Source organism: Pseudomonas sp. GD04091 (assembly GCF_029836165.1).
Taxonomy (GTDB): Bacteria; Pseudomonadota; Gammaproteobacteria; order Pseudomonadales; family Pseudomonadaceae; genus Aquipseudomonas.
On the sequence record NZ_JAOEBG010000005.1, the window covers coordinates 170,641 to 285,983 of the forward strand.

93 protein-coding genes and 1 pseudogene (2 of these 94 only partly in view) are annotated in these 115,343 nt (G+C 65.7%); 42 read left to right on the top strand and 52 right to left on the bottom strand.

Annotated features, from left to right (window positions below):
* Positions 1 to 581 carry the 5' portion of a UDP-glucose/GDP-mannose dehydrogenase family protein gene (locus N7422_RS08965; protein ID WP_279806220.1) on the bottom strand. It extends 769 nt beyond the left edge of the window, so the window shows 581 of its 1,350 coding nt (coding positions 1-581); it begins with the start codon at positions 579 to 581; its stop codon lies beyond the left edge, outside the window.
* Positions 582 to 964: 383 nt separating this feature from the next.
* On the opposite strand from N7422_RS08965, the gene N7422_RS08970 reads away from it, so the two are divergent.
* On the top strand, positions 965 to 2,674 hold the full coding sequence (locus tag N7422_RS08970; RefSeq protein ID WP_279806221.1) for a sulfatase-like hydrolase/transferase: 1,710 nt from the start codon (positions 965 to 967) through the stop codon (positions 2,672 to 2,674).
* An 11-nt stretch (positions 2,675 to 2,685) separates the two neighbouring features.
* Here the strand turns inward: N7422_RS08970 and N7422_RS08975 are convergent, their stop codons facing one another.
* The gene (locus tag N7422_RS08975; protein WP_279806222.1) at positions 2,686 to 3,651 is read right to left on the bottom strand and encodes a LysR substrate-binding domain-containing protein; all 966 of its coding nucleotides are present in this window, start codon (positions 3,649 to 3,651) and stop codon (positions 2,686 to 2,688) included.
* Positions 3,652 to 3,797: 146 nt separating this feature from the next.
* On the opposite strand from N7422_RS08975, the gene N7422_RS08980 reads away from it, so the two are divergent.
* A complete protein-coding gene (locus N7422_RS08980; RefSeq protein WP_279806223.1) occupies positions 3,798 to 5,174 on the top strand; it encodes an L-serine ammonia-lyase in 1,377 nt (458 codons plus the stop codon).
* A gap of 87 nt (positions 5,175 to 5,261) precedes the next feature.
* Positions 5,262 to 6,569 carry a serine/threonine transporter gene (locus N7422_RS08985; protein WP_279806224.1) on the top strand — a complete coding sequence of 436 codons (1,308 nt, stop codon included), beginning with the start codon at positions 5,262 to 5,264 and terminating at the stop codon, positions 6,567 to 6,569.
* 74 nt (positions 6,570 to 6,643) lie between these two features.
* Here N7422_RS08985 and N7422_RS08990 read toward each other — a convergent pair whose 3' ends face one another.
* Positions 6,644 to 7,321 carry a DUF3313 domain-containing protein gene (locus N7422_RS08990; protein ID WP_279806225.1) on the bottom strand — a complete coding sequence of 226 codons (678 nt, stop codon included), beginning with the start codon at positions 7,319 to 7,321 and terminating at the stop codon, positions 6,644 to 6,646.
* A gap of 240 nt (positions 7,322 to 7,561) precedes the next feature.
* Here N7422_RS08990 and N7422_RS08995 point away from each other — a divergent pair.
* Positions 7,562 to 7,740: pseudogene (locus tag N7422_RS08995) on the top strand (transcriptional regulator); the annotation flags it as partial.
* 40 nt (positions 7,741 to 7,780) lie between these two features.
* On the opposite strand, the gene N7422_RS09000 reads toward N7422_RS08995, so the two are convergent.
* The 3 genes from N7422_RS09000 to N7422_RS09010 form a co-directional block, all read right to left on the bottom strand.
* Positions 7,781 to 9,076 carry an FAD-binding oxidoreductase gene (locus N7422_RS09000; RefSeq protein WP_279806226.1) on the bottom strand — a complete coding sequence of 432 codons (1,296 nt, stop codon included), beginning with the start codon at positions 9,074 to 9,076 and terminating at the stop codon, positions 7,781 to 7,783.
* A gap of 13 nt (positions 9,077 to 9,089) precedes the next feature.
* Complete coding sequence (locus tag N7422_RS09005) at positions 9,090 to 10,178, bottom strand: polyamine ABC transporter substrate-binding protein (protein WP_279806227.1); 1,089 nt, start codon at positions 10,176 to 10,178, stop codon at positions 9,090 to 9,092.
* An 83-nt stretch (positions 10,179 to 10,261) separates the two neighbouring features.
* Positions 10,262 to 11,620, bottom strand: a complete 1,359-nt coding sequence (locus N7422_RS09010) for a glutamine synthetase family protein (RefSeq protein ID WP_279806228.1) — start codon at positions 11,618 to 11,620, stop codon at positions 10,262 to 10,264.
* 162 nt (positions 11,621 to 11,782) lie between these two features.
* Between N7422_RS09010 and N7422_RS09015 the strand changes: the two genes are divergently transcribed.
* The gene (locus N7422_RS09015) at positions 11,783 to 12,688 is read left to right on the top strand and encodes a helix-turn-helix domain-containing protein (protein ID WP_279806229.1); all 906 of its coding nucleotides are present in this window, start codon (positions 11,783 to 11,785) and stop codon (positions 12,686 to 12,688) included.
* A gap of 35 nt (positions 12,689 to 12,723) precedes the next feature.
* Here the strand turns inward: N7422_RS09015 and N7422_RS09020 are convergent, their stop codons facing one another.
* On the bottom strand, positions 12,724 to 14,109 hold the full coding sequence (locus N7422_RS09020) for an aldehyde dehydrogenase family protein (RefSeq protein WP_279806230.1): 1,386 nt from the start codon (positions 14,107 to 14,109) through the stop codon (positions 12,724 to 12,726).
* 105 nt (positions 14,110 to 14,214) lie between these two features.
* On the opposite strand from N7422_RS09020, the gene N7422_RS09025 reads away from it, so the two are divergent.
* The 4 genes from N7422_RS09025 to N7422_RS09040 all read left to right on the top strand — a co-directional run bounded on the left by N7422_RS09025 (position 14,215) and on the right by N7422_RS09040 (position 17,127).
* Positions 14,215 to 15,093, top strand: a complete 879-nt coding sequence (locus tag N7422_RS09025; RefSeq protein WP_279806304.1) for a LysR family transcriptional regulator — start codon at positions 14,215 to 14,217, stop codon at positions 15,091 to 15,093.
* A 78-nt stretch (positions 15,094 to 15,171) separates the two neighbouring features.
* Positions 15,172 to 15,612 carry a carboxypeptidase regulatory-like domain-containing protein gene (locus N7422_RS09030; RefSeq protein WP_279806231.1) on the top strand — a complete coding sequence of 147 codons (441 nt, stop codon included), beginning with the start codon at positions 15,172 to 15,174 and terminating at the stop codon, positions 15,610 to 15,612.
* Positions 15,613 to 15,644: 32 nt separating this feature from the next.
* On the top strand, positions 15,645 to 16,391 hold the full coding sequence (locus N7422_RS09035; protein ID WP_279806232.1) for a phytanoyl-CoA dioxygenase family protein: 747 nt from the start codon (positions 15,645 to 15,647) through the stop codon (positions 16,389 to 16,391).
* 214 nt (positions 16,392 to 16,605) lie between these two features.
* Entirely contained in the window at positions 16,606 to 17,127 is a 522-nt protein-coding gene (locus N7422_RS09040) for an acyloxyacyl hydrolase (protein WP_279806233.1), read from the top strand.
* 63 nt (positions 17,128 to 17,190) lie between these two features.
* Here N7422_RS09040 and N7422_RS09045 read toward each other — a convergent pair whose 3' ends face one another.
* From N7422_RS09045 to N7422_RS09065, 5 genes are all read right to left on the bottom strand, one after another.
* The gene (locus tag N7422_RS09045; RefSeq protein ID WP_279806234.1) at positions 17,191 to 18,081 is read right to left on the bottom strand and encodes a universal stress protein; all 891 of its coding nucleotides are present in this window, start codon (positions 18,079 to 18,081) and stop codon (positions 17,191 to 17,193) included.
* A 159-nt stretch (positions 18,082 to 18,240) separates the two neighbouring features.
* Positions 18,241 to 19,392, bottom strand: a complete 1,152-nt coding sequence (locus N7422_RS09050; protein WP_279806235.1) for an acyl-CoA dehydrogenase family protein — start codon at positions 19,390 to 19,392, stop codon at positions 18,241 to 18,243.
* Positions 19,393 to 19,408: 16 nt separating this feature from the next.
* Entirely contained in the window at positions 19,409 to 20,479 is a 1,071-nt protein-coding gene (locus N7422_RS09055) for an enoyl-CoA hydratase/isomerase family protein (protein WP_279806236.1), read from the bottom strand.
* 156 nt (positions 20,480 to 20,635) lie between these two features.
* Positions 20,636 to 22,087: an efflux transporter outer membrane subunit gene (locus N7422_RS09060; RefSeq protein WP_279806237.1), complete on the bottom strand. Its 1,452-nt coding sequence runs from the start codon at positions 22,085 to 22,087 to the stop codon at positions 20,636 to 20,638.
* A gap of 27 nt (positions 22,088 to 22,114) precedes the next feature.
* Positions 22,115 to 22,897, bottom strand: coding sequence for a helix-turn-helix transcriptional regulator (locus tag N7422_RS09065; protein ID WP_279806238.1), 783 nt, complete (start codon positions 22,895 to 22,897; stop codon positions 22,115 to 22,117).
* A 426-nt stretch (positions 22,898 to 23,323) separates the two neighbouring features.
* On the opposite strand from N7422_RS09065, the gene N7422_RS09070 reads away from it, so the two are divergent.
* The 5 genes from N7422_RS09070 (at position 23,324) to N7422_RS09090 (ending at position 51,012) form a co-directional block, all read left to right on the top strand.
* Entirely contained in the window at positions 23,324 to 29,641 is a 6,318-nt protein-coding gene (locus N7422_RS09070; RefSeq protein WP_279806239.1) for a non-ribosomal peptide synthetase, read from the top strand.
* A 176-nt stretch (positions 29,642 to 29,817) separates the two neighbouring features.
* Positions 29,818 to 33,180, top strand: coding sequence for an amino acid adenylation domain-containing protein (locus N7422_RS09075; protein WP_347815262.1), 3,363 nt, complete (start codon positions 29,818 to 29,820; stop codon positions 33,178 to 33,180).
* Positions 33,177 to 47,702: a non-ribosomal peptide synthetase gene (locus N7422_RS09080; protein WP_279806240.1), complete on the top strand. Its 14,526-nt coding sequence runs from the start codon at positions 33,177 to 33,179 to the stop codon at positions 47,700 to 47,702. Before N7422_RS09075 ends, N7422_RS09080 begins: the two co-directional genes overlap by 4 nt.
* A 149-nt stretch (positions 47,703 to 47,851) precedes the next feature.
* Positions 47,852 to 49,006 (top strand): macrolide transporter subunit MacA, encoded by a 1,155-nt coding sequence (gene macA / locus N7422_RS09085; RefSeq protein WP_279806241.1) that lies wholly within the window; start codon positions 47,852 to 47,854, stop codon positions 49,004 to 49,006.
* A gap of 2 nt (positions 49,007 to 49,008) precedes the next feature.
* A complete protein-coding gene (locus N7422_RS09090; protein WP_279806242.1) occupies positions 49,009 to 51,012 on the top strand; it encodes a MacB family efflux pump subunit in 2,004 nt (667 codons plus the stop codon).
* Between the two features lie 89 nt (positions 51,013 to 51,101).
* Here the strand turns inward: N7422_RS09090 and N7422_RS09095 are convergent, their stop codons facing one another.
* The 4 genes from N7422_RS09095 to N7422_RS09110 form a co-directional block, all read right to left on the bottom strand.
* A complete protein-coding gene (locus N7422_RS09095; RefSeq protein ID WP_279806243.1) occupies positions 51,102 to 51,758 on the bottom strand; it encodes a helix-turn-helix transcriptional regulator in 657 nt (218 codons plus the stop codon).
* A gap of 188 nt (positions 51,759 to 51,946) precedes the next feature.
* Complete coding sequence (locus N7422_RS09100) at positions 51,947 to 52,504, bottom strand: transcriptional regulator (RefSeq protein WP_279806244.1); 558 nt, start codon at positions 52,502 to 52,504, stop codon at positions 51,947 to 51,949.
* Between the two features lie 125 nt (positions 52,505 to 52,629).
* The gene (locus N7422_RS09105; protein ID WP_279806245.1) at positions 52,630 to 54,630 is read right to left on the bottom strand and encodes a U32 family peptidase; all 2,001 of its coding nucleotides are present in this window, start codon (positions 54,628 to 54,630) and stop codon (positions 52,630 to 52,632) included.
* Positions 54,631 to 54,786: 156 nt separating this feature from the next.
* Positions 54,787 to 55,167, bottom strand: coding sequence for a RidA family protein (locus tag N7422_RS09110; protein WP_279806246.1), 381 nt, complete (start codon positions 55,165 to 55,167; stop codon positions 54,787 to 54,789).
* Positions 55,168 to 55,335: 168 nt separating this feature from the next.
* Between N7422_RS09110 and N7422_RS09115 the strand changes: the two genes are divergently transcribed.
* Positions 55,336 to 56,031 carry a tRNA (adenine(22)-N(1))-methyltransferase TrmK gene (locus N7422_RS09115; RefSeq protein ID WP_279806247.1) on the top strand — a complete coding sequence of 232 codons (696 nt, stop codon included), beginning with the start codon at positions 55,336 to 55,338 and terminating at the stop codon, positions 56,029 to 56,031.
* Positions 56,032 to 56,035: 4 nt separating this feature from the next.
* Here the strand turns inward: N7422_RS09115 and N7422_RS09120 are convergent, their stop codons facing one another.
* Positions 56,036 to 57,340: an MFS transporter gene (locus tag N7422_RS09120; protein WP_279806248.1), complete on the bottom strand. Its 1,305-nt coding sequence runs from the start codon at positions 57,338 to 57,340 to the stop codon at positions 56,036 to 56,038.
* Between the two features lie 99 nt (positions 57,341 to 57,439).
* Positions 57,440 to 57,700, bottom strand: coding sequence for a DUF2790 domain-containing protein (locus tag N7422_RS09125; protein WP_279806249.1), 261 nt, complete (start codon positions 57,698 to 57,700; stop codon positions 57,440 to 57,442).
* A gap of 116 nt (positions 57,701 to 57,816) precedes the next feature.
* On the opposite strand from N7422_RS09125, the gene N7422_RS09130 reads away from it, so the two are divergent.
* Positions 57,817 to 58,749, top strand: a complete 933-nt coding sequence (locus tag N7422_RS09130; RefSeq protein ID WP_279806250.1) for a LysR family transcriptional regulator — start codon at positions 57,817 to 57,819, stop codon at positions 58,747 to 58,749.
* Between the two features lie 74 nt (positions 58,750 to 58,823).
* Here N7422_RS09130 and N7422_RS09135 read toward each other — a convergent pair whose 3' ends face one another.
* The 4 genes from N7422_RS09135 to N7422_RS09150 all read right to left on the bottom strand — a co-directional run bounded on the left by N7422_RS09135 (position 58,824) and on the right by N7422_RS09150 (position 61,821).
* Positions 58,824 to 59,144: a hypothetical protein gene (locus tag N7422_RS09135; protein WP_279806251.1), complete on the bottom strand. Its 321-nt coding sequence runs from the start codon at positions 59,142 to 59,144 to the stop codon at positions 58,824 to 58,826.
* Positions 59,145 to 59,252: 108 nt separating this feature from the next.
* Positions 59,253 to 60,557, bottom strand: coding sequence for an MFS transporter (locus N7422_RS09140; RefSeq protein WP_279806252.1), 1,305 nt, complete (start codon positions 60,555 to 60,557; stop codon positions 59,253 to 59,255).
* Between the two features lie 321 nt (positions 60,558 to 60,878).
* The gene (locus N7422_RS09145) at positions 60,879 to 61,088 is read right to left on the bottom strand and encodes a hypothetical protein (RefSeq protein WP_279806253.1); all 210 of its coding nucleotides are present in this window, start codon (positions 61,086 to 61,088) and stop codon (positions 60,879 to 60,881) included.
* 97 nt (positions 61,089 to 61,185) lie between these two features.
* On the bottom strand, positions 61,186 to 61,821 hold the full coding sequence (locus tag N7422_RS09150; protein WP_279806254.1) for a hypothetical protein: 636 nt from the start codon (positions 61,819 to 61,821) through the stop codon (positions 61,186 to 61,188).
* A 223-nt stretch (positions 61,822 to 62,044) separates the two neighbouring features.
* Between N7422_RS09150 and ppk2 the strand changes: the two genes are divergently transcribed.
* On the top strand, positions 62,045 to 62,863 hold the full coding sequence (ppk2, locus tag N7422_RS09155; RefSeq protein WP_279806255.1) for a polyphosphate kinase 2: 819 nt from the start codon (positions 62,045 to 62,047) through the stop codon (positions 62,861 to 62,863).
* On the opposite strand, the gene N7422_RS09160 is transcribed toward ppk2, so the two are convergent.
* A complete protein-coding gene (locus N7422_RS09160; RefSeq protein WP_279806256.1) occupies positions 62,838 to 63,371 on the bottom strand; it encodes a GNAT family N-acetyltransferase in 534 nt (177 codons plus the stop codon). The two genes, ppk2 and N7422_RS09160, sit on opposite strands and share 26 nt — an antisense overlap.
* Before the next feature lie 163 nt (positions 63,372 to 63,534).
* Between N7422_RS09160 and N7422_RS09165 the strand changes: the two genes are divergently transcribed.
* From N7422_RS09165 to dksA, 3 genes are read left to right on the top strand one after another with little or no spacing between them, the layout of a single operon-like run.
* Positions 63,535 to 64,095: a carbonate dehydratase gene (locus N7422_RS09165; RefSeq protein WP_279806257.1), complete on the top strand. Its 561-nt coding sequence runs from the start codon at positions 63,535 to 63,537 to the stop codon at positions 64,093 to 64,095.
* 2 nt (positions 64,096 to 64,097) lie between these two features.
* Complete coding sequence (locus N7422_RS09170) at positions 64,098 to 65,432, top strand: dihydroorotase (protein WP_279806258.1); 1,335 nt, start codon at positions 64,098 to 64,100, stop codon at positions 65,430 to 65,432.
* Positions 65,433 to 65,470: 38 nt separating this feature from the next.
* Positions 65,471 to 65,878 (top strand): RNA polymerase-binding protein DksA, encoded by a 408-nt coding sequence (dksA, locus tag N7422_RS09175; protein ID WP_203652463.1) that lies wholly within the window; start codon positions 65,471 to 65,473, stop codon positions 65,876 to 65,878.
* On the opposite strand, the gene N7422_RS09180 is transcribed toward dksA, so the two are convergent.
* Positions 65,875 to 66,588, bottom strand: a complete 714-nt coding sequence (locus N7422_RS09180) for an MgtC/SapB family protein (RefSeq protein WP_279806259.1) — start codon at positions 66,586 to 66,588, stop codon at positions 65,875 to 65,877. The genes dksA and N7422_RS09180 overlap by 4 nt on opposite strands.
* Before the next feature lie 337 nt (positions 66,589 to 66,925).
* Complete coding sequence (locus N7422_RS09185) at positions 66,926 to 67,696, bottom strand: class I SAM-dependent methyltransferase (protein ID WP_279806260.1); 771 nt, start codon at positions 67,694 to 67,696, stop codon at positions 66,926 to 66,928.
* A gap of 72 nt (positions 67,697 to 67,768) precedes the next feature.
* On the opposite strand from N7422_RS09185, the gene N7422_RS09190 reads away from it, so the two are divergent.
* Positions 67,769 to 68,239, top strand: coding sequence for a sterol desaturase family protein (locus tag N7422_RS09190; protein WP_279806261.1), 471 nt, complete (start codon positions 67,769 to 67,771; stop codon positions 68,237 to 68,239).
* Positions 68,240 to 68,250: 11 nt separating this feature from the next.
* Here N7422_RS09190 and N7422_RS09195 read toward each other — a convergent pair whose 3' ends face one another.
* Positions 68,251 to 69,141, bottom strand: a complete 891-nt coding sequence (locus N7422_RS09195; RefSeq protein ID WP_279806262.1) for a bile acid:sodium symporter family protein — start codon at positions 69,139 to 69,141, stop codon at positions 68,251 to 68,253.
* A gap of 182 nt (positions 69,142 to 69,323) precedes the next feature.
* On the opposite strand from N7422_RS09195, the gene N7422_RS09200 reads away from it, so the two are divergent.
* A complete protein-coding gene (locus N7422_RS09200) occupies positions 69,324 to 70,202 on the top strand; it encodes a Dyp-type peroxidase (protein ID WP_279806263.1) in 879 nt (292 codons plus the stop codon).
* Positions 70,203 to 70,269: 67 nt separating this feature from the next.
* Here N7422_RS09200 and N7422_RS09205 read toward each other — a convergent pair whose 3' ends face one another.
* From N7422_RS09205 to N7422_RS09230, 6 genes are all read right to left on the bottom strand, one after another.
* The gene (locus tag N7422_RS09205; RefSeq protein WP_279806264.1) at positions 70,270 to 71,583 is read right to left on the bottom strand and encodes a hypothetical protein; all 1,314 of its coding nucleotides are present in this window, start codon (positions 71,581 to 71,583) and stop codon (positions 70,270 to 70,272) included.
* 177 nt (positions 71,584 to 71,760) lie between these two features.
* Positions 71,761 to 72,528 (bottom strand): SDR family oxidoreductase, encoded by a 768-nt coding sequence (locus N7422_RS09210; RefSeq protein WP_279806265.1) that lies wholly within the window; start codon positions 72,526 to 72,528, stop codon positions 71,761 to 71,763.
* Positions 72,525 to 73,316, bottom strand: a complete 792-nt coding sequence (locus N7422_RS09215; protein WP_279806266.1) for an SDR family NAD(P)-dependent oxidoreductase — start codon at positions 73,314 to 73,316, stop codon at positions 72,525 to 72,527. The genes N7422_RS09210 and N7422_RS09215 overlap by 4 nt, the downstream gene beginning before the upstream one ends.
* Positions 73,313 to 74,131, bottom strand: a complete 819-nt coding sequence (locus N7422_RS09220) for a molybdenum cofactor biosynthesis F family protein (RefSeq protein WP_279806267.1) — start codon at positions 74,129 to 74,131, stop codon at positions 73,313 to 73,315. Before N7422_RS09220 ends, N7422_RS09215 begins: the two co-directional genes overlap by 4 nt.
* 76 nt (positions 74,132 to 74,207) lie before the next feature.
* On the bottom strand, positions 74,208 to 74,867 hold the full coding sequence (locus N7422_RS09225; RefSeq protein ID WP_279806268.1) for a helix-turn-helix transcriptional regulator: 660 nt from the start codon (positions 74,865 to 74,867) through the stop codon (positions 74,208 to 74,210).
* A gap of 2 nt (positions 74,868 to 74,869) precedes the next feature.
* Complete coding sequence (locus tag N7422_RS09230; RefSeq protein ID WP_279806269.1) at positions 74,870 to 76,357, bottom strand: aldehyde dehydrogenase family protein; 1,488 nt, start codon at positions 76,355 to 76,357, stop codon at positions 74,870 to 74,872.
* Between the two features lie 244 nt (positions 76,358 to 76,601).
* Between N7422_RS09230 and N7422_RS09235 the strand changes: the two genes are divergently transcribed.
* From N7422_RS09235 to feaR, 5 genes are all read left to right on the top strand, one after another.
* Positions 76,602 to 77,771, top strand: a complete 1,170-nt coding sequence (locus N7422_RS09235) for a p-hydroxyphenylacetate 3-hydroxylase oxygenase component (protein WP_279806270.1) — start codon at positions 76,602 to 76,604, stop codon at positions 77,769 to 77,771.
* A gap of 102 nt (positions 77,772 to 77,873) precedes the next feature.
* Positions 77,874 to 78,800 carry a p-hydroxyphenylacetate 3-hydroxylase reductase component gene (locus tag N7422_RS09240; RefSeq protein ID WP_279806271.1) on the top strand — a complete coding sequence of 309 codons (927 nt, stop codon included), beginning with the start codon at positions 77,874 to 77,876 and terminating at the stop codon, positions 78,798 to 78,800.
* 291 nt (positions 78,801 to 79,091) lie between these two features.
* Positions 79,092 to 80,591, top strand: coding sequence for an APC family permease (locus N7422_RS09245; RefSeq protein WP_279806272.1), 1,500 nt, complete (start codon positions 79,092 to 79,094; stop codon positions 80,589 to 80,591).
* Positions 80,572 to 81,135 (top strand): DUF3156 family protein, encoded by a 564-nt coding sequence (locus tag N7422_RS09250; RefSeq protein WP_279806273.1) that lies wholly within the window; start codon positions 80,572 to 80,574, stop codon positions 81,133 to 81,135. Before N7422_RS09245 ends, N7422_RS09250 begins: the two co-directional genes overlap by 20 nt.
* A gap of 160 nt (positions 81,136 to 81,295) precedes the next feature.
* Positions 81,296 to 82,267, top strand: a complete 972-nt coding sequence (gene feaR, locus N7422_RS09255; protein WP_279806274.1) for a transcriptional regulator FeaR — start codon at positions 81,296 to 81,298, stop codon at positions 82,265 to 82,267.
* Between the two features lie 193 nt (positions 82,268 to 82,460).
* Here the strand turns inward: feaR and N7422_RS09260 are convergent, their stop codons facing one another.
* The 9 genes from N7422_RS09260 to N7422_RS09300 all read right to left on the bottom strand — a co-directional run bounded on the left by N7422_RS09260 (position 82,461) and on the right by N7422_RS09300 (position 90,360).
* The gene (locus N7422_RS09260) at positions 82,461 to 82,826 is read right to left on the bottom strand and encodes a cupin domain-containing protein (protein ID WP_279806275.1); all 366 of its coding nucleotides are present in this window, start codon (positions 82,824 to 82,826) and stop codon (positions 82,461 to 82,463) included.
* A gap of 30 nt (positions 82,827 to 82,856) precedes the next feature.
* Complete coding sequence (locus tag N7422_RS09265; protein ID WP_279806276.1) at positions 82,857 to 84,155, bottom strand: FAD-binding oxidoreductase; 1,299 nt, start codon at positions 84,153 to 84,155, stop codon at positions 82,857 to 82,859.
* A gap of 147 nt (positions 84,156 to 84,302) precedes the next feature.
* The gene (gene hpaI, locus N7422_RS09270; RefSeq protein ID WP_279806277.1) at positions 84,303 to 85,103 is read right to left on the bottom strand and encodes a 4-hydroxy-2-oxoheptanedioate aldolase; all 801 of its coding nucleotides are present in this window, start codon (positions 85,101 to 85,103) and stop codon (positions 84,303 to 84,305) included.
* 47 nt (positions 85,104 to 85,150) lie between these two features.
* Entirely contained in the window at positions 85,151 to 85,954 is an 804-nt protein-coding gene (gene hpaH, locus N7422_RS09275; protein WP_279806278.1) for a 2-oxo-hept-4-ene-1,7-dioate hydratase, read from the bottom strand.
* 7 nt (positions 85,955 to 85,961) lie between these two features.
* Positions 85,962 to 86,372: a 5-carboxymethyl-2-hydroxymuconate isomerase gene (locus N7422_RS09280; RefSeq protein ID WP_279806279.1), complete on the bottom strand. Its 411-nt coding sequence runs from the start codon at positions 86,370 to 86,372 to the stop codon at positions 85,962 to 85,964.
* Positions 86,373 to 86,383: 11 nt separating this feature from the next.
* Positions 86,384 to 87,307, bottom strand: a complete 924-nt coding sequence (gene hpaD, locus N7422_RS09285; RefSeq protein WP_279806280.1) for a 3,4-dihydroxyphenylacetate 2,3-dioxygenase — start codon at positions 87,305 to 87,307, stop codon at positions 86,384 to 86,386.
* A 145-nt stretch (positions 87,308 to 87,452) separates the two neighbouring features.
* Positions 87,453 to 88,913, bottom strand: coding sequence for a 5-carboxymethyl-2-hydroxymuconate semialdehyde dehydrogenase (hpaE, locus tag N7422_RS09290; protein WP_279806281.1), 1,461 nt, complete (start codon positions 88,911 to 88,913; stop codon positions 87,453 to 87,455).
* A complete protein-coding gene (locus N7422_RS09295; RefSeq protein ID WP_279806282.1) occupies positions 88,910 to 89,689 on the bottom strand; it encodes a fumarylacetoacetate hydrolase family protein in 780 nt (259 codons plus the stop codon). The genes hpaE and N7422_RS09295 overlap by 4 nt, the downstream gene beginning before the upstream one ends.
* Entirely contained in the window at positions 89,686 to 90,360 is a 675-nt protein-coding gene (locus N7422_RS09300; RefSeq protein ID WP_279806283.1) for a fumarylacetoacetate hydrolase family protein, read from the bottom strand. Before N7422_RS09300 ends, N7422_RS09295 begins: the two co-directional genes overlap by 4 nt.
* 162 nt (positions 90,361 to 90,522) lie before the next feature.
* On the opposite strand from N7422_RS09300, the gene hpaA reads away from it, so the two are divergent.
* Complete coding sequence (hpaA, locus tag N7422_RS09305; protein ID WP_279806284.1) at positions 90,523 to 91,425, top strand: 4-hydroxyphenylacetate catabolism regulatory protein HpaA; 903 nt, start codon at positions 90,523 to 90,525, stop codon at positions 91,423 to 91,425.
* Positions 91,426 to 91,603: 178 nt separating this feature from the next.
* Positions 91,604 to 92,026 (top strand): homoprotocatechuate degradation operon regulator HpaR, encoded by a 423-nt coding sequence (hpaR, locus tag N7422_RS09310; protein WP_279806285.1) that lies wholly within the window; start codon positions 91,604 to 91,606, stop codon positions 92,024 to 92,026.
* A 35-nt stretch (positions 92,027 to 92,061) separates the two neighbouring features.
* Here the strand turns inward: hpaR and N7422_RS09315 are convergent, their stop codons facing one another.
* Together N7422_RS09315 and N7422_RS09320 are read right to left on the bottom strand one after the other, a co-directional pair.
* Positions 92,062 to 92,658 carry a TetR/AcrR family transcriptional regulator gene (locus N7422_RS09315; RefSeq protein WP_279806286.1) on the bottom strand — a complete coding sequence of 199 codons (597 nt, stop codon included), beginning with the start codon at positions 92,656 to 92,658 and terminating at the stop codon, positions 92,062 to 92,064.
* A gap of 4 nt (positions 92,659 to 92,662) precedes the next feature.
* Positions 92,663 to 93,871, bottom strand: coding sequence for a Bcr/CflA family efflux MFS transporter (locus N7422_RS09320; RefSeq protein WP_279806287.1), 1,209 nt, complete (start codon positions 93,869 to 93,871; stop codon positions 92,663 to 92,665).
* A 254-nt stretch (positions 93,872 to 94,125) separates the two neighbouring features.
* On the opposite strand from N7422_RS09320, the gene N7422_RS09325 reads away from it, so the two are divergent.
* The 8 genes from N7422_RS09325 to N7422_RS09360 all read left to right on the top strand — a co-directional run bounded on the left by N7422_RS09325 (position 94,126) and on the right by N7422_RS09360 (position 100,073).
* Positions 94,126 to 94,317, top strand: a complete 192-nt coding sequence (locus tag N7422_RS09325; protein WP_279806288.1) for a KGG domain-containing protein — start codon at positions 94,126 to 94,128, stop codon at positions 94,315 to 94,317.
* Positions 94,318 to 94,376: 59 nt separating this feature from the next.
* A complete protein-coding gene (locus N7422_RS09330) occupies positions 94,377 to 94,556 on the top strand; it encodes a hypothetical protein (RefSeq protein ID WP_279806289.1) in 180 nt (59 codons plus the stop codon).
* Positions 94,557 to 94,570: 14 nt separating this feature from the next.
* Positions 94,571 to 95,905 (top strand): iron-containing redox enzyme family protein, encoded by a 1,335-nt coding sequence (locus N7422_RS09335; protein WP_279806290.1) that lies wholly within the window; start codon positions 94,571 to 94,573, stop codon positions 95,903 to 95,905.
* Positions 95,905 to 96,858 (top strand): class I SAM-dependent methyltransferase, encoded by a 954-nt coding sequence (locus N7422_RS09340; RefSeq protein ID WP_279806291.1) that lies wholly within the window; start codon positions 95,905 to 95,907, stop codon positions 96,856 to 96,858. The genes N7422_RS09335 and N7422_RS09340 overlap by 1 nt, the downstream gene beginning before the upstream one ends.
* A gap of 7 nt (positions 96,859 to 96,865) precedes the next feature.
* Positions 96,866 to 97,996, top strand: a complete 1,131-nt coding sequence (locus N7422_RS09345; RefSeq protein ID WP_279806292.1) for a carboxylate-amine ligase — start codon at positions 96,866 to 96,868, stop codon at positions 97,994 to 97,996.
* 106 nt (positions 97,997 to 98,102) lie between these two features.
* Complete coding sequence (locus N7422_RS09350; RefSeq protein WP_279806293.1) at positions 98,103 to 99,008, top strand: SDR family oxidoreductase; 906 nt, start codon at positions 98,103 to 98,105, stop codon at positions 99,006 to 99,008.
* A gap of 81 nt (positions 99,009 to 99,089) precedes the next feature.
* The gene (locus N7422_RS09355) at positions 99,090 to 99,227 is read left to right on the top strand and encodes a PSPA7_2676 family Cys-rich small protein (protein ID WP_279806294.1); all 138 of its coding nucleotides are present in this window, start codon (positions 99,090 to 99,092) and stop codon (positions 99,225 to 99,227) included.
* A 9-nt stretch (positions 99,228 to 99,236) separates the two neighbouring features.
* Positions 99,237 to 100,073, top strand: coding sequence for a Ku protein (locus N7422_RS09360; RefSeq protein WP_279806295.1), 837 nt, complete (start codon positions 99,237 to 99,239; stop codon positions 100,071 to 100,073).
* A gap of 106 nt (positions 100,074 to 100,179) precedes the next feature.
* On the opposite strand, the gene N7422_RS09365 is transcribed toward N7422_RS09360, so the two are convergent.
* The 5 genes from N7422_RS09365 to ligD form a co-directional block, all read right to left on the bottom strand.
* Positions 100,180 to 100,857 (bottom strand): glycosyltransferase, encoded by a 678-nt coding sequence (locus tag N7422_RS09365; protein ID WP_279806296.1) that lies wholly within the window; start codon positions 100,855 to 100,857, stop codon positions 100,180 to 100,182.
* The gene (locus tag N7422_RS09370) at positions 100,854 to 101,453 is read right to left on the bottom strand and encodes an SAM-dependent methyltransferase (RefSeq protein ID WP_279806305.1); all 600 of its coding nucleotides are present in this window, start codon (positions 101,451 to 101,453) and stop codon (positions 100,854 to 100,856) included. The genes N7422_RS09365 and N7422_RS09370 overlap by 4 nt, the downstream gene beginning before the upstream one ends.
* Positions 101,454 to 101,464: 11 nt before the next feature.
* Positions 101,465 to 102,220, bottom strand: coding sequence for a PIG-L family deacetylase (locus N7422_RS09375; protein ID WP_279806297.1), 756 nt, complete (start codon positions 102,218 to 102,220; stop codon positions 101,465 to 101,467).
* Entirely contained in the window at positions 102,217 to 103,260 is a 1,044-nt protein-coding gene (locus N7422_RS09380; protein ID WP_279806298.1) for an acyl-CoA dehydrogenase, read from the bottom strand. The genes N7422_RS09375 and N7422_RS09380 overlap by 4 nt, the downstream gene beginning before the upstream one ends.
* Before the next feature lie 70 nt (positions 103,261 to 103,330).
* Positions 103,331 to 105,295 carry a DNA ligase D gene (gene ligD, locus N7422_RS09385; protein ID WP_347815263.1) on the bottom strand — a complete coding sequence of 655 codons (1,965 nt, stop codon included), beginning with the start codon at positions 105,293 to 105,295 and terminating at the stop codon, positions 103,331 to 103,333.
* Between ligD and N7422_RS09390 the strand changes: the two genes are divergently transcribed.
* From N7422_RS09390 to N7422_RS09405, 4 genes are read left to right on the top strand one after another with little or no spacing between them, the layout of a single operon-like run.
* Positions 105,191 to 106,378: a site-specific integrase gene (locus tag N7422_RS09390; RefSeq protein ID WP_063977569.1), complete on the top strand. Its 1,188-nt coding sequence runs from the start codon at positions 105,191 to 105,193 to the stop codon at positions 106,376 to 106,378. The genes ligD and N7422_RS09390 overlap by 105 nt on opposite strands.
* Positions 106,365 to 107,864: a tyrosine-type recombinase/integrase gene (locus tag N7422_RS09395; RefSeq protein WP_081259081.1), complete on the top strand. Its 1,500-nt coding sequence runs from the start codon at positions 106,365 to 106,367 to the stop codon at positions 107,862 to 107,864. The genes N7422_RS09390 and N7422_RS09395 overlap by 14 nt, the downstream gene beginning before the upstream one ends.
* Position 107,865: 1 nt before the next feature.
* Positions 107,866 to 109,800 carry a hypothetical protein gene (locus N7422_RS09400; RefSeq protein ID WP_123902471.1) on the top strand — a complete coding sequence of 645 codons (1,935 nt, stop codon included), beginning with the start codon at positions 107,866 to 107,868 and terminating at the stop codon, positions 109,798 to 109,800.
* Entirely contained in the window at positions 109,797 to 110,243 is a 447-nt protein-coding gene (locus tag N7422_RS09405) for a hypothetical protein (RefSeq protein ID WP_019751583.1), read from the top strand. The genes N7422_RS09400 and N7422_RS09405 overlap by 4 nt, the downstream gene beginning before the upstream one ends.
* 86 nt (positions 110,244 to 110,329) lie before the next feature.
* Here N7422_RS09405 and N7422_RS09410 read toward each other — a convergent pair whose 3' ends face one another.
* A complete protein-coding gene (locus tag N7422_RS09410) occupies positions 110,330 to 111,460 on the bottom strand; it encodes a DUF3800 domain-containing protein (RefSeq protein WP_019751582.1) in 1,131 nt (376 codons plus the stop codon).
* Between the two features lie 351 nt (positions 111,461 to 111,811).
* Between N7422_RS09410 and N7422_RS09415 the strand changes: the two genes are divergently transcribed.
* Positions 111,812 to 113,965, top strand: coding sequence for an SEC-C metal-binding domain-containing protein (locus tag N7422_RS09415; RefSeq protein ID WP_019751581.1), 2,154 nt, complete (start codon positions 111,812 to 111,814; stop codon positions 113,963 to 113,965).
* Between the two features lie 66 nt (positions 113,966 to 114,031).
* On the opposite strand, the gene N7422_RS09420 is transcribed toward N7422_RS09415, so the two are convergent.
* The 3 genes in view from N7422_RS09420 to N7422_RS09430 are tightly spaced (at most 53 nt apart) and all read right to left on the bottom strand, a layout consistent with a single transcriptional unit that may run on beyond the window.
* Positions 114,032 to 114,715, bottom strand: a complete 684-nt coding sequence (locus N7422_RS09420; protein ID WP_019751580.1) for a TraX family protein — start codon at positions 114,713 to 114,715, stop codon at positions 114,032 to 114,034.
* 53 nt (positions 114,716 to 114,768) lie between these two features.
* Entirely contained in the window at positions 114,769 to 115,209 is a 441-nt protein-coding gene (locus tag N7422_RS09425) for a YqaA family protein (protein WP_029380634.1), read from the bottom strand.
* Between the two features lie 37 nt (positions 115,210 to 115,246).
* Positions 115,247 to 115,343, bottom strand: partial view of a metal-sensing transcriptional repressor gene (locus N7422_RS09430; RefSeq protein ID WP_019751578.1) — the 3' portion only. 209 nt of this gene lie beyond the right edge of the window; 97 of the gene's 306 nt are visible here — the last part of the coding sequence; its start codon lies off the right edge, out of view; its stop codon occupies positions 115,247 to 115,249.

The following is a 115,343-nucleotide window of genomic DNA, read 5'->3' on the forward strand; positions in this document are numbered from 1 at the left end:
CGGCAGAACGGCGCGTACAGCTCGGCCAGCTGGTCGTGTGCCACAGGGTCGAGGGTGCCGACGATGATCCGGTCCGGGCGCATGCAGTCGGCCAGGGCGCTGCCTTCCTTGAGGAACTCCGGGTTGGACACCACCCGTGCGCGCAGTTGGCCTTTGCCCAGGCGCTGCAATTCCTCACGGGCCAGGGCCATGACCTGGTCGGCGGTGCCCACCGGCACGGTGGACTTGATGATCAGGGTATGGTCGCTTTCCATCAGCCCGGCGATCTGCCGGGTGACATTGAGCACATGGGTCAGGTCCGCGGAGCCATCTTCATCGGGTGGCGTGCCGACAGCGATGAAGATCAGCTCGGCATGGCTGACCGCGTCACTGGCCTGGGTACTGAACAACAGGCGGCCTTCCTTGATGTTGTCTTCGAGCAGATCCGACAGGCCGGGTTCGCTGATCGGCGGTACGCCTTGGCGTAACTGATTGATCTTGTGGGTATCTACATCCACGCACAGCACCCGGTGACCAACGTCCGCCAAGGCTGCTGCCTGTACCAGTCCGACATAACCGGTGCCAAAAACGCTCACGTCCATGCGCTGTGCCTCGAATGGATGAGTAAGGGAGATGAAACAGTGGTGTGAATTCGGTATAGCTCAGCTGTGCGGATTTGCGTCAAAGCAATGGCATGTTTCGTCGAATTTACAGACCCCAGCGAAGCGGGCCATCTGCCACCAACCCTTTTCCAATCCGTGTCTTAGCGAACATTGCTGGTGGCAATTGGCCGTTCGGCTAACCGATGAACGGTTCAATGCGGCTAAATAAGCGGGCTGCAGACGATAGGGATAATCAACAGCAGCTTGCGTCAGGTGCCAGATTCCGGCGTCGGAATATCGTCGGAAAATTGACTTTTTCCGTTGTGGTTTGTTTCACAGGTGCTACGGTTTGAGGAGAATTCCATGACCGGAGTGGCCAAAACATGCGCGGGTGGATCAAGATCTTGCTGCTGCTCATCTATCTTGGCAGCTTTCATGCCTATTACCTGGAGCGCATAGAAGCCCTGGGTATTGGCGTGGCGCTGGTGCTCTACCTGGGGGTATTCGCGGTATTGGCCGGCGCCTTGCTATTGGCCGCCTTCACCCGCCCGGGCTGGCTGCGGTGGCCGCTGGCCGTGGCGTTTGCCGTCAGCGCCGTGTTTCTCGATGCTTATGACCGCATCACCGACTCCTACCTGACCTATAGCGCGTTCGTTTCCATGGTGTATGCCGGCGGATTCGTGCAGGAAGCGCTGCAGCAATACCACTACGCCATTACCCTGGCGGCGGGCCGGGCCGTGCTGTTGCTGCTGGGCATCGGCCTGCGCCCTGGCGCGCAGCCCCGCCTGCCTGTCCTGTTCGCGCCGCTGGCGCCGGTGCTGGCCCTGCTGGTACTGATCGCGATCCTGTTCGTGCGGGCAGGCGAGGGCGCCCGTGGGTTGCCGGTGATGTACACCCCGCTGGCCTACCTGAGCCTGTTCACCTACGAATCCCTGCACGACCATGTCGGCCCGCGTCAGCCGGTGACCCTGGCGCAATCCGGTCCCCCCATGGCGCGGGATATCGTGCTGTTGATCGACGAGAGCATTTCCGGCAATTACCTGGACCTGAACACCCCGGCCGGCGTCACCAGCCACCTGGCGCAAGCACAACCTGGCGTCGACATCGTCAACTTCGGCTATGCCGCGTCCATCGCCAACTGCAGCGCCGATACCAACGTCACCCTGCGCTATGGCGGGACGCGCGGCGACTACCTGCGGATCAACTCCACCCAGCCGTCGATCTGGCAATACGCCAAGCGTGCAGGCCTGGGCACGGTGTACATCGATGGCCAGCGCACCAACGGCAACCTGCAGAACCTGATGGACAACACCGAGAAGCGTGACATCGATCAATTCGTCCAGTTCGACGACACACCCGTGGTGCAGCGCGACATGGCCGCGCTGGAAAAGCTGGTCGCGTTGCTCGGCGACGGCAAGCCTCAGCTGATCGTGGTGAACAAGGTCGGCGCGCATTTTCCGGTGCACGACAAGTACCCGGACGACTTTCTCAAGTACCAGCCGGCCCTGCCACGCGGGCGTTTCGTCGATATCGCCGACACCGGTACCCGTGATGGTTTCGACGGCACGACCCAGGATTGGGTGCTGTACCGCAATGCCTATCAGAACACCGTGCTATGGAACGTCGGCGAGTTCTTCCGCCGCCTGTTCGCCGAGGCCGACCTCAGCCACGCCGTGGTGCTGTACACCTCCGACCACGGCCAGGACCTGCACGAACGCGGCAATCCGGGGCTGAACACCCACTGCGACAGCGACCCGGTGCCCGAGGAAGGCCTGGTGCCGCTGGTGGTGATCCAGGGGCAGGGAGTGAGGACGCTCGACTGGCAGGGCCACCTGGGCACCAATCGCAATGCCTCCAGCCACTACAACCTGTTCCCCACGCTGCTCAAGCTGATGGGCTTCGACGGTGCTCAAGTCAGCGCGCTGTATGGCCGTTCGCTGGACATGCCGACCAATGACCCGTTCACCTTCAACGTGCGTTTCAATGCACGCCTGGGGGCCAAGCCGGATTTCCGCCATATCGACCTGGGGCAGATCGTCACCCCCGCCAGTGTTCTGGCGGCGCAGCCCATGCCGGTGGGCAAGGTGGACTGAGCCGCCGAGGCCTAGGTCGCGGGTGTCGCGGCGGCGTCCTGGTAAGCCAGCGGGTGCAGGGCGCGAAAGCCCTGTGCCTCCTCCACCAGCCAGTCATGCACGGCGCGAGCGCCTGGCTGGCTCAGGCCGCCTGGCGGGTACAGCAGCACATAGCGCTTGTGATTGGCGATCGGCACGCCGAACGGCACGATCAACGCGCCACGCTCGAGTTCGTCGTTGAGCAGGGTGCGCCGGGCAATGGCCACGCCGATGCCGGCGATCGCCGCCTCGATGGTCAGGTGGTTGCGATTGAAGGTGTGCCCGCGACGCACATCCAGGCCGTGGGCGCCGATCCCGTCCAGATAGAACTCCCATTCGGCGTACTCCGAGCTGCCGCGCCAGGCGGTGATGTCGTGCAGCAACGGATAGTGGACCAGGTCGGTGGGGCCGTGCAGCGGCGGCCGGCCACGCAGCAGGGCAGGGGAGCAGACCGGAAAGATCTGCTCGTCCAGCAGCGGGGTGGAGAGCATGCCCGGGTAGCTGCCGTCGTTGAGGTCGATGGCCAGGTCGAAGTCGTCCGGGTGCAAGGCCTGGTTGCTGTCCTCGGCCACCAGGCGCAGTTCGATGTCCGGATAGCGTTGCTGGAAGCGCGGCAGGCGCGGCGTCAGCCATTTGGCCAGGAACGAGGGGATCGAGCGCAGGCGCAGGGTGCCGCGGATCTCGCCGGCGTCCAGGCGCAGCAACTCGGCCTCGATGCCGCCATAGGCCTCGGCCACGGTCTGCGCCAGGCGCTGCCCTTCGGCGGACAGCTCCACGCCCCGGGCGCGGCGCAGGAACAGGCGATAGCCGAGGCGCTCCTCCAGTTGCCGCATCTGCTGGCTCACCGCGCCGGGCGTGATGTGCAGCTCTTCGGCGCAGCGGGTGAACGACAGGTGGCGTGCCGCACAGGAAAACACATGCAGCCAGACGAACACCTGGCCATTGAGTGGCCCTTTCATCGTTTAGTCCTGCTAAAGGCTTGTGTAGGAAGTTTCGTTGGTCAAGCCGACCCCAGCGCGGCAGTATCGCGCAACTTTGCAGTACCGTTCAATTTTTCCAGAGAGCCGTGGCGTGTTTCAGTTTGCCGTCACGGTCAGGCATTAGCATGGCTATCAGTGTTTTCGACCTTTTCAAGATTGGCATCGGCCCGTCCAGTTCCCACACCGTCGGGCCGATGCGCGCCGCGGCGACCTTTGCCCAGGCCTTGCGTGAGCGTGGGCTGCTGGCTCAGGTGACACGCGTCGAGGTGCGCCTCTACGGCTCGCTGTCGGCCACCGGGGTGGGGCATGCCACGGACCGCGCCTGCCTGCTGGGGTTGATGGGGCAATGGCCGGACCGGATCGATCCGCACAGCATCGAACCACGCATCGAGCAGTTGATGCAGGAGCAATGCCTGATGCTCGACGCCACTCATCCGATCGAGTTCCAGTACGGCCGCGACATGCGCCTGCTCGATGAGAGCCTGGCCTATCACCCCAACGCAATGACCCTCGAGAGTTTCGACGGCCAGGGCAGCCAGTTCAGCCAGACCTACTACTCCATCGGCGGCGGTTTCATCGTCGAGCAAGACGAGATCGACGCGCCGCAGGGCAGCGAGAACCCGGTCGAGCTGCCTTACGAGTTCTCCAGCGGCGCCGAGCTGCTGGCGCTGTGCAAGGCCCACAGCCTGAGCGTCAGCCAGTTGATGCTGGCCAACGAATGTGCCTGGCGCCCCGAAAGCGAGGTGCGCCAAGGCCTGCTGAAGCTCTGGGCGGCCATGGGCGAGTGTGTCGACAACGGCCTGCGCAACGAAGGCATCCTGCCCGGCGGGCTGAATGTCAAGCGGCGGGCGGCGCGCCTGCATCGCAGCTTGCAGGAGGTCGGCAAGCCGAATGTGATCGGCTCGACGCTCAGCGCCATGGAATGGGTCAACCTGTTCGCCCTGGCCGTGAACGAAGAGAATGCCGCCGGTGGGCGCATGGTCACCGCGCCCACCAATGGCGCCGCCGGGATCATCCCGGCCGTGCTGCACTACTACATGAAGTTCAACCCCGGCGCCTGTGACGACGATGTGGTGGCCTTCCTCCTGGCGGCCGCCGCGGTGGGCATCCTGTGCAAGAAGAACGCCTCGATCTCCGGTGCCGAGGTCGGTTGCCAGGGCGAGGTCGGCTCGGCCTGCTCCATGGCCGCCGCGGGCCTTGCCGAAGTGCTCGGCGCGACGCCGCCGCAGCTGGAAAACGCCGCCGAGATCGCCCTGGAACACAACCTGGGGCTGACCTGCGACCCGGTGGGCGGTCTGGTACAGGTGCCGTGCATCGAGCGCAACGCGATTGCCGCGGTGAAGGCAATCAATGCCGTGCAGATGGCCCTGCGTGGCGATGGCGAGCACTTCATCTCCCTCGACCGGGTGATCCGCACCATGCGCGACACCGGTGCGGACATGCACGCCAACTACAAGGAAACCTCGCGCGGCGGCCTGGCCGTCGCCTTCGTCGAGTGCTGAAGCCGCGCCTGCAAGGGGCATTGGCATCCCGTTGAAACTGCAACACCCGTTGTACCTGCGACAAAAACAACTACAAAGGCGATACCCATGACTGATGTACAAAGCACCACGAGCATTCGTGCGGATTCGGCTGCCCCGGCTGCAGCCACGGGCTCGACTGGCTGGAACCGCCACGACACCACCTGGGCCCTGGGCCTGTACGGCACGGCGATCGGCGCCGGTACCCTGTTCCTGCCGATCAATGCCGGGGTCGGCGGCTTCTGGCCGCTGCTGATCCTGGCACTGCTGGCGTTCCCCATGACGTTCTTCGCCCACCGAGCGTTGACCCGTTTCGTCCTGTCCGGACGCAAGGGTGGCAACGAGGACATCACCGAGGTGGTGGAAGAGCACTTCGGCGTCGGCGCCGGCAAGCTGATCACCTTGCTGTACTTCTTCGCGATCTTCCCGATCCTGCTGGTCTACAGCGTGGCGTTGACCAACACCCTGACCAGCTTCTTCGAGCACCAGTTGCACATCGGCGCGCCGCCTCGGGCACTGCTGGCGCTGCTGCTGATCTGCGGGTTGATGATCGTGGTGCGCTGCGGTCAGCAGATCATCGTCAAGGCCATGAGCCTGCTGGTTTACCCGTTCGTCGCGTCGCTGCTGTTGCTGGCCGTGAGCCTGATACCCAACTGGAACGGCGCCTTCTTCGCCCAGGCCAACGAAGGCATCAGCGCCTCGAAGCTGCTGCTGACCCTGTGGCTGGCGATTCCGGTGATGGTGTTCTCGTTCAACCATTCGCCGATCATCTCGGCCTTCGCCGTCGACCAGAAGCACCGCTATGGCGCCGACGCCGACCGCAAGAGTGGTCGTACCCTGGCCACGGCCCACGTGATGATGGTGCTGACGGTGATGTTCTTCTGCTTCAGCTGCGTGTTGGCCCTGAGCCCCGCCGACCTGGCCGCGGCCAAGGCGCAGAACATCTCGATCCTGTCGTACCTGGCCAACCATTTCCAGACCCCGGTGATCGCCTTCGTCGCGCCGCTGATCGCGCTGGTGGCAATCACCAAGTCCTTCCTCGGCCACTACATCGGCGCCAGCGAAGGCTTCCAGGGCATGATCGTCAAGAGCCTGCGCGGGCGTGGCAAGGCCTGGCCGGCCAAGCGCCTGGAGCGCGCCACGGCGTTGTTCATGCTGGTGACCTGCTGGGCGGTGGCAACCTTGAACCCGAGCATCCTCGGGCTGATCGAGAGCCTGGGTGGGCCGGTGATCGCCTGCCTGCTGTTCCTGATGCCGATGTACGCAGTACACAAGGTGCCGGCGCTGCGCCGGTACTCGGGGCGGTTGTCGAACGTATTCGTGGTGCTGATCGGCTTGATCACGCTGTCGGCGATCGTCTACAGCTTCGTCGCCTGACGAGGGCGCGGCCTTGCTGGGAACGTCCGTGGATGTTCGCCAGCAAGGCACTCGACCGAGGGATCAGGCGTCGATCACCTGGCCTTCTGCTGCAACGCCACGAAGCTGCGGCGCATGTCGCTGGCCCAGCCATCGAGCACCGGCTTGACGTCGTTCAAGGTCAGCTGGGTGCTGTCGTTCTCCAGCTCCTTGCCGCTGCCCTTGCGCACCACCTGGGCCAGAACCTTCTGACTCGCGCCATCGAGGAAGGCCGCTTCCACCGCGACGTCCACGGCCTGGTCGCGACCACCGGCGGCGGTATTGACCGCCGCGGCGACCAGGGCGATGGGGATCACTTCATAGGGCTTGAGGCCTTCGGTACTGGTCGACACGGCGGTGATCGCCGGGCGCACCACGATGGTGTTCGGCCCGGGTTCCTTGACCAGGGTGAGCACGCTGCCCAGTTCGCGACGCATGGCTTCGTTGAAGTAGCGGGTGATTTCCTGGAGGGTCTGCGCCGAGATCACGGCGGTCGGCTGCGGCTTGGGATAGAACTGGCTCGGCTCGATGAACACCTTGGTGTACTGGCTGGCCTTGACGTCCGGGTCGATCCAGCGCATCACCGGTACGCCGGAAATGCTCTCGGCCGGCTTCAGGCGGCTGTAGTCCTGGAGAAAACCGGAATAGTCCTTGGGCTCGACGCGGTTGCTGGAGCAGGCAACCAGGGCCAGCAGGGCGGCGCACAGCAGGGTGGTGCGAGGCAGTCGCTTCATGATGACGGGGTCCATGAGGGAAATGGCCAGAACAACGCTAGCAGGTGCTTGGCCGAAGGCCAGCATTGCGGCGGGCTTCGGTTGCCGTTTGCCACCGGATAGCCCTAGCGGGCCGACTGTTCTTTTGTTTCCGCGCCGGGAAAGCATGCCCTTTACGGGCATGTTTCGGAGCATTTGGGCATGGAAGTGTACAAATGCGGTGCTGTGCCCTGGGCTGCGGCGTATTGATGGAGGTCCACTGTGACCAGCGAACTCATTGAATCGTTACGGGCCGACTTGACGGCACTCGAGCAGGCGCGGTCGGCAAAGTTGCACTGCGCGATTTCGAGGCGATCTGCCCGGCGCCGGTCCGGGCATTCAGTGCCCAGGACATCAGGCGCCTGCGCGAGGCGTTGAATTTCAGCCAGCCGGTATTCGCCCGACAAGGGCCTGCAGGCCATTCTCCGAGCGCGGCGTGGCTCAGCCCAGCGCCTCGCGCAGCCGATACCAGAGCATCCCCAGCGCCAGCAGCGGCGAGCGCAGGGCCTTGCCGCCGGGGAATGTCAGGTGCGGCACGGCGCTGAACACATCGAAGCCGTAGCTGTGCTCGGTGGCGATGGCTTCGGCCAGCAGCTTGGCCGTCCAGTGGGTGACGTTGAGCCCATGTCCCGAGTACCCCTGGGCGTAGAACACGTTGGGGTGCTGGCTCAGCCGGCCAACCTGGGGGAACCGGTTGGCGGTGATGCCGATCATGCCGCCCCACTGGTAGTCCAGGCGTACATCGGCCAGCTGCGGGAACACCTTGAGCACCTTGGGCCGCATATAGGCGCCGATGTCCTTGGGATCGCGGCCCGAGTAGTGACAGGCACCGCCGAACAGCAGGCGGTTGTCGGCGGTCAGCCGGTAGTAGTCCAGGCCGACCTTCTGGTCGCACAGCGCCATGTTCTGCGGGATCAGCGTGCGTGCCAGGGTTTCAGGCAGTGGCTCGCTGGCCACTACGTAGCTGCCGGCCGGCAGCACCTTGCCGGTCAGCCGTGGCTCCAACTCGTCGAGGTGGGCGTTGCAGCCCAGCACCAGGCTGCGGGCGCGCACCTTGCCGCGCACGGTGTGCAGGGTCACGGTGCTGCCATGTTCGATGCGCAGCACCGGGCTCTGCTCGAAGATGCGCACGCCCAGGTCATGGGCGGCGCGGGCTTCGCCCTGGACCAGATCGAGCGGGTGCAGATGGCCCGAGCCCATGTCCACCAGACCACCGGCGTACAGGTCGCTGGCGACGATCTCGCGCATGCGCTGCGGGCCGACCAGGCGGGTTTCATGTTGGTATCCCAGTTCGGCGAGGTCGCGTTGCTCGTCCTCGAACGCGGCGAACTGGGCGGGGGTGTTGGCCAGTTCGCAGAACCCCCAGCGCAGGTCGCACTGGATACCGTACTGCTCGATGCGGCGGGCGACCAGGGCCACCGAATCGATCCCGGCCTGCTTGAGGTAGCGCACGCCATCCTGGCCAACGTGCCGGGCGAAACCCGACACGTCATGGCCGATGCCGCGGATCAGCTGGCCACCATTGCGCCCGCTGGCGCCCCAGCCTACGCGGCGCGCCTCCAGCAGGATCACCGAAAGGCCGCGCTCGGCGAGCTCCAGAGCCGCGTTGACCCCGGTCAGCCCGGCGCCGACCACACAGACATCGGCCTGCAGGTCCTGGTCGAGCACAGGGTAGGGCGTGCCTTGACGCGCCGTGGCGGCGTAGTAGGAGGCGGTATGTTCATTCATGTTTGGCATGGCTGTGCTCGGCTCAGCGGTTGGACTTGATCTTGCTCCAGGAGCGGGTCATGACCCGCATGATCTGCGGGCTCGGTGTGCTGGACACGTAAAGCTTGTCCAGCACCTCCTGAGGCGGGTAGATCTCCGGGTTGTTCACCAGCGAGGCGTCCATGTGGTTCTTCGCGTCGGTGTTGGCGTTGGCGTAGCCCACCGCGGTACTGACCTTGGCGATCACCTGCGGGTCGAGCAGGTAGTTGATGAACGCAAGGGCTTGTTCGGGGTTGCTCGAATCCTTGGGGATGGCCAGCAGGTCGAACCACAGGTTGCTGCCTTCCTTGGGAATGCTGTAGGCGACCTTCACGCCGTTCTTCGCTTCCACCGCTCGGTTGGCCGCCTGGAACACGTCCCCGGAGTAGCCGAAGGCGACGCAGACGTCACCGTTGGCCAGGTCGGAGACGTACTTGGAAGAGTGGAAATAGGTGATGTAGGGGCGCAGTGCCTGCAGTCGCGCCTCGGCCTTGGCGTAGTCGGCGGGCTTCTCGCTGCGTGGATCCAGGCCGAGGTAGTTGAGCATTGCCGGGAACAGCTCGTCCGGCGAGTCCATGAAGGCGACACCGCACTGCTTGAGCTTCTTCAGGTTCTCCGGCTCGAACAGCACCGCCCAGGAGTCCACCTTGTCGATGCCCAGCACGGCCTTGACCTTGTCGACGTTGTAGCCGATGCCGTTGGTGCCCCACAGGTAAGGCACGGCGTACTTGTTGCCAGGGTCGTTCTGTTCCAGCTCCTTGAGCAGTTTCGGGTCCAGGTGCTGCCAGTTCGGCAACTTGCTGCGATCCAGCGGCAGGAACGCGCCGGCCTGGGCCTGGCGGGCGAGGAAATGGTTGGAGGGCACGACCACGTCGTAGCCGGTGCGCCCGGCCAGCAGCTTGCCCTCCAGGGTTTCGTTGGAATCGAAGACGTCATAGACCACCTTGATTCCGCTGCTGGCCTGGAAGTCGGCCAGGGTGGTGTCGCCGATGTAGTCGGTCCAGTTGTACACGCTCACCGTCGGCTTGGCCTGGACGGTGGCGCCGAACAGCAGGGCGAAGGTTGCGGGGATCAGGATGGGCAAATGACGCATGTCGACACCTCGTTGGTTTTTTTCTTGGTCGCGGTATTAACGATGGATCGGTGCAAGAGGGGGCGCGTAGCGCCCCCCGGGGATCAGACACTGAGCAACAGGAACTCCCGCTCCCACGAACTGATCACTCGCTTGAAGTTCTCGTGCTCGGCGCGCTTGACCGCGACGTAGCCCTGGACGAACTGTTGGCCGAGGTACTGCTGCACCACCTCGCAGTCTTCCATGTGCTGCAGGGCGTCCTCGATGGTGATCGGCAGGCGCAGGTTGCGGCGTTCGTAGGCGCGGCCCTGGACCGGCGCGCTTGGCTCGAGCTTCTCGACCATGCCGATGTAGCCGCACAGCAGGCTGGCGGCGATGGCCAGGTAAGGGTTGGCGTCCGCGCCCGGCAGGCGGTTCTCCACGCGCATCGCCTCGGGGCTCGAGGTCGGCACGCGCAGGCCGGCGGTACGGTTCTCCTCACCCCACTCGACGTTGACCGGCGCCGAGGTGTCGGGCAGGAAGCGGCGGAACGAGTTGACGTTCGGCGCGAACATCGGCAGCAACTTGGGGATGTACTTCTGCAGGCCGCCGATATGGTGCAGGAACAGCTCGCTCATGCTGCCGTCATCGTTGGCGAAGATCGGCTTGCCGGTGGCGATGTCGACCACGCTCTGGTGCAGGTGCATGGCGCTGCCCGGTTCGTCGGTGATCGGCTTGGCCATGAAGGTGGCGGTGACGTTGTGCTTGAGCGCTGCCTCGCGCATGGTGCGCTTGAACACGGTGATCTGGTCGGCCAGGTCGAGGGCGTCGCCGTGGCGGAAGTTGATCTCCATCTGCGCCGGGCCGTCTTCGTGGATCAACGTGTCCAGGTCCAGGCCCTGAAGCTCGCACCAGTCGTAGACGTCCTCGAACAGCGGATCGAATTCGTTGGCGGCATCGATGGAGAACGACTGGCGGCCACTTTCGGCGCGACCGGAGCGGCCCAGTGGCACCTGCAGCGGCAGGTCCGGGTCTTCGCAGCGCTGGGTGAGGTAGAACTCCATTTCCGGCGCGACGATCGGCTGCCAGCCCTTGTCGGCATAGAGCTTGAGCACCTTCTTCAGCACGTTGCGCGGCGACAGCTCGATCGGGTTGCCCTGCTTGTCGAAGGTGTCGTGGATGACGATGGCGGTCGGTTCGATGGCCCAGGGGATCTGGTACACCGCCGTGGGGTCGGGGCGGCAGACCATGTCGATATCGGCGGCGTCGAGCAGGCTGTAGTAGATCTCATCGTCGACGTAGTCGCCGGTGACGGTCTGCAGCAACACGCTCTCGGGCAGGCGCATGCCGCGCTCGTGGAGGAATTTTGCGGTCGGGGCGATCTTGCCGCGGGCGATGCCGGTCAGGTCGCTGATCACGCATTCGACTTCGGTGATCCGGTGTTCTTTCAGCCAGGTGGACAGCTGATCGAAGGGGGCGTTCATACAGACCTCTTGGTTGGGTTGTTGTGGTGGGACGCAAGGCGTTCATGCCGTAGGGCACTTCCCACAGGTGACGCTGAGGGCTATCTTGGGCGCAGCCCCACGGGGCGATCTATCCACTTTTTCCGCAGTTGAATGCACCAAAAGAGTGCAATAGGACAGCGCGTGACAACGCCAACCGCCTTGCAGGTCCAGGATTTCCGTACCACCGACGTGACCGAGCAGACCCGTGCCAGCCCTGGCTGGCTGCAGCAGTACCGGCAGATGTCCCCGGGGCATTTCGATGGTCGCTTGCGCTGCCTGGGGCTCGACGGCGTGGAGGTGTACGAGGAGCGCCTGAACACCCGGGTCGAACAGTTCTTCAGGGCGCCCAGCGGCGCCCTGGCATTTTGTTTCGACCGCAGCGAGAACAGCCTCTACCTGCTCAACGAAGACAGTCGCAACATCTGGATCACCCCGGAGAACTATCAGGAGGTGGCGGTGGTGTTCGAGCAACCGTTCCTCGCCAGCCATGGGGTGGATCCGGAGCGCCTGCGCGGCCTGTTCATGGTGCCGTTGACCTGCCAGCAGACCGCGCTGTTCGGCAACTGGCTGAGCGCCACGCTCAACCGCCTGGGCCAGGCCGACTGTCCGCTGGAGGGCAGGGCGCTGGCCGAGCAGCTGCTGGAGGACTGCCTGTTCATCCTCGACAACGCCGGGCAGCGCTTGCAGGGCGATGCCTTGGGGCGGCGCGACGAGGAACGGACGATCATGCGCCGGGTCAGCGAATGGGCCGCGGACTGTCCGGACGAGACGCTCAATCTGGTGGAGCTGGCCGAGGTCGCCGGGGTCTCCGTGCGTCAGCTGCAGCAAGCGTTCAAGGGCTTCACCAACATGCCGCCGGCGCACTGGCTGCGGCTGCGTCGCCTGAACGGCGCGCGACGCGATCTGCTGGCCGGGGCCGGCGCGGTGACCGTGGCCGAGGTGGCCATGCGCTGGTCGTTCTGGCACCTGGGGCGGTTTTCCGAGAGTTATCGGCAACTGTTCCAGGAGCTGCCCAGCGACACCTTGAAGCGGGCGCGGGGTCGGTAGGAAAGGGGAGCAGGGCAAGCCCGCTCCCCGGTGACTCAGTTGCGATCCAGCCACACGGTCTGGGCATTGGTGAACTCGCGCACGCCGAAGTGCGACAGTTCACGGCCGAAACCGCTCTTCTTCACGCCACCGAACGCCACGCGCGGGTCGGACGCGCAATAGCCGTTGATGAATACGCCACCGGTGTCCAGGGCCGCGGTCATGCGCTCGGCCAGGGCGTAGTCGGCGGTATAGATGGTCGAGGCCAGGCCGAACTCGCTGTCGTTGGCCAGTTCCACGGCATGATCGGCATCACGGGCGCTGATGATCGCCGCCACCGGGCCGAACAGCTCTTGCCTGAAGGCGGTCATGTCCGGGGTGACGTTGGCGAACACCGTCGGCGCGTAGAAGTTGGCCGCGCCCTCGACCTTGTGGCCACCCAGCAGCAGGGTGGCGCCTTCGGCGAGGGTCGCCTGGACCTGGCCGTCGAGCTCGTCGCGCAGGTCGAAGCGGGCCATCGGGCCGATGTAGGTGTCGTCCTCCAGCGGGTTGCCGAGCTTGAGCGCGCGGGTAGCGTCGACGAACTTGGCGGTGAAGGCGTCGACGATGCTCTGCTCGACGATCAGGCGCTTGGCCGCGGCGCAAACCTGTCCGGTGTTCTGGTAGCGGCCGATCACTGCCGCTTTCACCGCGGCATCCAGGTCGGCGTCGGCCAGCACGATGAACGGGTCCGAGCCGCCCAGTTCCAGCACGCACTTCTTCAGCGCGGCACCCGCCTGGGCGCCGATGGCCATGCCGGCGCGCACGCTGCCGGTCAGGGTCACGGCGGCGATGCGTGGGTCGTTGATGGCTCGGGTGACGCCTTCCGGGGCGACGTTGAGCACCTCGAACACGCCCTCGGGCAGGTCGGCGCGTTTGAACAGGTCGGCCAGCAGGTAGGCGCTGCCCATCACGTTCGGCGCGTGCTTGAGCACATACGTGTTGCCGGCCAGCAGGGCCGGTACCGCGCCGCGCAGCACCTGCCAGATCGGAAAGTTCCACGGCATCACGGCAAGGATCGGGCCCAGCGGGCGGTATTCGATGCGGGCTTTGTCGATCTGCGTGGGTTCTGCGGCGAGCATCGCCGGGCCGTGCTCGGCATACCACTGGCACAGGCCGACGCACTTGCTCACCTCGCCACGGGCCTGGGCGATCGGCTTGCCGATTTCGCGGGCGATCATCTGGGCGAAGGCTTCGGCATTGGCCTGCAGGGCCTGCCCAAGCGCGACCAGGTATTCGCTGCGCTGACCCAGCGACACCTTGCGCCACTGGTCGTAGCCGGCCTTGGCGCGTTGCAGCGCCGCGTCCTGTGCGGCGTCGGTGTCGAAGACGTAGTGGCCGATCCGCTCGCCGGTATAGGGGTCGACGGAGATGGCGTGGGTCAGGCTGCTGATCTCGCTCATGGCAGGACTCTCATTGTTTTGATGGGGTGAGCCCAGACTAGTGGTGGCGCGCTTTAATGAAAACTGAATAATAATGAGCGAAACATTCACGTTTGGAGAATGATTGTGGACCTGGTGCAACTGGAGATCTTCAAGGCGGTGGCCGAGCACGGCAGCATCAGTGCGGCGGCGCAGCAGATCCATCGGGTGCCGTCGAACCTGACTACCCGTATCAAGCAGCTGGAAGAAGACCTGGGCGTCGAGCTGTTCATCCGCGAGAAGAGCCGTTTGCGCCTGTCGCCGGCGGGCTGGAATTTTCTCGAGTACACCCGGCGCATTCTCGACCTGGTGCACGAAGCGCGCCTGACCGTGGCTGGCGAGGATCCCCAGGGCACTTTCGCCTTGGGTTCGCTGGAGAGCACCGCGGCGGTGCGTATCCCGGCATTGCTGGCGGCCTACAACCAGCGCTACCCCAAGGTCGACCTGGACCTGTCCACCGGGCCGTCCGGGACCATGCTCGAAGGCGTGCTGTCCGGGCGCCTGGTGGCGGCATTCGTCGATGGCCCGGTGCTGCACCCGACGCTCGAAGGCGTGCCGGTGTTCGAGGAGGAGATGATGGTCATCGCGCCGCTCAACCACCCGCCGGTCACTCGGGCGCGCGATGTCAATGGCGCGAGCATCTATGCCTTCCGGGCCAACTGCTCGTATCGCCACCATTTCGAGAGCTGGTTCGTCCACGACCAGGCGGTGCCGGGCAAGATCCACGAGATGGAGTCGTACCATGGCATGCTGGCCTGCGTCAGCGCCGGGGCCGGGCTGGCCATGATGCCGCGCAGCATGCTCGACAACATGCCGGGGTGCAGCACCGTGAGTGCCTGGCCGATGGCCGAGGATTTCCGTTACCTCAAGACCTGGCTGGTGTGGCGGCGGGGCACGGTGTCGCGCAGCTTGAGCATGTTCATCCGGTTGCTGGAGGAACGCGGCGACTCGGTCGGTACCGACTAACGGTGCCGATCGGCCCGAACGGTGGCGCCAGGCGGGTATCCAAACTGTGTAGACCACCCCTGGAGGGAGGAACGCACCATGCAGACCCATCACCCTGGATTTTGCGCAGCCTTGCTGCTGGCGCTGAGCATGCCTTTGACCCTGGTCGCCGCCGACCCGAACGCCCCTGTCGACCCTCAGGGCGTACAACTGCAAGCGCAGGAGCAGAACGGCATCCGCTACCTGCAAGGCGGTATCGGCCAGGACGAAGCCAATGCCCTGCGGCGCACCCCGGGCTACAACCTGCACATCACCCTGTCCACCGGCCCTGAAGGCAAGTTCCAGAGGGGCGCGAGCCTGGTCATCGAATCGGCCCAGGGCAATCAGCTGCTGGCACTGCAGGATGTCGGCCCGCTGATCTACGTACAGTTGCCCCCGGGGCATTACCGGGTGGCCGGTAGCGCCGATGGCCAGACCGTGCAACAGCAGGTGACGGTGGACGGCAAGGCGCCGGCGCGCGTTGACCTGAACTGGCGCTGAAACACTCCCGGCGGCGCACGAGGCTCACCACCATGGATGTGCAGCGTTGCCTACAGGCCCTCGACGATGATGGCTACACCGTGATCCCCGGGGTGCTGGATCCGCTGCGCATCGCCTTGCTGCGCTGCGCGATCGATGACCTGCAGCCCATCCACTGGGACTACCAGGGCCTGCTCGAACACTACAAATGCGTGTTCAACCGCGATCCACTGTGGCTGCCGTTTCTCGACCTGCCGCCGCTGATCGGACTCGCCGAGGCTGCCCTCGGCCGCGACTGCCACATCATCGGCCAGACCGCCTGGCGCAGCCATCCGGGGTATGCGGGCATGGCGCTGCACCTCGATCACCTGCCCATGGCGTTGCCGGCCTGGCTGCAGGCGCACGAGCATTTCACGCCAGCGCCGCAGATCATTACCGCGCAGCTCTATCTGTGCGATATCGACCAGGCGCTGGGGCCGACCCTGATCGTGCCGGGTAGCCACCGGGCCGGCCGGGCGCCGGGTGACGACGAGGCCAGCTGGCAAGGGCAGGGGGCTCGCCCGATCCTGTGCCGGGCCGGTGACGCGTTGCTGTTTCGCAGCGATGTCTGGCATGGCGGGGGCGCGAACCGGAGCGCCGGGCAGGTTCGCGACCTGCTTCAGGTCCACTACGGGCGGCGGATGGTCGCGCAGAAGTTCTCGCCGTACCTGAGCTGGCGGTTCAACCCCGATGTGCTGGCGCAAGCCACGCCGCGCCAGCGCCGGCTGTTGGGGGAGCACGAGGAGTCGGAATACGACTGAGCTCACCTGTGGAACGCTGTGTCCTTAGCCAATGGTGGCAAAGCCCTTTCAACTTTCAGATTATTCGGACGATAATCCGAGAAGTATTACCACTTGTTACGCGGCCAGGAAGCGTCCGCCCGCAAGTGCACAACGAGGGGCGAAGCCCCCGCTTGCCGCAGACCCGCGTTCACCGCGCGGGCCTGCCCGTGAAGACCATCAGGAGAAGTCATTGATGAAAAACCGTCTCGCCACTTCGCTGGCCGTCGCCGTGCTGGCCTTCGCCGGCGCCAACCTGGCCCAGGCCGCGCAGGTATCGGGTGCCGTCGGCGCCACTGGCCAGGGCGACATGACCTACCGTATCGGCCTGTCGTTCGACTGGGACAAGAAGTGGTTGGAAAGCAGCACCGGCCACCTGACCGGCTACTGGGATGCGGCCTACACCTACTGGGAAGGCGGCGAGGCCAGCGGCGCCCATTCGCTGTCCTTCAGCCCGGTGTTCGTGTACGAGTTCAGTGGTTTCACCTACACCCCGTTCATCGAGGCCGGTATCGGCCTGGCGGCGTTCTCCAAGACCGACGTGGGCGACCAGCGCCTGGGCTCCTCGGTCAACTTCGAGGACCGGATCGGCTTCGGTCTGAAGCTGCCGGCCGAGCAGAAGGTCGGTATCCGCGCCATTCACTACTCCAACGCCGGCCTCAAGCAGCCCAACGACGGTATCGAGTCGTACTCGCTGTTCTACAGCAAGGGCTTCTGAGCCACAGCGCGGGGCGCCGCTTTCAGGAAAATCCTGGAGCGGCCTTGGCCCCGCGATCTCGTTTCAGCGCACCGCCTTGATCGCCAGTACATTGCACAGCGGGTGTTCCAGCACATGGGCGGTGGTGCCGCCGAGGAACGTCTGCAGGGCGTCATGGCGGTGATTGCCCATGACGATCACATCGACCCGGCTGGCCGCGATGTACTGGGTGATCGCCTTGATCGCCGGCCCTTCGAGGAAGTGTCGACGCTCCAGGTCGATCTGGTGATGATCGCCCAGGCGGTTGAACGCCGCGCGTTGCGCCGTGCGCACGCTGCCCTCGAAGCCCGGCATGGTCACAGTGCCGGCGCCGAAGTCGGCGATATGGGTCTTGGCCGCATCGCACACGTGCAGCAGGTGCAGCTCGGCATTGCACTGCAAGGCCAGGGCATGGGCGCTGCGGATCACCTGCTGGTCCAGGTGTTCGCCGTCACCCTGGCTGCTGAGGTCCACCGCGGCGGCGATCTGCCGTGGCAGGGGCAGGCGGATCTCGCTGACCAGGTGCACGGCCACCGGGCTGTCCTTGAGCAGTTGCCAGTCCAGCGGGGTGACCAGCAGGCGTTTGAGGATCGGCTCGTGCTCGACATCCTTGACCAGCAGGTCGCAGCCCAGGCGTTCGATCTGCTCGAGCACGCTGCCCAGCGGATCACGGGTCAGCAGCAGTTCGGTGGACACGTCCAGGCCGGCGCCGCGTAGCTGTTCGGCCTCGTCGGCCAGCCACTGGCGGTTGTGTTCGAGCAGGCGTTCGCGTTCGCGCCCGTCGCTCATCAGGCCGAAGGTGTCGACATCGTCGACGAAGACGTTGATATCCAGCAAGGCGCCGCTGGATTCGGCGAGCGCGGCGGCCCTTTGCAGGGCTGGCGTGTGGCGCATCTGCGGGCCGAGCATGACGAACAATCGCTGAAACTGGCTCATCTCACACCTCCACGTGTGGCAGCCCCCGTTCATGCCTGGTCTGCGCGGCCCTGCCGTGCGTTGCGGCGCGGGTGCGGTCCTTAGAGTCTAGCCGTTTCCGCGCAGGGCCTGGCGCCTGTGGCAGCGGGCCAACCCGCTGGCACAGGGATCGATGACGCCTCAAAGCGGATAGTGCTTGAGCTCCCGGGCGATCAGCATGCGCTGGATTTCGCTGGAGCCCTCGTAGATCTGGGTGATCCGCGCGTCGCGGTAGTACTTCTCCACCGGATAGTCCTCCAGGTAGCCATAGCCGCCATGCACCTGGATCGCCATCGAACAGACCCGCTCGGCCATCTCCGAGGCGAACAGCTTGGCCTGCGAGGCTTCGGACAGGCACGGCCTGCCGGCCGTGCGCAGGCGGGCAGCGTGCAGGATCAGCAGGCGCGCGGCGTTGATCCGCACCTGCATGTCGGCCAGCAGGTTGGCGATGCTCTGGTGTTCGTTGATCGGCTTGCCGAACTGGATACGTTCGCGCGAATACAGCAGTGCGGCCTCGAACGCGGCCCGGGCGATGCCCAGGGCCTGGGCGGCGATGCCGATGCGCCCGCCCTCGAGGTTGGACAGGGCGATGGCCAGCCCCTTGCCCTGTTCGCCCAGCAGGTTGGCGGCGGGGATACGGCAGTCATCCAGGGTCACCGCGCAGGTGTCGGAGGCGCGGATGCCCATCTTGTGTTCGCTGCGATCGACCTTGAAACCCGGGTTGTCGGTGGGCACCAGGAACGCCGACAGGCCTTTCTTGCCCAACTGTGGATCGGTCACGGCGAAGACGATGGCCAGCTTGGCCCGGCGCGCGTTGCTGACGAACTGCTTGGCGCCGTTGATCACCCACTGGCCGTCGATCCGCTCGGCGCGGGTTCGCAGGTTATGGGCTTCGGACCCGGCCTGGGGTTCGGTGAGGCAGAAGCAGCCGATCACTTCGCCGCTGGCCAGTTTCGGCAGCCAGGCCTGCTGCTGCTCGGGGCTACCATAGGCCAGCAGCGGACCGCAGCCGACCGAGTTGTGAATGCTCATCAACGCGCCGGTGGCGCCATCGGCGGCGGAGATTTCCTCGACCGCCAGGGCATAGGCCACGTAGTCGGTGTAGCTGCCACCGAACTGCTCCGGGGCGACCATGCCGAGCAGGCCCAGCTCGCCCATCCTGCGCACCACGTCGTCGTCGATCCAGCCGGCCTTTTCCCAGGCCTGGGCATGGGGCGCGATCTCGCCACGGGCGAAGTCCCGGGCCATGTCGCGGATCATGATCTGCTCTTCGCTCAGTTCCAGGTCTTGCATCTGTGTACTCCCGGGCTCACAGGCCTTCGAAGAATTGGTCGACCCGCTGGCGAGTCAGGCCCGCCAGGGTCGGCGGGTTCCAGCGTGGCTGCTTGTCCTTGTCGACGATCAGCGCGCGCACGCCTTCGATGATGTCGCCGTGCTCGAACCACTGGCGGTCGATGTGCAGCTCCATGGCGAAGCAGCCCTCCAGTGCCAGGTGACGGCCACGGCGCAACAGCTCGAGGGTGACGGCCATGGCCAGCGGCGAGCGCGTTTCCAGCAGTGCCGCAGTGTCCAGGGCCCATTGATGGCTGTCGCCGATGGTCACGGCGCGCAGCTGCTCGATGATGCTCGGCAGGTCGGGCAGGGCGAAGAAGTGGTCGATCACCGGGCGCAGCCGCGCCAGCGGCGCATCACCCAGGGTCTGGGTGCCCAGCCGTGCGAGCAGGCCTTGCAGGTCCTTGAGTGGCTGCTCGCCGAACGTCAGCTGGTCGAGCCCGGCGTCCAGCGCCGCCAGCTTGTCGCTTTGCAGGTACCAGTCCGCGAGGCCGCAGTACAGGGCGTCGGCGGCCTTGATCTGGCTGCCGCTGACGCCCAGATAGATGCCCAGTTCGCCGGGAACGCGCGGCAGGAAATAGCTGCCGCCGACATCCGGGAAGTAGCCGATGCCCACTTCGGGCATCCCCAGGCGGCTGCGCTCGGTGACGATACGCAGGTCGCAACCTTGGGCCAGGCCCATGCCGCCGCCGAGGGTGAAGCCGTCCATCAGCACCAGTACCGGCTTGCGGTAGCGGTGGATGCACAGATCCAGGGCGTATTCCTCTTCGAAGAACCGCTCGTGCAGCTTGCCGCCGGTCTTGAAGCTGTCGTGCAGCGAGCGGATGTCGCCACCGGCGCAGAAGCCCTTGGGCCCTTCGCCGCGCAGCATCACGGCATGTACCTGCGGATCCTGGGCCCACGCGTTCAGGTGCTCCTGCAGGCTGCGGACCATGTCGAGGGTGAGGGCGTTGAGCCCGGCGGGGCGGTTGAGGGTGAGGTGGCCAATGTGGTTGCGGACCTCGGCCAGTACTTGATCCGTTGCCGAGGGTTGAGCGTGCGCGGTCATCGCGGTCTCCCTGCCTTGTTATTGATTTTCCAGATGAAGTCTGGGATGCGCGGGCGAATCGCAGGATCCTGTCATGCGAATTTGCCTTGCACAATTGGCAAATGTGCAGGGCGATGCTGCATTTTTGCGTGACTGGCGCAGCCCGGACCGATCAGCTCACTTTAACCCCGTGGCACCTGTCGGCAACAGGCTGCTGATGGATTGGCGGGACACCTCGGTGGTGGTTGACCAGCCTCCGCCCAGCGCCGTATAGAGGTTCACCTCGGCGACCAGTTGCGCCAGCCGATCGCCGATCAGCCCCTGCTGGGCGCTGAACAGCTCGCGCTGGGCATCGAGGAAGGTCAGGCTGCTGTCGACACCTGTGCGGTAGCGATTCTGCGCCAGGTCGTAGTAGCGCTGGCTGGCCGCCACCAGATCACGCTGGGCCTGCAATTGGCGCTGGTAGGTGGCGCGGGCCGCGAGGCCGTCGGCCACTTCCTGGAAGGCCGTCTGGATGGCCTTCTCGTACTGGGCGACCTGGATGTCCTTCTGCAGGCGGGCGTAGTCCAGGCTGGCCCTGAGACTGCCTGCATTGAACACCGGCAGACTGATCTGTGGCTGGAACAGCCAGCTCCCCGAGCCGGCCTTGAACAGGTTGGACAGCTCCAGGCTGGAACCCCCGGCATTGGCCGTCAGGCTGATGCTGGGGAAGAACGCGGCGCGAGCCGCGCCGATGTTGGCATTGGCAGCCTGCAGTCGATGCTCGGCCTCGAGGATGTCCGGGCGACGCTGCAGCAACTGCGACGGCAACCCTGCCGGTATCTGGGCGATCAGTTCGCCGGCCAGTGGCTGGGCAGGCTGGGGCGGTGCAAACGGACCGCCGACCAGCAGCGTCAACTGGTTGAGGTCCTGGGCGGCCAGCCGGCGATAGCGCGCCACGGCAGCGCGGGTGCTGTCGACCCGGGTCTGGGCCTGGATCTGGTCGAGCGCCGAAAGGGTGCCGGTGCGGCGTTGTCGGGTGGTCAGGCGCAGGCTCTGTTCGTCGGCGGCGAGGGTGCGCTGGGACAGTTCGAGCAGTTCCTGGTCGGCGCGCCAGGTCAGGTACACGGTGGCGACGCTCGCCACCAGGCTGAGCTGCGCGCCACGGCGCGCTTGCTCGCTGGCCAGGTAAGTCTGCAGGGCCTGCGCGCTGGCGCTGCGGACCCGGCCGAACAGGTCCAGCTCGTAGGCGCTGATGCCAAGGTTCGCGGCGTACGTGGACCTGATCATGCCGTCGCCGCTTCCGGTCGCGCTGCGGGGCAGGTACTGGCGCTGGCCACTGGCGTTGGCCGAAACGGCGGGCAGCAGCTCGGCGCGCTGGATGCGGTACTGGGCGCGACTGGCTTCGACATTCAGCAGTGCCACGCGCAGGTCACGGTTGTTGGCCAGCGCCGTGTCGATCAGCTGGCGCAGCGCCGGGTCCTGGAAGACCGCCTGCCACTGCTCCGCGGTCGCGCCGGTTGCGCCGTCGGAGTAGGCCGGCCCGCTGGGATAGTGGCTGGCCACTGGCGCGTCCGGGCGCTGGTAGTCGGGGATCAGACTGCAGCCAGCCAGCGCCGCGGTCAGCAGGATAAGGGCGAATCCACGCATCGAGCACTTCCTTGACTGTTCACGCGCTCAGGCGCCGGCCATCCAGCGCGCCAGCCCGTGGCGACCACTGACCCCCAGCTTGGCCGTGGCGCGTTTGAGGTAGGTTTCCACCGAACTGTTCTTGACGTTGAGGCGCTGCGCCATCTGCGGCACGGTGCCGCCGGTCAGCAGTCCCAGGCAGACCTCCTGCTCGCGCGCCGACAGGCTGATCGCGCCTTGGGCCAGGCGTTCACCAAACGCCGCGCGCAGCGACCCAGGCGGCAGCACCGGCATGAGCTGGCCACATGTCGAGCGCTGCCGGACCGGCAGACTCAGCGCGTGGTGTTCGACCAGCGGCAGCAGGGTGTCGGACAGGCTCTTGAGCAGTGACAGCTCGGCCAGGGTGAACGCGCGCTGTTCGAGCAGGCGGTGGCAGCAGATCAGCCAGCGGCGTTCGCCGCTGCAGGACACCAGACTGCACTGATGGGCGCTCTGTGCCTGATACCGTCGCCCCAGTGGGCGACGGGTGTGGATCAGCACCGGGTCGTCCATCTGCAGAATGCGTTGCAGCAGCGCGTCGGGTGGATCGTCACGTGGCGTGGACGGCTCGCCGGCGCCGGCGCTGCCCAGCGGGACGATGCGTTCGATGCGCGCCTGGCGGCTGTCGAGGGTCCATTCGCTGAGGCCCAGCTGATGGATCGGCACCAGGGCGTCGACCAGTTTGAACATCTGTCCGGCAAAATCGTCGTCGCCACTGCTGGCTATCAGTTCGCCCAGTTGCAGATACAAGTGCGGGGCGTGGTGTCGCGCCAGGCTGTCGGTCAGCTTCATAGAGGTCTTCTTCCTTGATTCGCGGCTTGCGGTGGGCAGTCTCGTGGTCGAGTGCTCTCCTTCTGATTCAGGGATGGCGGTATTCAAGCCGCAGGTGACAGGCAGCGTCTGTAATGGAATTCCGGGACAGAAAATGCCATGTGTGACGGGCTTCGCCAGTGGTCTGAGGTGACGCTGGAAAGTCTGGAATCGGCAGAAAGCCGGCAAATTGACGCCAGTAAGCAGTGAATTGTCGGATTTTTCCGCATCTGGTGCGCGACGTAAGCCGCTTGTCAGCGCGTGCCGTGGTTATTTTCCTACATGAAAATCAGCGACCCGAGCCGGTGAGCAACGACGCCCGGGGGTGTCCGGGTTTCAGGGGCCATACAGGCGGCAAGGGGCAGTGCTTGAATCCGCGGACGATCAACCGCAAGGATGTCCCGACCCATGGCTGTCACCGATACCTTCCCCCTGACCTCCGCCCAACGGGACATCTGGCTGGATCAGCTCAGCCACGGTGACTCGCCGCTGTACAACATCGGGGGCTACATCGAGCTTGCAGGGAGCCTCGACGTCGGCCTGCTGCGGCAGGCACTGGATCACCTGGTGGCGTTGCACGACAGTTTGCGCACGCTGCTGACGCCGGGAGACGGCGGCCTGCCGCTGCAATGTTTCGACGCCGGCTTGACCCTGACCCTGCCGGTCATCGACCTGGGCGGCGAGGCCGATCCCGAAGCGGCCGCCACAACCTTGATGCGCGAGCGCATGGGGCAGCGTTTCCCGCTGACGAGCGGGCCACTGGCGCGCTTCTTCCTGGTCCGGCTGGGCCCCGGGCGTCACTGGCTCGCCGGCCAGGCGCACCACCTGATCATCGATGGCTGGGGCTTCGACCAGTTGTTCGACACCTTGGGCAACTACTACGGGCTGCTCGCCAGCGGGTCGCCTCTGCCCGAGGCGGCGCCGTCCTACCGCGCGTTCATCAGCGACGACAGCGCCTACCAGGCTTCACCTCGGCAGGCGCGCGACCGCGCCTACTGGCTGGCCAGGTACCAGAGCGTGCCCGCCGCCCTGATGCTGGCGAAGGAGCGTGTCGATAGCGACGCCGCCACGCCGAGCCAGGCGCTGGACCTGCCGTTCGATCCAGACCTGCTGGCGCGCATGGGAAAACTGGCCGGCGAGCTACAGGCCTCGGCCTTCCATGTGCTGCTGGCGGCCCTGCATGTGTGCTGCGTGCGCACCTGGCAGCGGGACGAGTGGGTGGTCGGCGTGCCGGTGCGCAACCGTGGCAATGCGCAGTTCAAGGCGACCCTGGGGTTGTTCACCCAGGTCAGCGCCTTGCGCATGGACTTTGCCGGTGAGCTGTCGTTCGCCGAGCTGGTGCGGGCGATCCGCGATGCCCTGAAACAGGATTTCCGTCATCAGCGCTTTGCCCTGAGCGAGCTCAACCGCGCGCTGGGCCTGCTTGGTGAGGGTCGTGGCCAGTTGTTCGAGCTGAGCGTGTCCTATGAAGAACAGGGCAGTGCACTGCGTTACGGCGACGTGCCGGGCCGCAGCGTCAAGGTGTGCAACGGCCATGAGCCGACCCCGCTGGCCTTGCACCTGCGCAACAACCGGCAGACCGGCGAGGCCTGGCTGCACCTGGTGTTCAACCTGGGCTGGTTCGATGCCGGCGAGGTCAGGGCGCTGGCCGGGCGCCTGCTGCACCTGCTGGGCCAGGGGCTGGCATCGCCTGGTCTGCGCGTGACCGAATTCGACCTGCCGACGGCCGCCGAACACGAGCGGCTGCGCAGTTTCGGCCACGGCCGTCGTACCCAGGCCGACGAGCGCTGCATTCACTGGCGTATCGCGCAGCAGGCCGCCAGCGCGCCGCAGGCAGTCGCCGCCTGGCACGAGGGCCACAGCCTGAGCTATGGCGAGCTGAACGGCCGCGCCAACCGACTGGCGGAGCATCTGCTCGCGTTGGGCGTGACGCCCGAGGACCGCGTGGCGATCTGCGCCTGGCGCGGCCTGGACACCCTGGTCGGCCTGTTGGCGATTCTCAAGGCCGGCGCAGCCTACGTGCCGCTGGATCCGGCCCACCCCGAGGAACGACTGGTCTACCTGTTGCAGGATTGTGCGCCGAAGGTGCTGCTGACGCTGTCCGCGCTGTCGCCTCGGCTACCGGCGGACGGACCGCCGCGACTGATGCTGGACCAAGGCGTCCAGACGCTGGCGGCTGACCCGCAGGTGCTGGGCCTCGGCGCCGGCAACCTGGCCTATGTGATCTACACCTCCGGCTCCACCGGCCAGCCCAAGGGCGTGATGGTGGAGCACGGCATGCTCGGCAACCTCGTCGACTGGCACTGCCGTGCGTTTGTCCTGCGCGCGGGTGACCAGGTGTCGTGCCTGGCGGGGTTCGGCTTCGATGCCATGGCCTGGGAGGTCTGGCCGGCGTTGTGCTGCGGCGCCACCCTGCACCTGGCGCCGGTACGCCAGGGTCCCGAGGACATCGATGCCTTGCTGCGCTGGTGGCACGCCCAGCCGCTGGATGTCAGCTTCCTGCCCACGCCGGTGGCCGAGCACGTCTTCGCCCACGGTCCGGATCACCCGACCTTGCGCACCTTGCTGATCGGCGGCGACCGCCTGCGCCACCTGACGCGGGATCCACGTCATGCCCTGGTCAACAACTACGGCCCCACCGAAGCCACCGTGGTGGCCAGCTTCGGCGCGGTGTATGCCGGACAGCCGCTGCATATCGGCGGGCCGCTCGACAACGCCCGCCTGTATGTGCTCGATGCCAGTCAGCGCCTGCTGCCGCCCGGGGTCGCCGGCGAGCTGTACATCGGTGGCAGGGGCGTCGCCCGCGGCTACCTCGGCCGCCCGGAAATGACCGCCGAACGCTTCCTCGACGACCCGTTCAGCGACGAGCCGGGCGCGCGCATGTACCGCAGCGGCGACCTGGTGCGCTGGCAGGTCGATGGCACCTTGGAGTACCTGGGCCGCAATGACGAGCAGGTGAAGATCCGTGGCGTGCGCGTGGAACTGGCCGAGATCGAGGCTGCCCTGGCTCGCCACGCCGCCGTGCAGGAATGCATGGTGCTGTTGCAGGGTGGCCAGTTGGTCGCCTGGTTCATCGGCGCGGCCGAGGTGGCACCGCGCGAGCTGCACGAGCACCTGGCCGAGCGCCTGCCCGCGGCGCTGCTGCCAGGCGCCTACGTGAGGCTGCCGCGCTGGCCGCTCACAGCCAACGGCAAGCTCGACCGCCAGGCCCTGCCGGCGCCCACCGCGCAGGCCAGCGTGCGCCGCGTCTACGCTGCGCCCGAGGGGCCGACCGAGCAGCGCCTGGCGGCGCTGTGGGCCGAGTTGCTCGGGGTCGAGCGGGTAGGACGGCACGATCACTTCTTCGAGCTCGGCGGGCACTCGCTGCTGGCCGTGCAACTCGTCGAACGCATGCGCCAGGAAGGCCTGCATGCCGACGTACAGGTTCTGTTCGGCCAGCCGACCCTGGCCAGCCTCGCGGCGTCGGCCAGCGCCAACGGCAGCCGAGCGCTGCCGGATAACCTCGTGCCTGTCGGTTGCCGGCACATCACCCCCGACATGCTGGCGCTGACGGCGCTCGAGCAGCCGGCCATCGAGCGCATCGTCGCCGGCGTGCCGGGCGGCGCCGCCAACGTACAGGAGATCTATCCGCTGGCCCCCCTGCAGCAGGGCTTGCTGTACCACCACATCACCGACGCCCGCGATCCCTACCAGCAACAGGCGCTGTTCGCCTTCGCCAGCCGTGAGGCCTGGCAGGCCTTCGCCCGGGCCTTGCAGCAGGTGATCGAGCGCCACGACATCCTGCGCACCAGCCTGGCCTGGGAGGCACAGGCGCAGCCGCAACAGGTGGTCTGGCGCCAGGCCGAACTGCCGGTCGAGGTGCTCCCCGGCGGTGACGATGCCGAGGATCGGCTCAAGGCCCGGAGCCAGCCGCTGGACTTGCGCCGCGCACCGATGATGGCCCTGAGCGTCGCCGAGGCACCGGGGCAGGGCCGTTGGCTCGGGCTGCTGTGCTTCCATCACCTGGTCAACGATGCGCTATCCCTCGAATTGCTGTTGACCGAGCTGCGCGCCTTGCTCGCCGGGCAGGGGCGCGACCTGCCGGTACCGGTGCCTTATCGCAACTTCGCAGCGGCGCATGCCGCGCCTGGCCGTGAGCGGCAGCACGAAGCGTTCTTCCGGCAGATGCTGGGCGACCTGGAGGCGCCTACCCGGGTGCTCGGCGTGGCCGGGCTGCCCATTGCGGCCGAAACGCTGCAGACCCTGGAACACCCTGTGCCGTTGCGCCTGGTCCAGGGCCTGCGGCAACTGGCGCGCAGCGCCGATGTCAGCCTCGCCAGCCTGTTCCACCTGGCCTGGGCCCAGGTGCTGGGCAGCCTCTCGGGGCAGGACGAGGTGGTGTTCGGCACGGTGCTGCTGGGGCGTCTGGCGGCGGGCGAGGGCGCCGAACGGGCGCTGGGCATGTTCATCAACACCTTGCCGCTGCGAGTGAGCCTGGCTGGACGGACCCTCGGCCAGGCCCTGGGCGAGAGCCACGAACGCCTTGCGGCGCTGCTGGCCCATGAGGATGCGCCACAGGTGCTGGCCCAGCGCTGCAGCGCCTTGCCCGCAGGCATGCCGCTGTTCGACAGCCTGCTCAACTTCCGTCACGGCGCGCAGCACAGGACGGCGCTGCCGGGAGTGGAACTGCTGGGCGCCAGCGAGGTGGTCAGCCAGCCGCTGATGCTGGCGGTCGACGACCTTGGCCAGGCTGTCCGGCTTAGCCTGCGGGCGCCGCGCAGCCTGGGCGTCGAGCGGTTGCTGGACTATCTGCTCACCACCCTGGAGGGCTTGCTCGCACCAGGCCTGGACACGCCGTTGACGCAACTGTGCAGCGTGCCTGCCGGCGAACTGCAACCCCTGCTGGTCGAGCTCAACGCCACCGAGGACCTGAGCAGCCCAGTGGGGCAGACCTGGCCCGCGTTGTTCGCGCAACAGGTGCAACGCACCCCCGATGCCATCGCGGTGCAGGCCGGCGACGACAGCCTCAGCTACCGCCAGCTCGACGCCCAGGCCAATCGCCTGGCCCACCAGCTGATCGAGTTGGGCGTGCGCCCTGATACCCGAGTGGCGATCTGCATCGAGCGAGGCCTGGCGCTGATGGTGGGCCTGCTGGGCATCCTCAAGGCGGGTGGCGCCTACGTGCCGCTGGACCCCGGCTACCCCGACGAACGCCTGCGCTACATGCTCGCTGACAGCGCGCCGCTGACGGTGCTGGTGCATGACGCCACCGAAGGCCTGTTGGCCAGCAGCGCAGTGCCATGTGTCAACCTCGATCGTCACGATGGCCGACGATATCCGGACCAAGCGCCGCAAGTGCCAGGCCTGAACGCCGCGCACCTGGCCTACGTGCTCTACACCTCAGGCTCCACCGGCACGCCCAAGGGGGTGATGATCGAGCATCGCGGCCTGTGCAACCTCATGCACTGGGGCTCGGGCCTGTGCCCGCCAAGGCCGGGGGATGCGCTGCTGCAGCGGGCGCCGTTCAGCTTCGACGGTTCGGTGTGGGAGTTGTTCTGGCCGCTCGCGGCAGGGCTGCGCCTGGTACTGACGCGGCCGGATGGCCATCGCGATCCAGCCTACCTCGCCGAGCTGATCCGCCAGCGCGCGGTCACCACCGTCAAGTTCGTGCCGGCCCTGCTGCATCAGTTCCTCGAAGTCGAGGGCGTGGAACGCTGCACCAGCCTCACCGACATCTTCTGCGGCGGTGGCGAGCTGACCCTGGCGCTGGCCAGCGCGGTGCGCGCGCGCCTGCCCAGGGTGCGCCTGCATAACGTCTACGGCCCCACCGAGGCCACCGTCGACAGCACTGCCTGGACCCTGGAGCCCGACCAGCCGTTGCCGGTCAGTGCGCCGCCGATCGGCCGCGCCCTCTGCAACACCCGGCTGTACCTGCTCGATGCCCATGACCGTCCGGTGCCGTTCGGCGCGGTCGGCCAGTTGCATATCGGTGGCGTCGGTGTCGCACGCGGCTACCTTGGCCTGCCGGCGTTGCAGGCCGAACGCTTCATCGCCAGCCCGTTCGTGGTCGGCGACCGGCTGTACCGCACGGGCGACCTGGCGCGTTATCGCGAAGACGGCGAACTGGAGTTCCTCGGCCGCAATGACTTCCAGCTCAAGCTGCGCGGCCTGCGCGTCGAGCCGGGGGAAATCGAGGCGCAACTGGCGAGCTACCCCGGCCTGGACCAGACCGTGGTACTGATGCGCGACGAGCGGCTGGTGGCCTATTTCACCTGCCGCGACGGTCAGCCGGCGCCGGGGCTGGAGGCGCTGCGCAGCCACATGCTGGCACGTCTGCCGGAGTACCTGGTGCCATCGGCGTTCGTGGCCCTGGCGCGCTGGCCGCTGAGCCCCAGTGGCAAGGTCGATCGCCAGGCGTTGCCCGAGCCCGGCCCCGAGTCGGTGATCAGCCGCCGCTACGTCGCCCCCGAGGGCGAGCTGGAAACCGCCCTGGCGCAGATCTGGGGCGAGGTGCTGCGCATCGAGCAGGTCGGCCGCGACGACAACTTCTTCGAACTGGGCGGGCACTCGCTGCTGGCCGTGAGCCTGGTGGCGCGCATGCGCCAGGCGGGGCTGCATGCCGACGCGCGGAGCTTGTTCAGCCAGCCGACCCTGGCCGGGCTGGCGGCCAGCACGCGTTTGCAACAGGCCCGTGTAGAAGTGCCGCGCACCACCATACCTGGCTTGCAGGCGCGCCGACGGCTCTGATGCCCGCAGGTGAACCCGCTCCCAGCGGCTTCAAGGCCGTGGGTGCGGATTCACCCGTGAAGAGGCCGGTGCAGACAGCGCGCCGGGAATGTCCCTGCTTCCCCTGTCAGCCCGATCCCCGCCGATCCATTAGCTTCACGACCATTCTCCCGACTGGCAAAGCAGGATGCTTAACCATGCCCCTGAGCGAATTGATGGCTGTGCTCTCCACCCGCGCGATCCGACTGCAGCGCGAAGCCGACGACCTGATCGTGCTGGGTGCCGACGATGCGGTGGACGATGACCTGTGGCAGGCCCTGGCCGACAACAAGCCGACACTGCTGGCGTGGCTGGCCGGGCAGGGCGGCGACTGGGTGAGCCCGGCGCTGCGCATCACCCCGGACATGCTGCCGCTGGTGCGGCTGGACCAGGCCGCCATCGACCGTATCGTCGCCAGCGTGCCGGGCGCAGCGGCCAACGTGCAGGACATCTACCCCCTGGCGCCGCTGCAGGAAGGCATGCTCTATCACCATCTGGCGACGGACGCGGGTGACCCCTACGTGCTGCAGGTCCAGTTGCGCTTCGCCAGCGCGGCGCGCCTGGAGGCCTTTGCCGAGGCCCTGGACCAGGTGATCCAGCGCCACGACATCCTGCGCACGGCGATGGCCTGGGAGGCGCTGGACGCACCGTTGCAGGTGGTCTGGCGCAGCGCGCCGCTGGCGCGCGAAACGGTCGCGGTGCCCGACGGCGAGGATCCGCTGGGCCTGCTGCGGGCGCGCTTCGACAGTGGCCACTACCGCATGGACCTGCGCCAGGCGCCGCTGCTGCGCCTGGCCCATGGCCAGGGCAGCGACGGCCAGGTGGTGGCATTGCTGCTGTTCCATCACACCGTCATGGACCACACCGGGCTGGACATCGTGCGCCGCGAGATCCAGGCCTGCCTGATGGGCGCCGGCGACAGCCTGCCGCCGGCGGTGCCGTTTCGCGATCTGCTGGCCAGGGCCGGGTTGGCCATGGACGAACAGGCGCACGAAGCGTTCTTCAACGACATGCTCGCCGACATCGACGAGCCGACGCTGGCCTTCGGTGTCGAGGCCCTGGCCGGACAGCCAGTGGAAGAGGCGCGCCTGACCCTGCCATTGTCGCTCAGCCAGCGCTTGCGCGCGCGCGCGCGCCAGCTCGGCGCGAACCCGGCGAGCGTCATGCACCTGGCGATGGCTCGCCTGCTGGGCGCACTGTCCGGGCGTGACAGCGTGGTCTTCGGCAGCGTTCTGCTCGGGCGCATGAGCGCAGGTGCCGACGCCGAGCAGGCCTTGGGCATGTTCATCAATACCTTGCCGCTGCGCGTCGACCTGGCCGGGCGAGGGGTGCGCGATGGCCTGCTCGACACCCACCAGCGCCTCACCGGGCTGCTCGACCACGAGCAGGCAGCGCTGGCCCTGGCCCAGCGCTGCAGTGGCGTGGCCGCACCGACGCCACTGTTCAACAGCATGCTCAACTACCGCCACAGCGCGGCGGGCGATGCCGACGCGGTGATCGTGATGGCGCCGGGGATCGAGGTGGTCGGGGCCGAGGAGCGCACCAACTATCCGCTGAACCTTGCCGTCGACGATCTGGGCGAAGACCTGCGCCTTACCGTGCAGGCCCCGGCGGCCTGGGGCGCGGAGCGCCTGTGCGGGCAGTTGCGGCAGATCATCGGCGAACTGGTCGACGCGCTGGAGCATTCGCCACAGCGGCCGCTGCTTGACCTGCCAGTCGTGCCGGCCGCAGAGCGCCGCCAGGTGCTGGACGACTTCAACTGCAGCGAGGTGCCCCACGACCTGACGCAGACCCTCCATGGTCTGTTCGAGGCCCAGGCCCAGCGCAGCCCCGAAGCGCTGGCCGTCAGCGCCGAACAAGGTGAACTCAGCTATCGCCAGCTCAACGAGCGGGCCAACCGCCTGGCCCGTCACCTGATCGAACTGGGGGTCAAACCAGACGATCGCGTGGCAATCTGCGTCGAGCGCGGGCTGTCGCTGGTGGTCGGCCTGCTGGCCATCCTCAAGGCCGGTGGCGCCTATGTGCCGGTCGATCCGGACTACCCGGCCGAGCGCATTCGCCACATGCTCGCGGACAGCGCGCCGGTGGCGGTGCTGGTGCACGGCGCCACCCGCCACGTGCCCGAGGGCGGGCAGGTGATCGACCTCGATCAGCCAAGCTGGACGAGCTTGTCAGGCGACAACCCACAAGTATCGGGCCTGAACGCCCAGCACCTGGCCTATGTGATCTACACCTCCGGCTCCACCGGGGTGCCGAAGGGGGTGATGGTCGAGCACCGCAACGTGGTCAACCTGGTGCGCTGGAGTGCCGGGCAGTTCCCGGCCGAGGGGGCGGTGCTGCACAAGACCCCGATCAGTTTCGACGCCTCGGTGTGGGAGCTGTTCTGGCCGCTGTGCAGCGGGCTGCGCCTGGTGCTGGCGCAGCCCGACGGGCAGCGCGATCCGCAGTACCTGGTCGAGCTGATCGAGCGCCGGCAGGTCGGCGTGGTGCAGTTCGTGCCGGCGCTGCTGCAGCAGTTCCTCGAACAGGCGGACAGTGCGCGCTGCACGAGCCTGACCGACATCGTCTGCGGCGGTGGCGAGCTGACCGCGGCGCTGGCCCGCCAGGTGCGCGAACGCCTGCCGCAGGTGCGCCTGCACAACGTCTATGGCCCGACCGAGACCACCGTGGACTGCAGTGTCTGGACCCTGCAGCCGCAGGATCCACTGCCACAGGGCGCATTGCCGATCGGTCGGCCGATCGACAACACCCGGCTGTACGTGCTCGATGGCCATGACCAGCCCGTGCCGATCGGGGTCGCCGGCCAGTTGCACATCGGCGGTGCCGGGGTGGCGCGGGGTTACCTCGGCCTGCCCCAGCAGCAGGCCGAGCGCTTCATCGCCAGCCCGTTCGTCGAAGGCGACCGGCTGTACCGCAGCGGCGACCTGGTGCGCCAGCGTGCCGATGGCGTGCTCGAGTTCCTCGGCCGTACCGACCATCAGATCAAGCTGCGCGGGCTGCGCATCGAACCGGGCGAGATCGAGGCCTGCCTGGAGCGCCTGCCGGGTGTGCGCGAAGCCGTGGTGCTGGTGCATGACGCCGCGCCGGCCGGCCCACGCCTGGTGGCCTACCACACGGGTGAACCGCAGCCCGCCGAGGCCCTGCGCGATGCGCTGCTGGCGCGGTTGCCGGAGTACATGGTGCCGGCGCTGTTCATCCACCTCGACGCGCTGCCGCTGACCCCCAACGGCAAGCTCGACCGCAAGGCCCTGCCGACACCGGAGCTGCCGGCCCGCGCCTATGAGGCTCCCGAGGGCGACACCGAACAGCTGCTGGCCGGGATCTGGGCCGAGCTGCTGGGCGTGGAGCGGGTAGGGCGCCACGACAACTTCTTCGAACTGGGTGGCCACTCGCTGTTGGCCGTGACCCTCACCTCGCGCCTGCGTGAAGCCGGCCTGGAGGCTGATGTGCGCAGCCTGTTCGAACACCCGACGCTGGCAGGTTATGCCGCCATCACAGACAGAATGGAGATCGTCCTGTGAGCATCAATGAACTACTGGCCACACTGGCCGCCAATAATGTCCAGCTGGCGCTCAAGGATGGCCAGCTGGCGGTGCAGGGCAATCGCCAGGCCCTGACTGACGCGGCACTGGTGACGCAGTTGCGCGAGCACAAACCGGCGCTGCTGGCGTTGCTGGCAAGCGGCGCGTACGTGGCCGCTCGCCAGGGCGCGGTCGAGGTGCCGGCGAATCGCATCCCCGCCGATTGCACACGGATCAGCCCGGAGTTGCTCAGCCTGGTCGACCTCGACCAGGCCAGCATCGACCGTGTGGTCGCCGCCGTGCCTGGGGGCGCCGCCAATGTGCAGGACATCTACCCGCTGCTGCCGTTGCAGCAGGGCATGCTGTTCCACCACGCCAGCGCGGGCGAACACGATCCTTACGTGATGCAGGCGCGCTTCGTGTTCGCCAGCGATGACCGGGTGCAGGCCTTCGCCGAGGCGTTGCAGGGGGTGATCGAGCGCCACGACATCCTGCGCACCTCGGTGCACTGGAAGGACATCGAGACCCCGGTCCAGGTGGTCTGGCGCCGCGCCGAGCTGTGCGTCACGCAACTGTCGGCCGGACAGACGCCCGTGGCTGGTTTCGACCTGACCAAGGCCCCGCTGATCCGTCTGCAATGCCAGGCCGCCGAGATGGACGGCAGCGTCCATGCGACCCTGCAGTTCCACCATCTGGCCATGGACCACAGCGCCCTGGAGGTGGTGCGCCACGAAATGCTGGCGTTCCTGCTGGGCGACGGCGCCGGACTGGGCCGGCCGGTGCCGTTCCGCAACCATGTGGCCCAGGCCTTGCTGGGCGTGGGAGAGGCCGAGCACGAGGCGTTCTTTCGCGACATGCTGAGCAGCGTCGACGAACCGACCCTGGCTTATGGCCTGAGCGATGTGAAGGGGGACGGCGCGGCGCTGAACGAGCATGCCCTGGACCTCGACCTGCCGCTGTGCCAGGCCTTGCGCGGCCAGGCACGAGCGCAGGGGGTGAGCGTCGCCAGCCTGTTCCACCTGGCGTGGGCGCGGGTGCTGGGCGGCCTGACCGGGCGCGATCAGGTGGTGTTCGGCACGGTGCTGATGGGGCGTCTGCTGGGCGCCGAGGCTACCGACCGGGCGTTGGGGATCTTCATCAATACCTTGCCGCTGCGCGTGGACCTCGACGGCGCCGGCCTGGCCGTGGCGATCAAGGCCACCCACCAGCGGCTGAGCAGCCTGATGCGCCACGAGCATGCCCCGCTGGCCTTGGCCCAGCGCTGCAGCGGCGTGGCGGCGCCGACGCCGCTGTTCAACGCCTTGCTCAACTACCGCCACAGCGCGCCCTCGGGTTCCGAGGCAGCGCGCCGGGCCGGCTGGGCGGGTATCGAGATCGTCCATGCCGCCGAAGCCACCAACTACCCGCTGACCCTGAGCGTCGATGACTTCGGCGAAGCCTTCCGGCTGACCCTGCTGGCCAGCCCCGAGGTGCCGGCGCAGCGCGTCTGCGCCTACCTGGAACAGGCACTGCGCAGCCTGCTCGAGGGCTCGGTCGACGAGGTTCGCGCGCTGCCCATGCTGCCGCCGCAGGAGCGCGCGCAGTTGCTGGAGGGTTTCAACCACACGGCGGGCCGCGCGGTCACCGCTGGCACCCTGCATCGGCGCATCGAGGCCATCGCCCAGGCGCACCCGGACGCCACCGCCAGCACCTGCCTGGGGCAGGCGCTGAGCTACGCCGAGCTGAACCGTCGCGCCAACGCCCTGGCCCACCACCTGATCGCCTTGGGCGTGCGCCCCGATGACCGGGTCGCGGTACTGGCCCGCCGTGGCCTGGACACCCTGGCCGGCCTGCTGGCCGTGCTCAAGGCCGGCGCCGGCTATGTGCCGGTGGATCCGGCCCACCCCGACGAGCGCGTGCGCTACCTGCTCGATGACAGCGCCCCAGTGGTGGTGCTCACCCTGCAGGCCCTGCGCGGGCGACTGGGGGAGGTGGCCGTGCCGGTGCTGGCCCTCGACCAGCCCGACTGGCCGGCCCGGGTGGACGATCCTGTGGTGCCGGGGCTGAGCGCGGCGCACCTGGCCTATGTGATCTACACCTCCGGTTCCACCGGCCAGCCCAAGGGCGTGATGGTCGAGCACGGCACCCTGAACAACCTGGTGGACTGGCATTGCCGGGCTTTCGACCTGTGCCTGGGCCGGCACACCTCGAGCCTGGCCGGTTTCGGTTTCGACGCCATGGCCTGGGAAATCTGGCCGGCGCTGGCCAGCGGGGCGGTCCTGCACCTGGCACCGCCGGGCGAAGGCCATGAAGACCTCGACGCCATGCTCGCCTGGTGGCGCGCGCAACCACTGGACGTGAGCTTCCTGCCCACCCCCGTGGCCGAGTACGCCTTCAGCCACCAGCTGGAACATTCGACCCTGCGCACGCTGCTGATCGGTGGCGACCGCCTGCGTCAGTTCAACCGCACCCAGACCTTCGCCGTGGTCAACAACTACGGCCCCACCGAGACCACCGTGGTGGCCAGCTCAGGTGTGCTCGAGGCTGGCGGCGAGCTGCATATCGGCGGGCCGGTGGACAACGCCCGGCTGTACGTGCTGGGCAGCGATCTGCAACCCGTGCCACTGGGCGTGCCGGGCGAGTTGCATGTCGGCGGCGCGGGTGTCGCCCGTGGCTACCTGAACCGCCCGGCGCTGACCGCCGAACGCTTTCTCGATGATCCGTTCGACCCGCGCCCGGGGGCCCGGATGTACCGCACCGGCGACCTGGTGCGCTGGCGGGGGGACGGGACCTTGGACTACCTGGGCCGCAACGATGACCAGGTGAAGGTGCGTGGCGTGCGTATCGAGCTGGGCGAGATCGAGAGCCGCCTGAGCGGCCTGCCGGGCATCAACGAGGCGGTGGTGCTGGCCCGCGAGGACCAGCCCGGCCAGCCACGGCTGGTGGCCTACTTCACGCCACAGCCGGGCATTGAGGCACCCTCGCCGGAGTTGCTGCGCGGACAACTGCTGGCACACCTACCGGACTACATGGTGCCGGTGGCCTTCGTCGCGCTGTCGGCATTGCCGCTGACCGCCAATGGCAAGCTCGACCGCCGGGCCCTGCCCGCGCCGGAGCGCTCGGCGCTGTTCGAGCAGGCCTACGTGGCCCCCGTGGGCGAGCTGGAAACCGCCCTGGCCCAGCTGTGGGCGCAGCTGCTGCAGGTGGAGCGGGTAGGGCGGCATGACCAGTTCTTCGCCTTGGGTGGGCATTCGCTGCTGGCCATGCGCATGGTGTCCCAGGTACGGCTGCGCCTGGGTGTGGAACTGGCCCTGGGCGAACTGTTCGCCAATGCCGAACTGGCGGCGGTGGCCCAGGTGCTGGCCGGTGCCACGCGCAGCGCGCTGCCGGCGATCATGCCGGTCGCTCGCGCACAGCCGCTGCCGTTGTCGTTCGCCCAGCAGCGGCTGTGGTTCCTGGCCCAGCTCGAAGGCGGCAACCAGGCCTACAACGTGCCGCTTGCCCTGGGCCTGCGTGGTGAACTGGATGTCGAGGCGTTGGAGCGTGCGCTGCTGCGTATCGTCGCGCGTCACGAGACCTTGCGCAGCCGTTTCGTGCCCAGCGGCGACAGTGCCGAAGTGCAGCTGCTGGACACGCCGCGCGCCGGCTGGCTGCACCGCGAGACGATTGCGCCCGAAGCCCTGGCCGAACGACTGCAAGGGGAGGCGCTCGCCCCCTTCGACCTGCTCGCCGGGCCGCCATTGCGCGCCAGCTTGTTGCAACTGGGCGGGCAGCGGCATGTGTTGATCCTCACCGTGCACCATATCGTTGCCGATGGCTGGTCCCTTGGTGTGCTGACCCATGAGCTCGGCGTGTTGTATGCCGCCCTGCGCGCAGGGCGGGAGGATCCGCTGCCGGCGCTGGCCATTCAATACGGCGACTATGCCGTGTGGCAGCGCCGCTGGCTGGCCGGCGAACAGTTGCAGCGCCAGGCCGACTATTGGCGCGAAGCCCTCGACGGTGCGCCGAATCTGTTGAGTCTGCCAACCGATCGACCTCGCCCGGCCCGCCAGGACTTCAGTGGTGCCAGCCTGGCGCTGCACCTGGACGAACGCCTGGGCGTCGGTCTGCGTGCCCTGGCCCGGCGTCACCAGGCGACCTTGTACATGGTCCTGCTCGGCGCCTGGGCCGCAACCCTGGCGCGTCTGGCCGGGCAAACCGAGGTCGTGGTCGGCTGCCCGGTCGCCGGACGTGGCAGTGCCGAGCTGGAGCCGCTGGTGGGGTTGTTCGTCAACACCCTGGCGGTGCGCATCGACACCGGCGGGGCGATCGGCACCGAGGCCTTGCTGGGCCGGGTCAAGGCGCGTTTGCTGCAGGCCCAGGCGCACCAGGACCTGCCGTTCGAGCAGGTGGTGGAGATTGTCCGTCCGGTGCGTAGCCTGGCCCATACCCCTTTGTTCCAGACCACGCTGAACTGGCAGGCCGGCGCGGGCGCCGCCCTGAGCCTGGACGGGCTGCAGCTGGAGGCGGTGGCACAGACCAGCCAGGTGGCCAAGTTCGACCTGTCGCTGAGCCTGGGCGAGCAGGGCGAGGCGTTGCTCGGCAGCCTGGAGTACGCCACGGCGTTGTTCGACGAGGCCCGCGTGCAACGCATCGCCGGGTACTTCGATGCGTTGTTGAGGGCCATGGTGGCCAACGACCAGCAAGCTTTGGCCGACGTCGAGCTGGTGGTGGGCGCGGAACGCCAGCGCCTGCTGCACGGCTTCAACAACACCCGGCGGCGGTTCCCGCTCGGACAGACCGTGCATGGCCTGGTCGAAGCCCGGGCTGCGGGCATCCCGCACAGCATGGCCGTGGTGGCGGGCGGGCTGCGCCTGAGCTACGGCGAACTGAACCGCCAGGCCAATGCCCTGGCCCATCACCTGATCGCGCTGGGCGTCCTGCCCGATGACCGCGTGGCGGTGGTCGCCCGCCGTGGCCCGGACACCCTGGTGGCGTTGCTGGCGGTGCTCAAGGCCGGCGCCGGCTACGTGCCGGTGGACCCCACGCATCCGGACGAGCGACTGCGCTACCTGCTCGACGACAGTGCCCCGGTGGTGGTGCTGGCCCAGCAGGCGCTGTTCGAGCGGCTGCCCGGGCTGAACGTGCCGCTGCTGGCCCTTGACCGCCCGGACTGGCCGGCGCGGGACGACAATCCGCAGGTGCCTGGGCTGGGTGTGAATCACCTGGCCTACGTGATCTACACCTCCGGTTCCACGGGCGAGCCCAAGGGCGTGATGGTCGAGCATCACACCCTGGCCAATCTTGTGCACTGGCACTGCAAGGCCTTCGAACTGGGCGTCGGCGATCACACCGCCAGCGTCGCCGGCTTCGGCTTCGACGCCATGGCCTGGGAGGTCTGGCCGGCGCTGTGTGCCGGGGCTGTGCTGCACCTGCCGCCCGCGGCACTGGGCAACGAGCAGCTCGACGCATTGCTGGCCTGGTGGTTGGAGCAGCCGCTGAAGGTCGCCTTCCTGCCCACGCCGGTGGCTGAATACGCCTTTGCCCAAGGACTGCGTCATCCGACCCTGCGCAGCCTGCTGATCGGCGGGGATCGCCTGCGCCAGTTCCACGCGGACCCCGGGTTCGTGGTGGTCAACAACTACGGCCCCACCGAGGCCACGGTGGTCGCCACGTCCGGCCTGGTGTTGCCTGGCGGCGCGCTGGATATCGGCCGACCGATCGCCAACGCCCGAGTCTACTTGCTTGATGCGGCGCGCCAGCCGGTGCCGTTCGGCAGTATCGGTGAGCTGTATGTGGGCGGCGACGGCGTGGCGCGGGGCTATCTGAACCGCCCCGAACTGACCGCCGAACGCTTCCTCGACGATCCCTTCGGCGAGCAGCCTGGGGCGCGCATGTACCGCACCGGCGACCTGGCCCGCTGGAACGCCGACGGCACCCTGGATTACCAGGGGCGCAACGACGACCAAGTGAAGATCCGTGGCCTGCGTATCGAACTGGGCGAGATCGAGGCGCAGTTGCTGCGTTTGCCGGGCATCGACGAGGCGTTGGTCCTGGCCCGGGAGGAAACCCCCGGCCAGCCTCGGCTGATCGCCTGGTTCACGGCCCAGGGCGAGGCACCATCCGCCGCGGCGCTGCGCGCCAGCCTGGCGCAGCGCCTGCCCGGTTACATGGTGCCGGCGGCGCTGGTGCGGCTGGACAGCTGGCCATTGACCGCCAATGGCAAGGTCGATCGCCGCGCGCTGCCGGCGCCCGCGCGTGAAGCCCTGGCCAGCCAGGCCCATGAAGCTGCCGAAGGCGAGCTGGAGCATGCCCTTGCCGCGTTGTGGGGCGAACTGCTGCAGGTCGGCCAGGTCGGTCGCCAGGACCGATTCTTCGAATTGGGCGGCCATTCGCTGCTGGCCATGCGCATGGTTGGCCAGTTGCGCCAGCGCCTTGGCCTGGAGCTGTCCCTCGGCCAGCTGTTCGCCGATGACCGCCTGCTGGCGGTGGCCGTGGCGCTGCAAGACACCAGACCCTGCGCGGTGCCGATGATCGAAGCGGCGCCGCGCGGCCAGTCGCAGCCGCTGTCGTTCGCCCAGCAGCGCCTGTGGTTCCTGGCGCAGATGGACGATGCCAGCGCCGCCTACCATATTCCGCTGGGGCTGGTGCTGCGTGGGGCGCTGGATCGTCCGGCGCTGGAGCGCGCCCTGGCGCGCATCGTCGAGCGCCACGAGAGCCTGCGCAGCCACTTTGCCCAGGAAGGCGCCGAAGCGCGGGTACGGGTGGCACCCGGCAACGGTGGCTTCAGCCTGGCCTGGCACGACCTGCGCGACCAGGGCCAGGCATTGGCCGCGCTGGTGCGCGAGGAAGCGCGGCTGCCGTTCGACCTGGCGCACCAATTGCCGATCCGCGGGCGTCTGCTGTGCCTGGGGCAGGACCACCACGCGCTGCTGCTGACCCTGCACCATATCGTTGCCGACGGCTGGTCGATGGACGTCTTCACCCAGGAGCTGGCGGCCTTGTACCTGGCGTTCAGCGCCGGTGAACCGGATCCGTTGCCCGCGCTGGCGATCCAGTACGGCGACTATGCCATCTGGCAGCGCCGCTGGCTGGCCGGGGACGCGTTGCAGCGCCAGGCCGACCACTGGCGTCAGGCCCTGGCCGGTGCACCGTTGCTGCTGAGCCTGCCCACCGACCGACCTCGTCCGGCGCGCCAGGATTATCGTGGCGAGCGGGTCGAGGTACGCCTGGACCGGCGCCTGAGCGCCGACCTCAAGGACCTCTGCCAGCGCCATGCGGTCACCCCGTTCATGCTGTTCGGCGCCGCCTGGGCGGTGTTGCTGGCGCGCCTGTCCGGCCAGGCCGAGGTGGTCATCGGCACGCCGGTGGCCAACCGGCGGCATGCCGAGGTCGAGGGGCTGATCGGCTTGTTCGTCAACGCCCTGGCCCTGCGCATCGATACGTCCGGCACTCCCGACGTGGCCGCGCTGCTGGCCCGGGTCAAGGCTGTCGCCAGTCAGGCCCAGGACCACCAGGACATCCCGTTCGAGCAGGTGGTCGAGCTGCTGCAGCCGCCGCGCAGCCTGGCCCACACACCGCTGTACCAGGTGTCGCTGGCCTGGAACGGCGGGGCGGCGCACTCCCTGCACCTGGGCGGTTTGCAACTGGAGCCGCTGGGGGCGCCGCAGGCCATCGCCAAGTTCGACCTGACCCTGAGCCTGGGCGAGACCGGCGAAGGCTTCGCCGGCGCGCTGGAGTACGCCACCGCGCTGTTCGACCGGGCAACCATCGAGCGCCATGTCGGCTACCTGGAACAATTGCTCTGGGCCTTCGCCAGCAGTGACCAGGCGGTGCCGGCCAGGGTCGAGCTGCTTGGCGCCGCCGAGCGCCGCCAGGAACTGGTCAGCTGCAACGCCAGCGAGCTGGTCGGTGGTCTGCAGCAGCCGGTGCAGGCGCTGTTCGAGGCACAGGTGCTGCGTTCGCCCCAGGCCATCGCGGTGCAGGCCGAGGACGGCCAACTGAGCTATCAGCAGCTCAACGAGGCTGCCAACCGCCTGGCCCATGTGCTGATCGCCCGCGGCGTGCGGCCCGACAGTCGGGTGGCGGTGTGCCTGGCCCGTGGCCCGCAGTTGCTGGTCGGCCTGCTGGCCGTGCTCAAGGCAGGTGGCGCTTATGTGCCGCTGGACCCAGGGTACCCGGACGAACGCCTGGAATTCATGCTCGAGGACAGCGCACCGTTGCTGCTGCTGGTGGACGGTTCCAGCCGTACGCGTTTCGCTGCCAGCCTGTTGCCACGTCTTGACCTGGACCAGCCGACCTGGGCCGCCGAGCCGGCGCGCAACCCGCAGGTCAAGGGGCTTGGCGCGCGCCAGCTGGCCTATGTGATCTACACCTCCGGCTCCACCGGCACGCCGAAAGGTGTGATGGTCGAGCACCGCAGCCTATGCAACCTGGTGCACTGGAGTTCGCGCCTGATCGCTCCAAGCGCCGACGGCGCGCTGCTGCACAAGACCCCGGTGAGCTTCGACGCCTCGGTGTGGGAGCTGTTCTGGCCGCTGTGCGCCGGGCTGCGCCTGGTGCTGGCGCGTCCGGACGGCCAGCGCGACCCGGCCTATCTGGCCGAGCTGATCCAGCGTCAGCGGGTCGGCGTGGTGCAGTTCGTGCCGGCGTTGCTGCAGCAGTTCCTGGCGCTGGACGCCAGCGCTGCCTGCGATAGCCTGACCGACATCGTCTGCGGTGGCGGCGAACTGACAACGGCCTTGTTGCGGCAATTGCGAGCGCGTCTGCCGAAGGCGCGCCTGCACAATGTCTACGGGCCGACCGAAACCACCGTCGACTGCAGCGTCTGGACCCTGGAGCCAGGGCAGGCGTTGCCTGACGGCGCACCGCCGATCGGCCGGCCGATCGCCAATACCCGGCTGTATGTGCTCGATGGCCAGGGTCTGCCGGTGCCGCGTGGGGTGGTCGGCGAACTGTACATCGGTGGCGTCGGCGTCGCGCGCGGCTACCTCGGCCTGCCGGAACAGGAGGCCGAGCGCTTCAGCGACAGCCCGTTCGTGGTCGGCGAGCGTCTGTACCGCAGCGGTGACCTGGTGCGCCGTCGCGCCGATGGCGAACTGGAGTTCCTGGGGCGCAACGACTTCCAGGTCAAGTTGCACGGCCTGCGTATCGAACTGGGCGAGATCGAGGCCTGCCTGGCGCGCCACGCCGCCGTGCGTGAGGTCGCGGTGCTGCTGCGTGGCGAGCGCCTGGTGGCCTGGTTCACCGCGCGTGAAGGCGCCGGAGCACCGGGCATCGACGCGCTGCGCAAGCATGTCCGGGCGCGGCTGCCGGACTATATGGTGCCGTCGGCCTATGTGATGCTGCCGGCCATGCCGCTAACCGCCAATGGCAAGCTCGACCGCCAGGCCTTGCCCGAGCCTGGCGCCGAGGCGGTGCTCAGCCGCGCCTACGCGGCTCCGCTGGGTGAGGCCGAGAGCCGCCTGGCGGCGCTGTGGGCCGAACTGCTCAACGTGCCGAAGGTCGGGCGCCATGACCATTTCTTCGAGTTGGGCGGCCATTCGCTGCTGGCGGTGACTCTGATCGCCCGCCTGCGCGCCGAAGGGTTGGCAGCGGATATCCGCGTGCTGTTCGCCGAACCGACCCTGGCCGCGCTAGCCGCGACTCTGGGCCAGGACACCGGGCCACAGGTACCGGCCAACCGCATCGCCGCCGACTGCCAGCGCATCACCCCGGACCTGCTGCCACTGGTGCAGCTGGAACAGGCAGCGATCGAGCGCATTGTCGGCCAGGTGCCCGGTGGCGTCGCCAATGTGCAGGACATCTACCCACTGGGCCCGCTGCAGGCCGGTATCCTGTACCACCACCTGGCCAGCGAGGGCGATGACCCTTACCTGTTGCAGGCGCGCTTCGCCGTGGCGGATACATCCCGGCTGGCGGCCCTGCACCAGGCCCTGGACCAGGTGATCGCGCGCCACGATATTCTGCGCAGCTCGCTGTGCTGGGAGGGGTTGGCGCAGCCCGTGCAGGTGGTCTGGCGCCAGGCGCCGCTGCCAGTGCAGCAGCTCGCCGCCGGCGAAGCACCGGCCCTGCGCCTGGACCTGACCCGGGCACCGCTGCTGCGCTTGTTGCACAGCCAGGACCCGACCACTGGCGCCATCACCGCGACCCTGTTGTTCCACCACCTGGTCATGGACCATGTCGCCCAGGACGTGCTGCGCGCCGAACTGCAGGCTTGCCTGCTCGGCGAGCAGCACCGCTTGCCAGTGCCGGCACCGTACCGCAACTACATCGCCCAGGTGCAGCAGGGTGCGGGCGAAGCCGAGCACGTGGCGTTCTTCCGCGAACAACTGGGCGATATCGATGAGCCAACCTTGGCGTATGGCGCCCATCCTCGGCCGCACGCGGATGCCGCCGTCGAGGCCCGGCGTTGGCTTGACGCCGGGCTGGCGCGACGGGCTCGTGAGCAGGCCCGGCAGTTGGGCGTCGGCGCCGCCAGCCTGATGCACCTGGCCTGGGGGCTGGTACTGGGGCAGTTGTCGGGTCGCGACAGTGTGGTGTTCGGCACCGTGATGCTGGGGCGCCTGCAGGGTGGCGAGGGGGGCGAGCGGGCGCTCGGCGTGTTCATCAACACCTTGCCGCTGCGCTTGGACCTGGGCCGGCTGCCGGTGCGCGAGGCGTTGCTCGACACCCATCGCCGACTCACCGGCCTGTTGCTGCACGAGCACGCCCAACTGGCCCTGGCCCAGCGTTGCAGCGCACTGCCGCCGGGCACGCCGCTGTTCAGCGCCTTGCTCAATTACCGCCACAGCGCCACTGCGCTGAACCAGGACGCGACGGCAGGGCAGGCCTGGGCCGGTATCGAGCTATTGCATGCACAGGAGCGCAGCAACTACCCCCTGGCCCTGAGCATCGATGACCTGGGCGAGGCGTTCGCTCTCAGCGCCCAGTGCGCCCAGGGGATCGATGCGCGGCGCCTGTGCGCCTACCTGGAGCAGGCGTTGGATAGCCTGGTGAAAGCGCTGGAAACGGATCCCGAGCAGGGGCTGGAGCGCTTGAGCATCCTCTCGGCCGAGGAGTGCCAGCGCCTGGTCGTCGAGTACAACGCCACGCGGCGCGACTACCCACGCGAGCTGCCGGTACAGCGCCTGTTCGAGCAGTGCGTGGCCCGTCATCCGTTGGCGCTGGCAGCGCTGCACGACGAGCGCCGGCTGACCTACGGCGAGCTCAACGAGCAGGCCAACCGCCTGGCCCATTGGTTGATCGGCGAAGGGGTGCAGCCAGGTGAGCACGTGGCGATCCTGCTGCCGCGCTCGCTGCCTCTGCTGGTGGCGCAACTGGCGGTGCTCAAATGCGCCGCGGTCTATGTGCCACTGGATATCAATGCCCCCGCCGAGCGCCAGGCGTTCATGGCTCGCGACTGCCAGGCCGTGGTGCTGCTGACCCTGGCTGGCATGCTCGGTGACTGTGGCGTGCGGCGCGTCGACCTCGACTGCCTGAGCCTCGACGACCAACCGGGGCACAACCCGGGCCTGAGCCAGGGTGCCGGGGCGCCGGCGTACGTGATGTACACCTCTGGCTCCACCGGCACGCCGAAGGGCGTGTGTGTGGCGCACCGGGGTATCGCCCGGCTGGTGTTGAACAACGGCTATGCCGACTTCAACGCGCACGACCGCATCGCCTTCGTCTCCAACCCAGCCTTCGACGCCGCGACCATGGATGTCTGGGGCGCGCTGCTCAATGGCGGGCAGGTGCTGGTGATCGACCACCAGACTCTGGTGGAGCCTGCGCGGTTCGGCGCGGCCCTGGACGATGGCGGCGCCAGCGTGCTGTTCGTCACCACGGCGTTGTTCAACCAGTACGTGCAGCTCATCCCCAAGGCCCTGGCCGGGTTGCGCATCCTGCTGTGCGGCGGTGAACGGGGCGAGCCTGGGGCGTTCCGCGCCTTGCTGGCGCAGGCGCCGGACTTGCGCCTGGTGCATTGCTACGGGCCCACCGAGACCACCACCTACGCCACCACCCACCAGGTCACGGCGGTCGCGCAGGGCACCGAGCACGTGCCGATCGGCCGGCCGATCGGCAATACCACGACCTATGTGCTCGACCGCCAGGGGCGGTTGGTGCCCGAGGGCGTCGCCGGCGAGCTGTACATCGGCGGCGACGGTGTCGCGCTGGGCTACCTCAACCGCCCGCAGTTGACCGCCGAACGTTTCAGCGACGATCCGTTCGCCACGCCGGCCGGCGCCCGCCTGTACCGCACCGGTGACTTGGCCCGCTGGAACGCCGACGGCCTGCTGGAGTGCCTCGGACGCAGCGACGATCAGGTCAAGATCCGTGGCTTTCGTATCGAACTGGGCGAGATCGAGCAGCAGCTGGCCCAATGCCCCGGGCTGGACGAAGTGGTGGTCATGGCCTTGCGCCTGGAGCAGGGGCCGCTGCGCCTGGTGGCCTGGTTCACCCGCCACGATGCCTCCCTCGACAGCCAGGCGCTGCGCGCCTGGCTGCGCGAGCGTCTGCCGGAGTACATGCTGCCGGCGGCCTACGTGGCGCTCGCGGCGCTGCCGCTGACCAACAATGGCAAGGTCGACCGCAAGGCCCTGCCACTGCCGGCCGCGCAGGACATGGCAGTCGCCACCTTCGAGGCACCCCACGGTGCGCTGGAGCTGGCCCTGGCCGCACTGTGGGCGCAGGTGCTGGAGGTCGAGCGGGTCGGGCGCCACGATAGCTTCTTCGAACTGGGCGGGCATTCGCTGCTGGCGATCCGTCTGGTCAGCGAGATGGAGCACGCGGGCCTGCGCACCACCTTGGCGGAGCTGTTCCAGTACCCCTGCGTCGCCGCCCTGGCCGAACGCCTGGGCCAGCGCGAAGCGCCGGAGCAGGACGACAGCCTGGTCACCGTGCGTGCCAGCGGCAGCCAGCCGCCGTTGTTCCTGGTCCACGAGTTCAGTGGCCTGGACCTGTACTTCCCGGTACTGGGTCGGCATATCCCGGGCGACTTCCCGATCCATGGCCTGCCGGGCGTGCCACTCGGCCAGCCGCAATCGGACACCCTGGAGTGCCTGGCGGCGCGGCTGGTACAGCGGATCCTCGCGGTGCAGCCGCAGGGGCCGTACCGTCTGGCCGGCTGGTCGTTCGGCGGGGTGCTGGCCTACGAGGTGGCCGCCCAGTTGCTGGGGGCGGACCAGAGGGTGGCCTTCGTCGGCCTGATCGACAGCTACGTGCCGCGCCTGAGCGACCAGGGCAAGGCTCGCTGGCAAGGGCCGCACCTGGCCGAAGCGCAGCTGTTGCTGCACTGCCGAACGCACTGGCAGGCCCAGGGCGAGGGCGGCGCGGCGCAACTGGCCGAGGTCGAGGCACTGCAGCCCGGGGCGCTGGCGTTCGACGCGCTGCTGGCCCATTGCCGTGAGCGGCAGTTGCTGGTGCCGGGCCTGGTCCAGGCCAGCGACGGGCAGTTGCGCCACTTCTTCGAGCGCCATGTCGCCCACGGGCATGCCTTGGCCCACTACCACCTGGCGCCGTTGCCGTTGCCGCTGCATCTGTTCAGGGCCGAACTGCGCGACGCTGGCATTGCCTGCGACAGCCCGACCCTGGGCTGGGCCGAAGCGTTGCCGGGGCAGCGGGTGCATTGCGTGAACGTGCCGGGGGACCACCAGAGCATGGTGCAGGAACCCCATGTGGCTGTGCTCGGGCAAGCCATCGCCGAGGCCCTGGACGCCGTGCAGGCCCAGGCCATCCCGGCGCACCAGCCGCTGCTGGCGATCCAGAGCGGCACACCGGGGCATGTGCCGGTGTTCTGTGTGCCGGGCGCTGGCGACAGCGTCACCAGTTTCATCGGCCTGGCAGAAGCGCTGGGACCGGACTGGCCGGTGCATGGCTTGCAGGCCCGCGGACTGGCGGCGGACGAGGTGCCGCACAGCAGCGTGGAGGCGGCCACCGATTGTTATCTGCGGGCCATCGAAGCGTTCTACCCCGAAGGGCCGTTGAACCTGGTCGGGCATTCGTTCGGCGGTTGGCTGGCGCACGCCCTGGCGGTGCGGCTGCAGGCCAAGGGCCGTGAGGTGCGGTCGCTGACCCTGATCGACAGTGAGGCACCGGGCAGCGCTGGCAAGTCGTACACCTTCACCCAGGCCCTGCTGCGCCTGGTCGACTCGTTGCAGCTGTCCACCGGCAAGCCGTTGGGTATCGCCGCCTCGGCCTTTGCCGAGGCCGAAGATCAGGCGCAGCTGGAGCAGTTGCACGGGGCGATGGTACGGGTCGGCCTGATGCCTGCGCGCTCCACGCCTCAGGCCCTGGCCGGGGTGACGCGGACCTTCGCCACGGCGTTGCGCACGGACTATCGCCCGCAGGTTGGCTTCAACGGCCTGGCGCGGTTGGTGCTGGTGACGGACCCGAGCCTGGACGCCGTCGGCAACCAGCGTGAGCAAGAGGCGATGGAGCAGGGCTGGAGGCAGTTGATGCCACAGCTGGAAATGTGGCGAGGCCCTGGCAACCACTTCAGCATCCTCAAGGTACCGGATGTGTTCAGCCTGGCAGCCTGGTGGCATGACGGGCAGGCCTTGGCCGCCAAGGCGAACCTGTCGTGAGGACGGGCGAGGGCTGTGCCCTCGACCGCGACGCAAGGCTGCTTGCGCAGGGGCTTGCGTCGCAGTGGATGGATGAATGTCTGTGGGCGCGGCGGCGTGCCGCGAAAGGGCCGCGCCGCGGCCCCCTCTTTGATCAGTAGTAGGCCCTCATGGAAAAGAGCAAGTTTCGCAAGATCACGCTGGGCGTCGCGGCGGCCCTGGTCGCCGGTATCGTGCTGTACGCGGTGCAGGCACCGGCCAAGCCGCCGCGGTACATCACCGCCACTGTCGAGCGGGGCGACATCGAGAACGCAGTGCTGGCCACCGGCACCCTGGAGGGGATCCGCCAGGTGGATGTCGGCGCCCAGGTCTCCGGCCAGTTGCGCGTGCTCAAGGTCAAGCTCGGCGACAAGGTGAGCGAAGGCCAGTGGCTGGCCGAGATCGATCCGCTGGTGCTGCGCAACACCTTGCGCCAGGCCGAGGTGGACGCCGAGAAGCTGCAGGCCGAACGGCGCTCGACCCAGGCCAAGCTCAAGCAGGCCAAGCGGGTCTACGAGCGCTACGACGTGCTGCAGGCCGACGAGTCGATCTCGCGCCAGGACTTCGAGAACGCCGAATCCGAGTTCGAGGTGCAGCAGGCCAACCTGCGCTCGCTGGATGCGCAGATCAAGAGCGCGCAGGTCCAGATCGACACGGCCCGGGTGAACCTCGGCTACACCCGTATCGTCGCGCCGATCGACGGTCACGTGGTGGGCATCGTGACCCAGGAAGGCCAGACCGTGATCGCCAACCAGCTGGCGCCGGTGATCCTCAAACTGGCCGACCTCGACACCATGACCATCAAGGCCCAGGTATCCGAGGCGGACGTGATCCATATCAGCCCCGGCCAGCAGGTGTACTTCACCATCCTCGGTGAAGACAGGCGCTATTACGCCAAGTTGCGCGGCACCGAGCCTGCGCCGCAGAACTATCTGGAGAGCAGCGACAAGAGCAGCGGCGCGGCCAGGCAGGTCAGCGCGGTGTTCTACAACGCGCTGTTCGAAGTGCCCAACCCCGAGCATCGCCTGCGTATCGCGATGACTGCCCAGGTGCGCATCGTCCTCGACACCGCCCAGGGCGTGCTGACCGTGCCGGTGGCGGCGCTGGGGCCACGTGATGCCGACGGCAGCTTTCCGGTGCGGGTGCTCGATGCCAAAGGCTTCGCCCAGGTGCGCAAGGTGCAGGCCGGGATCAACAACAACGTCAGGGTGCAGGTCAAGGACGGCCTGGCCGAAGGCGACCGGGTGGTGATCGGCGAGCCGGTATCGGGCGAGGCGGGGGCGTGAGCATGAACATGAATGTCGAGCTGGCGCCGCAGCGCCCGGTGGTGGCGAAGGAGGGCCAGCCTTTGCTGCGCCTGGAAGGGGTCGGCCGCAGTTTCATGGCGGGCGACCGCGAGTTCCTGGCGCTAAAGGATATCGACCTGGAGATCCACGCCGGCGAGCTGGTGGCGATCATCGGTGCCTCGGGCTCGGGCAAGTCGACGCTGATGAACATCCTGGGTTGCCTGGACCATGCCAGCGCCGGCAGCTACCAGGTCGGCGGCCGGGAAACCGCCGACCTCGACGACGATGCCCTGGCCGCGCTGCGTCGGGACCACTTCGGTTTCATCTTCCAGCGCTACCACCTGCTGCCGCACCTGGACGCCCTGCGCAACGTCGAGATCCCGGCCGTGTACGCAGGCGCCCCCCAGGCCGAGCGCCATGGGCGGGCCCGCGAGCTGTTGACCCGGCTGGGGCTGGCCGGGCACCTGGGGCACCGCCCGAGCCAGCTGTCCGGTGGCCAGCAGCAACGGGTGAGCATCTGCCGGGCGCTGATGAACGGCGGCGAGGTAATCCTCGCCGACGAGCCCACCGGGGCGCTGGACACCGCCAGCGGCAAGGAAGTGATGAACATCCTGCTGGAGCTGCACCGCGCCGGCCACACGGTGATCCTGGTGACCCACGACCCCAAGGTTGCTGCCCATGCCGCGCGCATCATCGAGGTCAGCGACGGGCAGATCGTCGACGACCGGCGTGTCGTGCCTGAGGGGGCGTCGGTCGCGGCCGAGCAGCGACCGCCCGGCGAGGCCACGCCACGGCGTCTGGTGGCCAGCCTCGGGCTGTTTCGCGAGGCCTTCAAGATGGCCTGGATCGCCCTGGTCTCGCACCGCATGCGCACCTTGCTGACCATGCTCGGGATCATCATCGGCATTACCTCGGTGGTGTCGATCTCGGCGATCGGGGAGGGTGCCAAGGGTTATGTGCTCAAGGACATCCAGGCGATCGGCAGCAACACCATCGACATCTACTCCGGCACCAGTTTCGGCGACAGCCGCGCCAAGGCCATCGAGACCCTGGTGCCGGCCGATGTCAGCGCGCTCAATGCGCTGTACTACGTCGACAGCGCCACGCCGGTGATCGGCCAGAGTTCACTGGTGCGCTACCGCAACGTCGACGCCGATGTGCAGCTCAACGGCGTCAGCGAGCAGTACTTTCAGGTGCGCAACATTCCATTGGCCGAGGGCATCGTGTTCAGCGCCGAGGACGCCCGGCGCCAGGCCCAGGTGGTGGTGATCGACCACAACACGCGCAAGCGCCTGTTCGCCGCCGGGGTCGATCCGCTGGGGCAGGTAATCCTGGTCGGCAACCTGCCGTGCACGGTGATCGGGGTGACCGCCGAGAACAAGAACCTGTTCGTCGCCGGCAACACGCTGAACGTGTGGATGCCCTACGAGACCGCCGCCGGGCGGGTGCTCGGCCAGCGCCACCTGGACAGCATCAGCGTGCGGATCAAGGACGGCATGCCCAGCAAGCGGGTGGAAGAGGAGGTCAACAAGCTGATGCTGCAACGCCACGGCAGCAAGGACTTCTTCACCAACAACCTCGACAGCATCATGCAGACGGTGCAGAAGACCAGCCGTTCGCTGACCTTGCTGTTGTCGCTGATCGCGGTGATCTCGCTGGTGGTAGGGGGCATCGGGGTGATGAACATCATGCTGGTGTCGGTCACCGAGCGCACGCGCGAGATCGGCATCCGCATGGCGGTGGGCGCGCGGCAATCGGACATCCGCCAGCAGTTCCTGGTGGAGGCGGTGATGGTGTGCCTGATCGGTGGGGTGATCGGGATCGGGATTTCCTACGGGATCGGCTATCTGTTCGCACTGTTCGTCAAGCAGTGGCAGATGGTGTTCTCGCTGGGCTCGATCGTGACGGCGTTCGCCTGCTCGACGCTGATCGGCATCCTGTTCGGCTTCGTGCCGGCACGCAACGCCGCGCGACTCGACCCGATCGAGGCGCTGGCACGGGACTGAGGGTTGGCGCTTTCGCGGGCAAGCCCGCGCCCACAGGATTGGCGTCATGACTGTGGGCGGGGGGCCCGCGAAGGGCCGCCAGGCGGCCGTCAGTGGCTGCGCGGCGCGGCCTCGCAACCATACATCCAGCGCATCAGCGAGTGCCGCCCGCTGATGCCCAGTTTGATCGCCGCGCGGCGCAGATAACTCTCCACGGTACTGATCTTGAGTGCCAGGTGTTCGGCCTGTTGTGGCGCGGTGTGGCCTGCGAGCAGGCCAAGGCAGACCTGGCGTTCACGCTCGGAGAGGCTCGGACCGCTCTGCGCCAGGCGCTCCAGAAAGCGCGCCTGCAGTGACTCCTGTGCCGCTCTGGGCGCTGCCTCGGCAGGCGGACGCAGGGCATCGCCATGCTTCTCCAGCATTGGCAGCAGCAGCGGCGAGATGTCCTCGAGCAGGTTGCGTTCGTCCGGCGAGAAACCCTCCGTGCAGGCCGCGCGCAGCACGGTGATCTGGTAGTGGTAGCCGTTCTTGCGCCGGGCCAGGTGCAGGCATGCCGAGTCGCAGAGGGCGACATCCGGCGCGGACAGTACCGTTTCGCAGAGCAGCGGCGTATCGCTGTCATCAGGGCCGATGCGTGACTGGCAGATATGGGTGGCATCGACGGTCAGTTGGGTACGGATCAGATCATGCAGTCGACGCGGGAAATGCGCGCTGCCGGTGCTGGCGATGGCTTTGCCGATCTGCGGGAAGGGCAGTTGTGTGGGCATGGTGTCGTCCGTGAGTCAGTGATTGCGGGCGCTGCCTGGGTCCGCTGGCAACGTGGAGCGTTTCGAATGCTAGTACAACGATCGAGTGACCGTTGAATGAAACGCATGATGTCATGATAGTGGCTTTGTGGCGGTGGGTGACCCACGTTCCTGCCTGCTGATCATCCCGCAGCGCTGCTGGCCCTGGCTCAGGCGGGTGCGCGGGCGCCTTGCAGGAACAGTTGCTCCAGCGCCTGCGCGGTATTGGCGCTGGCCGCGCGCCCGCGGCGCTCGGCATCGACCATGCCGTAGATCATGGTCATGAACATCTCGGTGAACACCGCCGCACTGATGTCGATGCGCAGCACGCCCAGTTGCTGGGCCCGCAGGAAGAACGCGTCCATGGCCTGGGTATAGGCCAGCCAGCGACGGTCCTCGGCGTTGTTGAGCAGGGTGTCGGGACGGTACTGGAACATCAGGAACACCAGCATCTCCCGGTGCTTGAGGTGTTCGGTGATGAGGTGTCGTATGCCGCTCAGGGGTTCGGCGCGCTCCAGGTCGGCTTCCTGGATGACCTGGTTGAGCACCTGCTCACCATGGTCCTCGAGCAGGTTCACCAGGTTGTCTCGGGTGCCACAGAAGCGGTGCAGGGTGGCTTTGCTGACGCCGGCGGTCTCCGCCAGCTCCTTCAGGGTGGCGCGGGGGTGCACCACGATGGCGTGGGCAAGCGCCTTGAGCAGGCGTTCTTCCTGGAGAGAAATGCGCATGAGCAGGCCTCGGATCTCTGGTAGACGATGCGAAAGATACTCAAGTGTATCATTTGAGACCAAATAATCTCAAAGGGTAACACCAGCATTGCTCCCACGGGTGGCCCCGTGGGAGCGCAGGCGGGTCAGTGCGGCGCGCGGGGGATGGTCTTGAGCAGGTCTTCCGGGCTGATGTGGCCGACCACCTGGGCCACCGCGCTGCCTGGCGTCGGCAGGTCGATGATGTGGTCCTTCATCTTGCCGATCACGTGCATTTCGCAGGGCTTGCAATCGAACTTCAGGGTCAGCACCTCGTCACCCTGGATCAACTGCATCGGCGCGACCTTGGTGCGCACGCCCGTGACGCCCTTGGCCTGTTTCGGGCACAGGTTGAAGGAAAAGCGCAGGCAGTGCTTGGTGATCATCACCGGTACTTCGCCGTGCTCCTCGTGGGCCTCGTAGGCGGCGTCGATCAACTGCACGCCGTGGCGGTGGTAGAAGTCGCGCGCCTTCTGGTTGTAGACGTTGGCCAGGAACGACAGGTGCGACTCTGGGTACACCGGTGGCGGCGTGGTCTGGGCCTTGCGCCCGCCGCGCGGGTGCGCCTTCACCCGGGCCTCGGTCAACGCCTCGATGGCTTCGCGGCGCAGGGCCTTGAGCTGCGAGTTGGGGATGAAGTATGCCTGCGGCGCATCCAGCTCGATGGCGTTGGCATGGTACATCGTGGTGCCCAGCTGGCCGAGCAGGTCGTGCAACTGGTCCAGGGCCTGTTGTGGCTTGTTGGCTGCACCGAACGGGCCGTCCAGGGCCACCTGCACGCTCACGCCTTCCTCGCTGGTGACGGTCAGCGCCAGGCGCTGCTCACGCAGCACGGCCTGCCACTGGACGCCGATGCGACGTTCGGCGGAGGTGCGCTGCAGGGCCTGCTGCCAGTTGTGGTCGAGGTTGCGCGACAACGGATGGTTCGGGCGCAGCTTGTGCAGGCCCTCGGGCATCTCGTTGGGCTCGACACGGTAGCGGTAGCGCTTCTGGCCGTCTTCCTCGGATTCGCTGCGAAGCTCGGCGATGTTGGCCCGGAAGCCCACCACCTCGCGCTTGACCAGCACGTTCAGGCCGTCGCCGTTGGTCAGCGGCACGTCGGTGAGCACTTGCAGGTCACGCTTGCCGACTTTCTCCACCACGCCCACCGGCAGGCCGGTGAAGGTCGGCGAGTCGAACGCGCCGATGTCGATCTTGCGGTCGCTGACGAAGTAGTCGGTGCTGCCACGGTGGAAGGTCTTGTCCGGATCGGGCACGAAGAAGTGCTCGGTGCGCCCGCTGGAGGCGCGGGCCAGGTCCGGGCGGTCCTCGAGGATCGCGTCGAGTTCCTTGCGGTAGTGGGCGGTGATGTTCTTCACATAACCGACATCCTTGTAACGGCCTTCGATCTTGAACGAGCGCACGCCTGCGTCGACCAGGTCGCGCAGGTTGGCGGTCTGGTTGTTGTCCTTCATCGACAGCAGGTGCTTCTCGAAGGCCACCACGCGGCCCTGGTCGTCCTTGAGCGTGTACGGCAGCCGGCAGGCCTGGGAGCAGTCGCCGCGGTTGGCGCTGCGGCCGGTCTGGGCGTGGGAGATATTGCACTGGCCGGAGAAGGCCACGCACAGCGCGCCGTGGATGAAGAACTCGATGGCCGCGTCGGTCTCGGCGGCGATGGCACGGATCTGCTGCAGGTTCAGCTCGCGGGCCAGCACCAGCTGGGAGAAACCGGCCTGGTCGAGGAACCTGGCGCGTTCCAGGGTGCGAATGTCGGTCTGGGTGCTGGCGTGCAATTCGATCGGCGGGATGTCCAGTTCCATCACCCCCAGGTCCTGGACGATCAGCGCGTCGACGCCGGCGTCGTACAGCTGGTGGATCAGCTGGCGTGCGGGCTCCAGTTCGTTATCGTGGAGGATGGTGTTGATGGTGGTGAACACGCGCGCATGGTAGCGCCGGGCAAATTCCACCAGGGCTGCGATATCGCTGACCTCGTTGCAGGCGTTGTGGCGCGCGCCGAAGCTCGGGCCGCCGATGTAGATGGCGTCAGCGCCGTGCAGGATCGCCTCGCGGGCGATGCTGACGTCACGGGCAGGGCTGAGCAGTTCCAGGTGATTCTTTGGAAGAGACATGTCGTTATGGTTCGGGCGGTCACGGTAAGGCGGGCATTGTAGCGGTGAAATGACTTGGCGGCATCCTCAGGGCATCGGGTGGCCGTCATCGTCCTGCTGGAGCGGCCTTGCGCCGAGAGAGGCCGCTCCAGGGGGCAAGCGACGAGCTCCGACGGCTCAGCCCTTGGCCGCCATCGCCGTCACTTCCACGCGCATGCCTTCGAACGCCAGCGAAGCGACGCCCACCGCTGCGCGGACCGGCCAGGGTTTCTTGAAGAAGCGCTGGTAAACCTCGTTGAACGCGGCGCGGTCGGCCATGTCGGTGAGGTAGATGGTCAGGTGCAGCACGCGGTCCATCGAGCTGCCGGCGCGCTCCAGGGCCACCTTGAGTGCCTGCAGGGTGCATTCGCACTGGCTGGTGATATCGCCCAGCGCCAGGCTGCCGTCGGCGTGCACGGGAATCTGGGTGCTGACCAGGATGCCGTTGTACTCGGCCACGTCGGAGGAAATGGAGTCCGCGTCCGGGTCAGGGGTGTAGATGATGTCTGTGTTTGCCATGGAGTGTTCGCCTTGCAACGGAAGGAAAGCGGCAAGCCTACGCGAGCGAAAGGGGCTGGTCGAGGCGGGGCGCTGGTCGCAGGCATTTGAAATGCGCCGCCCGGCCCGGCAGAATCGCGCCCCGACCCGGCCACAGGCGCCGGGCCCTGGTTGCGAGAGAGGCTGCAGTTGAACGAACACAGATTGTCCATGCGCCTGGAGCGCGTGGCGGCCCATGTGCCCGCAGGCGCGCGCCTGGCCGATATCGGCTCGGACCATGGCTACCTGCCGGTGGCGCTGCTGCGTCGTGGCGCGATCGTCGCGGCGGTGGCCGGCGAGGTGGCGCTGACGCCCTTCCACTCGGCCCGGCGCACCGTGCGCGAGAACGGCCTCGGTGAGCACATCAGCGTGCGCCATGCCAATGGCCTGGCGGCGATCGAGCCGAGTGACGGCATCACCGCCATCAGCATCTGTGGCATGGGCGGCGAGACCATTCGCGACATCCTTGAAGCTGGCAAGCGGCATCTTGGCGGCCACGAGCGCCTGGTCCTGCAGCCCAATGGTGGCGAGCAGCCGCTGCGCCAATGGCTGATGGACAACGACTACCGCATCCTGTGCGAGGAAGTGCTGCGGGAAAACCGTTTCGACTACGAGATCATCGTCGCCGAGCGCGGCAGCGCGGTTGCCTATACCGCCGAGCAGCTTTACTTCGGCCCGCTGCTGATGCAGGCGCGTAGCCCGGCGTTCCTGTTCAAGTGGCAGCGCATGCTGCGTCAGAAACAGCAGGCCCTGGCCAACTTCACCCGGGCGCGACAGGCCGTGCCCGAGGACAAGGTGCGGGATATCGCCCGTCAGGCACGCTGGATCAGCGAGATGCTGGCCTGAGGCCCTAGCGCGGGTTGGCCACCTCGGCCGCCACCTTGAGCACCAGCAGGCCGCCCAGCGCGATGGCCACCGCCAGCACTTGCAGAGCCAGGCCCGGGCTGCCGGCGGTGTCGCGCATCCAGCCGATCAGGTAAGGCGCCAGGAACGAGGCGATGCTGCCGAACGAGCTGATCAGGGCGATCCCGGTCGCCTGGGCGCTGCCAGCCAGGAATGCCGGTGGCAGCTGCCAGAACATCGGCAGCGCGGCGCTGGCACCCATGCCGGCGAGCACCAGGCCGCTCATCACCAGCAGCGCATCGCCAGGTGCCAGGCCCGCGAGGGCGATACCGCCGGCCGCCATCAGCAGCGGCACGCACAGGTGCCAGCGGCGTTCGCGGTGACGATCGGAAGAGCGCCCGCAAGCGAGCATGAACAGGCACCCGGCCAGATAGGGAATGGCGCTGAGCAGGCCGACCTGGCCGTCGCTGCCGATCCCGGCGGCATGGATCAGCGTCGGCATCCAGAACGCCAGGGTGTTGACCGCCAGCATCACCGCGAAGTACACCGCCACCAGCAGCCATACCTGTCGATCGCCGAGCAGGCCACGCATCGAACTGATCGGTTTGCGCCGCTCTTCGCCGGCCATTTCTTCGCGTAGCGCGCGCTTCTGCTCGGCATCGAGCCAGCCCACCTGTTCGAAGCTGTCCGGCAAGGCCTTGAGCACCACCAGGCCGAGCAGCACCACCGGCAGCCCTTCGATCAGGAACATCCACTGCCAGCCGCGCAGCCCACCCTGGTCGTGCAAGGCCTGCAGGATACCGCCGGACAGCGGCCCGCCGACCACGCCGGCCAACGGCACGGCAATGGCGAACAACGCGGTGATCTGCGCGCGGCGCCGGGCCGGGTACCACCGGTTGAGCACCACCAGGATGCCGGGGAAGAAGCCGGCTTCGGCCACCCCCAGCAGGAAACGCAGGGCATAGAACCCGGCCGCGTCCTGCACCCACATCATGCCGGTGGACAGCAGCCCCCAGACCACCATCAGGGCGGCGATCCAGCGTCGTGGCCCGACCCGCTCCAGGGCCAGGTTGCTGGGCACGCCGAACAGCGCGTAGGCGACGAAGAACAGGCCGGCGCCGAGGCCGTAGACCGTGTCGGAGAAGCCCAGGTCGGCGCTCATCTGCATCTTGGCGAAGCCGATGTTGATGCGGTCGAGGTGGGCGAACAGGTAGCACACCAGCAACAGCGGCATCAGCCGCCAGGTGATGCGGGCGTGGGTGGCGTGCGAGGCATGCGTGGACGTGGCAGCGCTGGTGTCGATCGTATTCATGGTCCGGGCCGTTCTTGTTGTTGTCCCGGAAGATCATGCGATGGTGCTGGAGGCGGGCAAATGCACTTTCAGCACGTTGGCTGGTATTTTTCCCGGCTTTTACAACTGCGAGCAGTTACCCATCTGCCGGTAGTCGACCTCGCGGGTCTGGCCCTGGTGATCCACGTAGACCATGTGCGCGGTGCCCACCTGGCAGTCGGCGTCGTTGCTGGCCGGGGTGATGGAGATGACCTTGGCGATGTCCAGCGGCATGCCGTACTCGTAGTGGGCGGCGGCGGGCGTGCTGGGGGTGGTGTCGGCGAAGGCGGTGAACGAGGCAAGGCCGCTGAAGAGGGCGATGAAGGCAAGCGAACGTTTCATGACAGGCTCCTGGTTTTACGGGAATGCCTGATGATCCATTCATTTGTGTTTCACAATAAATGGGCTATCCCGTGATAGATTCCTACCTCTGATGCATGAATGAGAGCGCCAACCCCATGGATATGCTGCATGCGATGCGAACCTTCGCCCGGGTAGTGGAGTGCGGCAGTTTCGCCGCCGCCGCCCAGGCCCTCGACATTTCCGCGGCGCAGGTGTCGCGGATCGTCGCCGAACTGGAAAACCAGCTGCAGACACGCCTGTTGCACCGCACCACCCGCCGGCTGCGCATGAGCGAAGCCGGCGAGCGCTTCCTGGAACGCTCGCGGCAGATCATGCTGCTCACCGAGGAGGCCATGGACGAAGCCCGCGGCGCGCATCTAACGCCCCGTGGCCACTTGCGCGTTCACTGCACCCACGGCCTGGGCCTGCTGATGATGCCACTGGTGGCGCGCTACAACGCATCCTGCCCCGAGGTGGTGATGGAGTTGACGCTGTCGCAGCGCAACCCCGATCCGCTGGCCGAGGGGCATGACGTGGTGATCGCCATCGGCCAGGGGTTGCCGGACTCGCAACTGATCGCCATCGCGCTGGGCAGCATTCACAGCATTCTCTGCGCGTCCCCCGACTACCTGGCCCGTCACGGCGTGCCCAAGCAACCGCAGGACCTGCATCAGCACATCTGCCTGCGCACGGTCGATCCGTTGTTCGAGGAGGACTGGTCGTTCGAAGGCAACCCCGACAATTGCGTGATCGTGCCCCAGGACACCTTCCTCACCAATGTCGCCGACGCCATGCTCAAGGCCACCGAACTGGGCATGGGGGTGGGGCTGCTGCCTTACTACTCGGCGAGCCAGGCGATGGAGGAAGGGCGGCTGTGCCGGCTGTTGGCTCCGCACCGCCTGCGTCAGCGGGAGATCTACGCGATCTATCCGTCAAGGCATTACCTGGATGCGAAAGTGCGCACCTGGCTGGATTTTCTCAAGGAGCAACTGCCTCTGCTGTTCGCCGAACATCAGCGGGTGGCGGATGAACCCCGCTACTGGCGCTGATGCCTGTGGGAGCGGGTTTACCCGCGAAGGCCGCGACGCGGCCCCCAGGCTCCCACAGGATCTCTGAGCTCGGCTCAGCGGCTGTCCTGATCCTCGGCTGTCCCTCCTGACGCGCCGGCTCCGCTACCTGTGGCTTCGCCTGTGCTGTTGGAGCCACCGGCAGCGCCATCGGCGGCATCGGAATCGGTGCCGGTGTCGCTGCTGTCGTTGTCTTTGCTGCCGCCGGGGTTGTTGACGCTGCTGCCGTCGTCACCGGCGGTCTTGCCTTTGGGGTGATCGCCCGAGGAGTGCTCGCTACTGCCGCTGCCGTGCATGTCGGTAGCGGCGAAGCTGGCGGTGGAGGCGATGCCCAGGGTCAGGGCAAGCAGCAAAGCGAGGGGGCGGTTGCGGGCCATGGTGAGTCTCCTGTCGGATGAGCTGTCATGGCTTTGGCCGCCGAGAAGGGGCAAGGGTGCCCGCCGGGCGACGGGCGGTCACGCAGGGGCCTTGCGGCCCCCTGACTGTCAGTTGGCGTCCGTGCGGGGCGCCGGTTGAGTCGCCACGCCATCCATCGCGTCCAGGGTCGGGTGTTCCTGCGCCGCCTGCATCAGGTCCTCGGTCACCCGCAGCTCGGCGCCGGTGGGCGAGAAGGTCGCTGTCGGTGCGAACGGCGCGGGGTGTTCCGGCGCCGGCCGCTTGCCGCGGCGCCACAGGAAGAAGCCGACCATGGCCAGGTTGATCACCGCGAACGCCCAGAACAGCCCGACTTCGCCATAGGAGGTCATCATCGGCGAGATGGCCAGCGGCGCCATGGCCGACCCCAGCGAGTTGATCAGCAGCAGCCCCTGGATCATCGGCACCAAGGCATCGGCCGGGGCGCGGTCGGCGGCACTGCTGACCGCCACCGGGTACAGCGCGAACACCCCGCCACCGAGCAGGAACAGCAAGGCCGGCAGCAAGGCAGTGTCCGCCGGCAGCAGCACGATCAGCACTGACAGCACGGTGCACAGGGCGGCCAGGGTGATCAGCACATCCTGGCGGTCCTTGCGGTCGGACCAGCGCCCCACCGGGTACTGCAGCAGCATGGCGCCGAGGATCACCCAGGCCATCATGCTGCCGACCTCGCCGACATCCAGGCCGATGCGCTGCAGGTACAACGGCAGCAGGGCGTAGATCCCGGCGATGGCGACGCCCGAGCCGAAGCAGCCGACCAGGCCGGTGGGTGCAACGCCCAGCAGTTGGCGAGGCTTGAGGGGTTCGACCTGGTCCAGCAGCGGCGATACCCGCGGCAGGATCACGATCGGCAGCACCGACAGGGTGGCGAGCATGCCGGCCAGCATGAACGGCGCGCTGTCGCCCAGGCCGGTGATTTCGCCGAGAGCGGCCTGGGCGATGACCCCGGCGCCATAGAAGGCGATCATGTACAGCGCCAGCAGGCGGCCACGGATCTTGGCGTCACCGGCCAGCAGCAGCCAGCTCTCGATGACCAGGAACACCCCCACCGCGGCCCAGCCGTTGATCAGGCGCAGCACGGCCCACCAGGTGGTGTCGTAGAACAGCCCTTGCAGCAGGATGGTCGCGCCGATCAACGCGGCGAAGCTGCTGTAGGCGCGGATATGGCCGATGCGCAGGATCAGCCGGTCGTTGAATACCGCGCCGAGGGTCAGGCCGATGAAATAGGCCGACGAGACGATGCCGATCGTCGTGGCCGATTCGCCGGCCGCGCCCAGGCGCAGGGTGGTCAGGGAAGACAGGAAACCATTGCCCAGGGCAATGATGAACAGGCCGAGCAGGGGTGCCAGCGCCATCGCCAGCAAACGCGGAGACATACGTACCTCAAGGTTGGAAAACGCCGATATGCGCCTTCTCGGGCGTGCGCCGCGGGATGTGCGACCTTGGCAAGATTCAACCGCTGGGCCTGTTGCGAAGGCCGGGCGGGGGGGCGGTTGAGCCTGTGGCACATGCGCGATGTGGTGAGGCACGGACGCGTTCTTTGCGGGCGGTTGCCACCGGGTAGGGCGACGGGCGAAAAGGAGGCGGAATTTTACGGCCTGTGACGGATTTGCCAAGGGGTAGCGCCCTGCGACGAGAGGCCGCAGGGCAGACGACGTGGTCGCGAGGGCCGGCGGTCACCGGCCCTTGGCTGTCCCTCAGCTGGAGGGCTGGTCGGCGCTGCTGTCTGTCTGTTGGGCCGTGGTGGGGGTTCCGGCCTCGCCCTTGGCGACCTGCTCGGCCGCCTGCTGACGCTGCAGCGCCCATTGCTCGCTACGCTCCCTGAGGCGGTCGGCGCCACCCTCGGCGAAGGCGGAAGTGGCCGAGATCGCGGCCAACAGGGCCGCTGCGCATGCGATGGTCTTCATCACTGGGTCTCTCTCATCTAACCTGAAAACCGGCCGCAGGGCGGCCGGGCTGAGGCAAGGATGACGCGCGGATATTTTCCCAGGATTAAGCGATCGCTCAGCGGGTGAGCAGTTGCTCGTGCGTCCAGCCTCGTTCGGTGAGCACCATGGCACGGGTTTCCTCGATCGGCTTGGCGATGCTGGCGACGGCCAGGTCCAGGCCGGCGATGCTGGCCTGCACGGTGGCGTCGCCGGTCCAGGCCGGCAGGTCGGTCACCTGGTAGCTGTAGGTGACCTGGGCCTGTCGACGACCGCCGTGTTCCGCCGGCTCGTCGAAGCGCTTGATGGCGGTGACCTGCGCCTTGCCGAAACACAGCCCACCGGCATTGCCGCCATCCTTGGTCTTGCGGGCGTCGGCCTTGAAGTAGCCGCGCCCCTCGTCGGTCAGGTCGTAGGCGTAGTAGATATCGGTACGCGCCGGCTGCCACAGGCGCTCCGGGACCTCGGTGCGGGCGATTTCGCGCTCGCTGACCACGCCGACCTGCGCCAGGGCGTGCAAGGCCTTGTTGGTCCCTTCCACGTCGAAGTCGCGGGTGCGGGTGGGGAAGTTGCTGATCACGAAGCAGTGCGGATATTGGGTGTCGAGGTAGGCCTGTGCTGCCTGGCGCAAGTCGGTGTCGCTGGGCTGCCGGTCGTCGGAGCAGCCGAGCAGGGTCGCCAGCAGCAAGGCCGGCGGTACGAGCTTCCTGTTCATCGTAAGACTTCCTTGAGTTGCCAAGTGCAGGGTCGCGCGCCGGCCGGGCTGGCGCGCGACGAGATTAGAACCCGCGAGCCAGAGCGGCTGCAATCGTGGCAAGACGACATGTCGAGGCCACCAGAGGCGATCGAAGAGCGCTGCCCGGCAAATTGGCGGGGCTCATCCATACTGCTCTGATCCGCCGCGGCGCTGCCGAGGCACACACAGGGAGGAACTGGCGATGGCCAAGGCTGCTGGCAAGAAACCCAGGGGCAACGCGCTGGAAAAGCTTGGGCGCAAGCCCTATGAGGCGCAGCTCAGGCGCCTGCATGTGGAGCTGGTCAAGCTTCAGCAATGGGTGGTGGAGAAGGGCCTGAAGGTGTGCGTTGTCTTCGAGGGGCGCGATGGCGCCGGCAAGGGTGGGACCATCAAGGCCATCACCGAGCGCGTGAGCCCGCGGGTGTTTCGCGTGGTCGCGCTGCCGGCGCCCACCGAACGGGAGAAGACCCAGATGTACGCCCAGCGCTACCTCACCCACCTGCCGGCGGCGGGCGAGGTGGTGATCTTCGACCGCAGCTGGTACAACCGCGCCGGGGTCGAGCGGGTAATGGGCTTCTGTACCGACGAGCAGGCCCACAAGTTCCTGACCGTGGTGCCGATGTTCGAGCGGATGATGGTCGAGTCGGGAATCGTGCTCATCAAGTACTGGCTCGAAGTCAGCCCCGAGGAGCAGACCCGTCGTCTGCAGGACCGCATCAACGACGGCCGCAAGCTGTGGAAACTGTCGCCCATGGACGTCAAGTCCTACGGCCGCTGGGACGATTACACCCGTGCCCGCGACGACATGTTCGCGGCTTCCGACTCGTCCTGGGCGCCGTGGTTCATGGCCCACTCGGACGACAAACGCAAAGCACGGCTGAACATCATCAGCCACCTACTGCAGCAGATTCCCTACAAGGACCTCGGCGACGCGCACAAGGCCGCGCTGCCCAAGCGCGGCAAGATCGGCAAGTACAAGGCCCAGCCGTATCCGTTCAAACAGGTACCGGAGCGCTTCTGACGGGATCGACGAGCAGGCGCATGGCACAGCGACCGGCCAGGCCATGGGCCTGCTCGCTGGCGATGATGGCCTGCAGGCGCTGATCCAGCTGCCGGGCGGGGAGACGTTCGAAGCCGTAGCGTTCGTAGAACGGGGCATTCCATGGCACATCGGCGAAGGTGGTCAGTGTCAGCCAGCGCAAGCCATGCCGCTGGGCGGCCTGCCTTGCCTGGTCGAGCAGGCGCCTGCCCAGGCCATGTCCCTGAGCGTCCCGGGCGACGGACAGCTCCTGGATGTGCAGGGCGGCGTCGGCGACCAGCGCACACAGGAAGCCCACAGGCCGGCCCTGACCATCCACGGCCACCCAGCTGCGGCCGGCGTCGACGAAGGCCTGGTGCGCGGCTTCGTCCATCACTTCGCTGTCGGCCAGCCAGGCAAGGTCCGGCAGTGCCCTGAAGGCCTGGGCGGCGGAGCGCTCGATGGCTGGGAGCAGCACGACATCGTCGCTGAGGGTGGGGCGGATACACATGACGGGCAGGACACCTGTGAGAGCGGGCTTGGTTCGCGCGCCGGGCTGAGGCAGCTGGCACTGTCGCGGGAAGAACGAGTGTGCCAGAACGGTGTTCGAAGGTGTTGCATTGTTATTGTTATAACGTAACATTTGTGGCTTTCCTCCAGCTCAGGGCGCCACCGTGATCCGCAGAAACCCTTCCGGCCACCTTCCGCAAATCGCTGAATCGGCCTACATCGACCACACCGCCATCATCTGCGGCAAGGTGATCATCCAGGACAATGTGTTCGTCGGCCCCTACGCGGTCATCCGTGCCGACGAGGTGGACGCCAGCGGTGACATGCAGCCGATCGTCATCGGTGCCAACTCCAACATCCAGGATGGCGTGGTGATCCACTCCAAGTCCGGCGCGGCAGTGCGCATCGGCCAATACAGCTCAATCGCCCACCGCTCCATCGTCCACGGCCCGTGCGAGGTCGGTGACCGGGTGTTCATCGGGTTCAACAGCGTGCTGTTCAACTGCAAGGTCGGCGATGGCAGCGTGGTGCGGCACAACTCGGTGGTCGATGGTCGTGACCTGCCACCGCGCTTCTATGTGCCGCCCACCGAGCACATTGGCCCGCATACCGATCTGGATCGCTACCCGCCGGTCAGTGTGTCGGCGTCGGAGTTCTCCGAGGACGTGGCGCGCACCAACATCGACCTGGTCCAGGGCTACAAGGCCCTGCAGAACGAGTTCTGAGCATGGACACGCTACTGGTGCGCAATGCGCGGCTGGTCAATGAAGGGCGCGAATTCGAGGCTGACCTGCTGGTGCGCCATGGTCGCATCGAGCGCATAGGCCGTATCGACAATGGCCGCGCCGCGCTGGAGATCGACGCCAAGGGGGCCTGGCTGCTGCCGGGCATGATCGACGACCAGGTGCATTTTCGCGAGCCGGGCGCGCCGCACAAGGGCAGCATCGCCAGCGAATCGCGGGCGGCGGTGGTCGGGGGCATCACCAGTTTCATGGACATGCCCAACACCAACCCGCCCACGCTCACCCTGGCGGCGCTGGCGCAAAAGAAGCGCCTGGCGGCGGTCAACTCGCGGGCCAACTACGGCTTCCACTTCGGCGTGAGCCACGACAACCTCGACACCATCGCCGCCCTCGACCCCCGCGAGGTGGCCGGTATCAAGGTGTTCATGGGCGCCTCCACGGGCGACATGCTGGTGGACGATCCACAGGTGCTGGAGAAACTCTTCGTCTATGCGCCGACGATCGTCCTGGCCCATTGTGAGCACACCCCGAGCATCCTCGAGAACGAGCGTCGCTGGCGCGAACACCACGGGGAGTTCATTCCCCCGGCAGCGCATCCGCTGATCCGCGATGCCGAGGCCTGCCATCGCTCCTCGAGCCTGGCCGTCGAGCTGGCACGCCGGTTTGGCACGCGCCTGCACGTGCTGCACCTGACCACCGCGCGGGAGCTGGCCTTGTTCGAACCCGGGCCGGTGACCGGCAAGCACATCACCGCCGAAGTATGCCTGCACCACCTGCTGTTCGATGACAGCGACTACGCCAGCCTCGGCCACCTGATCAAGTGCAACCCGGCGATCAAGACCGGCACCGATCGTGACGCGCTGCGCCAGGCGCTGGCCGGGGACCGCATCGATGTGATCGGCACCGACCATGCGCCGCACACCCTGGAGGAAAAGCGCCGGGTCTACACCCGCGCGCCGTCGGGCATGCCGCTGGTGCAGCACGCCCTGCCGGCGGCGCTGGAGCTTGTCAGCGAGGGCGTGCTGAGCATGGCCCAGGTGGTGAACAAGACCAGCCACGCGGTGGCCGAGCTGTTCGCCATTCGCGAGCGCGGCTTCCTGCGCGAGGGGTATTGGGCCGACTTCGCCATCGTCGAGCGCCTGGACCGGCCACGGGCGGTGGCGGACGACCCGATCCTGGCGCGCTGCGGCTGGACGCCGTTCCAGCAGCGTGGTTTCCACCATGTGGTACGCAGCACGGTGGTGTCCGGGCAATTGGCCTGGCACCGCGGACGATTGCGCGAACAGTGCCAGGGATTGCCCTTGATGTTCGACCGTTGATCGCCCCCCTGCGCCCCCAGCCTTCCGGAGCCTTATCCATGACCGAAGAACAACTCTTGCAACAACCAGCCAGCGCCTACATGAACGAGCCCCAGCGCCAGTTCTTCCGCAACCTGCTGCTGACCCAGCGCGGCGAGCTTCAAACCCGCATCGAACAGGAGTTCCGCGCCCTGCGCGAACAGGAAGTGCACAGCGACCCCGCCGACATCGGCAGCGCCGAGGAGGAGCGCCATTGGCAACTGCGCTCGCTGGAGCGGGAAAAGAAGCTGCTGGACAAGATCGACCAGGCGCTGGAGCGCCTGGCCCGCGGCGATTATGGCTGGTGCGAGGAGACCGGCGAGCCGATCGGCCTGCGCCGCCTGCTGCTGCGGCCCACCGCCACCTTGTGCGTCGAGGCCAAGGAGCGTCAGGAGCTGCGCGAGCGGCACGTGCGCGACGATGTCTAGTCGGTGCTCAGGGCCTGGGCCTGCAACTGCCAGCGCACGGCGCTGACACCTTTCTCCAGGCTCACCCGGCCGACCAGACGCTCCAGCTGGGTCGGCGCCTGCGGCGTGCCGAGCAGTTCGGCGCGTACTTCCAGGCGCGCCGGGTCGGCCAGGTCCTCGCTGTGCAGCGACTGCAGGCGCAGGCCCGGGTCGCTGAGGCTGTGCAGCATCAGGCTGCGCACCTGGATCTCGTCCTCGGCGCGGCAGACGATGCGCACCTCGTAGCGCTGCTCGACTTCGCTGGCCGGCAGCACGTCCTGGCGGTCCAGGCGCTGGGCGAGGTCGCGCAGCAGGATGTTGGCGCACAGCACCACCAGGCTGCCCAGCGACGCCTCCAGCAGCAAGCCGAGGCTGCACAGCACACCGACCGCGGCGGTGCACCAGAGGGTGGCGGCGGTGTTCAGGCCGCGCACGTTGAAACCGTCGCGCATGATCACGCCACCGCCGAGAAAACCGATGCCCGACACCACATAGGCGGCGATGCGCGAGGCGTCGGTGGGCGCCATGCCCGGCGCCGCCTGGGTCATCAGCACGAACAGGCAGGCACCGGTGCTGACCAGCGCGTTGGTGCGCAGGCCGGTCAGGCGCTGACGCAGTTGACGCTCGGCACCGATCACGGCTCCGAGCAGCAGGGCCACGCTGACGCGCAGCAGAAAGATTTTCCAATCCATAGCGAACTCCGTTGCGCGGGCCACTGCCCGCACCAGCGCCGGCCGAAGGCGGCGCGATTGAAAGCGAGGAATGCGCAGGACCACGCGCCAGGCCGGATGGCAAGGCGGGAGGAAAGGAGGAATGCTCAGCCGGGAGGGCTGGAGGAAACCACCGTCTACCGTGTGCGGCGAGACAGTGGCAGGAACGCTGCCGGACTAGCTCGCCGTGTGGGCCTGTCGCAATCGACTGGGGCTACTGTCCAAAGCAGGGGACTCCTGTGTCTGGGGATGCTTGAGTGCGCGGCGGACCATACGCCTCGACCCGCGCAGGGTCAAGGCATGAAACATGACAATTGCGTTACGCCAAGCGTTGGCAGACGTAAGCCTGGGTGCGATACGGGAAGGCGATGCGGTCGCGACCCTTGAGGTCCGGGTGATTGTCGATCAAGGCCTGCAGCTGGTCCATGACCCGGTCCTGTTCGGCCGCCGGCAGGGCGGCGATGAAACTCACCGAGCGCAGCCGCTCGAGAATCACCGTCCGTGGGCTGCCTTCATGGGCGTGGGGCAGGGTGGTCAGTTGTGGCGCGCTGAACCAGCGACCATCGAAGGCCTCACGCCAGCGGCCAGTGTGAAACCGTGGGGTGTCGCCCTCGTAGGGCGTGATGATGTCGGTGATCCGCGCCACCCAGTCCACCGTCTCGTCGCGCACATTCCAGATCAGCCCCAGCCGCCCGCCGGGGGCGAGGACCCGGTGCATCTCGGCCAGGGCTTCGGCGTCGGCGAACCAGTGGAACGCCTGGGCGCAGACCAGCACCTGCTGGCTGGCGTCGGCCACCGGAATACGCTGGGCGGTGCCTTCGAGCACGGGCACTTCGGGTAGCCCTTCACTGAATCGCTCGCGCATGGCGGCCACCGGTTCCACCGCCGTCAGGCGGGGCGCAAGCGGTTCGAGCAGACGGGTGAACTTGCCGGTACCGGCGCCCAGGTCGAGCACCGCCGTGCCCGGGCCGATGCCCAGGGTATCGCGCAGCCAGCCCTGCAAGGCGGCAGGGTAGTCCGGCCGACCCTGCTCGTAGTTGCCCGAATGGCGGGTGTAGCCGGTACTGGCCGAGGCGTGTACATCCTTCATGGAAAATCCCTCCGAATGACCTGACGGCAATGTTACCCTTGCGCCTTTCGTTGCCAACCCCCGGACCGATTCATGCTGTTCAATCTCGCCGTGCTGTTCGGCACCCTGGTGGCCATGGAGGGCGTCGGCACGCTGGCCCACAAGTACGTCATGCACGGCTGGGGCTGGTGGCTGCACCGCTCGCACCATGAACCGCAGCTGGGCATGCTGGAGACCAACGACCTGTACCTGCTGGCCCTGGGCCTGATCGCCACGGCGCTGGTGGCGCTGGGCAAGGCCGGGCATGCGCCGTTGCAATGGGTCGGCGGTGGGGTGGCGGGGTACGCAGTGGCCTATGTGCTGGCCCACGACGGTTTCTTCCACCGACACTGGCCACGGGCGCCGAAGCCGGTCAACCGCTACCTCAGACGCCTGCACCAGGCCCATCGCCTGCACCATGCGGTGAAGGAGCGCCGGGGCAGCGTGTCGTTCGGGTTCTTCTACGCGCCGCCGTTGCGGGTGCTGAAGCGGCAGTTGAAACGGCGGCGCGACGGGGACAGCTGAGCTTCACGCGTCTATGCGCCGTCGCTGATCGTGCTGGCGGCCTTGTGCCCCCGGCTCACCCACCAGCCAAACCCGGCCGCGGTGAAGAACATGATCAGGCTGTAGATCGCCGCCGGCACCGCCATGGTGGCGTTGTTCAGCAGCGATGGGCTCAGGGCCAGGGCGATGGCCAGGGTGCCGTTATGGATGCCGATCTCCATGCCGATGGCGATCGCCTGGCGCTTCGGAATGCTCAGCAGACGAGGCACCCAGTAGCCCACCCCCAGGCTGAGCAGGTTGAACAGCAGCGCGGCGGCGCCCACGATCGGCGCGTACTCGACCACGGTCTGCCAGTCCTTGGCCAGGGCCAGGACGATGGTGAAGGCCAGGAACAGCGCCGCCACGATCTTCATCGGCTTTTCCATGCGCGCGGCGAAGCGCGGCGCCCAATGGCGGATCAGCATGCCCAGCGCCACCGGCAGCAGCACGATGGCGAACACCTGCATGACCTTGGCGAACTGCAACGGGATGGCCTGGTCCGACTCCATGAACCAGATCAGCGACAGGTTCACCAGCAGCGGCATGGTCAGGATGGCGATCAGCGAATTGACCGCGGTGAGGGTGATGTTCAGCGCCACATCGCCGTGGGCCAGGTGGCTGAACAGGTTAGCGGTGGTGCCGCCCGGCGAGGCGGCCAGCAGCATCAGGCCCACCGCCAGCGCCGATTCCAGGCCGAAGCCGTTGGCGATCAGGAAGCACACCAGCGGCAGCAGGAGGATCTGGCAGACCAGGCCGACCACCACCGGCTTGGGATACTTCACCACCCGGGCGAAGTCGGCCAGGGTCAGTGACAGACCCAGACCGAGCATGATGATGCCCAGGGCCAGGGGCAGGAGGGTGGTGAGCAGGGGCGATGCGGTCATGGTCGTCTCTCGGGCGAAGGATCTCGACGAGTGTAGGTGGCGGTGGAACGATAGCTAATCGCAATGCCCCCTTCTTGGTAACCGTTTATTGCCGGCGCCAGCCGTGCTCGCGGCCCCGTGTCGCGTTGCGATGCGACGCCCGGCGCAGTAGCATTCGCGCTTTTGCCGAGGATTCGCCTGTCATGCCGTTCCAGCCAGGTCTGCTTGCCACCCCGGTGCCGGCCCATGCCCGCCACCTGTTCTTCGCCCTCGATTCGCTCGAGGCCTTGCCCGCCGTCCTGGATCAGCTGCTGTCGCAGGTCGACGGGCAGCGCCTGATCCTGGCGGTCGGCGCGCCGCTGGCCAAGGCTCTGCGCCGCGAAGTGCCGGGCCTGCGCAGCTTCCCGCAGCTGGACGCGGTGGTGGAGAACCCGGCGACCCAGCACGCCCTGTGGCTGTGGCTGCGTGGCGCCGAGCGCGGCGAACTGTTCCTGCGGGCCCAGGCCTTGCAACAGATGCTGGCGCCGGCCCTGCGCCTGGTCGACAGCGTGGACGGCTTCCTGCACCAGGGCGGTCATGACCTGACCGGCTATGAAGACGGCACGGAAAACCCGGTGGATGAAGATGCGGTTGCCGCGGCCATCGTGGCGGGCGATGTTCCGGGGCTGGCGGGTTCGAGCTTCGCCGCCTTCCAGTTGTGGAAGCACGACCTGAACTACTTCAAGTCGCTGCCCCAGGCCGAGCAGGACAACATCATCGGCCGGCGCCTGAGCGACAACGAAGAGCTCGATGACGCCCCCGAATCGGCCCACGTCAAGCGCACCGCCCAGGAGAGCTTCGAACCCGAGGCGTTCGTGGTACGTCGCTCGGTGGCCTGGACCGACGAGCGTGGCGCGGGCCTGGCGTTCGTCGCCCTGGGCTTCTCGCTGGATGCCTTCGAGGTGCAGCTGCGGCGCATGAGCGGGCTGGAGGATGGTGTGGTCGATGGCCTGTACCGCTTCAGCCGGCCGTTGAGCGGGGGCTATTACTGGTGCCCGCCGCTGGGCGAGGCCGGCGCCGACCTGAGCCTGTTGCTGGGCTGACAGGCCCTCATCGCGGGGCAGGCCCACTCCCACAGAGCCCGTGGGAGCGGGCTTGCCCCGCGCTGGTTCAGAACGGCACCGCCACCGTCAGCTGGCTGTACACGTTGGTCCCACTGCCCACCTGATTCCCGCCATTGCTTTGATCCTTGCGCGGCTTGAACAGCCCCAGCAGCGGGGTGACGATCAGGTGCTCGCTGATCGCCCATTCCACATACAGGTCCAGCTCCTGCGCATCCAGGTTCAAGGTGTCGCGGCTGCGCACGGTATCGAAGTCGAAGAACAGCGCGCCGACGGTGACGTTGTCCAACGGCGTGGCCTTCAGGCCGACATGATGAATCCCGCTGTTGGTGTTGAACGGCCCGGCATAGTTGCCGGCCACCTCACCCTGGATCCAGGTGCCGTAACCGCTGGACAGACCGGTGAACAGCAGGTCCCAGCCCGCCGAGTAGCGGGTGTAGCGATAGGTCAGGCTTGGCGCCCAGGGCGCATCGGCGAAGGTGTAGCCGGCCTCGGCGTACCAGGCGGTCTCGTTGCCGCCACGCCTGTCCTGCCAGGCGTACTCGAAGGCCAGCCGGGTGTTTTCCAGGCCTGCGTTGCCTTCGCCGCGCAGGCTGTAGACGTCCATGCCTTCGCGGGCCTTCTGGAACTCGCTGGCCCACTGGTCGGCCACGTCGATGCCATGGAGGTAGGTCAGGCCCAGGGTGCCCAGTGCATGGGTGTACTCCAGGGTGCCGGCCGCGAGTTCGGTCTCGGCCTGGGCACGGTTGTCGGACTTGAGCCACAGCACGCTGCCGTGCAGCCCTTCCTTGCCGCCCAGGCGCAGCACCGCCGTGCGGTCGAAGGCATGGCGCGCGCCCAGGTAGAAGCCGCCGCCACGGTTGAGGTGGCCGTCGGCCGGGCCCTTGCCGAGGTTGGGGCCGTCGTCGTTGATCAGGAAACCGGTGCCCAGCTGGATGACTTGGCGGCCAGCGGAGATGTCCACGCCATCCTTGCCCAGCAGCGGCAACAGATCGCCCGAGCGCCAGCCCAGGTAGGCGTCCTCGATCTTGGTGGTCCGCTCGGAGCCGTCCTGGTTGCCCCCCGCGTCGCCGTCGCCCCAGGCACCGGAGCTGACCCAGTTCAAGGCACCGTACAAGGTGCCGTTGCCGGCCAGGCCCTGATCGCCGCTGAGGCCGTACTTGATGAAGGCCTCGCGCCAGGTCGAGCCGCCCTGGGTGCCGTCGTAATTGTGGCGGCTGTTGAACATGCCCCAGACCGCGAGCAGGTCGGCGTTCAGGTGGCTGTCGTCATCGGCGTACAGCTCGTGAGCCGGGCTGGCCTGGCCGTGAACCAGCAAGGTCAGGGCCGTGGCCAGGGCGGTGCGACGTGGGGTCAGACGCATGGATCGATCCTCGTTTGTTGTGTGCGGTCTTGCGTGCCGCGTTGTTGTGGAGGCAGGTGTCGAAAGGCGACGCGCCATTAGCGCGTGGAACGGTAAGTACGGTCTTGCCCGTGGCTGCCAGCGGGCTTGCACGTCGGCGCCAACGCGATTTGCAGGCCTGCTGCGGACTTCGTGGGCTCACCGCCTGACAGTGGTCTCAGGCAACGTGGCGCCTCCGTCCACCACCAGGGTTTGGCCAGTGATGTAGCGGGCGGCGTCGGACGCCAGGAACAGCATCGCTGCGGCGATATCGGCGGGCTCTCCCAAGCGCCCCAGAGGTACGCCGGCGGCGATACGCGCGTTCAAGGCCACATCGCCGAGGTTGCCCATGGCCGGTGTGCGCACCATCCCAGGCTCCACGGCGTTGACCCGCACGTTCAGCGGCGCCAGTTCCAGCGCGGCATTGCGAATGAAACCGTTGACCCCGGCCTTGGACGCGGCGTAATGGCTCAGGCCCGGATAGGCCACCCGCGGGCCGGTCACCGACGAGGTGGCCAGCACGCAACCGCCGCCCTGGCGGCGGAACAGCGCCAGGGCGCCCTGGGTCAGCCAGAACAGCGCTTCCAGGTTCACGGCCAGGGTGCGCCGCAGCAGTGCCGGGGTTATCTCGGCGAACGCCGTGAGCGGGAAATACGCGGCGTTGTGCACCAGCACGTCCAGGCGCTCGAGCCCGGCCAGCAGCAGGGCGATCGAAGCGTGGTCGGCCAGGTCCAGGGCATGGGCGTGAACCGGGTGTCCCCGGTCGGCCTGTGTCTCGACCAGGCTTTGCAGTGCCTGCGGGTCGAGGTCCAGCGCCAGTACGCGAGCCCCGCCACGGGCAAAGCCCTCGACGATGGACCGGCCGATCCCGCCCGCCGCGCCGGTGACCAGCACCGTGCTGCCTGTGAAGTCGTAGCGCGCGCTCATGCGGGCTGCTCCAGGCGGGCGTACGCCAGGGTCGGCACGTCGACCACGGTCGAGCCGCCGTCGGCGGTGATCACCGCGCCGGTGACGATGCTGGCTTCGGCGCTGACGAGGAACTGGCACACGGCGGCGATCTCGACGCTGCTGGCCGGGCGCCGCAAGGGCACGTCGGCGGTGACCCGGCGATAGGCGGCGTCGAGGTCCTCCTGGAAATGGTCCATCAACGGCTGCATTTCCTGATCCGCCATGGGCGTGCGCACCCAGCCCGGACAGACACAGTTGACCCGTACCCCGAATGGCCCATAGTCGCGGGCCAGCGAGCGGGTCAGGCCAACCAGAGCGTGCTTGGCGGTGGTGTAGCCACACACCTCGGGACCGGCGGCCAGGGAGGCGATGGAGCCGAGCAGCACCAGGCTGCCGCGCCGTTCGCGCAGCAGCGGCAGGCAGGCCCGCGCTGTGTGGAAGGCGCTGTCGAGGTTGACGCGCAGGGCCTCGCGCCAGGCGTCGTCGCTGGTCTGATCGGCGCGCCCGAGGCCATGACCGCCAGCGCAGGCAATCACTGCGTCGAGACCACCAAAGCGCTCGCGCAACCGTGCGATGAAACTGTCCCAGGTGCTGCTGTGCGCGGCATCTCCGGCCAGCACCAGGCCACCGCAGATCTGGGCGACCCGCTCAAGCGCCTCGGCGCGGCGACCGACCAGCGCCACCTGCCAACCCTGGCTGGCCAGGCGCAGGGCGCAGGCTTCGCCGATGCCGCTGCCCGCTCCGGTGACCAGCACGCAGCGTGTCACAGCCCGTGCTCCGTGCGATTGAGCACCCGGCAGTGCGAGGACACCGGGAAGTTGGCCACCGCGTCGAAGCCGCCGCCCTGGTAGCCGAAGATCTTGCCGTCGCTGCGATGCTGCGCCAGGTCGATCATCACCAGGCCCAGGGTCGGGACGATCTTTTCGCACCAGACGAACAGGTACAGCCGCTCGGCGATCTTGTAGTAGTACGCCCGGTCGGTATCGCACAGGCCTTGCTCGACACCCTTGAGGCACTGCCAGCTGTAGTGATTGGCGTTGAGGTAGATGTGCTCGTATTCCTCGGTGGGGCTGTAGCGATAGTGGTTGCGCAGGCCGACCAGCTCGGTGGTCGGCGTGTGCGCACAGGCGCCGGCCTGCCAGGGGCGGTCGAGGCTGCCGTGCAGGAATCTGGCCTCGACGCCGGTCAGCGCCTCGCCGGCCAGGGCCAGCGGGTACAGGCCACGTTGGGTGCGGGCCTGGTCGGGCAGGTGGCCGAGCACGGCGGTGAAGGCCTGGCTCAGGGTGTCGAGCACCAGCGACACCGACCAGGCCTGGCCGGCCTCGTGCTTGATGAAATCGACCAGGTAGATGCCCGGACGCACGGACGTCGCCCGGTAGTCGGCGCTGCCCCTGCTGTGGTCGTCGGCCGCCTGCCAGTGCAGGCGCTCGCCGTCGAAACGGTGGTCGATGACCCAGCCATTGGCGAAGTGCAGGGTGAGCGTGCGTCCGGACAGGTCGGCCAGTTGCGGCAGGATGAACGCGTCCGGGGCAAAGCCTTCGGCGAGGGCGCCCACGGTGATCCAATCGGCGTGGTTCGGCATGGCGGTGACTCCTGTGGTTGGGATGCCCACAGGGTGCAAGCGCGCGCAGGGCGGCGGTATCAACCGGAAGGTTGAGTCACAGGTAGAGGCTGGCCACCAGTTCGGTGCGATTGCTCACCCCGACCTTGCGGAACAGATTGATCAGGTGGGTCTTCACCGTCGGCAGGCCGACGCCCAGAGCACGGGCGATCAGCTTGTTGCTGCTGCCCTGGCGCAGCAATTCGGTAATCTGCCGTTCGCGTGGGGTCAGTGCGACCGAGGTGGGTTTGCCCATCGCCGGCTGGCGGGCCACCGCCAACTGCATCAGCCCGTGCAGAGGCAGCAGGCGCTCGAGCTCGTCGCTGCGGAACTCACCCAGGTTGGCGCAGCGCAGCAGCGAGACACCGGCCAGCGGACGGCCATCGGCTTGGGCGATGATTTCCACCACGTCCACCACCTGGTGCTGCGCCAGAAAGCGGCGATAAGCGTGGCCCTGTGCCTCGGGCAGGCGGGCCAGCCCCTGGCGCAGCGACACCACCGGTCGACCGATGGCTAGACAGCGCCCGGGCTGCAGCGGGTCGAAGGCCCGGTAGTGCGACAGATAGCGGGCATGCATCGGTGCCTGCAGGTCCTGCAGCAGGAAATCGCAGGCCTGCTGCCCGGCATCGACGCGGTAGAAGGCCGCCAACGAAGCCGGCACCTGCTGGCTGAAGGCCTGCAGGCAGAAGCGGCCCAGATCGTGCGAGGCGCCGCCCATGCTCAGTAGCGGATCATCACCGACTTCAGCTCGGTGAAGTCGTCGATGAAGGCCGAGCCGAACTCGCGGCCCATACCGGAAGCCTTGATGCCGCCGAACGGCACCGCCGGATCGAGCAGGGTGTGCATGTTGACCCACAGCGTGCCCGCCTGGATTTCCGGGATCAGGCGCATGGCCTTGGCCAGGTCGTTGGTCCACAGGCTGGCGCTCAGGCCATAGGGGGAAGCGTTCATCAACTGCAACAGTTCGTCCTCGTGGTCGTAGGGCAGGAACGTTGCCACCGGGCCGAAGGTTTCCTGGTTGAGCAGGGTATCGCCGGCAGTGTTGGCGAGGATCACGGTGGGCTCGACGAAACAGCCCGGGCCATCGCCGAGGCGTCCGCCATGGACGATGCGGTTGCCCTCGGCGCGCGCGGTGGCGAACAGCTCGCCGAGTTTCTGTTGATGCGGCTTGTTGGCCACAGGGCCGAACTGGGTGGTTTCGTCCAGGGGCGAGCCGATCTTCAGCTGGCCCAGGCGCCGGGACAAGGCTTCGAGCAGGGGCTCGAGGCGTGAGCGGTGGACGTAGAAGCGCTCCCCGGCGGCGCAGATCTGCCCGCAATGCAGGAAACCGGCCTCGATGATGCCGTCCACCGCCTTGTCGACGGCGACATCGGGCAGGAAGGCCACGGCGTTCTTGCCGCCCAGTTCCAGGGTCGCCCGGGTCAGTCTGGCGCCCATGGCCGCCTGGCCGACAGCGATGCCGGTGGGCACGGAGCCGGTGAACGATACCTTGTCGGTGCCCGGGTGCTCGACCAGCGCCTTGCCCACCTGGCCACCGCCGGTCAGCACGTTGAGCGCGCCGGGCGGCAGACCGGCCTCGCTGGCCAGCTCGGCGATGCGCAGCAGGGTCAGCGGGGTGAACTCGCTGGGTTTGAGCACGATGCTGCAACCGGTGGTCAGGGCCGAGGCCAGCTTCCACAAGGCGATCATGGTGGCGAAGTTCCATGGCACGATGCCCGCCACCACGCCCACCGGCTCGCGCAGGGTGAAGGCGCTGTAGCGTTCGCCGGCGAAGGAGGGCAGCGAAGGGGTGATGGTCTGGCCGGTGATCTTGGTGGCCCAGCCGGCGTAGTAGCGCAGGAAGTGCGCGGCCTGTTCCACCTCGAAGGCGCGGGCGATGCCGATCAGCTTGCCCGACTGCAGGGTTTCCAGCTGGGCCAGCTCCTCGCGGTTGGCCTCCAGCAGGTCGGCCAGGCGCAGCAGTACCGCGGCGCGGGCGGCGGGGCTGGTGCGCGACCAGCGGATGAACCCCTGGCGCGACGATTCGACGGCGCGGTCGACATCGGCCTGGCTGGCCTCGGCAACCTGGGCGATGGCCTCGCCGTTGGCCGGGTTGTACACGGTGATGCGCGTGGTGCCATGGCTGGCGACCGACTCGCCGTGGAGGTAGAGGCCGTGGTCGCGAGCCAGGAAGGCGCTGACGCTGGGGAGGAGGGGGATGTCGCTCATGGCGGGGCTCCGGGTAATGGCGAAATTCATTGTTACCTCCAGGTTACGACGCCAAGGGCGTTGCTTCTTGTCTGCCCATGCCACCCTCCATGACCCAGCCTGCCAGCTCCATGAAAAGTGCAATCCGAGGTGCGGAAGTTGCATTTTCCACCTCGCTCACGGCTCCCATACTGACCCGGCATTCATCAGAGAGCCGCCCATTTCAGGCACAGCTCGCCAGGGTCCAATAACAATGAGCCAGACCATGAAAAAGCCAAATTCCCTGCTCGAAGACCTCAAGCCCCTGCTGCCGGCCATCGCTGCCCGCGCCGAACAGGCCGAGCGCGAGCGTACCGTGCCCGCCGAGAACATCGCCGCGCTCAAGGCCATCGGCCTGCACAGGGCGTTCCTGCCCAGGCATTACGGCGGCCTGGAAATCAGCCTGCCGCAGTACGCCGAATGCATCGCCACACTGGCCGGCGCCTGCGCCAGCACTGCCTGGGCCATGAGCCTGCTGTGCACCCACAGCCACCAGCTGGCAATGTTCCCCGCACAATTGCAGGACGAGATCTGGGGCCGCGATCCGGACGCCACCGCCAGCAGCAGCATCGCGCCTTTCGGTCGGACCGAAGAGGTCGAGGGCGGCGTGCTGTTCAGTGGCGAAATGGGCTGGAGCAGCGGTTGCGACCATGCCGAATGGGCGATCATGGGCTTTCGCAGGGCCACTTTAGAGGGGGGCCAGGACTACTGCTTCGCCGTGCTCCCACGTAGCGACTACCAGATCCGCGACGACTGGTTCGCCGCCGGCATGCGCGCCAGCGGCAGCCGTACGCTGGTCGTCGAGCGTGCCTTCGTACCCGAGCATCGCATCCAGAAGGCCAGGGACATGATGCAAGGCACGTCGGCGGGCTTCGGGCTGTACCCGGACAGCGCCATCTACTTCAACCCGTACCGACCGTATTTCGCCAGCGGGTTCTCCACGGTCAGCCTGGGCATCGCCGAGCGCATGCTCGAGGCGTTCAAGGAGAAAACCCGCAACCGCGTGCGCGCCTACACCGGTGCGGCCGTGGGTGCGGCCACCCCTGCACTGATGCGCCTGGCCGAGTCCACCCATCAGGTCGCCGCGGCGCGAGCGCTATTGGAAAAGAGCTGGGAGCAGATCGCCGAGTACAGCGCTCGCCACCAATACCCGACCCGCACCGAGCTGACCTACTGGCGTACCAACCAGGGGTATGCGGTGAAGCTGTGCATCCAGGCCGTGGACCGGCTGATGGAAGCCGCTGGCGGTGGTGCGTGGTTCGACAGCAACGAGATGCAGCGGCTGTTCCGCGACGCGCACATGACCGGGGCGCATGCCTACACCGACTATGACGTCTGCGCGCAAATTCTGGGACGCGAGCTGATGGGGCTGGAGCCGGATCCGGCAATGACCTGAGAACATCCGTGGGAGCGGGCTTGCCTCGCGATAGCACTCGACCAGGCAAGCCTGCTCCCACGCACCGCCCCGGCCCAGACCACAACAATGACGGAGCCTTGCATGTCCACTACCTTCGATTCCCGCGCCTTTCGCCGCGCCCTCGGCAACTTCGCCACCGGCGTCACCGTGATCACCGCCGCCGACGCCTCCGGGCGCAAGGTCGGCGTCACCGCCAACAGCTTCAACTCGGTGTCCCTCGATCCGCCGCTGGTCCTCTGGAGCATCGACAAACGCTCCAGCAGCCATGCGGTCTTCGAGGCGGCCGGGCACTTCGCCGTGAACGTGCTGGCCGCCGACCAGATCGACCTGTCCAACACCTTCGCCCGCCCCAGCGATGACCGTTTCGCCGGCATCGCATGCGAAACCGGCGAAGGCGGTGCGCCGTTGCTGCTGGGGTGCGCGGCGCGCTTTCGCTGCGAGAAGTTCCAGCAGCTCGATGGCGGCGACCACTGGATCCTGATCGGCCGGGTGCTGGCCTTCGACGACCTGGGGCGTTCGCCGCTGCTCTATCACCAGGGGGCCTACTCCATGGTCCTGCCCCACACGCGCATGACCCGCCGCACGGAGGGCGCGCCGCCCATCAGCCACTTCCAGGGGCGCCTGCGGCACAACCTGTACTACCTGATGACCCAGGCGCTGCGCAGCTACCAGTGCAGTTATCAGCCACGCCAGCTGGCCACGGGGCTGCGCACCAGCGAGGCCCGCATGCTGATGGTGCTCGAGCATGACGCTGGCCTTGCCCCGGCGGACCTGCTGCGCGAAGTGGCGATGCCGGAGCGCGAAGTCAGTGAAGCCATTGTCAACCTCACCCGCAAAGGGCTGGTGACCGACGACAATGGCCGGGTGTGCCTGACCGAGGCCGGACGCGAGCAGACCGAAGGCCTCTGGCAGATCGCCCAGGTGCAGCAGGAGCAGGTTTTCGGCCAGTTCAGCGAGGCGCAGCTGGAGACGTTCAGGACCGTGCTCAAGGCCGTGATTGCCAGCTGAACGCCGTGCCAGCCGCCGCTACCCACCCAAGGCTGCTGGCACGCAGCAGCAAGGCGGACGGCAGGCAGTGGCAAGACTGCCCTGGGAGCAAGCATCACAGTGAGGGGGTAGTAGCACAAACGGGGTGAGCCGATCACCGGGCAAGCCCGTTCCAATGGCCATGAACAGGCTGCTGGAGCGGGCTTTCTCGCGCTGATGGCGAACACCCCTTCGGCAGGCCGGGCGATCGCCAGCACTTGCGGGGTCCCCGGCGAGCCGTCATCTTTTCCCTCGTTCAGCCAGGGCCCGCCCATGACAATCAACAATAAGCTCACCGAGCACCTCAACCGCGGCAGCGTCGGCTTCCCCACCGCGCTGGCCAGCACCGTCGGCCTGATCATGGCCAGTCCCGTGATCCTCACCGCGACCATGGGCTTCGGCATTGGCGGTAGCGCCTTCGCCGTGGCCATGGTGATCGCCGCGGTGATGATGCTGGCGCAGTCGACCACCTTCGCCGAAGCGGCGGCGATCCTGCCGACCACCGGCTCCGTGTACGACTACATCAACTGCGGCCTGGGCCGCTTCTTCGCCATCACCGGCACCCTGTCGGCGTACCTGATCGTGCATGTGTTCGCCGGCACCGCCGAGACCATCCTCTCCGGTGTCATGGCCCTGGTGAACTTCGAGCATCTCAACACCCTGGCCGAGTCGGCCGGCGGTTCCTGGCTGCTGGGAGTGGGCTTCGTACTGGTGTTCGGCGTGCTCAACGCCTTTGGCGTGAGCGCCTTTGGTCGCGCCGAAGTGGTGCTTACCTTCGGCATGTGGAGCACGCTGATGGTGTTCGGCGTGCTCGGCCTGATCGCCGCGCCGGCGGTGGAGCTGGAAGGGCCGTTCGGTGTGTCGCTAGTCGGCACCGACCTGATGACCATCCTGTCGCTGGTGGGCATGGCCATGTTCATGTTCGTCGGCTGCGAGTTCGTCACCCCCTTGGCGCCGGAGCTGCGCCGCTCGGCCTGGGTGATGCCCAAGGCCATGGCCCTGGGCCTGTTCGGCGTGGCCAGCTGCATGTTCATCTACGGCGCGGCGATGAAGCGCCAGGTGGAGAACGTCGTGCTCGACGCCGCCAGCGGCGTGCACCTGCTGGACACGCCCATGGCCATTCCGCGCTTCGCCGAGCAGGTGATGGGCGAGGTCGGCCCGGTGTGGCTGGGCATCGGCTTGCTGTTCGCCGGTGCCGCGACCATCAACACGCTGATGGCCGGGGTGCCGCGGATCCTCTACGGCATGGCGGTGGACGGGACCTTGCCCAAGGTGTTCACCTACCTGCATCCCCGCTTCAAGACGCCGTTGCTGTGCATCCTAGTGGTGGCGCTGATTCCGTGCCTGCATGCCTGGTACCTGGGCGGCAACACCGACAACATCCTGCACCTGGTGCTGGCGGCGGTGTGCGCCTGGAGCACGGCATACCTGCTGGTGACCCTGTCGGTGGTGCTCCTGCGCATTCGTCGACCGGACCTGCCACGCGCCTACCGCTCGCCGTTGTTCCCGCTGCCGCAGATCGTCTCCAGCATCGGCATCCTGCTGGGCATGTGGTTCATCACCCCGCCGGGCATGAACCCGGCCGATGTCTATGTGCCGTTCGCCGTGATGCTCGGCGCCACCGCCGCCTACGCGCTGTTCTGGACCCTCTGCGTGCAGAAGGTCAATCCGTTCAGGCCAGCGCGGGTCGAGGACGTGCTGGAACAGGAATTCGCCGCCGAACCTGGCCAGCCCCACAACGAGCAGGTGCAGCATGTCGGCAAGCTGGCTTGAGCGCCTGACCGGCCCGCGTGCCCCGGCCGGATACCGGCCGGGAGCGACCCTGGCGCGGCTGCGGCGCAATCTCGGGTTGTCGGATTTGCAAGCCGCGGCAGCCTTTACCTACCGTGAGGATGGCCCGTGTATCGAGGTGCGTGAGCGGACCGAAAGCCATTTGCTGATGCACCTGGTGATGTGCGAGTTCATCCTGCGCGTGCCTGCTTGCGGCCAGGGCGCGTTGCGTGCCGAAGTGCACCATACCGGGGCGCTGCGTCGTACCGGCGTTGCCTGCCGACTGCGCGGTGGCGACCAGGCCCTGTTCGAGACGCTGCAGGCACGCCTGGCAGCGGTTCACGCCATCCTCATGCCTCTGGACTTCAAGCGCCTGAGCATCGAATGCCGCGACGGCCAGTGGCAGGTAACCCTGGAGCACATGGGCGCCAGCGAGGTGGTCAACCGCATGCCCGCTTGGCGTCGCTACATCCCCCTCGCCGCCGAGCAACGCTGCCACCTCTGGCTGGCCTTCGACGCGCTGGCGCGCACCCTGCGCGAACTCTGAATCCGGGGCTGCACGGCAGCCCCGATACCAACGGGTGACTCGAAGAAGTCCTCTGGCATGGAACCTGCTGCCGGTATCCGCGAACAATGATGGTTGTGCACTCATTGATAACATGTTAACAATTGGCGCATAACAACAATGCCCGCGTGTGGAGGTCGCCATGCCCATGCCCCAGCCCGCTTCATCGCACCGCGCAAGCCCGGCCCACGACGGCCTGGAACGCTGGACCACGGCCATGCAGAAGGTCTGCGGTCGGTTCCAGACCGAGCTTGCCTTCAACCGTTCGCTGTTCATCGGCGAGATCGCCACCTTCAACCGCGCAGGGCTCGCCCTGGCCAACCTGCGCACCAACGCCGGCAACATCCGGCGCCTGGGCGACAACCCCGACTGCGATGACGACCAGCACTGTTTTCTGGTCAGCCAGCGCATGGGGTATTCGCAGATCACCCAGGATGGGGTGAGCGTCCAGTTGTCGCCGGGAGAGCTGCTGTTGATGGACTCGGTGGGGCCGTGCGAAATCACCCCGTTCGGCCTGATCGAGCATGTCTCGCTGTCGTTGTCGCGCGAGCAGGTGCGCAAGCATGTGACAAGCCAGGGCGCGACCTTCGGCAAGATCTCTTCGACCAACGCCTGCGGACGCATGCTGCACCTGCTGATGGACCAGCTGTGCCGCGAGGGCGACGAGGCCGGTCAAACCCAGGGCGAAGCGCTGCAGGCGGCGTTCATCGCCCTGCTGGAGCCAGGCTTCGAGCAGGGCGACGACAATCCGGGACTGCTGGCCGGGCTCGGCGGCGCCAGCCTGCGAGGGCATGTGCAGAAGGTGATCGACGAGTCGCTGGGCCAGCCGGGCCTGACACCGGCCAGCCTGGCCGAGCGCCTGAGCATTTCGGTACGGCACCTGTACCGCTTGTTCGAAGAAGAGGGCGACAGCGTCTGTCGCTACATCCAGCGCTCACGGCTCAAGCGCAGCGCGGATGACCTGTCCAATCCGTTCCTCCAGCGCGAGTCGATCACCTCGATCGCCTACAAGTGGGGGTTTACCGACTCGGCGCATTTCAGCAGGGCGTTCAAGAAGCATTTCGAGCAGTCGCCGAAGGATTTCCGGGCGATGGCGTTGATGGCCGGGCGATGATGCATTCAGACTTGGCACGCTTGCCGCCGCTGTTCCTGGGCCAGGCGTTGCCGCGCCGGGATCAGGGCGTTGATCAGCGTGAAGCCGTGGGATGCGAGGAAATAGCACATGGGCGTGGGAGCGGGCTTGCCCCGCGATAGCGTCCGTTTGCCTGGCGAGGGTGTGCCGGCGCTCGCTATCGCGGGGCGTTTCGTCAGGCAATCGCCAGGTAGTGCTTGACGAAGGTCTCGCTCAGCACCTCCCAAAGCACCGGCGTACCCTTGCTCACGAACCAGGCATCGCCTGCCTTGTAGCGGGTCACCTGGCCTGTGGATTCATCGGTCAGCTGGATCTCGCCGGTGACGATCACCGCCTGCTCGCTGAACGGGTAGACCATGCGGAACTTGCCCTGGGTGGTGCCGAAATAGGCGCTGCTGATCAGGTCAGTCGGGGCGCCGTGGGTCATCTTGCCGTAGCACTTGACCTCGCCTTCGAGGATGGTCGAGCCCAGGTCGGCAACGGTGCCCCAGGCGTCGAGTTCGGACAGTTGCACACCCTGGCGGACGGCGGTGAGGGTCATGGTGGTTCTCCAGTCTGGTGGGATGAAAAATCAACGGCGGCCGTTGAAGAAGCCCGACAGCTGATGCACGGTCTTGCCGGCGGTCAGCAGCAGCGGGCGGATATGGTCCTTGCCGAGGATGCGCGCGTGCTTGACCGAGCTGATCAGGTCGTAGCGGCTGGAGCCTTCGCTCATGCCCTCGGCGAGGATCTTGCAGATGATGTGGCTGGGGGTGACGCCGAAGCCCGAGTAGCCTTGCACGTAGAAGGCGTTGGGGCGGTTGCTCAGGGTGCCGATCTGCGGGAACAGGTTGGCGCTGGTGGCCATCGGGCCGCCCCAGGCCAAGTCGATGCGCACGTCCTTGAGGTACGGGAAGATCTTCAGCATCAGGTTGCGGTTCCAGGCCTTCAGGTCCTTCGGAATGTGCTCCACGAACGGTGTGGCGGCACCGAACAGCAGGCGGTTCTCGCGGGTGACGCGGTAGTAGTCGATCACCGGGCGGATATCGCTGTAGGCGCCGCGGATCGGGCTGATGCGCTGGATCATCTCGTCCGTCAGCGGCTCGGTCATCAACTGGAAGGCATAGGTGTTGACGGTGCGGGCGTGCAGCTCGGGCTCGAGCTTGTTGAGGAAACTGTCGCAGGCCCACAGCAGCTTGCCGGCCTTGACCGAGCCGCGCCCGGTGCGCACGGTGATGCGTTCGCCGTAGCGCACCTCCAGCGCCGGGCTGTGCTCGAAGATCCGCGCCCCGTGGCTGACCAGCGCCTGGGCCTCGCCGAGCAGCAGGTTCAGCGAGTGCACATGGCCACCGCCCATGTGCAGCAAGGCGCTGCTGTAGGCGTCGGAGCCGATGATCTGCCTGACTTGCGCACCGCCGAGGAAGCGGATCTCGTCCTTGCCGTTGATCGCCTTGAATTCCTTCTCCCAGGCGCGCAGGGTCTTTTCCTGACGGGCGTTGAAGCCCATGTAGCCATAGCCGTGGCAAAAATCGGCATCGATGGCGTAGCGAGCGATGCGCTCCTTGATGATGCCGGCACCCAGTTCGCTGATCTCGAAGATCTCGCGCAGGCCCTTTTCGCCGACGCTGCCCTTGATCTTTTCCAGGTCGTGGCCGATGCCGGCCATGATCTGCCCGCCGTTGCGGCCGGTACCGCCGAAGCCCAGGTAGCGGGCTTCGAGGACGACGACGTTGGTGATGCCTTTCTCGGCGAGTTCCAGGGCGGTGTTGATGCCCGAGAAGCCGCCGCCGATCACCACGACATCGGCTTCGATGTCGCTTTCCAGGGTGGGGAAGCTGAGGTTGTACTTCTTGGTGGCGGTGTAGTACGTGGGCGTTTCGATGTTGATCATGGCGCGGCCTGGACAGTAGGTATTGTTGGAATTATTGAAATGCAGGGCTTGCACAAGCGCTGTCTGTTGCCGGTCATTGAGCGCCTAACGCGCGGTAGGTGTCTTGCCTGTGGCTGCCGCGATCTTGACCGAGGCTGCCAGCTCCGTTCAGTAGACCCCGCCCTGAGCCGTTACCCCGGCGCTTTCCTTGAACGTGCCGGCCAACCCCTGCAACCCGCGCATCAGCACCGTGGTATCCACCCCGACCGCGACGAACGCCGCGCCCAGGTCGATGTAACGCCGTGCCAGCTTCTCGTCGGCACTGAGAATCCCGGCAGCCTTGCCGGCGCCCTTGATACGCACGATGGCGTCCTCGATGGCCGTCTGCACCTGCGGGTGCCCCGGATTGCCCCGGTGGCCCATGGCGGCGCTGAGATCGGCAGGGCCGATGAAAACACCGTCGACGCCGTCGACGGCGCAGATTTCATCGAGGTTGGCCAAGCCCTCGCGGTTCTCGATCTGCACCAGCAGGCACACCTGTTCGTCGGCCACGTCCAGGTAGTCGGCAATGCTGTTCCAGCGCGACGCGCGCGCCAGGGCGCTGCCGACGCCACGCACGCCGTGAGGTGGATAATGCATGGCCCGCACCAGTTGCCGGGCCTGTTCGGCGCTTTCGACCATGGGCACCAGCAGGGTCTGGGCGCCGATATCCAGCAATTGCTTGATCAGCGCAGTGTCGCCGAGCACCGGACGCACGATTGGCTGGGCCGGGTAGGGCGCCACGGCCTGCAGCTGGCCGAGCAGGCTGCGCAGGTCGTTGGGGGCGTGCTCGCCGTCGAGCAGCAGCCAGTCGAAGCCGGCGTTGGCGGCAAGCTCGGCGCAGTAGGGATTGGCCAGGCCGAGCCACAGGCCGATCTGTGCCTGGCCGCTGCGCAGGCGTTGCTTGAAGGTGTTGATGGGCATGTCCATGGGCGGTCCTCGGTGGCTCGGGATACGGGGCTGTGTGGGAGCGGGCATCAGACGAACCGGCAGGCGATCGAGCCGAGCTGGTCGTAGTCGACATGGAAGGTGTCGCCGGGGCGGGCGGCCACCGGACGGGTGAAGGAGCCACCGAGGATCACCTGGCCGGCTTCGAGGCCCACGTCATACGGCGCCAGCTTGTTCGCCAGCCAGGCCACGCCCTTGGCCGGGTGGTTGAGCACCGCCGCCGACACGCCCGACTCCTCGATCACCCCGTTGCGGTACAGCACCGCGGGCACCTTGCGCAGGTCGATATCCCCCGGGCGGACAGCGCGCCCGCCCATGACCACGCCGGCATTGGCGGCGTTGTCGGAGATGGTGTCGAACACCTTGCGGGTGACGCCACTGACCGGGTCGAGCTGTTGGATACGCGCGTCGATGATCTCCAGGGCCGGTATCACCCACTCGGTGGCCTCGAGCACGTCGAACAGGGTCACGTCCGGCCCCTTGAGCGGTTTACCGAGCAGGAAGGCCAGCTCCACCTCGACCCTGGGCACGATGAAGCGCTCGAAGGGAATATCACTGCCTTCCTCGAAGAACATGTCGTCGAGCAGCGCGCCGTAGTCCGGCTCGGTGATGTTCGACGAGACTTGCATGGCCCGGGAGGTCAGGCCGATCTTGTGGCCGACCAGCTTGCGGCCGTCCTTGATCTTCTGCGCAACCCATGCGCGCTGGATGGCGTAAGCGTCCTCGATGCTGATCGAGGGGTGTTCCAGGGAAAACTGGCCGACCTGCTCGCGGCAGCGCTCGGCCTGGTCGAGGCGGGCGGCGGCTTGCTGGATGATACGGGCGTCGAGCATGGGAACCTCAGGGCTGACGGTTGAACAGGGGGTGCAGGCTGCTGTGCTTGGCGTCGTACACCTGCGCCTGGCTTTCATCGATCTGCACGGTCACGCCGACCGGGCGGCGTTGCAGCACGTCGTCCAGGTGTCGGCGCAGCACTGCCAGCAACGCGTCCCCCACCTGCTTGTGCACCGCAGCGCTGCGGCCGCTGCCCATGCGCAGGTTGGCGTAGACGAAGCCGTAGTCGCCCTGGCCGTCGGCGATGGCCGCGTGGGCGGCCGGATAGGCCAGTACGCGGGTGCCGCCGGTGGGAAACACCTGGCGACCGTGCTCGTCGCGTTGCTCGAGCATGCACTCGGCCAGGGCGCGGCACAGGTCGGGCATATCGCTGTCGGCTTCGATATCCGGGCTGTAGAGCAGGACCAGATGGGGCATGACGTCACTCCTTACAGGCGGCTGGCGGAAACGACGCCTGCCGGGTTCGAGGCCTGGGCGGCGGGGAGAGCTGCGCCGTCCTGCGGGGTGACCGGGAAGATCGCGTTGATCTGGCCGGTGCCGGAGGAGCCGAAGTACGGCGTGACCACTTCGGCCTTGCCGTCGTAGTCCGACCAGCCCAGGGCACCGAGCAGCATGGCGGTGTCGTGCATGAAACCTTCGCCGTGGCCCTTGACCGCGTACTCCGGCAGCATTGCGCAGAAGTCGGCCCAGTCGCCGTCCTGCCACATGCGCACCACCCGGTGGTCGAGGGTTTCCAGGAACGGGCTCCACACCTTGGTGGCGAAGTCCGGCGCCTGGCCGTTCTGGGCGAAGCGGTGCGACAGCGAGCCGCTGGCCAGGAACGCGACGTTGCCGTCGTAGTGCTCCTCGACCGCCTTGCGCATGGCCCAGCCCAGGCGGGCGCTGTCGTTGAGGTAGTGCGAGGTGCACAGCGCCGAGACCGAGATCACCTTGAAGTGCTGGTCGGCGTTCATGTAGCGCATCGGTACCAGGGTGCCGTATTCCGGGGCCAGGGTGGTGGCGTCATGGGCCATGGTCTCCACGCCCAGGCGGTTGCATTCCTCGGCGAGGATTCGCCCCAGCTCGGGGTTGCCGGGAAAACCGTAGGTCATGTTGGCGATGAAGTGCGGCAGTTCGTTGCTGGTGTACAGACCTTCGAAGTGCGCGGCGCAGTTGATGTGGTAGTTGGCGTTGACCAGCCAGTGGGTGTCGAACACGACGAGGGTATCCACGCCCAGTTCGCGGCAGCGCCGGCCGATCTCGTGGTGGCCGTCGATGGCCGCCTGGCGAAAGCCCTGGCGCGGGCCGGGCAGTTCGGACAGGTACATCGAGGGCACATGGGTGATCTTGGCGGCGAGAGCGAGTTTGCCCATGGTATGTCTCCTGTTGAAGGTTGTTGTTCTTGGTGTCCATGGCGAGGGCTGCGCCCTCGTTTCGCCGGCAAGCCGGCTCCCACAGCGTCCGATGATGCCTGTGGGAGCCGGCTTGCCGGCGATGGGCTGCGCAGCAGCCCCCGCTTTACACGCCCCAGCGCGGAATGTGATGGCTGCCCATGGATATGCACACGTTCTTGATCTCGGCGAAGACCTCGAAGCTGTACTGCCCACCTTCGCGCCCGGTACCCGAACCCTTCACCCCACCGAAGGGCTGACGCAGGTCACGCACGTTCTGGCTGTTGATGAACACCATGCCCGCCTCGATGCTGCGGGCCAGGCGATGGGCCTTGCCGATGTCCTGGGTCCAGATGTACGACGCCAGGCCGTACTCGGTGTCGTTGGCCAGCTGCAGCGCCTCGGCTTCATCCTTGAACGGGATCAGGCAGACCACCGGGCCGAAGATTTCCTCCTGGGCGATGCGCATCCTGTTGTTCACGTCGGCGAACACGGTGGGCTGGATGAACTGGCCCTTGGCCAGGTGCGCCGGCAGCCCCGCCGGACGCTCCAGGCCGCCGGCCACCAGCCGTGCGCCTTCCTCGAGGCCGATACGGATGTAGCCGGTGACCTTGTCGTAGTGCTGCTGGGTGATCATCGAGCCGACCTGGGTCTTCGGGTCGGTCGGGTCGCCGACCACCAGGCGCTTGGCGCGGGCGGCGAACTCGGCGACGAACCGCGGGTACACGCTCTCCTGGATGAAGATGCGGCTGCCGGCGGTGCAGCGCTCACCGTTGAGCGAGAAGATGGTAAACAGCGCGGCGTCCAGCGCGCGCTCCAGATCGGCGTCCTCGAAGATCAGCACCGGCGACTTGCCACCCAGTTCCATGGAGTACTTCTTCAGACCGGCCGTCTGCATGATCTTCCTGCCGGTGGCGGTCCCGCCGGTAAACGAGATGGCGCGCACGTCCGGGTGGCGCACCAGGGCGTCGCCGGCGGTGGCGCCGTAGCCCTGGATCACGTTGAGCACGCCGGCGGGAATGCCGGCCTCGACCGCCAGGCGGCCCAGTTCGTTGGCGGTCAGTGGCGACAGTTCGCTCATCTTCAGCACTGCGGTGTTGCCCAGGGCCAGGCACGGCGCGGTCTTCCAGGTGGCGGTCATGAACGGCACGTTCCACGGCGACACCAGAGCGCATACGCCCACCGGCTGGTACAGGGTGTAGTTGAGCATCTGGTCGTCGACCGGGTAGCTGTGGCCATCCATGCGCGTGCACACTTCGGCGAAGAACTCGAAGTTGTGCGAGGCGCGGGGGATCAGCACATTGCGCGTCTGGTGGATCGGCAAGCCGGTGTCCAGGGTCTCGAGTTCGGCCAGCTGCGGCACGTTCTGGTCGATCAGCTCACCCAGGCGGCGCATCAGTCGGGCGCGCTCCTTGGCCGGGGTGTTGGCCCATTTCGGGAAAGCTGTCTTGGCCGCGGCCACCGCCTGGGCGACTTCCTCGGCGCCGCCGCTGGCGACTTCGCCAATGGCTTCGCCGGTGGCCGGGTTGTAGTTGATGAACGTGTCGCGGCTCTCGACTTCGCGGCCGTTGATCCAGTGCTTGATCATGCTGATGCCTCTTGTGCTTTGCGGGCGAAGAACTCGGCTTCGCTGACGATTCGGTTGACCAGGCGGCCGACGCCTTCCACCTCCACCACCACTTCGTCGCCCGGCAGCACGTCGGCCAGGCCTTCCGGGGTGCCGGTGGCGATCATGTCGCCTGGCTGCAGGGTCATGAAGCTGGAGAAGTATTCGATCAGGTAGGGGATGTCGAAGATCATGTCGGCGGTCGTGCCTTGCTGTTTCAGCTCGCCGTTGATCCAGGTGCGCAACTTCAGGTTCGACGGGTCCGGCACATCCGCGGTGTCGACGATCCACGGGCCGACCGGGGTGGTGGCGTCGCGGTTCTTCACCCGCAGATTGGGGCGGTAGTAGTTCTCCAGGTAGTCGCGGATGGCGTAGTCGTTGCACACCGTGTAGCCGGCCAGGTAGCCGAGGGCATCCTCGCGCCGGACGTTGCGCGCCGGTTTGCCGATCACCGCCACCAACTCGCACTCGTAATGCATGTACCTGACGTTGTCCGGGCGCCAGGTGACCTGGTCGTGCCCGGTGTAGGTGCCCGGCGACTTGATGAAGGCCAGCGGCTCGGTGGGCGGGGTGAAGGCGAGTTCGGCGGCATGGTCGGCGTAGTTCAGGCCAAGGGCGAACATGTTGCCGGTGGCCGGCGGCAGCCAGGTGACCTGGCTGGCGTGGACCAGGCGGCCATCGGCCAGGCGCAGTTGCTGGTCGTTTTCGACGGTGACCTGGTGAACCTGGCCGTCGAACTGGATACGAGCGTGCTTCATGGGGCGAGTCCTTGTTCGGCGACGATGGGGTTGGTCAGTTGGCCCAGGCCGTCGATCTCGACCGTCACGCGGTCGCCGGGCAGCACATCGACGCGGCCCTCCGGGGTACCGGTGATCAGCACGTCGCCGGCATGCAGGGTCATGAACTCGCTGATCTCGGCGATCAACTGCGCCACGCCGCGCACGCAGTTGGCGGTGTTGTTCTGTTGGCGCAGCTCGCCGTTGACCCACAGGCGGATGCCCAGCGCGTCGGGGTTGCCGACCTGCGCCGCCGGTACCAGCTGCGGGCCGAGGGGGCAGAAACCGTCGCGGCACTTGGCCTTGACCGCGGGGCGGTAGTAGCTGTCTTCGGGCAGGCTGAATTCGTTGACGACGGTGTAGCCCAGTACATGGTCCAGGGCGTTGTGGACGCTGACGCGGCTGGCGTCCTTGCCGATCACCACACCCAACGCCGGGCCAGGCTGCAGGCGTTCGACTCCCGAAGGGTAGGTGACTGGCCGGGCATGTCCGTTACGGGTGTTGGGGGTCTTGATGAACAGCACAGGCTTGACCGGTGGCTGTTGGTACGGCGCTTCGTGGAAGGACGCCAGATGCTGTTGCAGCAGGCCCTGATAGTTCAGGGCGACGCCGAACAGGCTGCCGCTGGCGACCTCATGCAAGGCACGGCTCATGCTTTTCTCCTGCGGTGAGCGAAGCGACCGGGGGCGCTTCAAGGTGTTTTTGTTAATGTGTTAACGTTATACTTAATATGTTAACGATCGTCAAGGCATTCGCCGCTGGCCGGTGGTGCTACGATGGTTTCCCCGGCGCGTTTCACCGCTGCGAGAACAACAATGAAAGAGCGACAGCCGATCCCCAACATCAACATCGGTCAGGTGTACGACCAGCGCTACAGCGACAGCGAGGTGCACTACGACCGGCTTGGCAACCTGGCCGGCTTCTTTGGCCGAAACATGCCGGTGCACCGCCACGATCGCTTCTTCCAGGTGCACTACGTGAAAAGCGGCAGTGTGCGGGTGTACCTGGACGACCAGCGCTATCACGAGTCCGGGCCGATGTTCTTCCTGACACCGCCGACCATTCCGCATGCCTTCGTGACCGAGGCTGACTCCGATGGCCATGTGTTGACCGTGCGCCAGCAGTTGGTCTGGCAACTGCTGCAGGCCGAGCCTGGGCTTGCGGGCGGGCCACGCCTGCAGCCGGCCTGCGTCGCGCTTGGCCACCTGCGCGGCGCGGCGGCCGAAGAAGTGCAACGCCTCGAGCAACTGTTCGACCTGCTCGGCGGCGAGCTTGGCCAGGCTCAGGCGGGGCAGGGTACCGCAGTGCAGGACCTGGCTCGCCTGGTGATGATCAGCCTGCTGCGCCTGTGCGCCAACTCGCTGGAAGCGATGCCCGCACGGCACGAGGACCTGCAACTGTTCCATCGCTTCAACGAGCTGATCGAGCATCACTACCTCGATCACTGGACGCTGCCGGCCTACGCGGCAGCCCTGGGCGTGACCGAGGCGCGGCTGAACGACGTGTGCCGGCGCATGGCCGACCTGCCCTCCAAGCGTCTGGTGTTCGAACGGCTGATGCAGGAAGCGCGGCGGCTGCTGCTGTACACCGGCGGTTCGGCCAACGAGATCTGCTACCGCCTGGGGTTCAAGGACCCGGCGTACTTCAGTCGGTTCTTCCAGCGCCATGCGCGGATGACGCCTGGGGAGTACCGCCAGCGCCAGGCGGCGTTGCGTTGAAAGGGACATGCGGCGGGCAACTCCAGGCGACCGGCTTCAGGCAAATCGTGCAATCGCGCCGGCAACGGGAGAATGGGCGTTTGGCAGAAGCGCTGGTACTTTTCACAGGTGCTGGACAGCACAGGTGAAAATGTATTTCACTTTATTAATATCTTAATGAAACCAGTGCCTTATCCTGATGACCAACCCAAGACCTTCCCTGACGTTGACCCTGCTGCAGGCCCGCGAAGCGACCATGGCGTTCTTTCGCCCGGCGCTCAATGCCCATGACCTGACCGAACAGCAATGGCGGGTGATCCGCATCCTGCGCCAGCAGGGCGAGCTGGAGAGCCACCAGCTGGCGGACCTGGCCTGCATCCTCAAGCCGAGCATGAGCGGCGTGCTCAAGCGCCTGGAGCGCGACGGCCTGGTGGGCCGGCGCAAGTCGCCGGAAGACCAGCGGCGGATCTTCATCAGCCTGACCGTGCGCGGGCAGCAGGCGTTCCTGGCGATGAGCGAGGAGATGGAGCGCAACTACCAGGAGATCCAGCGCCAGTTCGGCGCGGACAAGCTGGAGCAATTGATGGCGCTGTTGAACGAGCTGAAGAAGGTCAGGCCCTGAGCGACAGGGCCCTTGAATCCACTGCGGGGCCCCAGCTACAGGCCGGCAAGATGCAGTGAGTCATCGAGAATCTTCAGCAGTGAAGCCGCTCGTCGCGCGTACACCGCCGGGTTCGCGTACAACAGCTCCACATGCAGGCTGTCGATGATCCCCAGATAAGCGTCGCCATACAGTTCCAGCTTGTTGCCATCGCCACGGGCCCAGGCGTGCCGCTCACGCAGGGCCTGGCAGAAGCCCTGGCGGATCTGCTCCAGGTAGTGCTCGAAGCCGCTGGTAACGATCGCGCGGATCGGCGCCGGCGGCAGGAATGCCGTGCGCAGCACGAAGCGCAGGTTGGCCGATGCGGCATAGCGCTCGGCCAGGTGCAGCGGATGCCAGTGCCCTGGAGCCTCGCGGCCTGCCGCTTCATGGCGGAACCCGGCCTGGACGTAGTCGGTCTCTTGCGCCAGCGCCCGTTCGAAGGCGCAGACGAACAGCGCGTCCTTGTTGGCGAAATGCGCGTACAGCGAGGCCTTGCGCATGCCCGCCAGGGCGGCGATCTCGTTCAGCGACGAGCCGTCGTAGCCGTGTTCGGCGAAATGATCGACGGCATGCTCGCAGATTCGCGCGGCGGAAGGGGTCAGGGCTTTCAAGGCATCACTCCGGATTGACGCGGTAATTCGAGGCGCTGATTGTCTTTGCCACGGCCGCGCGGGTCAAACCGACGATGACCAGGGCAGCGATCGCCAGCAACCAGGCCCAGGCGGACGGCCCGAGGGTGGCCAGGTGGCCGGCCAACGGCGTGGCGCTGGACGAGATCACCAACTGCAGGGCACCGAGCAGGGCCGCCGTGGAGCCGACGTCGCGCTGCTGCGAAGACATCGCCAGGGCCATCAGGGTGGCTTCGCAGATGCCCAGGCCGAACAGCGCCAGCACCACGCCGCCGAGCATCGGTGCCAGCCCGCCGTCCGCCACGCCCGCGCCGACCATCAGCAGCGCGCCAGCGCCCATGCACAGCGCCCCCCACCAGGCCACGCGGGCGACGCCATGTCGGGTCACCCAGTGCCCCGACAACGCGGCGCCCAGCAGGATGGCGACGCCGCAGCCACCGAACAACAGGCCGAAGTGCGCGCTGGAGAGGCCGAAATGCTGCTGGTACACATAGGCCGAGCCGGCAATGTAGGCGAACAGGAAGAAGAACACCGCCGACAGCGCCAGGGCGGGGCGCAGGAACGCGCTGTCCGCGGCGATGCGTGCATAGGTGCGCCACACCGTGGCCGGTGCCAGGCGGACCCGCTGCGCCGCTGGCAAGGTCTCGTCGAGCGCCAGCGTCGAGTTGAGCAGGGTCAGCAGGCCCAGGCCGGCGAGCACCAGCATGATCGCCCGCCAGCCATAGGCCGCGTCGACCAGGCCACCGAGCGCCGGGGCGAGGATCGGAGCCAGGCCTTCGATGGTCATCAACAGCGCGAAGATCTGCGCCGCCCGCGCGCCCTCGGCGGTGTCACGGACCATGCTCATGATCACCACCAGCGTCAAGGCGCTGGCCAGGCCCTGAACCAGACGTGCCAGCAGCAACAGATCCAGCGACGGGGCTGCAGCCGCGGCCAGCGAGGCCGCGCTGAACACCACCAGCCCCGCAAGCAGCGGGCGGCGTCGCCCCAACGCGTCCACCAGCGGCCCGAACAGCAGTTGGCCAGCCCCCATGGCCAGCAGGAACACGGTCAAGGTCAACTGCACCTGGCCATAGCCGGTGGCGAACTCGCGCGCCATCTCCGGCAGGCTGGCCAGGTACATGTCGATGGCCGAGGGGCCGAGGGCGCCGATCAGGGCGAGGGAGGCGGCGAAGCGCAGGTTGGAAGCGGGCATGGCACGTGAATCTCTTGGATGAAAACAAAGTCCATCAGGACTACCTACCGATCGGTAGGTTTGCGAGAGTAGACCAATCGCCCAGTGGGGTCAACGCAGCTTCCACTTGCGCCCCAGATACACGGATACCGCTTGTTTAGCGCCACCGGTCCGATCCGCGCGGAATAAACCGAATCCGCCTTTATCGCCGTACTCCCAATCCATGTACGGCGCACAGCCGTGCATTCCTGAAGCCACATGAGGTTTTTGCAACCATGGCCAACAGAGACAGCAACATGACCGGTCGGCAGGACAGCGGCAAAACCGGCAGCCAGGGTGGATCGAAGAACCCTGGCAATTTCGCCAACGACCGCGAGAAAGCTTCCGAAGCCGGCCGTAAGGGCGGGCAAAGCTCCGGCGGTGGTAACCGTCAGCCCGAGTCCGACCGCAAAGGCGGTCGCACGTAAGTGAGGCCATGCAGTGCCGGGGCCGCCTGGCACTGCGTTTACCGGCGAAGGAGAATCCCATGCGCACCATGCCCTTGATCTGCCTGCTGGGCAGCCTGAGCCTGCTCGGTGGCTGCTTCGACCGCGACACCGATCACCCGGCGAAGGATGCCGATCAGAGCAAGCCATCGCTGCAGATGCAGCAACCCAATCCACCGACCAGCAATCCGTCCCCTGAAACCAAGCCGCAGAATCCCTGAGCGAGGTGTCTGGCATGGTGGCGACGACACGTGGCACCGCGTATTCGGCGACGGCCCAGAACGCCAGCGATGGACTGGAGCATCGCTATCGCGCCTTGCTGGAAGGGCGTGGCTTTGCGGCCGAAACCTGGCTGGAGGAACAGCTGAGCCGAGTTCGCACACAGGACGACGACCTGCCGGATGACCCCGCCGATCTACCCCAGTGGGCGGCCGACCATGCGGCCGGGGTGGCCCTCGGCCATTCGGTCTATCTGCAACAGCGCCGGCACGGGGCGCCACGGCGCTATTTCGCCACGCGCGCCCAGGCCCTGTGGTTCCTGCAACAGGTCGCGCCGACCAAGGCGGTCGACGGCGCCTGGCTGCACGGCAGCTTGCGACACTGGGGCGACCCGCGCTTCCATGGGCTGATCCGCACCTTCCTGGAGGAATTGGGCGATGGCGCGCCACGCTGCAACCATGTGCTGATCTATCAGCGCCTGCTCAGCCGACTGGGCTGCCTGCACGGCCTGCCGCTGGCGCCTGCGCGTTACCTGCAGGGCACCGTGCAGTTGGCCCTGGGACAGCACTGCGAGCGTTTCCTGCCCGAAGTGATCGGCTACAACCTGGGCTACGAACAGCCACCGCTGCACCTGCTGATCACCACCCACGAGCTGGCCGAGCTGGGCATCGATGCCCATTATTTCCAGCTTCACGTCACCATCGACAACGCCGCCAGCGGCCACGCCCGACGCTCGCTGGAGAGTTTCAGGCTGTTGGCGCGGGACCAAGGGCCAGGATTCTACGAACGGGTCAGGCTGGGCTACCGGCTCAATGACCTGGGCATCGACACGCCATCGCTGATCGCCACGTTCGACCTGCAGGGCGAATTGCTCGCTGCGCTGGAGCGCAAGCGCCTGTATGGGCGACTCATGCATTCCGACCGCTGCCGTCTGCAGGGGCGGACCATCAACCAGTGGCTTGCCGAGCCCGACGCACTGCCCCGGTTCCTCGAAGCCTTGCAGGCCCAGGGCTGGGTAATACGCGACACGGATCCTGCTCGCAGCCGCTTCTGGTCACTGATCGATGGGCCGGCGGCGGCCATGTTCGGCGTGTTCAGTGCCTTTGAGAAGCAGCTCTGGCATGACTGGATCGCCGGCAGCTGGCAGGGCGGGAAGGTTCGTCGCGTGCCGCCCGGGCAGTGGGAGAACGCTCTGGCCCTGGAAGATCAACCGCCCAGCGCGGCGCCGACGATGGACATTGCCGCATTGATCGACGCCATGGCCGGCAATCGACACGCCGAGCCCGAAGGGCTGCGCGCCACCCGCGACTTCATCCAGGCCACCGGACTGAACCAGGGAGGTCCGCGCTGATGCTGCTCGACCAGGACCAGATCCGCGCCGACGAAGCCCTGCTGCGGTTGGGCCGGCGCCTGCACGCCGATGGCTACCGCTTCACTTGCGTGACCCCGGCCACCCAGGCCCGGGTCAATGCCCGGGCGGATGCGCGGCGGGCCCACACCCTGCGGGACGTGTTCGGCTGGAGCCGACCCTTCTCGCCTTCGCTGATCAGCGCCGACGAGCTGAACTCGCTGGACACCGCGGGCGTCCTGGAGGCGCAAGGAGCGTTGTGGCGCAGCCGGGTGCGCTGGTCCAGCCTGGACGATCTGCTGCTGGTCCACTCCGCCTGGCCCACCGATGGCAGCGACGCGGTGTTCTTCGGCCCGGACAGCTACCGTTTCGCCCAGGTCATCCGCGATCACCTGCGGCACGGCCCAGGTCAGGTGCGGCACGCCGTCGATATCGGCTGCGGCACTGGCATCGGGGCCCTGCTGATTGCCCGTGCGGCGCCACGGGCCCAGGTCAGCGCCGTGGACATCAACCCGCTGGCCCTGCGCTACACCGCCATCAATGCCGCCCTGGCCGGCGTGTCCAATGTATCGGTCGAGCCCAGTGACCTGCTCGACGGCATCACCGGCACCTTCGACTTCATCGTCGCCAACCCGCCCTACATGCTCGACGCCAGGCAGCGGGTGTACCGCCATGGTGGGGGAGCCCTGGGCGCGGCGCTGTCGCTGCGGATCGTCGAGCAGGCCTGCGAACGCCTGGCGCCCGGCGGCACGTTGCTGCTGTACAGCGGTGTCGCGATCGTCGACGGACGCGATGCCCTGCTCCAGGCTATCCGCCTGCGCCTGGCCGGACGCGCGTTCGCTTGGGCATACCGGGAACTGGACCCGGACGTGTTCGGCGAGCAACTGCTCGAGCCAGGCTACGAGCAGGTCGAGCGCATCGCGGCCGTGGTCCTGACTGTCACCCGGCAGGGCTGACGCCGCCATGGCGCGGTCTTGCACGTTCGGCATCGAAGAAGAATACCTGCTGATCGACCTTGCCAGCGCACGGGTGTTGGCCACGCCGTCGGCGGCGGTGGCGCGTCGCTGCCGCCAAGCGCTGGGGCCGCATTTCGCCGAAGAGATGTTCCGCAGCCAGATCGAGGTGGTCTCTCCGGATTTCGACTCGCTGCACCAGGCCCGCGGGTTTCTGCTCGAGCACCGCGAACGGCTGCGCGAGGCGCTGGCCAGCGAGGGCGCCGGTCTCTACGGCGCGGCCAGCCACCCCAGCGCCCAGTGGCTGCGCCAGCACCCACGGGACACTGCCCACCATCGCCAGCTGTTCGACGACTACCAACGGGTCGCCCGGCGCAGCCTGTTGAACGGTCTGCACGTGCATGTCGGCGTGCCGGCCGGGGTGGACCGCATGCAACTGATCAACCGCTTGCTGTACTGGTTGCCGCTGTTCCTGCTGCTGAGCACCTCTTCACCGTTCTGGGGTGGCCAGGACTCCGGCTACATGAGTTATCGGCGAGTGATCTGTGGCGAGTGGCCGCACATGGGCCTGCCAGAACCCCTGGCCGACTGGAGCGCCTACCAGCGCTACCGGGCATTGTTGCAGCGTACCGGCACGCTGGCCGAGGACGGCGACTTCTGGTGGGCGATCCGCCCGTCGCGACGGTTTCCCACGGTCGAGTTGCGCATCTGCGACGGCTGCCCGCGGCTGGAGGATGCCCTGGCCATTGCCGGGTTGTTCCGGCATCTGGTCGAGCACTGCGCCGACTGCCATCCCGCGCCCAGGCCGGTGAGTCGCGAACTGCGCTGGATCACCCAGGAAAACTACTGGCGGGCACTGCGCCATGGTCGTCACGGCACCTTCATCGGCGTGCACGCAGAGGCCGACGTGAATGCCGAAGGCTGGCTGGCACAGTTGCACGGCTTGTACCCGCCCGATAGCGCCGATGCCGAGCGGGCGTCGATGCATGCCCGGCGCATCCTGCGTGAAGGCACCAGTGCCGATCGACAGCTGGCGGCGTTCGCGCGGGCACGCTCGCTGGCGCTGGACAGCCGACAGGCGCTGCGGGCGGTGGTGGCCCAGGTGCAGGACGACCACCTGTCGGTGTCCACGGCAGTCTGAACAAACCTGCGACGGGTTCCCCGCCTCGAAACCGCTATGGCCTTCATCACGGAGCACCAGGACCGTTCGCACAGAGCGAGGTCATCCTTCCCCCAGGAGTACCGTCATGCCCAGCAAGCCTCACGACCAGTTCACCTTGCAGAACCCCTTGACCCAATACCCGCACCCGCCATTTCCCGCCCAGGGCCAGCCCGCTCCTGGGTTGGACGCGCAGATGCAGCCCAAGCCCGATCACGGTGAGACCACCTACCAGGGCTTTGGCCGTCTCGCCGGGCGTCGGGCACTGATAACCGGTGCCGATTCGGGCATCGGCAGGGCCGTGGCCATCGCCTTCGCCCGCGAGGGCGCCGACATTGCCCTCAACTACCTGCCCATCGAGGAACGCGACGCCCGCGAAGTGGTCCGGCTGATCGAGGCCGAGGGCCGCAAGGCAGTGGCGCTGCCCGGCGACCTGAAGGATCCGCGGTTCTGCGCCGAACTGGTGGACCAGGCCCATGAACAGCTCGGCGGGCTCGACATCCTGGTCAACGTCGCCGGCAAGCAGGTGGCGCGCAAGGACATCGGCCAGATCACCCACGAGCAGTTCGACGACACGCTCAAGACCAACGTCTACGCGCTGTTCTGGCTGTGCCAGGCCGCGGTGCCACTGATGCCAGCCGGGGCGACCATCATCAACACGGCATCGATCCAGTCCTATCAGCCGTCGGCAACGCTGCTCGACTACGCCACCACCAAGGCGGCCATCGTCGCGTTCAGCAAAGCCTTGGCCAAGCAGGTGATCGAACGCGGGATCCGTGTCAATGCGGTGGCCCCCGGGCCGATATGGACGGTATTGCAACCCAGCGGCGGCCAGCCAGCGGAAAAGATCCCCGACTTCGGTGGGCACACGCCGATGAAACGCCCCGGCCAGCCCGCCGAATGCGCGCCTCTGTACGTGCTGCTGGCCAGCCAGGAATCGAGCTATATCACCGGCGAAGTGTTTGGCGTCACCGGCGGCAATCCGTTGCCCTAGCCAAACATGAAGTAAACCTTCGCGGCGGCGTGCAGTCAGTTGCAATAGGAGCCCGCATTTGTCGGGCCAAGGAGGTGGACGATGAAACTTGCCTGCCTGCTGCGGGGCTGCCAGTGGCGCAGCCTGCTGACCCATGAGATCGCCGGCCTCCAATGCCAGTGTTGCGAACGCTGTGGCGCACTGCGCTACAGCCAGCCCGGCCAACCGTACGATGCGTAGGAGCCGAGCATGGCCCGGGCAATCTGGAAAGGCGCGATCAGCTTCGGCCTGGTGCACATCCCCGTGTCGCTGAACACCGCCGTGCGCAGCGAGCGTGTGGATTTCGACTGGCTGGACAAGCGCAGCATGGAACCGGTCGGCTACAAGCGGGTGAACAAGGTGACCGGCAAGGAAATCGACAAGGACAACATCGTCAAGGGTGTCGAGTACGAGAAAGGCCGCTATGTGGTGATCAGTGAAGATGAGATCCGCAAGGCCCGCCCGGAGGCGACCCAGACCATCGATATCTTTTCCTTCGTCGATGCCGGCGAAATCCCCCTGCAACAGTTCGACACCCCTTACTACCTGAGCCCCGACCGCCGTGGCGGCAAGGTCTACGCCTTGCTGCGCGAGACCTTGGAAAGCACCGGCAAGGTGGCCTTGGCCACCGTGGTGCTGCACACCCGCCAGCACCTGGCGCTGTTGCGCCCGCTTGAAGCGGCGCTGGTGCTGATCACCCTGCGCTGGCCCGAAGAGGTGCGCGGCATCGAGACACTTGAACTGGAGCAGAGCGTGACCGCCAGCAAGCTCGACAAGCGCGAACTGGCCATGGCCAGGCGCCTGGTCGAGGACATGAGTGGGCCGTGGCGGCCCGACGAGTACCACGACGCGTTTCGCCAGACCATCCTCGACCTGGTGGAGGAGAAAGCCAGCAAGGGCAAGATCGAGACGGTGGAGAAGGGCGATGGCGAAGGGACGGAGAAGGGCGCGGACATCATCGACCTGACCGAGCTGCTCAAGCGCAGCCTCGGTGGCAAGGCCAAGCCGAAGAAACCGGCGGCGAAGCGTTCGCGCAAGGCGTCCTGATCTCGTGCAGTGGGGTTTGCGCTCAACTGCCTGCAGGATGAGCTGGATTCACATGCTGTTCTGCAGGCGCGATGCCTTGGAGAAAGCAGCGCAGCGCCCCCCGCCGTCACCCGCCGTCATGCGCGTCTTCACGTCCTTCCAGCCCGCTCAGGTAATCGCCGAATCCCTGTCTCGCCCGACTATCGCGCCGACTGCTGGTGGCAACGCTGTGCATGGCGGTCCAGACGATCTGCGCGCCGCTGGCTTCCAGGGCAAGGACCAGTTGCACATCTTCATGGGCCGGCAACGGTTGAAACCCACCGACCCGCTCATAGGCCCTCGCGCAGACCCCGAGGTTGGCGCCATGGATATGCCGGTGGCCCTCGCGCGCCTGGTAACGGCTGCGGTACAACTGCCGCAGCGCGGCGCTCTGCCAGGCCTGCCAGCGCTCGATATGCACGGTGCCGCACACGGCATCGGCATGCCATTGCAACTGAGACCGCAGCCAGTGCACTGGCACGCGGCTGTCGGCATCGGTGAAGGCCAGCCAGTGCGCGCCGCGTTCGAGCATCGATGCGGCTCCCGCGCGGCGGGCGATACCGACATTGCCGGCGTCCAGCTGGAGTGTCGCCACGCCGTGGCGGTGCGCTATGGCCAGGCTGGCGTCGGTGCAGCGGTCAAGCACCACCAGAATCTCCACCGTCGAGCCATCGGACTCGGCGAGCGCGGCGGCGGCCTTCACGGCTTTCAGGCAGTGCCCCAGGCGCCGTGCCTCGTTATGGGCGGGGATGACCACGGCGATCATGAGCAGCGCTCGTCGAGATCGACCACGCTCGGCTGGCACGACCAGTATTCGAGCAGGAAGTCCGCCTCTTCGTGGCGCAACTGCGGGTATAGCGGCAGGTGCCTGGCCAGCAGCGCGTGGACTTCGCCTCCGTCCTGCGGACAACCGGCGATCGGGTGACGCCAGTGGCAGGCGAGCAGCCCGCCGTCGCAGTCGAGGCTGGACACCGCTTGCTCGATCACCTGCCGCCACTGCGCAGGGTCCAGGTAGTAGCCGATCTCGCTGAGCACGATCAGGTCGAACCGCCCGCCCGGCCAGTCGCCCGGCAGATGCCCCTGTTCGACGGCCGCATGGTCGATACCGGCCAGACGCTGACGGGCCAGGGCCACCGCGGTGGGATCGATGTCCTGGCACAGCAGGCTGGCGCAGCGCTCGGCCAGGAGGACGCTCAGTTCGCCATTGGCGCAGGCCGGCTCGAACACCCGCGCGAAGCATTGGCGTGGCAGGCAGGCGAGGGTGAGCTCCCGCTTGCGCCGTTCGTACCAGCGGCTGCGAAAGGCCCAAGGGTCTTCGCTGTGGGCATACAGGTCGGCGAAATACTGCGCGTCGAGGCTCATGGTCACGGTGCTCAAAGAAAGATCAGTTCGAAAGGTTGCAGCAGGCATTCCTGCAGGCGCACAGGCAAGATCGGTGGACGCTCGCCATCCGCGTGCAGCTGGCTGACGTGGGCAGCCAGGGCCTGGCGCTTGCGCGCCAGGCGCGCTTCGTCGAGTGCCACGCGGCGAGCCCGCGACCAGGGCAGGCGCGGGTCGCCCGGAGCGGCCCAGTGCCAGGCCCATACCGGCACTTCGGCCAGTTGCGCGCGACGGACCTGGGCGGCCTGGGCACAGGCGCGACCTACCGCTTCGTGATCGCAATGACCGTCGCCGCGCCAGGTGGTCAGCACCAGGTCGTCGGGCTTGAGCAACTGGTTGAGATGGTTGACCAGGAAGGCTTCGTCGCGGGGCAGTGCGCCATCCCTGAGGTTGAGCCGTCGCCAGTCCAGGCGGTTGAGGTCCAGGTCCAGCTGGCGCAAGGCGTGCCGGCTCTCCAGCGGGCGCTGGTGGCGCAGGCGGTGCTCGGTCCAGTGCGGGGAGTGCGGATGACTGCGCTCGCCATCGGTGGCGGAAATCAGCAGCAGATCCTGTTCGCGCCCGGCAAAGCCGGTCAACAGGCCACCGGCCATGAGGATCTCGTCGTCCGGGTGCGGCGCCACCAGCACCACGCGGCGGCCGGGCGGACACAGCTGTTCGGGGCTGAGCCAGGCGGCCCGTGCCAGGTGCGCGCAGTGCTGCCAGTCGCTCCACGGCGTGCCCTGGCAGGCCTGAATCAGGTTGTCGTTCATAGCTGCCACGCTCCCGCCGGCATCTCGGTCACCTGCCGGCCCAGCTCGGCCAGGTCGCGTTCGGCGTGGCTCTGGCGCAGGTACACCGGCAGATCGGCGCTGAGCCTGGCGAAATGGCCGCTGCGGCAAAATGGAGTGGCGCCCAATGCCCGGCCGACGTGGTGGATCACCTGCTCGACAGCCTGCTCGACCTGGGCGCGCACGCGGCGTACCTCGAAAGCGGCATCGGCGCGTGGCTGCCGGTCGATCCAGGCGGCACACTCGCGAAGGGCGGCGCGGGCACCGACCAGGGCGGCATCGACCGCTCCCAGATGGGCGTCGGCGTGTGGATCGGGCCGGGGCTTGCGGCAGTGCTCGCGCAGGTAGTCGGCCAGGGCCTCGGCGGCGCCATACCAGCAGGCGGCGATGCCGGCGCCACCGTGCCAGAATCCCGATCGCTCCAGGTACTGGCCCGGCGCGCCGACGGCCAGCCCCGGCGTGTCTTCGAACTCAAGGGTCACACTGGTGGTGGTGGCCATGCCCACCGCCTGCCAGTGATCGGCGTGGATACGCTGGCTGGGATCCGACAGCTCGATGGCCACCAACTGTGGCCGTTGTTCGAGGTCCCAGGCGGTGATCAGCGCCCGGTCGATCTGCAGGGCGCCCGAACACCAAGCCTTGCGCCCCTGCAGGCGCACCTGGTCGCCATGACGCTCGACAATGCGTGCCCGGGCATCCGGCGGTTCGGCGGCCCATACCCCCCAGATACCATCCGCGGCACGATGGGCCGCGCCGCACTCGGCGAGGATCGCCAGGGCGTCGGTATGGCCTTCGTAGAGCTTGGCCAGGGCGAGGTCGCAACCGGCAACCCGGGCCAGGGTCTGCCAGCGCTTGAGCGTCTGGCCCTGGCCTGGCAGGGGGAGCAGATCGAGATGATCGGCCTGCAGCGCCTGCAACAGCTCCGGCAGCAAGGTATCGAGGTCGATGGCCTGCGCACGGGTACCGAAGCGGCGCAGCAGGCGGTCGAGGTTGGTCAGGTCGAAGTCCTGGACGATGCTCATCGAAGCGGCTCCCCTTGAGTGTTTGCGTGCGCCCATGCAGGCATGGGGCGCACGCGCAACCGCGGCGCCATCAGGCGATCCCCAGCTGCTTGCGCATGCGCGCGGTGATCGATTGCCGGGTTGCGGCCATGTCCGCCCAGGGGTCGTCTGCCTCGGCCAGCCGCTGGTGCAGGTTGCCGATGTGCCACTGGTTGACGCCCTTGAGCCGGACCAGCTCTTCGCGCCAGATCGGCACCGAAACCGGCAGGCCTTCGCGGGCGCGCAGCGAATAGGCGGCCACGGTGGTGGCGCCTTTGCCGTTGCGCAGGTAGTCGATGAAGATTCGGCCCACGCGGTTCTTTGGCCCGGAAACCGCGCTGAGGCGATCCGGGAACAGCCCGGCCATGTGCTCGACGAGGGCGTGGCTGAAGGCCTTCACCTCATCCCAGCCGGCCCTGCGGATGAGTGGCACGACCAAGTGCATGCCCTTGCCGCCGCTGGTCTTGAGAAACACCTTCAGCCCCAGTTCGTCGAGCAGGGTGAGGGTCAGCTGGGTGGCCTCGAGCATGGCTTTCCACGGCAGCGCCGGGTCAGGGTCCAGGTCGAGGACGAAACGGTCGGGCCTGTCGAAATCCTTGTCGGTGGCGTTCCAGGTGTGCAGTTCGAGCACGTTCATCTGCACCGCGCCCAGCAGGCTGTCGGCGCAGTTGAGCACGATCGCCGCCTGACCGGCCTGGGCCTTGCTGTAGCTGATCAGCCTGGGGATGTGCAGCTGGCCGGCGTGCTTCTGGAAGAACAGCTCGCCGGCCAGGCCCTCGGGCGCACGAACCAGTGCCACGGGCCGATTCTTGAGCTGGGGCAGCAACCAGTTGGCGACCTGGGCGTAATACTCGGCGACCTGGCGCTTGGTCGTGCCGCTGCTGGCGTCGATCACCCGGTCAGGGTGGGTGAGGCGCAATTCGCCCAGGTTGCCGGGCCGCGCTTTCGCAGCGGGTCTGTCGGACATGGTGCGCTCCAGGCCTATGGCGGTGGCGGGTTTGTCGTCGCGCAAGCCGTGGAATACCGAATGACGCACCACGCCGTCGCGGGTCATCTGCGCGTAGGCGACTTCGGCCAGCAGTCGTGGCTTGAGCCAGTGCACGCCCCGGCTCTCGGCACCTGTGGGGGGGCTGGGCAGTGGCGGCTTGTCGGTCTCCAGCGCTTTGAGCCGGGCATGGAGGCTGTCCAGGGTCGCGGTGCTGAAGCCGGTGCCGACCTTGCCGGCATAGCGCAGTTCACCGCTGTCGTCGTGCAGGGCAAGCAGCAGGGCGCCGAAGGCGTGGCGGCTGCCCTTGGGCTCGGTATAGCCGACGATCACGAATTCCTGGCGTTGCTTGCACTTGAGCTTGACCCAGTCACTGCTGCGCCGGCCCTGATAGGGACTGCCGTCGCGCTTGCCGATCAGGCCTTCGAGCGCCAGGCGGCAGGCGCTGTCGAGCAGCGCATCGACCGGTTTGTCGAAATCTGCGGAAAACCTGAGCCGGTCGCAGACGTTGTGCTCCAGCAGCCGGGCGAGGGTGGCTCGCCGCGCTTGTACCGGCAGCTGGCGCAGGTCCTTGCCGCCCAGGTAGGGCAGGTCGAACAGGAAGTAAGTCATGCGTTCGTCATGCTCGGTGTCGAAGGCGTTCTGCAAGGCCTGGAAGTCGGCCACGCCGTTGTCGTCGACCACCACCATTTCGCCATCCAGCCATGCCGAAGCGAGCCCCAGCGCCTTGAGCGCCTCGACCTGGCGCGGCATCTTCGCGCTCCAGTCATGGCCGTTGCGGGTGAACAGGCGCACGTCGTCACCGTCGAGCCGGGCGAGGATGCGGTAGCCGTCGAACTTTAATAGGCACCTGCCGGCCTGTTGCGATCTAAGCTCAATGGGATGGGGTCTCCTCAAATGATTCACACTCAGTGATCGGTGGCTTTCATGATGGTTAAAACTGGTGCGTTGCCCGACCTCGTCATCGTTGATCCTCATCGCATGCTCCCTAGGTTTTGGGCAACCGTGTGGTCCCTGAGTAATCAAGGACATGCCCTAGCGGAGAACACCCGTAAGACAACCCTGCGTCACATAGATGTTTTCTACTCTTTCTGTGATGACCGGTACGGGGTTGATTCGTTCGATTCAGCTGTGAGTAGCCGTGATGCGGCCAGAACGCAGGAGTTGGTGGAGGCGTTTTATCTGAATCTGACATCCGCCAAAAACTACTCAACAACGGCTGTTCAGCGATGGGATGCTGTCAGAAGGTTCATGGTGCACCTGGCCTCTCATCGATCAGCTTCGTGCGAAGCATGGCGTTCTCTTCGATCGACCTTGTCTGCGATGGGAAGGATGAGAAAGCCTCAGAGGGGGCGGGTAAGGTTTATCCGCTCGATTCCAGCGAGCACATTGTTTGATCTGCTTGAGGTTGGAAATCCTGCTTCAGATCGAAACCCCTTCCAAGGTGTGCGCATTAAGAACAGGAATTGGCTGATCCTTAACATGCTTCTGCTGGTAGGACTCAGGCGCAGCGAGTTGATGCTGCTGACTTGTGATGCTCTCAAATCTGACGTAGATACGAAGTCTCAAGAGGTTGTGTATTGGCTGGACGTTACGGCCGGGACAGAATCTGAAACCCGATCTACTGCCCCAAGCATGAAAACTGAGCAGGCACATAGGCAAGTACCAATTTCGCCGGAACTTGCAAACCTTTATCAACAGTACATAGCCGAGAGCAGATACGACTCGTCAGAGCACGGCTACGCTTTTACAGCGGCTACAGGAGCTCCTCTATCTGCTGAGGCTGTAACCAAGATTTTCCACGCACTGTCAGGCGCAATCTCACCCAAGGCATTAAAAAAATTCAGTGATCGCACAGGCGGAAAGGCACATATATCCCCCCATGATCTTCGGCATACCTGCGCAACAGCATATTACGCGACGTTCATGGATTGTGAACAAGACAGGGAACTTACGTTCCAGCGTATGCGTGCATTTTTTGGCTGGTCCGTAAATTCGGCTATGCCAGAGCATTATGCCCGCGCAGCAATTCAAGAAGATCTCATGCAGGCGTGGGGTCGGCTATTTGACTTAAAAATAAGCGCGTTGCGAGATATTCAACATGAGAGCATATAAGGGTAAGAGCGCTTCAACTACCGTGAATTGTGCGGGAAGTAGTGCTGAAACTTTTATTCTCGAATGGGCCTGGCCACTGCCGCCAGCAATTATTTCTCTTTACGATAAGTACACTGATGTTACTTATGTGGTTGAGGCTGACGAAAATGAGTGGAAGTTCAGTTATAAAGGGGGTGCTGAATCGATTTCATTCGCGAGCGGCTCCGCGGGCGCTTTGCAGAGAAGGCTAGCAATGTTGACGTCTGGGCATCAAAGTCCTAGTAGTCTTCATCGTGCTGCAAGGTTATTGGTCCGCAAATGGGAGAGTGTTTGTACGCTGGTTACGACCCCTGCGGAAGAGCTAAGAAATGCTTGGAATGAGCATGTCACAGACTCATCTTTTTCAGGTGTTATGAAACGTCTCCTTAAAATGGCTTGCGATGCTGAGGTGGGGCATTGGAATGGGAGGGCCCTAAGTCTAGTTCGTAGCTTGAATACCCATGCAAATGCAGGAATGGCACGCAGGAAGAACACCCTTATAAGTCGGGAAGAACTTGTAAATATAAGCTTGCAGGCAGATATTGTAAGATCATTAGATGCAGAAGCATGGAGTGCTGAAGTCGAAAATGAATATTTAGAAGGGGCGGCCGCTTTGGTGTTTATATATCAACACGGTGTTCGACCTGTGCAGGTGTTGTGCTTGGATACTGAGCATGTAAGATTTTTTAAGGATGCAAATGATGAAAGTGCTTGCATTGTTTCGTTTCACGCAGCCAAGCAGCGTGATGAGCAGCAATTTGAAATTGTTCGTCAGGTTAAACCAGAGTGGGTCCAGATAGTAAAAAGACTGTGGGAGTCTGCAAAAGCTGCAGGCAGAAAACGACTATTCGAAGCAACCAACTCTACGGCTCTTTGGGCGGAAGCCAAGGCTTTCTGCCGGCGTTATGGAGTTAACCTGGATTGTACCGCTCCACAGTTGCGTCATACTGCAGCGCAGTCATTGGCAGATGCCGGGCATAGTCGCGAAAGCATTTGTAAGTTCTTAGGTCATGTCTATACGGGTACTTCTGGAGCTTATATACACGCTAGCATGCAACAAGCCGACCTCGTCAATTCGGCGCTTGGGGCATCTAAGTTGTATGCGAAACTCCAAAGCATTGCTTCAGGTAGATTTGCTTCTCTTGAGGAAATTCTAAACGCGCAAGAAGATCAGCAGATAGGAGCTGTCGTAGGCAATTCCCTCATTGCAGGAGTAGGGCTATGTCAGACAGGTCAGAGCCATTGTGCCTATAATCCAGTAACGTCTTGTTATGGATGTGCAAAGTTTATGCCCTCTTTGCAAAAGGAACCTCATCTGCAGGCCGTTGACGGCATGCGACAACAGGTTAGGAGGTTTTTGGACATTGGTATCAGTGCGGAAAGCCCAGCTTATCTCCAGCTCACTCGTGCGCTCTCAGGAGCTCAGCAAATTTTAGACAATATCGATCAGATTGCGGGGGCGAAGTAAAATGGCCGTGATTGAATCTCCGTCCAATGAGCCATCGGCGAAATATCTATTTGAGAAGTTTGTCACCAGTGTGCGCAGAGCTGTTGAGGCAAAAGGAGTAATCTGGGACATTCCTCTGAATGACTGTGGCCAACCGATAAAAGGTACAGATTGGGATCTTCGAATCCTTAACGATAGTCACGACAGGCATGCATATGGTACAGGGGGCTTCGGAGTAGATATAGAAACTCATCAACTGGCCCTAACCGCAGGCTGGCCTGAAGCACGCCTTCCAGCCAGTCGAGTGCTTCCAACAATAGTCCAAGACTTCATCAAGGCTATAATCGGGAGTATTTGCTTGAGTGGTCGCACAGCGGATTGCGCGCAAGTAGTAGCTAAGGCAGCAAGGCGACTATTCTCAAGTACCGTACTAACTCCATATGAGATCTCACGAGAAAATTTTGAAGCGCTACTATCTATTAAGTCGTGGAGTGAAAAGGCCTCGCGGGATATAGCTACTGTGGCCAAGATTATTGATGAAAACATGATCTCAAACTTCTGTCCTGTTCGCCCAACGGTAAAGCGAGATCGAAGGCCAGGGCTTTTAGCCGGCTACCTGGTACGAAAAGATGCATCCAAGCTTCCTGAGGCAGACTCGCTATTCGAGTTGACTAGAATCGTGTTTTGTGAGCGCGCAAGAACATATAATGATTTAATTTATTTTTTAGTTATCAGGATATTAATACTTACGGGTTTGCGTATTAATGAGGTGTTAACGCTGCCTGAAGACTGCCTGACATGGGTCGAGCATGTAGATGTGGTCACCAATAAAAGCGCATCCGATATCGGCGGGGTAGGACGTTCTTTGAGATTGCGCTATTATTCAGAGAAAAAACGAAACAAAACTCCTGGCACTCTGATTGAAAGTTTTTATTTTGTGCCAAAAAGATTTGAGCAGCTCATTGAAAGCACGATACTGGAAGCGAGGCTTGCTACGAAGCCATTTAGGGGGGTTCTGGAAAATCAATATCTAAATCAGTCTCAAACGTTCGGATCTGACCTGCGAATATTTAGAACGGATTCAGGAGGTACTGTAGGGACATGGCAACGGCTATTTCTTACTGCCGGGTGTATTAAGAAATGGCCTTTGTCGAGCGCCGCTGTTTCTGGTGATTCAGTTATTACCACGCCGCGCGAGCTTAGAATGTACACTTCGCTTGGTATGGTGAAAGGTAATGGTTCACTTTCCTTCTTTAAGAAGTATGGCTCAACTTCGGAAATGAAGAAATTGTCTATCAAACCTCATTCGTTGCGACACTTGATGAATACTGAGTTGTTTCGCCAGAACGTTTCAGATACAGTCATCACACATCAGTTTGGCCGAGTGTCAGTAGCACAGAGTTATGAGTACGATCATCGTAGCCTTGCTGAAAAACTCAAATTCGTCGAACTGCCCACTGTAGCGCAGCAGTTTATTCCCGCAGGTAGCACTCACGAATTAGTGGCAAAAATGGTCGTGAGCGGCATAGCTGTTAGTAGCCATATCGGAGAATCTTTCAAGAGAATTCAACTAGAACATGGTGATGAGGCAGCGTTTGCATACCTCGCAGCCAACTCAGATGGATTTCATGTAACTCCTTACGGCTTCTGCACCAACAGCTTCTCCCTTAATCCTTGCTCGAGACATCTCAAGTGTTTCGATGGATGCAGGCATTTTGCAGCAAGTGGCTTGCCCCATCATCGGCAGACGTTGATTGATTTGAAAGAAAGTCTAGTGATTATGCGCTGCTCTGCTGAGGGCAAGCCGGTGAGAACAACAGGTCGAGCGAATCAAATTGCGCATGCATCCAAACTCATTGATGGTGTGCAAAAAGCAATTGAAGCTCAGCCATATGAAACAATTTATCCCGATGGAGTCGATTACTCAAGACTTGACAAAAAGGACATCTTCTCATGAGAACCTTGCTGGATCCTTCAAATGTTGAATTGAAAAAAGTTCTTGATCAGTTGGCGCTAGAGGACGTCGATATTACGGCGCGGGCAATCGCTCGCCACCATTCGCTGCTCAAAAACGCCTCGGCATTTACACGCAACCCTGCACGAATGAAACTCATTGTCGAAAGTCGCCAAAAACAACTTGAAGCGCGGGCTGCGGCAGCGAGTTTATCTTCTTTCGACGTACACGACAAAAAATCGCAGCGCTTAAACAGAGACAATGAAGTACTGGTACTTAAATTAAAGAGGCTGATAGCTGCGCATGCAGGTCTTATTCGCGCAGTACAATTAGCTGGTGGTATGAGCGCACTCGAACGATTCTGGAAGGAATACAAAGAGGTAGGTGATGCTGTACAAATTCTTGATGCTGCTCCTGCAAAGGCGATGGTTGTCGACATCAAATGATTTGGTGCTGTCGCATTCAGTTTACGGTTGGTGCAGTCTGTTGCTGCACCGAGTCCATATCGCCCCGGATGATTGCCTAAACGAATCTATATTCCATCAAGATGATTTTTTCGATACTCTTCATGACGGGCCATGAGTTGTCGCGCACGCTTTTCCTCTTCGGGGCTTGGATCAGGAAGATTCATCAGAACTGGCTCCCATCGTTTCATTATTCCAGCAAACGAAACCTCGTCAGTCATTCCTTTTTCCATTTGAGGCGCTAAAAGCTCTAGCAACTCAGGGCTCAAATCTTTTTTCTCAAAAAGACGCTTCATCAACCAAAGATAAATATCCACCAATTCTAAACCAGCACTCATATCGCCAGGGGTGCACGTGATAGGAATGTCGGGGATGTTGGATAGATCCATTTTAGGCAGGCCCGGCCCAACTTCCCATGGCCCACCCTTATCTTTCGCGCTCCTATAAAAGTTAGCGACCCATTCTTGAGCGCGATTAAACTCACCTTGCCTGTCAACCACGATTGCAGCGGCATCCCCTCCGCCGACTTTCAGTCTGAGTGCAATACCATGCATGACTGACTGGAAGCCGATTAAATTAGGAGATATTTGAAGGCGATCATTGTTGCTGTATATGTTGTAATGGATTTCATCAGGATGCTTGCAGGCCCATGTAAGAGCATCTCGTATTATTTCGCGACTTCTAGGGTCGGGAAGATAGTCAATCCGACACAGCAGCGTGTTACATACCTCTTGCAATATAGTATTTGCTTTTTCGGTCTTTTTCTCGATTCGAGCCTTCCTGGCTAGTTTAATCAAATCCTCATCAAATAGGTATGCAAGCTTCGCTAATACTACGAAACGTAAAGGAGTCCAATATGCTGACCATGGAACTGCCTTGTTGAGCCCCTGATCAAAGAGCTGGTCAAAAAAACTTATCAAAGCATGATCAGGTTTGGATATCCGATAAATATCTATGGTCAAGTCTAGCTTTGCTTGCAATGCCGAGAGTTCAGAGGCAATACTGGTCAGTCGCCCCATGCCCAACTCACTTGAGTGCAATCTTGCAACGCCAAAGCGTTCGCGTAGTTCTTGAATTTCATCATTAGCGACCTCATCCACATTGTGCGGCGAGGACAGTACACCATAGTATAAAATCGGCTGCTGCGGGTCGAACAGATTCAGACCCGTTTGCCCACTCTCATCTACATAAAAATACATAAATCTATTCCTTGTGCGGCGTGTCAGTGGTAGTAGTGATTCCCTTCACGCATGCCGGGATATCTGTTTCATTCTAGACGTGAACCACCATTTGACAGAGCATCATCATTCCGGTCAGGAAGGTCTACGCATGCAGGCGGTAGGGCGTCACCGCAGTGTAGGATGCTTCGATCATAGGATTTGGGAACCGCGGTTGCTCTGGGAGCACTGAAACCCGCATGGGGGATGTCATGCGCCTAGCTTGTAAAGGCTTCGCGGGGGGCTAATGGCGGAAATTAAGCCACGCTACCATCGATGTCGCGCTCAAGACCTGTCTGCCGATCGCCTAAGCCAACCATGGAGTAATGCCGCATGCCGACACCTGTAGGTCGAACCGAAACGGAGGTTCTAGCTGATCTTGTGCAGCTAACTGCCTCACCTGGCTACGTTCATGCGATTGCCTTCATATGTCACCGGGACAACCTGGTCCTGTACCGCGATGAGCTGAACCCGAAGGATATGGCTCATCTGTTCACCAACGACCGATTATTGAGGACTGAGATCACGACTTTGCTTGGGTTGATGGTCCGCCAGGCTTTGGACATGAGCGTGCCCACCGTAGAGGTCCTGGGATATTTGGTAGAACGCACCGACACGCTGATGTTGGAGCTACACCACGCACTTTCTCGACCGATGCTTTCATCTCTGACGGCCCAAGCGGTCAGCGGTAGCACAGCCGAGATAGGCTGGGACGGTATGTCCATGCGGGAGCCGATTTTTTATGGAACCGAGTCCGCATATAGTTTCCAGTACCGAGATTTACTTCCCACAAAGTACGGCGCGGACGATACCTGGCTCGTTGAAAAAATGGGCTTCACCATCACCCAGGCCCAGTTGGTCGCTAGCACAATGTGTAACCTAATGGACGAGAAGGCGTGCGCGACTTTTGCCAAGTCCAGAGCCCCAGTGATTGACCCCCACATATTGATAGGAGCGTTCGAATATTCAGCACAGCTTGTTGCGGACTCAAGCGGGCTGGATGTTCCCATTGTCGAAGCTGTTTTCGGTGCATTGACGCTAACTGGCGATAACCTGCAGTTCCAAACCATTGGCGATTTCAACGCGGTCGCTGCCACACCGTTGCTGCCAACCGGTCGCGGTACTGTGTTGCTGTTCCAGCACTACGCAATTTATGAGGCACTTTATGAGTCGCCCTTTTTTTGGATGTGGGCCGACAAGCCGTACCGGCCGACTGCTATGGAGCATCGCGGTGCATTTGCAGAGCAGTTCTCAGCGCTGAGATTGAGAGCCGTTTTCGGTCAGGACAACGTGCATACCAATGTGAATTTGTTCAAGGGCAAGGACGTTGCGGGTGAAGCAGACGTGCTGGTGGTGTTCGGGGATCGACTGATCATCATCCAAGCCAAGGCGAAAAAGCTGACCCTTGAGGCTAGAAAAGGCAATGACGGACAACTAAAGTCCGACTTCGCCGCTGCCATTCAGCAGTCCTACGATCAGGGATGGATTTGCGCCAATATTATCGTGGAGGGAGAGTGCAGACTGGAGAATGATCAAGGTCGAGAATTGAAGCTTCCTCATCCTCCTAAAGAGATCTATCTTTTCAGCGTCGTTTCTGAACACTATCCGGCATTAGCTTTTCAATCCAGTCAGTACCTAACTTACCAGACGACTGAGGTGATCAAAGCGCCACTCGTTATGGACGTCTTCCTCTTGGACGCTATTGCGGAGATGTTAACGTCACCGCTGAGGTTCCTCAGCTACATTCGTCTACGGATTGCCGCAGCCGGTAAGGTGAATCTGAGTCATGAACTGACGGCCTTGGGATTCCATCTTAAACGAAACATGTGGCTTGATGAGGAATTCAGCTACGTGATGATTGATGACTCATATGCAGTCGATCTCGATACCGCTATGACTGTACGGCGGGAGGGGCATCCCGGCAAGCATACACCTGAAGGCATACTGACTAGATTGGCAGGCACGCGCTATGAGCAGGTTATTTCTCAGATCGAAGCTGAGGCCAATCCTGCAACGCTTGAACTCGGACTTCAGCTTTTAGCCATGAATGAGGATGCTGCTTTTAATGTGCATCGTGGGCTGGAAGCCATTACTCGTATGACGCGAGAGGATGGGCAGGGGCACGACTTTACGATCGGGGCTGAGCAAGGTAACTCCGGGATCTGCTTCCACTCTAATAGAATGCCGTCGCCGGCAGCGATGCGCCGGCTGCAATTCCATTGCCACAAGCGTAAGTACATTATGCGATCAGATACTTGGTTTGGCTTGGCTGTCGACGGGGATTGTGACATTCAATTCGGCGTAACTTTGAATTTTCCCTGGACTGAGTCTGATCAGATGGACGAACTCACCAGAGATGCTCAGGCGCCAGCGCCAATATCATCGTTAAAGTCTCTCATACGCCAGTCGAATGGGAGGAAAGTGGGTCGGAACGAACCCTGCCCCTGCCGGAGTGGGAAAAAATACAAAAAGTGCTGTATGTCTTAGCCTGGTTAATGAGCAGCAGGTTCACCGAAGGGGAGTAGTGGACACCTATACGCTCAACCGAAGCCTTCACATTAGGGAGCGAATACCGAGCAAGGCAGCGAGGTGTCCTGGATAAAACCAATAGCTCCACTGAGTCACAGGCGGAACCCTGAAAGGCATACGCGACCACAGAACTATCAGTCCGAGAAGTGGCGCCAGAGCAGCCAGTATGAGGGCGGCCAAGGCAGCGGGCTCCAAGTGGATGGCTTGCGAAAAAAGCCCTGTACGCGAATTGGCTAGCACGCACAGTACAACCGGGACCATCGCGAAAAATTCCGGGCGCTTGATCGCAAGTACTAAAGCCGCTGGTACCAATACCCCGTAAAACCCGTACATCAGTGGATCTGCGAAAACACTGGCGAAACCGAGTGCTATGGCAGCCATCAAGAGGCTGGACCAGTTCCGGTGGTGGACTCCCCAGGCAACCATCAACCCCAAGATCAGCGTGAAAAGCACGTTAAACGTGCCTGAGCTACTGATCATTCGGTACGGGACCTCCGAGATGGCAGCGAACAGCACCATCAGCGCGAGATATCGGCCATTACTACGGGTGAAGAGTTCGCCCGGCTGGGTGCGTGCGACGTTGATTGCGATAGCGAGGCAGAACAGGGGAAACGAAAGTCTACCCAGGACGAAAAGATCCTCTGCACCAGGCCATACCAAACGCATGTGGTCAAAAACCATCGTGAGGAGAGCGATCCACTTGATCAAGTCTTGTTCTGCGTTGCGTGGCTTTGTAGGGGCCGTGTCCCGGCTTTGTACGTTCAAGGCATACTTCCCAGGACAAGCATGGTGAGAATGAGGTACCGAGCGCCCTTGGCCACCGAGACGATCAGAAGAAAGCGCCAGAGCGGCTCTCTCATGATGCCCGCGACAAGGGTCAGGGGGTCTCCTATCAGCGGGACCCAGCTGAGCAGGAGAGACCAGTAGCCATAGCGGTGGTACACGTTCTGCGCTTTCTGCAGCTTGTCAGGACCTACTGGGAACCAGCGGCGATCCCGGTAACGCTCAACCCCCAACCCTAGCAGCCAGTTCACCACAGAACCCAGCACGTTGCCCAAGGTGGCAACGGTCAAAAGCAGCAGGGGATCGTAATACTCAGAGACCAGCATCCCTGCAAGCACTGCCTCGGACTGCATTGGAAGCAGAGTCGCAGCACCGAATGCGGCCAGGAATAGACCTAGGTAACTGCCAAGGGCCAACATCATGGTGACCGCCTTACGGGCAAGCGATGGACAACCTTTAGAGGTATTTGGTGATCTGCTTGAATTCGTCGATTGCGGATCGATCACCATTGCTCAAAGCGGTAACCGAATCTTCCAGGCAGTGATCGATATGG

Coding starts and splice junctions, on each gene's coding strand:
- N7422_RS08970 (WP_279806221.1), top strand. CDS start 965: ATGCGCGGGTGGATCAAGATCTTGCTGCTGCTCATCTATCTTGGCAGC.
- N7422_RS08975 (WP_279806222.1), bottom strand. CDS start 3,651: ATGAAAGGGCCACTCAATGGCCAGGTGTTCGTCTGGCTGCATGTGTTT.
- N7422_RS08980 (WP_279806223.1), top strand. CDS start 3,798: ATGGCTATCAGTGTTTTCGACCTTTTCAAGATTGGCATCGGCCCGTCC.
- N7422_RS08985 (WP_279806224.1), top strand. CDS start 5,262: ATGACTGATGTACAAAGCACCACGAGCATTCGTGCGGATTCGGCTGCC.
- N7422_RS08990 (WP_279806225.1), bottom strand. CDS start 7,321: ATGAAGCGACTGCCTCGCACCACCCTGCTGTGCGCCGCCCTGCTGGCC.
- N7422_RS09000 (WP_279806226.1), bottom strand. CDS start 9,076: ATGCCAAACATGAATGAACATACCGCCTCCTACTACGCCGCCACGGCG.
- N7422_RS09005 (WP_279806227.1), bottom strand. CDS start 10,178: ATGCGTCATTTGCCCATCCTGATCCCCGCAACCTTCGCCCTGCTGTTC.
- N7422_RS09010 (WP_279806228.1), bottom strand. CDS start 11,620: ATGAACGCCCCCTTCGATCAGCTGTCCACCTGGCTGAAAGAACACCGG.
- N7422_RS09020 (WP_279806230.1), bottom strand. CDS start 14,109: ATGAGCGAGATCAGCAGCCTGACCCACGCCATCTCCGTCGACCCCTAT.
- N7422_RS09030 (WP_279806231.1), top strand. CDS start 15,172: ATGCAGACCCATCACCCTGGATTTTGCGCAGCCTTGCTGCTGGCGCTG.
- N7422_RS09035 (WP_279806232.1), top strand. CDS start 15,645: ATGGATGTGCAGCGTTGCCTACAGGCCCTCGACGATGATGGCTACACC.
- N7422_RS09040 (WP_279806233.1), top strand. CDS start 16,606: ATGAAAAACCGTCTCGCCACTTCGCTGGCCGTCGCCGTGCTGGCCTTC.
- N7422_RS09045 (WP_279806234.1), bottom strand. CDS start 18,081: ATGAGCCAGTTTCAGCGATTGTTCGTCATGCTCGGCCCGCAGATGCGC.
- N7422_RS09050 (WP_279806235.1), bottom strand. CDS start 19,392: ATGCAAGACCTGGAACTGAGCGAAGAGCAGATCATGATCCGCGACATG.
- N7422_RS09055 (WP_279806236.1), bottom strand. CDS start 20,479: ATGACCGCGCACGCTCAACCCTCGGCAACGGATCAAGTACTGGCCGAG.
- N7422_RS09060 (WP_279806237.1), bottom strand. CDS start 22,087: ATGCGTGGATTCGCCCTTATCCTGCTGACCGCGGCGCTGGCTGGCTGC.
- N7422_RS09065 (WP_279806238.1), bottom strand. CDS start 22,897: ATGAAGCTGACCGACAGCCTGGCGCGACACCACGCCCCGCACTTGTAT.
- N7422_RS09070 (WP_279806239.1), top strand. CDS start 23,324: ATGGCTGTCACCGATACCTTCCCCCTGACCTCCGCCCAACGGGACATC.
- N7422_RS09075 (WP_347815262.1), top strand. CDS start 29,818: ATGCCCCTGAGCGAATTGATGGCTGTGCTCTCCACCCGCGCGATCCGA.
- macA (WP_279806241.1), top strand. CDS start 47,852: ATGGAAAAGAGCAAGTTTCGCAAGATCACGCTGGGCGTCGCGGCGGCC.
- N7422_RS09090 (WP_279806242.1), top strand. CDS start 49,009: ATGAACATGAATGTCGAGCTGGCGCCGCAGCGCCCGGTGGTGGCGAAG.
- N7422_RS09095 (WP_279806243.1), bottom strand. CDS start 51,758: ATGCCCACACAACTGCCCTTCCCGCAGATCGGCAAAGCCATCGCCAGC.
- N7422_RS09100 (WP_279806244.1), bottom strand. CDS start 52,504: ATGCGCATTTCTCTCCAGGAAGAACGCCTGCTCAAGGCGCTTGCCCAC.
- N7422_RS09105 (WP_279806245.1), bottom strand. CDS start 54,630: ATGTCTCTTCCAAAGAATCACCTGGAACTGCTCAGCCCTGCCCGTGAC.
- N7422_RS09110 (WP_279806246.1), bottom strand. CDS start 55,167: ATGGCAAACACAGACATCATCTACACCCCTGACCCGGACGCGGACTCC.
- N7422_RS09120 (WP_279806248.1), bottom strand. CDS start 57,340: ATGAATACGATCGACACCAGCGCTGCCACGTCCACGCATGCCTCGCAC.
- N7422_RS09125 (WP_279806249.1), bottom strand. CDS start 57,700: ATGAAACGTTCGCTTGCCTTCATCGCCCTCTTCAGCGGCCTTGCCTCG.
- N7422_RS09130 (WP_279806250.1), top strand. CDS start 57,817: ATGGATATGCTGCATGCGATGCGAACCTTCGCCCGGGTAGTGGAGTGC.
- N7422_RS09135 (WP_279806251.1), bottom strand. CDS start 59,144: ATGGCCCGCAACCGCCCCCTCGCTTTGCTGCTTGCCCTGACCCTGGGC.
- N7422_RS09140 (WP_279806252.1), bottom strand. CDS start 60,557: ATGTCTCCGCGTTTGCTGGCGATGGCGCTGGCACCCCTGCTCGGCCTG.
- N7422_RS09145 (WP_279806253.1), bottom strand. CDS start 61,088: ATGAAGACCATCGCATGCGCAGCGGCCCTGTTGGCCGCGATCTCGGCC.
- N7422_RS09150 (WP_279806254.1), bottom strand. CDS start 61,821: ATGAACAGGAAGCTCGTACCGCCGGCCTTGCTGCTGGCGACCCTGCTC.
- ppk2 (WP_279806255.1), top strand. CDS start 62,045: ATGGCCAAGGCTGCTGGCAAGAAACCCAGGGGCAACGCGCTGGAAAAG.
- N7422_RS09160 (WP_279806256.1), bottom strand. CDS start 63,371: ATGTGTATCCGCCCCACCCTCAGCGACGATGTCGTGCTGCTCCCAGCC.
- N7422_RS09170 (WP_279806258.1), top strand. CDS start 64,098: ATGGACACGCTACTGGTGCGCAATGCGCGGCTGGTCAATGAAGGGCGC.
- dksA (WP_203652463.1), top strand. CDS start 65,471: ATGACCGAAGAACAACTCTTGCAACAACCAGCCAGCGCCTACATGAAC.
- N7422_RS09180 (WP_279806259.1), bottom strand. CDS start 66,588: ATGGATTGGAAAATCTTTCTGCTGCGCGTCAGCGTGGCCCTGCTGCTC.
- N7422_RS09185 (WP_279806260.1), bottom strand. CDS start 67,696: ATGAAGGATGTACACGCCTCGGCCAGTACCGGCTACACCCGCCATTCG.
- N7422_RS09190 (WP_279806261.1), top strand. CDS start 67,769: ATGCTGTTCAATCTCGCCGTGCTGTTCGGCACCCTGGTGGCCATGGAG.
- N7422_RS09195 (WP_279806262.1), bottom strand. CDS start 69,141: ATGACCGCATCGCCCCTGCTCACCACCCTCCTGCCCCTGGCCCTGGGC.
- N7422_RS09200 (WP_279806263.1), top strand. CDS start 69,324: ATGCCGTTCCAGCCAGGTCTGCTTGCCACCCCGGTGCCGGCCCATGCC.
- N7422_RS09205 (WP_279806264.1), bottom strand. CDS start 71,583: ATGCGTCTGACCCCACGTCGCACCGCCCTGGCCACGGCCCTGACCTTG.
- N7422_RS09210 (WP_279806265.1), bottom strand. CDS start 72,528: ATGAGCGCGCGCTACGACTTCACAGGCAGCACGGTGCTGGTCACCGGC.
- N7422_RS09220 (WP_279806267.1), bottom strand. CDS start 74,131: ATGCCGAACCACGCCGATTGGATCACCGTGGGCGCCCTCGCCGAAGGC.
- N7422_RS09225 (WP_279806268.1), bottom strand. CDS start 74,867: ATGGGCGGCGCCTCGCACGATCTGGGCCGCTTCTGCCTGCAGGCCTTC.
- N7422_RS09230 (WP_279806269.1), bottom strand. CDS start 76,357: ATGAGCGACATCCCCCTCCTCCCCAGCGTCAGCGCCTTCCTGGCTCGC.
- N7422_RS09235 (WP_279806270.1), top strand. CDS start 76,602: ATGAAAAAGCCAAATTCCCTGCTCGAAGACCTCAAGCCCCTGCTGCCG.
- N7422_RS09240 (WP_279806271.1), top strand. CDS start 77,874: ATGTCCACTACCTTCGATTCCCGCGCCTTTCGCCGCGCCCTCGGCAAC.
- N7422_RS09245 (WP_279806272.1), top strand. CDS start 79,092: ATGACAATCAACAATAAGCTCACCGAGCACCTCAACCGCGGCAGCGTC.
- N7422_RS09250 (WP_279806273.1), top strand. CDS start 80,572: ATGTCGGCAAGCTGGCTTGAGCGCCTGACCGGCCCGCGTGCCCCGGCC.
- feaR (WP_279806274.1), top strand. CDS start 81,296: ATGCCCATGCCCCAGCCCGCTTCATCGCACCGCGCAAGCCCGGCCCAC.
- N7422_RS09260 (WP_279806275.1), bottom strand. CDS start 82,826: ATGACCCTCACCGCCGTCCGCCAGGGTGTGCAACTGTCCGAACTCGAC.
- N7422_RS09265 (WP_279806276.1), bottom strand. CDS start 84,155: ATGATCAACATCGAAACGCCCACGTACTACACCGCCACCAAGAAGTAC.
- hpaI (WP_279806277.1), bottom strand. CDS start 85,103: ATGGACATGCCCATCAACACCTTCAAGCAACGCCTGCGCAGCGGCCAG.
- hpaH (WP_279806278.1), bottom strand. CDS start 85,954: ATGCTCGACGCCCGTATCATCCAGCAAGCCGCCGCCCGCCTCGACCAG.
- N7422_RS09280 (WP_279806279.1), bottom strand. CDS start 86,372: ATGCCCCATCTGGTCCTGCTCTACAGCCCGGATATCGAAGCCGACAGC.
- hpaD (WP_279806280.1), bottom strand. CDS start 87,307: ATGGGCAAACTCGCTCTCGCCGCCAAGATCACCCATGTGCCCTCGATG.
- hpaE (WP_279806281.1), bottom strand. CDS start 88,913: ATGATCAAGCACTGGATCAACGGCCGCGAAGTCGAGAGCCGCGACACG.
- N7422_RS09295 (WP_279806282.1), bottom strand. CDS start 89,689: ATGAAGCACGCTCGTATCCAGTTCGACGGCCAGGTTCACCAGGTCACC.
- N7422_RS09300 (WP_279806283.1), bottom strand. CDS start 90,360: ATGAGCCGTGCCTTGCATGAGGTCGCCAGCGGCAGCCTGTTCGGCGTC.
- hpaA (WP_279806284.1), top strand. CDS start 90,523: ATGAAAGAGCGACAGCCGATCCCCAACATCAACATCGGTCAGGTGTAC.
- hpaR (WP_279806285.1), top strand. CDS start 91,604: ATGACCAACCCAAGACCTTCCCTGACGTTGACCCTGCTGCAGGCCCGC.
- N7422_RS09320 (WP_279806287.1), bottom strand. CDS start 93,871: ATGCCCGCTTCCAACCTGCGCTTCGCCGCCTCCCTCGCCCTGATCGGC.
- N7422_RS09325 (WP_279806288.1), top strand. CDS start 94,126: ATGGCCAACAGAGACAGCAACATGACCGGTCGGCAGGACAGCGGCAAA.
- N7422_RS09330 (WP_279806289.1), top strand. CDS start 94,377: ATGCGCACCATGCCCTTGATCTGCCTGCTGGGCAGCCTGAGCCTGCTC.
- N7422_RS09335 (WP_279806290.1), top strand. CDS start 94,571: ATGGTGGCGACGACACGTGGCACCGCGTATTCGGCGACGGCCCAGAAC.
- N7422_RS09340 (WP_279806291.1), top strand. CDS start 95,905: ATGCTGCTCGACCAGGACCAGATCCGCGCCGACGAAGCCCTGCTGCGG.
- N7422_RS09345 (WP_279806292.1), top strand. CDS start 96,866: ATGGCGCGGTCTTGCACGTTCGGCATCGAAGAAGAATACCTGCTGATC.
- N7422_RS09350 (WP_279806293.1), top strand. CDS start 98,103: ATGCCCAGCAAGCCTCACGACCAGTTCACCTTGCAGAACCCCTTGACC.
- N7422_RS09355 (WP_279806294.1), top strand. CDS start 99,090: ATGAAACTTGCCTGCCTGCTGCGGGGCTGCCAGTGGCGCAGCCTGCTG.
- N7422_RS09360 (WP_279806295.1), top strand. CDS start 99,237: ATGGCCCGGGCAATCTGGAAAGGCGCGATCAGCTTCGGCCTGGTGCAC.
- N7422_RS09365 (WP_279806296.1), bottom strand. CDS start 100,857: ATGATCGCCGTGGTCATCCCCGCCCATAACGAGGCACGGCGCCTGGGG.
- N7422_RS09370 (WP_279806305.1), bottom strand. CDS start 101,453: ATGAGCCTCGACGCGCAGTATTTCGCCGACCTGTATGCCCACAGCGAA.
- N7422_RS09375 (WP_279806297.1), bottom strand. CDS start 102,220: ATGAACGACAACCTGATTCAGGCCTGCCAGGGCACGCCGTGGAGCGAC.
- N7422_RS09380 (WP_279806298.1), bottom strand. CDS start 103,260: ATGAGCATCGTCCAGGACTTCGACCTGACCAACCTCGACCGCCTGCTG.
- N7422_RS09390 (WP_063977569.1), top strand. CDS start 105,191: ATGATGGTTAAAACTGGTGCGTTGCCCGACCTCGTCATCGTTGATCCT.
- ligD (WP_347815263.1), bottom strand. CDS start 105,295: ATGTCCTTGATTACTCAGGGACCACACGGTTGCCCAAAACCTAGGGAG.
- N7422_RS09395 (WP_081259081.1), top strand. CDS start 106,365: ATGAGAGCATATAAGGGTAAGAGCGCTTCAACTACCGTGAATTGTGCG.
- N7422_RS09400 (WP_123902471.1), top strand. CDS start 107,866: ATGGCCGTGATTGAATCTCCGTCCAATGAGCCATCGGCGAAATATCTA.
- N7422_RS09405 (WP_019751583.1), top strand. CDS start 109,797: ATGAGAACCTTGCTGGATCCTTCAAATGTTGAATTGAAAAAAGTTCTT.
- N7422_RS09410 (WP_019751582.1), bottom strand. CDS start 111,460: ATGTATTTTTATGTAGATGAGAGTGGGCAAACGGGTCTGAATCTGTTC.
- N7422_RS09415 (WP_019751581.1), top strand. CDS start 111,812: ATGCCGACACCTGTAGGTCGAACCGAAACGGAGGTTCTAGCTGATCTT.
- N7422_RS09425 (WP_029380634.1), bottom strand. CDS start 115,209: ATGTTGGCCCTTGGCAGTTACCTAGGTCTATTCCTGGCCGCATTCGGT.